Source organism: Acinetobacter halobius (genome assembly GCF_044130335.1).
Classification (GTDB): Bacteria; Pseudomonadota; Gammaproteobacteria; order Pseudomonadales; family Moraxellaceae; genus Acinetobacter.
In genome coordinates, this window is sequence record NZ_JBIQOD010000007.1 from 57,672 (window position 1) to 156,392 (window position 98,721).

Consider the following 98,721-nt stretch of genomic DNA (forward strand, 5'->3'; position numbering starts at 1 on the left):
GCCAAAACCTTCCAGTTTATTGTCATCAGTATTTTTACCACCATGCCCACCACGAACATCTTCACCGACCACAATGACACTTGGGTCACGGCGCATTTCTAATTCAATTGCTTCTTTAATCGCGTTTCGATAACTTTTATTTGGCATTTTTCTACTATTCCTTTAGTAAGAGACGTAAACATCAGTAAGTAACTGAGAGACTTCTGGGTATTTAGCTGCACGTGCTTTTGCAACGGCATCGTCTACATTGGCTTTAGACTGGGCATCAATTGCATCCAGTTTGGCTTCCTCAATTTTGCCTTTGACTTTTTCACGGAATATCTTCAATGGATCTTTATGCTCTTTGACATAATCCAGTTCTTCTTTGGAACGGATAAGTCCCGGATCACCTTCAAAATGTCCATAAAAACGGTTGGTTACAGTTTCAATCACACTTGGACCTTCACCACGGCGGGCACGTTCAATGGCTTTTTGTGCAACTTCATACACAGCAAAAAAGTCTGTTCCGTCTACCTTTTCAGCAGGTAAGCCAAAACCTGCTGCTCGACCTGCAATATCTTTACTGCCTACGGCATAATCATGTGCAGTACCTTCACCAAAACCGTTATTTTCAAAAACAAAAATGACAGGAAGCTTTAACACCACAGCCATATTAATGGCTTCAAAAGTTAAGCCCTGATTTGACCCGCCATCACCCGTAAATGACAGACCAACACCACCATTCTTAAGTGTTTTGGCGCTTAAAGCTGCCCCAATCGCCAAAGGTGGGCCACCACCCACAATACCGTTTGCACCGAGCATGCCTTTATCTAAGTCCGCAATGTGCATTGAGCCACCTTTACCACGACACAAACCATCATCTTTACCAAAAATTTCTAACATCATGGCGTGAATGTCACAGCCCTTAGCAATACAATGTCCGTGACCACGATGCGTTGATGTAATGAAGTCCTTATCTGTTAAATTTTCACAAATCCCTACTGCAACAGCTTCCTCACCGCTATATAAATGGATGAAACCGGGAATATCACCAGTATTGTTTTCATCGTGAAGTCGATCCTCAAATTCACGAATGTCGCGCATTCTTTTGTATGCTGCTAGCAATTGCTCTTCCGTTAATTGCATATCTTTGTTCCTTATTAACTACGCTTAAAAGAAAATCCAAAAATGAGTGATTGGATTTTTAAACCGTATATTTATATAAGGACATTTTTATTCAATTTAATATTAGACTAAAAAAATATAATGCATAAAAAGATGAGATAAATATTAAAAACAAAAGGTTATGAAATTAAAAATTTTTGTAAAATTTTACAATAGTTCAATCACATATGAAAACAAACCTTTAACCAACCTTTGTTTTATATGATAAGTTTTTTGCACTGTTTTAATATTATTAATGCAACTCAAAGAGCTTATTTAATATCAGGATCTATATTAATTATTTTAAACGACGGAGTGTTTGAAATGGATTTAAATAACACAGTATTAATAGGAAAGAAGTTACGTGGCGCTGAAAAAATGGCACGTATTCCGGTTAAAGTTGTTCCAACAGAAACAACACCGAAAAAACCAGAATGGATTCGGACCAAAATTAGTCAACCTGAAGAAGTACAAATCATCAAGGATTTACTACGACAACAAAAACTACATACCGTTTGTGAAGAAGCGGCTTGCCCTAATTTGCCTCAATGCTTTAGCGGTGGAACTGCAACGTTTATGATCATGGGAGATATTTGTACCCGACGTTGTCCTTTTTGTGATGTTGCTCACGGTCGACCAAATGTATTGGATCTTAATGAGCCCAAGCATCTGGCTGAAACAATCAAGAATCTAAACTTAAAGTATGTCGTGATTACTTCTGTTGATCGAGACGACTTAAAAGATGGTGGTGCACAGCATTTTGCTGATTGTATTCGAGAAATTCGTCAAACCAGTCCAGAGACTTTGATCGAAATTTTAGTTCCTGATTTTCGTGGTCGTGCAGATATTGCCCTTAAGATTCTGAGCCAAAACCCACCGGATGTCTTTAACCACAATATTGAAACCGTTCCACGTCTGTATAAAGCCATGCGACCGGGATCTAACTATCAGCACTCGTTGGATTTACTCCAGAAATTTAAACACTACTGTCCAGATATCCCAACCAAATGTGGTTTGATGGTCGGTTTAGGAGAAGTCGAGGCTGAGGTTATCGTGTTGTTAAATGATTTGAAAGATTATCAAGTTGACTATGTCACAATTGGTCAATACTTACAGCCATCCAAGTCTCACGCGCCAATTCATCGCTTTGTTACATTACAAGAGTTTAAGCATTATCAAACTCATGGAGAGCGCTTGGCGTTTAAAAACATTTGGAGTGCGCCATTGGTGAGATCAAGTTATTTTGCTGACCGTCAGTATTATGGCGAGTCTGTACCTGCCCCATATATACGTGAATGACTTTTCATTATTTACATGCTTCATTGATAAATATGACAGTTACGTTTATTAACATTTCAGGTGGAAATAGTCATTTTCAGCCCATAAGAACACTTTTAAAGTAATCTAAAGGTACAGAAAGCTAAATTGAGATGGTTTAATAAACCAAAGAAAAACAATTTTAAGCCTGAGCAAGAAAATGGCATGAATGACTATAATCTGAAAACTGATCTATAACGTTTAAAAATATTACAGTCTCATCATAAAGGAATATGATATGAACCTGTTCAATACCGCATCTGCAAAGAAGCTGCAAACAACCCATTTAATTAATCAGCACATCGTTCATGCCGCCCCTGTTTTGGCTTTGCCACAAGAGGATCAAACCTCTTTATTTCGTCGCTCTATCCAACACAATTATGCTGATTTATTAAGAATAGCCAATGATTCTGACATGGCTATTGGTTTGACGGACCATCAAGGGACTCTCTTATGGACATGGAGTAGTTCCGCAATGCTCTCTTCTGCTGAACAGGTTCATTTTATTGAGGGTGGACACTGGTCTACACAGGCGGTTGGAACCAATGCCATTGGCATGACTTTAAACAGTCAAAGGTCAAGTTGTGTCTATTCTCATGAAAACCAAATGGATAGTGTTCGGGACTGGGTCTGTTATGCCGCACCGATCTGGGATCCAACATCAGGTCAATTTCATGGCATTATTAATCTTTCCACAAAATATAAAAAACATACCCCTTTAGGGCTACTTGCCGTTGAACGCTGTTCAGACTTAATACAGCGGGCTATCAAATTTGAACAGCAAAATTTTTTATATATTAAAGCACTAGGTTCACCTTGGGTCCAATTTAATGGACATACATTGAACTTGAGTCACCGTCAAATTGAAATACTCTGCATTTTAGCCTTGCATCCTTATGGTATTGGTTTAGACGAATTACACTATGCCCTTTATGGTGAACGTAATGTTAGTATAAAAACCCTCAAAGCTGAGCTTTCACAACTTCGTAGCCTGCTTCCGCATTGCATTGAGGCACGTATTTATAAACTCACCTGCGAGGTTCAATGTGACTTTTTACGTGCTGAACACTCGTTGAATGCAAATCTTATTGCCAGTACATTCTCGCTATATAAAGGGAGCTTTTTATCTAAATCAGAAAGTCCTTTACTCAGCACATGGAGGCATTGTTTTGATGCTCGTTTAAGCCAGTTGATTTATCAAATGGAAGATATAGATCAACTGCTACGAATTATTGGGCAGACACATGACCGGATTGATGCTGTACAACGTCTACTAGAATTGCTACCGCAGGACAGTATTCATCGTAACTATTTTCTAGATCTTATTTAGATCCAGTGGCTGACTTTAAATTTAATAAATACTATGTTAAAGACTATATTCCCAAATCTGATCTTACTTTTTATGAAAGTTCGGCATCGTCAATATGTAAATTATATTCACAAGTTTAGAATGAGGGCGGATTCTTCCTAAAATCCTCTCCCTAGCCCTCTCCTTTAAAAAGGAGAAGGAACTTTCATTGTGATTTTAATACAGCTCAAAAAATGACTGATGCAAGAAAGCCATTAACTAAAAGCTGTATTTAATACTTGCCCCTACTGTTCGAGGTTGTGCAGCAGAGCCTGCATAAACACCATTTCCAGAATTAACCAAACCTAAGTAATAGTGTTTATCCAAGGCATTTTTTGCCCAAATAGATATATCGACGTCGTTTTTACCATGAGGAATACGAATACCTGTGGTTAAATTCAATACCCCATAACTTGGAATTTTAGAATAAATTGAATTGTTTACATCTGAAAAAGTCTCTGAGCGCCAACCATAGTTAACTAAACTATAGTGCTGTGCATTGGCAAACACGTCATGCTGATGCTGAACAGTCAAATTTGCCGTCCAACGTGGCGCACCATTGACGCGATTGCCCGAAATATTACGGTAACCTTTGCCATAGCCACTATCACTTGTCCCCCCGGCACCATTAAACTCTTCAAAAGGTGTCGGTGCTGTTCCCGAATCAAAAGTTGCATCCGTATATGCGGCATTGAAGTTTAGGGAAAATTGACGGTTCAGTTTCGCCTTTAAATCAATTTCGACACCTTGACTGGTCAAATCTCCAACGTTGGTCAACAGACCTAAAAACTGGTTGCCTAAAGCAATATTGGTGACAGCCTGATAGTCTTTAATTTTGGTATAAAAGGCGTTGATATTTGCATATAAGCGCTGATCTAACCATGTAGTTTTTAGTCCAATTTCAATGTTTTCGGCTTTTTCTGAGTCGATATTTAAAGCATCATTACCTAGAATAGCAGCAGGCGTGGCAACACTATTGATATTAAAGCCGCCTGATTTTTCCCCTGTAGAGAAAGTTGCGAAACCTAAAATATTGGGTTTAAACGCGTAACTTGCTGTCACCAACCCCGAAACACTGTTGTCTTTCCTTGATAAAGGCCCCGAATTAAATGCTTTAAATAAAGGGCTTAGTGATGCATAGATAATAGGCTCAACGTTATTTTGTTGAACTTCGCCACTTTTACGTTCGGAAGTTAAACGGAGTCCTGTGGTTAAATCAAACTTGTCTGTCGCATGCCATGTCGACTGTCCAAATAAAGCATAACTGTCAGTGGTTGAACGACCTGTCCCTGAGAGATAGGCATTGTTCGGATAGGCCGTTGTGAGTGCTGCTGCATCCGCCCCCGTACGATATGCATTGTTACTGCTAATATCTTGATAGAAATAATAACCCCCGACGACATAGTCGAAAGTATCACTGCTTGGTGAGGCTAGGCGGACTTCCTGAGAAAACTGATCTTGCTCAACTTCAAAGCCACCTGTAATACCATCTAAAGGGGTAAAGTCTAAATCATTCTTGGGTTTAAAATTCCAATCTCGCCATGCTGTAATTGAGGTTAGCTTAAAACCATTGTCAAACAACCAGTTGGCTTCTGCAGAAGCAGCACTTTGGTCTACTTTAGATTGCTGTTCGGCATCGAAGTCGACTTTATAATCATAGGGATTACGGTCAATATTTTTTGCACCGAGCAATTTAGCACGCTCTGCATAGGTTGTTGCATTTGAACCTGCTACGCCTAACGGTAAATAGCTAGCTGGATTTCCATTTGGATTCCAAGGCGCAAAGCTATAAGGCACCAAAGAACCTGTGCTTGAATCTTCGCTATTATGCTCAGCAATAATTCTTAGACTAAACGCATCGTCAGGTTTATATAAAAGTTGTCCTCTCGCACCAAAGCGATTAATTTCATTGAGATCTTCACCTGTATGAGTATTTTCAACCCAACCATCATCATGGGTTCCATAAGCCGATAATCGAACAGCTACAGTATCAGACAAAGGTTGGTTGATCGTCGCCTTCGCTTGTTTATAGCCACGCTCACCTACCGAAATTTCAGCACTCCCTTCTCGATCAAAAATGGGTTGCTTCGATGTAATATTTAAAACTCCTGCTGTGGTGTTTTTACCAAATAGAGTTCCTTGTGGCCCACGCAGTAAATCAATTTGTTCAATATCTAATAGGTCAAATACCGCTTGTCCCGGTCGCCCTAAATAAACATTATCCAAGTAAATCCCTACACTGCCTTCCAAGCCTTCATTGGCAGTATTATTGCCAATCCCTCGCACAGCCACACTAGATTGTCGCGCATGAATAAATTGTGAGGTGAAGTTAGGCAATTGTTGTTGTAAATCTTGTACCTGATAAATCTTGGCTTCTTCAAGCTGTTTACCTTTCAGCACGGTAATCGGTGCTGGAACTTTTTGTTCACTTTCCACCCGTCTACGGGCAGTAACTGTAACTGTTTCAAGCTGAATCGCATCTACATTTTGCTCACTGGCTTTTAGATGTTCAACGTCAGTCTGTGATTCTTCTGCATAAAGGCATTGTGATGCTGCCGCGATTGCAACAGACAGTGTGGTGAATATAAATGGTCTTGATGCGACCACGCGAAATACTGCTACTTTCAATGTGTTTAAACTCATGATTTACCCCGAAAAAATTGTGTTTTAAGTGCATGTACTGTGAAAATGGACCATTTTAGAAGTCAAAAACTGCTCTTACTTTTCGATTGAAAAATAATATTTAAATGATCCAATAACGTTTTTTGAGTATCTAAGCGAATCAACATCGCTCAAGTTGTATGTGCTTTTGTAACCGTTCAATTGAATAGTTGAAGAAAAATAATATTTCGACACTCATGGTTTTAAGACCTCGAAATGACTGTGCTTAACTTTGGCAATGTCTTTTGGATAAAAATACAAAGCAGCGACCAATAACCCTAGTGCAACTATTCCACTGATGATTGGAAGCACTGTAAGTGCAGCAGAGATGCCATAGGCATCAGAAATCAAACCAGCAATAAATGGCCCCGGGATTGAACCTAATAAGTGGATCGTCATCACAGAAGTTGTTCCTGACAAAGTCCGGGCAGAGACAGGAACTAACTCTTGGGTCAAGCTCAATGGGCCAGAACTGCAAAAACTTAAAACTGCCCCTGCCAAAACGATCAGACCAAATTGCAGTTTTAAATCTGTCAAAAATCCAAAAGCAATTGCATAAAATACTGTAGCTAAAGCATAGCCAACCAGTGAAACATAGAATTTTGCTTTAAAAAAACGTTGTGTCAGGTGATCTAAAACCCAACCACCGAGCGGTAAAGTAAGAATACCCACCAATAAAAATGCACTGGTCATGAGCGAAGCTTGCGCCAATTCTAAATGATGCACACGGTGTAAATAACTTGGCAAAAAGAACACCACAGGAATCCACTGTAAGGTAACGACCGCCATAGTGACATAAGTGAGTAACAACGAAGGCGTGTGCCGAATCGCGTTCCAATTCTGCTTGATCAAGGTCCAGCGAGACGGCACAGAAGAAGCTAAAGATATTTCTGAATGAGACGTTCCAGATTGAGCCTGCTTGGTTTGTACAACATGCTCATGAACTAAAGCACTTTGATAATCACGGCCACGATACAACAGAAATGCAACAACTATTCCTGGAATTGCGAGCAACCCTAACGCATGTCTCCAACCATAATGCTGTGCCACATAGCCACCAAAGGCAATACCGACCGCCATACCAATCGGTTGACTGGCAGAAAAGATACCGAGTGCTAGTTGTAATCGACGGCGTGGAAATGCGGTACTTATCCACGAGTATGAAGCTGGGGCATACGCCGCTTCACCGATACCCACAAATAAACGTGTGGTAGCTAACTGAGAAAAGCTAGAGCTGAATGCACCTAAAGCAGACGCAATACCCCAGAATATTCCCATCAAACTGGCAACTTTAATACGGCCATAGCGTTCAATTAGCATGGATACTGGAAAAGCAAACAAAACCATGCCCAAAGTCAAAATAGAACTCAGTAAACCTGCCTGTGCATCACTAATACCCCAGTCTTTTTGTATATATGGCAAAATACTGGCAATAATCATCCGATCAGCAAAGTCAAAAACCATCAATAAACATAGTAGAAAAAAGACTTTCGCTGTGACTTTGCGTCCAAACAAATAGTCGAGAGTGGGTTGCTCAACTTTAGCAAATTCGGCGGGTTCTACGTCCACATGTTTAAGGTTAAGCTGCGTCATGATATTGGCTCCGTGGACGGGTTAAACCTAAGTGTTCACGTAAGGTAGTACCTTCATATTCTTGTCTAAACAGGCCACGGCGCTGTAACTCAGGAATCACCTGTTCGACAAAGTCGGTTAAACCAATGGGAAATGTCGGAGCTAGAATATTAAAACCATCGGCTGCACCATTGTTAAACCAATGTTCAAGCTCATCTGCAACTTGAACTGGTGTGCCAATCAAAATTTTATGACCTCTCGCCCCTGCGACTTTTTTATAGAGCTGGCGAATGGTTAAATTTTCTGCACGTGCTAAATCAAGCAATAATTGCTGACGGCTCTGCCAACCTTCTGTCACGGGAAAATCAGGCACAGGATCATCCAAAGAATATTTTTCCCAGTCAATATTGCCTAAAAATGCAGACAGCAAACCAACACCGACAACTGGATCAATTAAAGATTGTAATTGTTCAAATTTTTTCAGTGCTTGCTCATACGTTTCTGCAACAATTGGCATGATACCTGGCATGACTTTAATACTGTCTGGATCACGACCAAAAGCAGCGGCGCGTGCTTTGATATCTTGATAAAAAGCCTGAGCACCTTCTAAAGTTTGTTGAGCTGTAAACACGACTTCAGCAGTCTCTGCTGCTAGGTGGCGGCCATCTTCCGAGGAACCTGCTTGTACAATGACAGGATAACCTTGTACTGGTCGTGCAGATTGTAATGGTCCTGCAACTGAATAAAACTCACCTTGATGATTGAGATAATGCAATTTGCTTGCATCAAAAAAATTACCTGATGTTTGGTCAAATAAATAGGCATCATCATCAAAACTATCCCATAAACCTTTGACCACATCGACATATTCACGTGCACGTAAATAGCGTTCTGTATGTTTGTTTTGCTCAGTTAAATTAAAATTTTTAGCTTCAAAGTCAGTGCCTGAAGTCACTAAATTCCAACCTGTGCGCCCATGGCTAATGTGATCCAAAGACGCAAATAAACGGGCTAAATGGAACGGTGCTAAGTATGAAGTTGAGATCGTGCTAATTAAGCCAATTTTCTCAGTGACTTGAGACAGTACCGATAAAACAGTTAGAGGTTCCCAATAGTATGCAGGCGCTCCTTTAGCCAATAAATGCGGTGCAGCTTGTGGCCAACCTAGACCATCTGCAAAAAAAATAGCATCAAATTTGCCTTGCTCTGCAATTTTTGCCAAATTCTTTAAATGTTCTAGGCTTGTCACGTCTTCAGGATTCACCTCTGGATGTCGCCAAGCAGCTAGATGATGCCCCACACTCTGTAAAAATGCCCCTAATTTTATTTGTCGCTTTGATTCACTCATATTTTTCTCACATAATTGAGCTTACTTAAATTACAAATTTTCAAATTTCTTGATCGTTTTTTGATATTTGATAATAAGAATTTAAGTAAACGATGTCGTTCACTTATGTTTTTAAAATAAGAGAAATAGTTTTAAATCAAAAATAATTAATCGGGATAATGTTATTCATTGTTCATATATAGTTTTGTTGAATGATTATACGAACAGAGATTGATTATTCTTTTAATTGTCTTTTTAATAGAACCTTTAGACGACATATCAAAAAGCCAGCTAGATGACAAATGATTGTACAAAATTAAAAAAGGTATTGACGGGACGCCCGACACGACAAGATTCTGAGGCATTGCATGAACACTTATTAAATATCGCCTCTGTTTATTTTTTAGAACATGGTTTCCAAGCCAGTAGTATTGAAGGAATCGCTAAAAAAGCACAGGTTTCCAAACTGACGATTTATAGACAATATCAAAACAAAACCAACTTATTTATTGCTGTGATTCAAGCAGGGGTGGAACAATATATAGCTGATATTCGTGATTGGTCTAGAAATAAAACAGTGGATGCCGAAAGTTTATATGAACTGGGCATGTTTATTGCGACACGCTGGTTTTCTTTGGAGAATATACGGTTACTACGGATGACAATTCCTGAAGTACAACGGATTCAAGAATTATCAGATATGATCAACGCCCTGATGATGCAAAGCCGTCAACCTGTCGAAGAATTCTTAGCTAAACTCAATCAACAGAAAGGCTATCATATTAAAAATCTCGGGATGGCAACCATTCAATTTATTCAGTTGTGTGTTTTTGGACATTATTATTTGCTTCGAGATGAGTCTTATTTACCAAATACAGAGCTATTGCACGAAAACGTGCAAAATACAGTGCACCTATTTTTGAATGGTTATCGCACTGTTTAAAATATTGTGATTCTATTTGAAATAAAAACAATATGCAGTCCCTCAATAGAAGCGAAACTGCATTTCATTATTTAGGCTGTGCTATTACCACTCAATTTCATTGCCCTGAAAGTCGACAAATCGCTGTTCGTTTTTACCCATAAAATTTTCAATCACAGCAACCATGCCCGTGGTACTTTGTTTCACACTGATAGGAGCATGACTTCCGCCCATTTCAGTTTGAACCCAACCAGGGTGTAAATTGAGTACACCCATCTGAGCAGGAATGGCTTCATTTACTGCAAAGCCACGTGTAAGACTGTTCAAAGCCGCCTTGCTCGCACGATACAGTTCCATGTTTCCATCATCGTTTAAAGTTACACTTCCCATACGAGAGCTCATAAATGCAATCACACTCTTTTCAGCCATTAAAGGAAGAAGCTTTCTTGCAACTGTCACAGGCGCAATGCTATTTACCCAAAATAGATGAGAAATTTCATTTGGTGTACAACTCTCAACATGTTGATGTTCCGGCCCTAAAATACCCGCCGAAACCAACAGTAAATTGATTGATTTTTCATGATATTGGCGGGTTAAAGACTCAACTGTTTGCACATGGTTTAAATTCACTTCGACCAGTTCAAGCTTGTCTGCAAACTCAATGAGCAATTGATTCAATTCTGTAGAGACTTGGTTTATATCTCGAATGGTCGCTATAACTTCCCAATGCTGATTTAGTAATTCACGAACTAAACCTAAACCAATCCCTCTTGAAGCACCAACTACAATTGCACGTTTATTCGCATTCAACATAATATGTTCCTATTCACTTTATGAACCGTCTAGAAAATATCTAAAAAGCAGATGTATAGCATCTTTTTTAGTCATAAACGACAACAATATACAAGTCTAAAGGACATCCAGTTTTCTCTCTATGGATCTCCATCTAAGGCTTTATTTTTTACATGAATTATCAACATCATTGCAATCTTTATTCAAATAAACTCAAATGCCCTTTTATCGTTTTTGTATTTAAAATATCTTCTGCAATTCAACTGGAATGCCATTCAGTGCAGCATTGCCCGATAAAACATCAATGAATTGGTGATCTGTGATGTCGTTGACGCTAATACCCGGATTAGATGAAGCAACTGAGAGCTGCATGCCTTTGCGATGATGTCCCCAACCGTGCGGTAGACTCACTACATTTGGCATAATATCTTCAGTAATTGCAACGGTGACTCTTAAAGCACCAACTTCACTGCAAATATATACTTGCTCGCCCTGAGTAATGCGATAGTCATTTGCTGTTTGTGGGTGAATAAATAAATCGCAACGGTTTTTACCTTTTACCAAGCGCTGACTGTTATGCATCCATGAATTATTGGTACGTAAGTCGCGTCGACCAATGAGTGTCAATTTTTGAAGATGTTCATGTCTTTTGACGTAGTCGTGTAGTCGGTCGAGATCATCCAAAAATTGCTTTGGGAAAAGTTGGATTTTTTTATCTTTCGTAAACAATTTATTAGGAATACGTGGCTCTAAAGGCCCTAAGTCCATACCATGTTTATATTTTTTTAGCTTTTCTAAAGTAAGACCTTCGCCTGTGATAAAACTTTTAAACCCACCACCATAACGGCCATGTCGCAAGCCCAAATCAATCACACGTTCGATTGTCATCAGCGATTTAATCTGATGCATTGGTTTCATTTTCAACTTGGTGATAGCGGTTTGCTTTCTTGCCTTTAATTCTTCCATGCGATGTGTGAGAGCAATATAAATTTGTGCATCTGAGCGCATAAAACTTTTTTTCTTAAACAGTGGTTCAGAATATCGAGTGACATTACGAACAGCCAAATTGGTAAACACTAAATCATATAGCGCATGTTCAAATGGTCCACATGGCGGCAGAATAATATCGGCATACTTTGTTGTCTCATTCATATAGAAATCAATGGCGACCATAAACTCAAGATTCGCCAAAGCCTGCTCCAAACGGGTACCATTCGGCGTAGAAATCACGGGGTTCCCAGCAGTCACCACAAATGCTTTGACCTGACCTTCTCCCGGTGTCAGCATTTCATCCGCCAAAGTTGCGGAAGGAAGTTCACGATTAAATTCTGGAAGTTTGCGTACACGACTATGAAAACTAGCAAAACTACCTCGACCTGCAATATCTGTCATATCAATTGCTGGCGTTGTAAACATCATCCCACCTGCCCGATCTAAATTCCCTGTGATGATATTAAGAAGCTGAATGAGCCAATGATTGAGTGCACCAAACTCTTGAGCTGCAATCCCCATTCGACCATAACATACAGATTTGTCCGCACTTGCAAACGCTACAGCGATACGTTCGATTTCGGTGACAGGAATATGCGTTAGCTCAGCAATTGTGGTCAGTGGAATGCGACTCACTAAATTTTGAATATCTTCAATTTTTCCATTGAGTGGCAGTCTTGACTGGACTTGAACCAAGCCTTTAGCAAAAATAACCTGAATCAACCCGAGTAAAAAAAGTGCATCACTACCAGGTTTAATAAAATGATGTTCACTGGCGTATCGGGCAGATTCTGTACGCCGTGGATCAATCAATACCAATTTTCCACCGCGTGTCTTAATACGATCCAGCCGTCCTAAAATATCACCTGCAGTCATCAAGCTCCCATTGGATGCAGCAGGGTTTGCACCAAGCATGAGCATATAGTCTGTGCGATCAATATCTGGGATCGTAAAATTCATGCTATGGCCATACATCAAATATGACGTCAACATATGTGGCATCTGATCTAGGCTTGAGGCTGAATACATATTTTTTGATGCCAGTACTTTTTTAAAGGGTCCAATGTTCATCATGACTTCAATATTATGTGAGGTTGGATTGCCCCAGTAGCCCGCGACAGCATCATTACCATGTTTTTTCTGAACATCTACAAGGCGCTGTGCGACTTCTTCAAGCGCATCCTCCCAATCTATATCTACCCATTGGTCACCAATACGTTTTTTTGGTGTTTTCAAACGATCGGGATCATTATGTAGATCTTGTAGGGCATATCCTTTCGGACAGATATGCCCATCACTATGTGTATCTTGTGGGTCACCCGCAATCGAAATAATCTTTTCACCTTGATATTTGACCACAATGCCGCACATCGCCTCACATAATGTACATGTACGATGATGTGTCTGAATCGGCTTTGAAGCATCGTAAACTTTGATTGTTGCAACGACGTCATTATTCGTGTTGGCTTTAGCAATCTGTTCTCGATTCGTCGATTGCACATGAATCATCTCTTGCAAATCAATCAACTTACGACGTGGACGACCCACTGAACGACCCAGTTTTAGTTCTTGTATGTCTACAGCAATCCAGTCTGCAAATGTAAAAAAGTTGATTTTGTTCTGACTCAAGTACTTTTTAAGTGACATGACCTCCATTGCCTGTGTTTCACTGCTGGGATGCTCCAAACTTCCAAGCACTGAGTCCCTAGTTTCTAAGCTCCTAACTTCTAAGTCCTCAGATTTGAAGTCCTTGCTATGTAAATCAGCCACAAGCGTTTTTACCGTATGCACAGCACATTGCTTATTGGTTCCAATCACACCACTAGCACCACGCTTAATCCAACCAGCAACATATTCTTTTTCAGATAAATCACCATTGGGCAGTAGCGCTCTGCCTTCGTAATGTGCAATGGTGCCACGCACCTCATCAAATTTTAAGCCCTGTATTGCTTTGCCCTGATACCCTGTCGCAGTCACGATCAGACCAGTTTCCAGTGTCTGACTTTCTCCCGTGGCTTCAACGATAAGGTTTTGTTCAGCATCTAACGTGACTTTATTCATCCCAATACTTAAACCTTGTACGCCTTGATCAGTATGTATCACAGCTTCTGGGTTGGCATTGAAAATGAAACGGATGGTTTTCTCTGCTTGAACTTCTCGTTTGAGAATGCTACGCAGCAAAATCATATTTTCTTTGGCTTCACTGTATTCTGGCAGATCCAACATCACCTCAATTGCTGGATCTAAATCAAGATCTTGAGGATTGACCTCAAGACAAATGCCTTGATGATCAATCAATTGGCGTAACTCTTTGGGCGTAAATGCCGCCTGCGCAGGACCTTTACGTGCAATAATATTGACATTTTTAATGCCACTTTCAGCAATCATTTGCAAAGCATGATCAGCAATATCTGTTTGATGTAACTCTTCAACAGGTAGGCATACAATACGCGCAATATCCAGTGCGACATTTCCCATACCAATGATAGAGATATGCGAATGCTTTAACTGCGGTGCTAGATTTATTTGCTCAGGATGACCATTATACCAACCAACAAACGCCGCAGAACCATAAACACCTGTGACTGAACCACCTTGAATGGCTAAAGGCTTACTGGATGATCCACCTGTGGTATAAATCACGGCATCATAATTTTTTAGCAAGGTATCTCGATCAATATCTTTACCAACTTCAACATTGCCGTAGAATTTTAAATTTGAATACTGTTGGAAAAGCCGCGTAAAGTTTTCCGTAACAGATTTGATTTCAGGATGATCAGGAGCAACACCAAAGCGTACCAATCCAAAAGGTGTCGGTAATTTTTCAATCAGATCAACCGTTGCCTCAGGATACTGCTTGAGTAAAGCTTCACTGGCAAAAAAACCTGAAGGTCCTGCACCAATAATGGCAAAACGCTTGTTTGGTAATGTGGACTTTTGAGTCGCATTTGCTTCTGCTATTCGATGTTCAGCATCCACTTTACGTTCAGTAATGATCGGATGACGCTTAGATTCAATGGCATTGATTTGAATATATTGAATTTGATCTTTAGGGACGGATGCTTCGGGATAAATTGCATGTGTAGGACATTCGGTCAAACAGGCATTACAACTGATACACACATCTGGGTCGATAAACAGCATTTCATCGCCTTCACGAAACGCATTTACAGGACATACATCTACACATCCCGTGTGTTTTGCACCAATACATGCATCCGTAATTATATATGCCATCTTGCAATACCTATTGTCATCCATTTAAACCCTTAAAATATTAATGCCGCCTGCAAAAGGTGTATTGACAAAAAGGCACCGATTTGACATTTTGTGCCAAAGAGCGTGTAAAAATACAAATATGTCAAAAAACTTCGTTTCTTCTAGTTTTCTGAATACCTTACTGGTTTATCTGAGTTGCAATGCTTATCAGGATGCAACTCTTATTGCTCAAATTGAACAGCTCAAAGAACGCTACGCATGGCGCATGCCCAAAGATGACTTTCTCAATGTATTAGACATTATTCAAACACGCTATCCAAAACCAGCTCTGGGTTTCCGCATTGGACGAAGTCTAAAGCCAGAACATTTTGGAATGATCGGTTATATGGGGGTAACCTGCTCAAGCTTAGGACAAGCATTAGGTCGTTATCACCATCATCAAACTTTAGTCGATTCAGAGCTCAAGATTTCTTTAGCATTAACAGATCATGAAATCACTATGCGCTGGTGGCATAATGACCCAAGTACCCATGGCATTTGGGGAGAGTTTGGTGTCATGGTATTTATTAGTTTCTATCAGGCATTAATCGGACGTGATATTGCACCGATATGTGTTGAACTGCCTTATATGCCTGACAGTGACCCTAAAATTTATGAAATTTTGGCTGGTTGCCCTGTGAAATTTGGAACCCATGCAGTTGGGATTACCCTACCTCGTGCTTTATATGCAATGAAAATTAGTACCAGTGATCCTTATCTTCGAAGCCTGTATGACCGACAGGCTGCTGCGTTGCTACTTGACTTCTCTGGACAATATGATGCTTCTGTACGCAATGACTTTCTCACTCAAGTCAAACTTGCGATTAAAACGGGTATAGAGGAAAACCGATGTAGTGCTGAAGATATTGCACATCAATTAGATTTATCCCTGCGAACGTTCTATAGACGGCTAGATGAACAAGGTTTTCGCTATAGGGCATTGCTCGCAGACACACGTTTTGTATTAGCTAAAACCTATCTTCAAGACCAAACGCTATCATTAGCAGAAATTGCACTCATGTTAGGCTATGCAGAACAAAGTGCTTTTACGCGCGCATTTATCAGTTGGAATGGTCAGTCTCCTTCCATGTATCGCCACCATTATGGCTTAATGTAATTTTAAAAAATCACATATATTTGCAAATAAAAGAAGCACCAAATAAGGTGCCTCTTTAAAATGTTTAATTTAATATTAGAACATATTTCTCGGTCTTAATATTCCCAAAAAATACGTTGGATTTCTTTTGTATCTTTCGTTTTTGTTAAAGCAAGGGCTGCAAGTAATTTGGCTTTTTGTGGGTTAAGGTCATGTGCAACAACCCAGCCATATTTGTCATCTGGCTGCTCTGCATTTCTAAGCACAAAACCTTGCGGTACACGAGATGAACGTATAATTTGAACACCTTGTTTCTGCAACTCGATTAGAGTTGGAACAATATAGTTCGCTACCGACCCATTCCCTGTCCCAGCATGAATGATGGCTTTCGCTCCAGCTTTAGCATAAGCGGTGTATGCATCAGGTAACATATTGCCAGAGCCATAAACAATTTGTACGAGTGGTAAACTATCGCCTTTAATATTCTCAATATTAAATTCGGAGCTTGTATTATGACGCTTTGTAGTGCTTCTAAACCAGTAAGGTTTACCTTCAACTAAGGTGCCGAGTGCACCCCATTGGCTCGCAAATGCATTGGTATGGATATTAATTGTTTTTGAAACATCACGTGCTGCGAAAATATCGTCATTCATCAGCACAAAAGTGCCTTTTCCTTTTGCACTATCATCGGCAGCAAGTGCAACTGCACTATAAAGGTTAAGTGGACCATCAGCAGACAGCGCTGTACTTGGACGCATTGACCCAACCAATACAATTGGCTTGTCTGAATGAATCACTAAATTTAAAAAGAAAGCCGTTTCTTCTAGCGTGTCCGTTCCGTGCGTAATCACCACACCATTTACATCGGGTTTTTTAAGTAAATCATTAACTTGCCGTGCAAGAGATAATAACTCTTTATCGGTAATACTTTCTGATGCAACTTGCATCGCCTGTACACCAGTCACATTGGCTAAGTTTTGAATTTGAGGAACTGCATTTAATAATGCATCTACAGGAACTTTTGCTGCGGTATACGTTGCACTGTTGGTTGAACTTGCACCTGCACCTGCAATTGTTCCACCAGTGGCCACAACAACTACACTATTTTTGGCAAATGCTACGCATGGGAGTAATAGGCTTAAACTAAGTGTTAAAGCTGAAACTGTTTTTTTCATAGGTCATCCTTTTTGAGTCATTTTATTCTTAGCATTTTTCATACCATAGTAAAATTACTGGAAAAGGATCGGATTGTATAGATACCATCACTATGTTTTGTCATTCGCTTTATTTACATAAATAGCTACCCCAAAAGATACATGCAAGAATATGCAATACGCATGCATCTATCTTAAAAATAGCCTTCTTTTGAAGGCTATTGAAGAAATATAAAAGAGTTCAGTTGGTTTCTATACTGTTGATATCAATCAGAACTTCTGAGAAATACTTAACTTATAATCCCGTCCTGTACCTGTCATGTATTCACCAAGATACATTTTGTAATCACGATTAAATAAATTATCTATCGAGAAATTTAATACAGGCCCTTTCTCACCAAGGGGCTGCCAATCTGCATATACACTATGCAGTGAGTACCCTTTTGTTTTGGGCAAAGAGAAAGACGATGCTGCAATCGACTTATCATTATCAGATAAGCTTCTGTCCTGTGCATCAACGAAAATGCCCCTCCACCCCATGGTTAAATGATGTTCTGGAACATTTACCCCCAAAGTTGCGGTTGCTTTTTTAGGCGGGATGTCTGTCATCCATGTTTTTTCATCAAACCATGGATTTACTGGAGAGTTATCACGTTCTCCTCGAATATATGAATAAGTAAACCCTGCAAACCAAGTCGGTTGATTATAGAACAATTCGGCTTCATAGGCTTGAATCGTGTAATCTGTAACATTTCGGTAGAAGCCGTGATGATAATTGCCATTACAATCACTTATGCTTCCAGAACCAGTATTGGCTTGGTTTTCAGCTTGGGCTTGACAAAAAGTTGAGCGGTTTCGATATATTTCATCTGATCCACGGTTGTGGTGATAGGTTAAACGAACTTGTAGATGGTCATCGTTACTCAACAGATCATCAAAATTCATTTCATTACCAATACGTACTGCAAGCATTTTTTCTGGGCGTAAATAAAGGCTGGTGGAGGGAACGCTTGTAGCTGCCGACTGCACATAATATTGCTCATCCACCCGAGGCGCACGCCATGTTTTGCTGACATTTGCAAACCAAGTAAGTTGATCTGTTTGAGCCCAAGACATTGCCAAACGAGGAGACCAGCCTGTATAGGTTTTACTTGAGTAATCATGTCCCGCAAGAGGATTGTTATATCTTGATGCGCGGTTTGGTTTCCCATTATTTACGATATGATCATAGCGCAAGGATGGTGTAATAATAATATTATTAAATTGATATTGGTCCTCAACAAAAGCACTCAGCATCTGTTGATCACCAGCAGGCATATAATTGGGTTCATAATAGCCAAAATTGTAATCAGGTTTAGACGCATTACTCTTATCAAAAATCAAAGAATTTTGTTCCATTTTCTGGTATTGCGCACCGATTTTTAATTTGTGGTCACCATATTTTGATTTTACATCACTGATATTACTTACTTTTAATGCTGTATTTGTATAGTTGACCCAACTTTCATTACCTAATAGTGCAGCGGAGCCATTCACGCTTGGTAGTCGTTGATCATGCTGAAAAGTTTTTGAGTATGAAGCAACTGCTTTAAAGTTAATAAAGGGATTAAATTCTGGATTGAATTCGTACGCAGCTGAGTAACTGGTATCCTTTTGGTCTCGATAAACTAAACGACGCTTCCATGCTTCATCATAACCATATTTATCAATATCTGCTTGGCTCGGCACTGCATCTTGGTCACGCATAGCCGCAAATGGTTCCCACCCTTCATGACCGCTACGCATGGCATTTAATGAAATTTTATGTCCATCGGCTGGATAAAAGTTGAGTTTCGCTAAGTAGGTGTCCTGCTCTTGTGCAGAATATAAGAATTTGCTGCCATCTGGACGTTTTACATCACCACTGTCTCGGTTTGTATAGTAAAACAAACCATCAACCAAACCATTCTTCATTTTGCCGTAAACTGCGCCAGTATACGTGTTCTGGCTATTATTGGAAAAACGTGAATATTTTACAAAAGCACCTGCATTTTTATTTGCACCGAGCAAATCACTGGGATCTTTTGTTTCCAATGTCACCTTGCCACCAAAACCACCATTTCCAACCTCAACATTGTGAGGTCCTTTGTCTACTGTTATTTTCTTTAAAATTTCAGGCTCAATAAAAACTGAGCCCTGTCGGTATTTGTCAAAACTCTTAACAGAGTCATCGAGAGTAATGGGCACATCTGCAACCCCACCTCGCCCTAGAATATTGATCTTCTGCCCACCTGGTCGTGGTGATCCAGCCGAACCAACACTTGGCATATTATCTAATAATTGTGCGACATTATTGGCTTGGTATCGGTCAATTGCTTTTTGATTCAGTACACTTTGTCCAAATTTAACTGTATCTTCTTTTTCCGCTTCTAATACGATAGCAGGCATTTGATAAATCTGATTATCCATAGCCATATTTGATAAAACAGATTGATTTGAATCTGTTTTTTTAGATTCTACTCCAGCCAAATTTTTCGTATCAGGCATCTCAATCAATATGTAGCCTGATACTGATTTTTGTAATTTGAATGGTGTATTTTGAATTAAACGTGCAAAAAGTTGATCTAAAGTATATTTTCCCTGAATGGTTTTTACTTGATACAGATTGGTTCTAGCAGGATCAAATAACACCGAGATATTGGCTTGTTGTGCAACATTATTGAGTGCTTGAGTCAGTGAACCTGTTTGAACTTCATAATAACTGGCTGTATTTTCACTCACCGCATAAATTTGTGTGTTCATCAAACTTGTAACAGCTAGCACTGTAGCAGTCAAAGCAAATGGTTTAATGGAATTCCAATATAAAAACTGTGGCATTGGTCGGGTCATCCAGCGCTTAATAAAAATTAAACTTCGCTAATTTAAAATATGTTCTAAGCTTTATAAGACGATCCAGCTAAAAAAAAGACGCAATTTTATTAAATAATCGTACTTTTTTTATACAGCCCACCAATATCTAGTATGAATAACCATCCATATGTCATTTTTGAACGATTGCTCTTGTTTAATCTTAATTGTTGCCTTTTTGACATCTATCTAAGATATAAAATGACAATGTATTGATTTAATGTAAAATATAATTACATCAATCATGTTCAACCGTGGACTATAGCTCCGAAAAGAATTATTTTTAGAATGAGGCTCCTTATAAGTTGGTGATTGGTTTTTAAGCAATTAAAAATATGCAGAATCTAATTTATAAACATTTTAAATATATAAAAAAATTTAATTTACTATAATCAAAAAAAATATAATTTATTTACTTTTAAATCCATAATCCCCTTTCTGAGTTAACTATAATGGCTGTCTCTTTTAAATGATAAACTAAAGATATGAAAATTTTAGATGGCGGCTTTGGACGTGAACTTGCTCGCAGAGGTGCTCCCTTTAGACAACCTGAATGGTCAGCACTTGCTTTAACTGAAGCACCTGAAATTGTTAAAGAGGTTCATTTAGATTTTATCCGCGCTGGTGCGGAAGTCATTACAACAAACAATTATGCTGTCGTTCCATTTCATATTGGTCAAGAACGCTTTGATGCTGAAGTAAAAGATTTGGTCAATATTGCTGTTATGCAGGCCAAAACGGCTGTTGAAGAAAGCAGAAAAAAGGTTTTAATTGCAGGATGTCTCCCTCCTTTATTTGGTTCATATCGTGCTGATTTATTTCAGGAAAATGAAGCAGAAAAACTTGCAAAACCCATCATAGAAACGCTAGCGCCGCATGTGGATTTCTGGTTAGCTGAAACACAATCTTGCTTAAAAGAAGTTGAAACTGTTCACGCTTTATTACCTAAAGATCAACGTGATTTCTGGGTTTCATTTACCTTACAAGACGAAGTTCAACTTGAACAACCACGATTAAGATCAGGTGAAAGTATTCAACAAGCTGCTGACACGATTACACGCCTAGGAGCCAAAGCTGTACTTTTTAACTGTTGCCAGCCTGAAGTCATTCTCCAAGCAATCGTTGCGATTAAACCCTTATTACCAAATGGTGTCGAAATTGGTGCTTATGCGAATGCTTTTCCTCCACAAAATAGTGAAGCAACTGCAAATGATGGTTTAGATGAAGTTCGTGCCGATTTAAATCCAGCATTGTATTTAAAATTTGCTCAGGAGTGGCAAGAAGCTGGAGCAACGCTATTGGGTGGCTGTTGTGGTATCGGTCCAGAACATATTGCAGAACTTTCAAAATTTTTTAAATAGTAAATAATTTTCATGTCGACATCTAAAATTGGCTTACTGTCCTTAACAGCCCTTGTTTTTAGCTCAATGGTTGGTTCTGGCGTGTTTAGTTTGCCTCAAAATATGGCATTAGTTGCCAATGGACAAGCTTTAATTATTGCTTGGCTCATTACGGGCATTGGAATCCTGTTTCTTGCATTTGCACTGCTCTATCTAACTCGGCAACGACCAGATTTAGATGGCGGAATTTATAATTATGCACGTGAGGGTTTCGGTGAGCTCATCGGTTTTTGCTCCGCATGGGGCTATTGGTTGTGTACGACTATTGGCATTGTTGGCTATGTTGTTATTGCATTCTCTGGCGTAGGTATGTTTACCGACAGCCCCCAACATGTCTATTTTGGTGAAGGTAACACGATCTATGCACTTATTGGTTCTTCAATATTTGTATGGTTAGTTCATTGGTTAGTTAGCAGAGGAATTAAAGAAGCTTCCGTAGTCAATTTAATTGCAACCATCGCTAAAACAGTTCCTATTTTAATATTCATCGTCTTCACATATATTGCATTTAAGCTAGATTTATTCACATCCAATTATTTTGATTTTTCTTTACAGATGCCCGTATGGGAACAAGTCAGAAATCTGATGCTAATTACATTGTGGGTTTTTACAGGTATTGAAGGTGCTGTTGTTTTATCTTCTCGCGCCAAAAATAGAAATGACATTGGTCGTGCTACTGTATTTGGAGTATTACTCGCATTAAGTTTCTATGTATTGGTTACGGTATTGTCCTATGGTGTGGCAAATCGTGCGGACATAGCCAATATGCATAACCCATCAATGGCCACTATTTTAGAGCAATTGATTGGGCTGCCCGGGACTATTATTATCACCTTAGGATTGATAATTTCAGTCAGTTCGTCTTATCTAAGTTGGACACTTTTTGCCACAGAAATTCCCTTTCTCGCAGCAAAAAATAAAGCATTCCCACAGGTCTTTTTAAAAACGAATCAAAATAATGTACCAATTGCATCATTATGGTTAACATCAATAGTTGTACAAATTGCACTAATTTCTGTTTATTTTTTCAATAAAAACTATACGCAGTTATTACTAATTTCTTCTGTGATGATTTTACTTCCCTACTTTTTAGTCTCAGCTTTTTATTTGAAAGAGTCATGCAGAAATAGGCGAACTAAACATATCTTGATCGCAATAGTCGCTGTAATTTATGCAGCATGGCTACTTTATGCTGCTGGGATTTCTTTGCTCTTACTTTCAATGTGTTTATATATCATTGGTCTCTCAATATTTTTCTACAGTAGATATTCCAATCAACGCAAAAATAATATCGTATTGTAACTAAATCCTAAAGTAGAGCACTTAAAGGTGCTCTCGCTTTAATGATCCTATTATCATTAGAACACCTTTATATTTTATTTATTCGTATATTTTCTTATGACTCTTTACTGAAATTTAATTTAAAGTACATACTAAAAATCCATATTGTTTAAGGCTTTAAATCAAATATATTCTCTCTAAATCTCAAGTATCATCGCGTCTAACTCCATTTCATGAGTTGCTAGACAGTCTATACAATCCTTTTGTTGAGATAATTGTTGAATCCATTTGAGAGATTTGATGGTATTTTCACGATCAGCCATCACCCCAGGCAAGATCATTTGCTCCCAAGATTTTCTGGCATAACCGCAATCTGAGGTTAACAATAAGCACTTGCCATTGTTTTGAATGAGTATACCTGTCAATCCAGGGGTATGACCGGGCAGGTAAACCAACTGAATCGTTCCATCTCCAAATAAATCATAAGATTCATTGGCAGGACCGATATCTGAGCGATCAAATTTAAATGTTTCTAAGGGAACTCCTTCCCATAGACTTGCCACAAATTCGAGTTTATTTTTCTGTGCATAAGCCAACTCTCGATCATTCACCAAAATCTTTTTTGCATGCTTGAATTGTTTAACGCCCCCTGCGTGGTCAGTATGTAAATGTGTGAGTATAACGTAGTCAAGGTTTTCAGGCTGAATCCCAAGTTCTGCCAACATTTCATCAACTGCTTGCCCACGACTTTGTAATGGTTTATTCACTAAATAATGAATCAGAGTTAAATTCTTGACTGGATGCAGTCGAACATCTTTATGAAACCCAGTATCAATCAGAATTTTTCCTTTCGGATGTTCGATTAAATAGGCTGTTACAGGAATTTCAAGTTTATCGCGATCCGTTCGCATAATGCCCAACATTGCCAATTTGGGAAACTTCGGCATTTTTTCAGGGGCAAAAATAGTAGAACCATCCACAATCGTTGAACCGCTATGTAAAATCCTTAATTTAATTTTTGAACTCATTTTTATCTCCTAAAATGATTAGGAAATGATATTCAAGTATTAAAAATAGACAATATCAGAATACTGAAATAATGCTTTTTTGGCACAGATGCAATATAAAATGGCACTCATTCACCATTAACAAATCACAAAAAAAACTAAATTAACCCATTAAAGGTAGGCCAAATAAAGATTTGGCAACATTGATAGAGGCATATATTAGCGTTAAAAATAATTTTAACGACTGTTATCAATTTAAAAAACAACCAATCAATTCTATTTTTTTATATTATTCAAGGAATGAATATGAATTCCAACTTGTCCATTAAAATGCTCATTTCCTGTATTTTTTTATTTTCTACATCACTATTTGCCGAGCAACCTATTATTGGAAAATGGTTGGTGCTTGAGTCAGGAACAGGAAAATTAAAGGCAATCGTAGAATTTAAAGAAGAATCAGATCGCACCATTTCAGGTACAAACATTAAGATATTAGATGAAAATTTAGGTCAAAATTCAGTTTGTTCTAAATGCCCTGAACCTTTTAAAAATAAACCATTGCTAGGCAGTAAAGTGATTTGGAATTTAAAGCCCTCAACAAAATATGGCGAATATATTCAGGGTTATGCCTTAGATGTGACAAATGGAAAAATATATAAAGGTAAAGCCAAAGTCACTCAAAATGGCAGACGCTTAAGTATGCGGGGCTATATTGGATCTAGTCTTTTAGGTAGAACAGAGACTTGGATTAGAGCCACTGACGAATAGATAAAACAGTCTTATCCATCATCCAAAATCTTAAATTTCACACCAAAGATAATTGGGCACAACTGAAATATTCAATGGCACTGACTACCATCTCTTATCTGTAATAGATAGTAAATTATAATATGACGATAAAAGGAGTTTCTCATGAAAAATTTAAATAAAGCCGTTTTTATTACAGGTGCAGGATCTGGCATTGGCTTTCAATGTGCAAAAACCTTATCTGCATTAGGTTATACCGTGTATGGTACGGTACTTAATGAACAGGAGTATAAAAACTCAATAGAAAGTATCCCGAAAAATTTCCACCCATTCATCATGAATATTTTAAATCAAGATGATATACAAAATGTAAAACAGGCATTGTCTGAATTACTAGACCAAAAACCCTTATATGCCTTAATCAATATTGCAGGTGTGATTTATAATGGACCTTTAATGGAATTAAGCAAAAAGCAGTTTGAACATATTTTGGGTGTTAATGTGATCGGTGTACATGCCATGACTCAAGCACTACTCCCTTTCTTATCTCACAATTCAGAATCATCTAAAATTATTAATATGAGCTCACAAAGTGGGCTACGCACTTTGCCATTTACAGGGTTTTATTCTGCCAGTAAATTTGCACTAGAATCATTATCGACGGCGATGAAATTAGAATTTCAGCCATTAGGCATCAAGGTTTCCGTCGTCGAGCCTGCACAAATTCAAACACCTATGGCAGAAAAAATATTGCAAGACGTGAAAAAATATTTATCGCATCCAATTTATGGAAAGGCAATGCAACGTTTTTACGACAGTTCAAAAAAATCTTTTGGAACTGGATTACCTGCAATCGCTGTGGTAGATACCATCGTAGACATATTAGATGCAGAAAAACCTGAATATCAATATGAAATCCATACCAATAAACTGCGCGACTATTATTTACTTCGTAAATTACCAATGGGCTTAAAAGACTATCTCATTAGCAAAAAGACTGGGTTAATCTAATCAGTTTCATTTATAAATCTCTAACCATTAATATCGTTAGAGATTTATTGATTCATGGCATTTACTCAGCTTTTAACTGAATAAAGTTAATCTCATTTTTAGCCCCTAATCGAATAGGTAACATAAATGCTCCTGCACCTTGTGATACGAAAACTTGAGTATCCTTGATTCGATATAATCCTTGATTAAATGAAAAAACATATTTTACAATCCAAGTTGCTGGAAAAACTTGTCCTGCATGTGTATGTCCTGCAAGCATTAAATCAATTTTTTTATCTGCAATATACTCAATCCCAACAGGACTATGATGCATCAAAATAGTCGGCTGATGCTGTGAAATATCAAGCTGATTCATGACAGACTGAATGCTTTGCTTTTGATTTGATGGATGTAAATCAATGGTTTTGTCATCTGCTTTCATATAGTTTAAACCAATCAATTGAACACCATGCGTCTCTACACTTTGATTGTGTAATATGTTCACCCCATTTTGATGGATGAGTTGCAAAGTCTTGTCGGTGTCAATTTCATTTTCATGATTGCCTCCAACATAATAAACCTGGGCTTGCAGTTTGTTTAATGGTCTAAATTCATCTTCAGACAAAGCAACATCAGCATCAACCAAATCACCTGTAATTAAAATAAAATCTGGCTTGAGCTGATTGGTTTCCTGCACGATTTTACTTAAATAATCAGCACCACGATGATGACCTAAATGAACATCTGAAAGCTGTACAACATTTAAATCGCTGGATAAATTTTTCAGCTTAATTTCAGTGCTTGTAATTGAAAAACTACGTGCATTGATCGCACCAATTACCGTGATGATGATTGCAAAAACGATCGACAATATTCCTGTTATTTGATTACTTGGAAATTTAACTAATTTTAAAAGGTGAAAAAATACAAGCATCAGTAATAAAAAAATATAAAAGGTAAATAAATAACCGCCGACAACATAAAAATAACCCATATTTTTACTTGCAGATGTCGCAGTTAAAATAATCATGATTAACAGCATAGTCACGACGGCGATAGCAAGCATCGCCGTTTTCTTATTTGCGTTTAGGCCGAATGATGTTCTTAATCTAGCATCCACATAAATTGCAGATACAGCAATGCCAATAACGAAGAGTAATGGAACTCCGATGACAAGAATGTATTGCAGATGACCATGACTCCCTTTGATTCTTAATTCAAATTACTTGGCTTTTTCGCAGAGTTCTTCACTCATAGTCCATAGATCAGTAGCAAGCTGGTCATCTAATGCTTGCTTAGCAGGCTTAGCAATTTTTCGTTTCGAAATATATTGTCCTTTTAACGATGCTGCCTCAGCAGATGTTGCAAGCCAAATCAAAGAATCAGCCCCTTGTTCAGGAGTAACTGCAAACGGCTGTGCTAAGGTGTAAACTAAATTGATGAACCAACCTTGATCTGTACCAAATGCACCAAAACTTGTATTGACCATGCCAGGCTCAAAACAGTTGGCAACGGCCGAAGTTCCCTCAAGCTTTCGTTGTAATTCTTTAGTAAATAAAATATTTGCCAGCTTGGAAGTTCCATATGCTCTTGGCCCAGAAACTTCTGTGTTGTAAGGGGTTTGGGCAAGGTCTAACTTTCCTCGTGCCTGCATAGAACTTGAAGTGCTGACCACACGTGCATTGGGTGTTTTTCTAATTAAATCGAGTAATGCCGTAGTCATTTGAAAATAGGCTAGATGATTTAATGCAAATGTAATTTCATAACCATCTGAACCCAATACTGGCTTCTTAAATGTCGCCCCTGCATTATTTACCAATACATCAAGACGATCATGTCTAGATTTAAACTCTTCTGCTGCACGACGAATGTCAGCCAACTTTGTTAAATCGCAAAGAATATAGTCCAAGTTAGGGTTAGCAGTCGAAGCTTTAAGCTCATTTACAATCTGTTCTGTTTTCTCTTGATCTCGTCCAATTAAAGTGACAGATGCACCACGTTTTGCAAATTCCGTGGTGGCTGCCTTGCCAATACCATTAGTCGCACCTGTAACTAATATGATTTTGCCTATTAAATCTTGCTTCATTTTTGAAACTCCAAATAAAAATATATAAATTAAGCTTTAAACCGCGCTGTTTAGTAAACGTTGTCCCAGTTGGTTGATGTCTTTTGATTCAAGAATGAAACGGTCTGCTTGACCTTGTACAATGCCAATCATGGCTTGTCCCAAGATCTCCGACGTCGTAAATAACCACGGGCAATATCGAACCAGATATGGAAAAATAGGATTCAAAGGTTTCATCAATTCCACACCAATTTGATATGCTCGTGTTCTACTCGAAATTCCTGTTCCTGCCCGAATAAAACCTGGACGTACAGCGCCTACATGCTGAAAAGGCATCATTTGTAATTTTTTTTCTACACGCTGACGTACTCGTGCCCACATACCACGACCACCTGCACCACCCGCAGAGCAATAGCAAAATGAAAATTGAGGATTGATTCGGACTAAGTTTTCAGCCCAAAATACAGTAAGCTCTTCGGTGACTTTGGCATATTCAGCTTCATTTTTGCCCACAGAACTTGTCCCGATCGCCCAGATACACGCGTCGTATCCTATAAGTTCATTTTCTATTTCAGTCACTTGGAATAAATCTTTTAGCAACAACTCTTTTAGTTTTGCATGCTCGATGCCACAGCTTTGCCGCCCAACCACCAGAACGGCTTCGATATCATCTTTCTGTAAGGCTTCACGCAATACACTCTTCCCAACCATGCCTGTTGCACCCAAAATAATAAGTTTCATAAATTTATTGCCTTTTAAATTCATATTAAATGAGTGATTAATTACTCATTTAATATCTAAAAAAATTACTGATATGCAATCACTCGCCAAAATGCTGCAAAACCATCGCGTAATAACGCTTCAGCATTGTTTACATCAAGTTTCATAAATTCCATCGTGGTATTCGCCATCGTCACCATGATTGCGCCGACATAATCAGGAGACTGATGACTTAACGCTCCCTCTGCCATCGCATTTTTAAGAACAATGCTGATATCACAGAAAGCATCATTACCTATCGCTCTGGTTGTATCTGTCACAATAGAAGATAAGCTTAATGTGGCTAAAACCTGCTGTCCATGAGGATTAGACAATCCCCAAGAAATATAAGCTCGCCAAGCAACTTGAACCTGCTCACGTAACTCAACAGACTGTTCAGGCAAAATGAGCGCTGAACGTAACTGTTGTTTGAGACTCAGATACAACTGATTAATGAGCACATCTTTATTTTGAAAATACGTAAAAATCGTACCTTCAGAGACATTGGCTAGCTTCGCAATTTTTGCTGTGGATACGCTGAGACCTTGCTCTGCAATCAAATTAGTCGCTGCATCTAAAATCGCTTGACGTTTTTCTTCACTTAAAGGACGTGCCATATCAACAGAATAAAATAATTAAGTACTCACTCAATTATTAATATAATTTAAAATGAAGTCAAATATTTTTTAACTTTTCTATAGTTGGTCATTTATATGCTGTATAAGCATATTTTCTTTATGTTTTAAAACAATGACTTTCGCCTATATCGCGTAGCTCGATCCTTGCAACACTTAAACACCTCATAAAATTTGGCACTTATTCACCATAAATATGACACGCCACTACCATCTCAATAGAGCAGATCTCATTACATTGAAAACTAACCTTAGCCCATATGAATGGATGCCAATATGTTAGATCAAAAATTAATGGATTTTCGCGAAAAACTGGTACTAGATCACTTTGCCGATGAAGTCAAACAGGATTTTGATGCTGTGTTACACACCTTCCCTCATCCACACTATGAACTGATTGCAACCGGTGCGGTACATGATGGTCGTGATGATGTACTAAATTACCATCGGACCTCACGTAAAGCATTTCCCGACCAACATCACGAGTTAATCGCACTACGTCATACCGAAGATGCTGTGATTTGTGAATTTTGGCTATTAGGTACACACAAAGGTTATTTAGGTTCTGTACCTCCTACAGGAAATTCGTTCCGTGTGCGTATGTGTGCTTTCTTTATTTTTGAAGGTGAAGAGTTGGTGTGTGAGCGTATTTATTTCGATACTTTAAGCATTATCAAACAGCTCTTTAAAGGCTTTAACCTCAAATCCCCCAAAGGTATTTTGCAGTTCTACAAAGCAGCATCAGGTCTTCTACACGACATGAAAGACTTAAGCAAAGTCACAAAAGCGAAGCGCTAACAACGTATAGATCACTGTAATATTAAATAAAGGATAAAATTGATGGCAGATCTATTCAAACCCTTAGGCATGCAGGAAATTTCGGATTTTGATGGTACTCGTAATGCGCCTTCGCCTAAACAACGCTTGGAAAATGTCAGAACAGCATCGTTAAAGTTTCGTCAAAAACTCATGCAGCAGGCAGATGTACAATATTATCAAAGTATTGATTTGGTTCGAGCACCCTATCCAACTTGGTATGGTTACACTGGTGTGTTTGCACAAAAGTCTTTGACCTTCCCTTTTTTACATTTGCTCAACCGTTTGTTCGTGATTCAATACAAAGACTTTCATGGGCAACTGAGAGTTTTATTGTTCTCACCTACTGATGTAGTGAATAATCGTAAAACGCCATTTTTTGAGCGGCTTGCAGGTTCATTACCCGAAAGTGCCTCAAAAGTCTTTGCTCCACAATACACCTCTGTTGAGCAAACGCTGGAAAAACTCAAGATTAAGCCTGAACAAGTGGATTATATTAGTTATGACCATTTGCACACCCAAGAACTTCGCAAATGGCTCGGCACTAAAGACAAGCCTGCCTATTTTCCAAATGCAAAATTACTGGTGCATGAAAAAGAATGGAACTGTGTTCAAGGCTTACTTCCTGTGCAATCGGACTGGTATTGTCCAAATGCCGTTGAAGGCATTGATGCAAATAAAGTCATTACATTTAAGAAAAGTCTGGCTTTGGGTGAAGGTTTAGCCTTGGTTCACACGCCCGGACATACCGAAGGTAATCATTCTTTGGTTGCAAAAGTCGATCAGCAGATTTTTGTTTCTTCTGAAAATGGCATCAGTTTAGATGCTTATGAGCCGAAAAGTTCAAAAATCAAAGCGATTCGAGACTATGCCGAAAGCACAGGTGTAGAAGTGATTCTGAACGGAAATACCCAAGAAGGCAGTAATGATCAATATATTTCCATGGTCATGGAAAAAACCATCGCTGGCCCATTAAAAACTAATCCTGCATTTCCAAGTTGTGCATGTAGCAGTGAATCTACGCCCTATTGGCTTTTCCCTGGACTTAAGCAAACGGAAATTTTAGGTGCACTTCAATTTGGGACATTAGTGATTTAATCATTTATTTTTTATCTCGCTTATGCTTTTTATATCGTTTGAAGACCCTTGAGCTTCAAGCGATTTTTTTTATTCTAAAATACATTATGTAACGTGAGTTCGACGCAACTATATCTTTAACCTATTGAAAAACAATAAAATAATACGAAGTCTTGCTGCATTTTTATCCAACTTTAGGATCAGCCTGCGGCTAGCCCTACTTTTCTTTCGGGATGAGCCATGTATGGCCTAAGGGCAAAACCATTATCAACCGCAAAACTCGTCAACCGCCAGTAATATATTTAATCAGTCGCAGAAACAATACCTTATAGAAATAGTCCTGCCTCAAACAATTGCGGATGACGTTTCCGAGTATCATGTTTTATCAAGATTTTTATATCGAACTCAGGTTATGTATTAAAACTTCGATATTCTTTTGGGGTTTTGCCCGTCCAACGTTTAAAGGCACGCTGAAAAGCACTTTGTTCTGAAAAACCCAGTAAGAACGCAATCTCCACTAAACTGAGTTGTGGGTTTCTTACATAACTCATCGCAAGGCTTTGACGGATTTCATCGACAAAATACCTAAAGTTCAAATTATGCCGAAGCATCTCTGTTTTAAGTTCATCCACGGTAAAATCTGTCTGCTGTGCCAGCTCTTCAAAGGTCAAGCCACCTAGCTGAAACGATTCAATAATCGCTTTACGTGCGACTGCTAACCAAGAGGGTTCGAGATGATTACCCAATTGCTTTAAAAGTTGTTGTCTCAAATCACTCATGACCAGATGCACCGACTCATTCGAGCTGGGTAATGGATAATCTAAAAAGTCCTCATGAAAACCAATTGCTGTATCTTTGGCATTAAAAATCAGTGGGCAACGAAACAGCGCATTATATTCACTGATATCTTCAGGCTGTTCATGCTGAAAAGAGACCCAAAGTGGGCTCAAATCCTGCCGATTAAACAGCTGACGAGATAAAGTCACATAAGAAGCTTGATGTAATTCATCTTGCAGTTTTCCTAAAGGCTGATCACCTGACAAATTACTTTTCCAGTAGCGGATATATTCTTTCCCATGCCGTTCAAAAATATTGCTGCCCGCATCAATAGTGAGCGCAGAATAATGGATATTTTGTTGCATGACTTCACGTGCATTTGCACAAGTCATGAGTGCAAAACCGTGTGGGCCTAAGTGTCCTGTCGTCACCAACTGCCCGAGCGTAATTCCAAGGTTAGGCTGTTTAAATTTGTCTTGTAATAAATGACAGGCCTGATTGAACGTCTGAAAATCGACACGATCATTGGGTCGATCAAACAGATTTGGTGCGAGATTAATTTCCGCTAAAAACTGCGATACAGGATAATTTTTTCGCTGTAAATAGTCGAAAAGCAAACGCATATAGTGCACGGCAACACTATACTTTTTCTGTACAGGATCAATATCTTGCATCATTTTCCCACATATCCATATCTCGACTGAGACATCATTTCAAAATCTCAGGTCAATGAATTCCATTTCACGTCAATACCCTTTTTGCATTGTGCCCTATAGTCAGCTCAGCACTCAACTTTAAATCCAAACGATGAACATACATTTGAAGATGAGTCTAAATACAAACCTAAACGCTTTTACATTATTCATTAAAGGATTAGACCATGAATATCAATGATTTCATCTTAAATCAACTGCCAACTGCATTAAACCCAGAAAATACAGATGGTGTTGAATGCATTCTGCAACTACAGCTTTCTGCACCTTACGTGATTCAAATTAATGATGGTACTTGTGACATTAAACAAGGTGAAAATGCCGATGCCGATGTTGTACTAACCACCAGTGATGAGGTGTTCATTGAATTGATCACGGGCAAAATTGCAGGTGCAATGGCCTTTATGAGTGGCAAACTCAAAATTGATGGTGACATCATGTTGGCGAAAGAAATTAGCGATTATTTTGATGCATCAAAACTGGCTTAAAACTCGAATTTAGTCTGTAAAGGGCAAATACATTTGCCCGATTCAATCCAATTTAGAAAAGGAAATTCCCATGAGTAAAGATTTAGGCCCAGTTTGCCAAAACGGTTACATCGTCAAAGACATCGAAAAAGCCATGGATGAATGGATCAAATTGGGCGTTGGCCCTTGGTTCTATGTGGAAAATGCCATGTTGGACAATTTCAAATACAAAGGTCAACCGCATGATATTGAAATGAAAGTTGCACTGGCCAATTCAGGCGATGTACAAATCGAGTTGATCCAGCAAACCAATGATGTACCGTCGATGTATCAGGATTTCTTAAATTCAGGTCGTGCAGGCTTGCAACATATTGCATATTGGACCGAAGACTATGATGCCATGTATCAACACCTTCAGGATCAGGGCTTTAGCGTTGTGCACGAAGGTCAAATTGGTGGTCCACAAGGTCGGATGGCGTATTTTGATACTGAACATGTCATCGGTACTGCATTAGAAATTTCTGAGTTGGCAGGCAGTAAAAAACAGATATTTGACTATATCAAAAAGGCATCCATCGGCTGGAACGGCAGCAAACCGATTCGTAAACTTTAAATCCAAGCTCTATAGTTCGAGGTCTATGATGAAATCCATATTATCAGGTGAACACGGCGCAGTTTTAGGTGAGTTAGAAAAACCTCAAGTCATGCCAAATCATGTTTTAGTTCAAATCAAAGCCTGCGCGCTGAATCGGGCAGATTTGAATATGTTAACAGGTGCAACACATGGCTTTGTCGGCGGACTCGGCTTTCCTGTCGGCGTAGAATGGTCCGGTGAGATCGCTGAAGTGGGTGAAGCGGTTCAACAATGGCAAGTCGGTGACCGTGTCATGGGTGCAGGCCCTGGTGCATTTTCTGAATATACTTTAGCCAATGCAGCATGGATTTATCCCATTCCCGATAATCTGAGTTTTGAGCAAGCAACCACTTTACCTGTTGCCCTACAAACCACGCATGATGCCATTGTGACCAATGGGCAGTTGCAAGCAGATGATCATGTACTTGTTGTCGGTGCAAGCTCGGCTGTGGGTTTGATAGCAATGCAAGTGGCTAAGTATTTAGGTGCAAAACAAGTGATTGGCACATCAACCACAGTCGATAAACTTGAAAAGCTGGCTGAATTTGGTGCTGATGCAACAGTAAATACCAAAGATGAGGACTGGGCCAAACAGGTCCTCAAACTCACCAAACGCAAAGGCGCAGATCTGGTGATCGACTTTTTGGCAGGCCCTTTATTTAACGCCACCATGTCCGTTACAAAAATCGCTGGAACCATTGTCAATGTCGGACGTATGGCGGGTGAAACAGGTAAAGTGGATTTTGATCAGCATTCAATGCGTCGGATCAATTACAAAGGTGTGAGTTTCCGTACACGTAATCCAGATGAAATTGCAGAAGTCATCCAGAAAGCGAAAGATGCTCTCATCCCCGCTTTGGCAGACGGTCAAATCAAAATGCCGATTGATGCGGTGTATCCATTTGAGCAGTTTAATGATGCCTTCGACAAAATGAAGAAAAATCAGCATTTTGGGAAAATTGTGTTGACGCTGTAATTATTCCATCACACGTCATTTCCTTTGAATATGGCGTGTTTTGAAAAAGCATATTGGCCCTTTAGGTTTAAATTCACGACATGAAAAGTCCATCTGTGAGAAAATCATCTATAAAAAGCCTGCTCATGAAAAAACCAGCTATGAGAAAAGCATGAAAATACATCATTTAAATTGTGGGACAATGTGTCCACTATGCGCCAAACTGATCAATGGCCAAGGCTCATATACCGAACCGGGTAAATTGGTTTGTCATTGCCTATTGATCGAACATGACAACCGTTTGATGATGGTTGATACAGGGATCGGCTTACAAGACATCCAACATCGTGACCAACGTCTTGGAAAAACCTTTCAGAAAAGTTTTAAACCGAAACTCGATCCACAAGAAACCGCATTTGAACAAATCAAGCAACTTGGTTATGACCCTGCCGATGTAACTGATTTATTTCCAACCCATTTAGATTTGGATCATGCAGGTGGATTTTCCGATTTTCCTCATGCCAAAGTCCATGTCTATCAGCCTGAACTTGAGCAAATTACCCAACCCACATGGAAAGACAAATTACGCTTTAGGTTTAATCAATTTAAGCCTACACCCAATTGGCAAGTCTATAAGCAAACCAATAGTCAATGGTTTGGACTGGATGCGATTTCATTAGAGGAGACGCTCAAGCTCAATATCTTTATCATCCCACTTATTGGGCATACCAAAGGTCATGTTGGTATAGCCGTGCCACAAGACTCGGGCAAATGGTTATTGCATTGTGGTGATGCCTATTACCACCATAGCCAATTAGATGAAACTGACCATATGCCAACAGGACTCAAGTTTTTTGAGCGGATGGTACAAGCCATACCCCAAGCACGACACAATAGCTTAGAAAAGCTCAAAACACTTAAAGCACAACATAGCGATGAGATTGAATTTTTCTGTGCACATGATCCTGTAGAACTCGAACGTTATCAAATAAATGAAAACTAATGTAGTACTGCTCACCACCTCAATCATGCAATAACCATAAAGCCTATGTCTTCAACACATAGGCTTTGTTGTATCCGTCCATGCTATTTCATTTTTCTAATATCTCGTTTTTCTAATGTTTCTCTTTTCTCATATTTTGCTTTTTCCAAATAGAAGCAATGATTTGCTCTAGCCGATGAGATGACACCAATTCACCAAAAGATTGGCACATTTATACCATTTTCAATCCTTAAATTTAATAAAAATAGACGTACAGAGCACAGATGCTCAGTTCAAACAACAGTACAAAAGGATTTTAAAATGAAAATACGCATCGTTGCATTTTCAATCATTTACTTATCTACAGGGCTGCTATATGCCGCAGCAATAGATCGTTCGGGTCAGTCTATTTTACCCTTCTTACAAAAAGGTAATTATTTTGAAGCAGGTTATTCCGTACTCGATCCAAATGTTTCTGGAAAAATTAAACCTGATTTTAGTAAAGGGGGGCTAACGACAGCAGCCAATATGGAAACTGGTGATATTGCAAATAGTTACGCATTCCCTAGTGCAGCTTTAAAATTCCAATTAACAGACCATTTTTCTATAGGCTTTTTATATGACCATCCATTTGGTGCAGACGCAGGCTACCCTATTAAAGACTATCCAGCATACACCCAAGGCACTGAAAAGTCTGAATCTGAAGTAGTCACACAAAGTTTAAGTACGATTCTCGGCTATCAACCCAATGAACACTTCAACGTCTATGCAGGACCTGTACTGCAAACCACCAAAGGCAATAGTCGTTTAAGAGGTGCCGGTTATAACTGGATTAAATATGACATGAATGCACCAGAAACAGATGGTGTAGGCTGGCTCGCAGGTTTTGCTTACAGTATTCCTGAAATTGCCTTACAGGCTGCGGTGACCTATCGTTCTGAAATTGATCATGACATTGACATGACTGAATCTGTACAGATTTTAAATCCGAGCAATCCAGCTCTGGGTTATGTCAATTTGGGTACAACAACATTGGAGTCAACCGTCACCACACCGCAGTCTGTGAATATTGATCTGCAATCTGGCATTATGCAAGATACAGTCGCTTTCGCCAATTTTCGCTGGGTGGAATGGTCGAAGTTTCGAATTTCCCCTGAACGTCTTGCACAGCTCACCACGCAACTCACAGGAAAAGCTGTTGATCTTGCGGCATATAGTGATGACCAATACGCAGCCAATATTGGTATAGGGCGTAAATTTAATACCCATTGGTCAGGTTCTGTCTCACTCGGCTGGGACAGTGGCGCGGGTAACCCTGTGACAACACTAGGTCCAACTGAGGGATATTGGAGTATTGGACTAGGTGCAAAATATGCACCTGCACCCCATTATGATATTTCTTTGGGTTTAAAATATTTTATGCTTGGAGATGCCAAAGCACAGTCAGGTTTTGATTTTGGTACAGACAATTATGATGCAATTTATAAAGACAATGATGCATGGGGTTATGGCTTAAAAATAGGTTACCGTTTTTAAGCACATAAATACTGTCAGTCTATTGAAATGGACTACTTTTATATCAAAACTGGATGAATTAACTTAAACCTTTGTTATAAAACATAGCCATAACATGATTATAAAAAAGCGATCACTTGATCGCTTTTTTTAAACTAAGTCGCTTTTAAACGCTGTAACTGAGCCTGTTGCCATTGCTTCGGTGGCATACCAAACCAACGCTTAAACGCCTTGGTAAAGTTCGATACATCGTTATAGCCTAAATGATTGGACAGCTCGATGAGTGTGATTTTTTTATGGAGTAAATAATCCTTTGCCACTTCAGCACGCGAAGCTGACACCAATGCATCATAAGTCGTATCATGCTCAGCTAACTTTCTAAAGAAAGTCCGTCTAGATAAATGCAGCCGTTCTGCCATTTCTTCAGCTGTCAAAGGCTGCTGTAAATTTTGTAAAACCAACAGTTTTAATTTAATCAGCCAGTTTTCCCCGTGTTGTTTAAATAGATTTTGCTCTGCTTCACACATCTTTATAGCCTTTTGAAAGGCAGGAAAGTCAGCACCTGGAAGCTTCTCATCAAGCACATTGACATTAAAATAAATGGCACAGTGCTGCTTATTCCAACTAATTGGAGCATTTAAGAAACTAAACTTTTCAGCATATTTAGGTTTTTCATAATCGAGTTCAATCTTGAGCTGTGGCAATTCATGTTCTAATAAATCCCCTAAAATCCGAATGATTGAAAGGCAAAGTGCTTCTTGCGTATAGTAATAGGTTAAGCCAAGTGGAATCTGCTTCCCAAAACGAATGCAGACCATTCGGTCTTTAATTTCATACGAGAAATGTATTGTTGGATCTATCAATGTACTAAAACGATTACATACTAAAAAGGCATCTTTTAAGGTCGGTGCTGACATCAGTGCGATACCAAAAGAACCAAAATGTGATAACCGAATATGCTGACTAAATGAGACAGAAATCGCTGGATCATTGGTTAAATTGAGTGCGTTTTGAACAATGACTGCAATTTGTTTTAAGGTGAAATACGTATCAATAGACTCTAAATCATCAATATGTATACCTGAATGTTCTAAGATAGCTGTGGCTGAAAAGCCGCGTGACATAGTCATACGCACAAATGCAGCAGGCAAATGTACAGGAATAATTGGAGCAGACATGCTCTTGTCGTCAAAATCCATTTTTAACTCCGACCTATAGAATAATTATTTCAATTTTTTCATTTATATATTGATCACTATAGGCAATATTCATCATAGCAAAATTGTCACGTTTGTACATTTTTTTGGCACTTTTCTACCAAAGTATTTTCCTCGACTGCTTGATATTAAGTGTGATCAAACGTGTTTAAGAAAAGCATCGTAACACAGCAAAAAAATATTCATTTTAAAAAAATTGCTCAGCAACGCTGTAAACGATTCCATCCCTTAGACACTCAAAATTGAATAACACGCGCTATGAAGGAAGCTTGCTATGGATTCAGCATTTATCACCATCGGTATGCCGATTGCCCTGATTATTATCATGATGGGCTTGGGTTTTGAAGTCACGCTACAAGACTTTAAACGTGTTAAAAACAACCCTAAAAATGTACTCATTGCACTGTTTTGCCAGCTGGTACTTCTTATTACGATTGCCTTTTGTCTAGCCAAACTTTTTCAACTCAAACCACTACTCGCTGTTGGTCTGATGATTTTAGCAGCCTCACCTGGCGGGAGTACTGCCAATTTATTCAGCTATCTCTTCAAAGGTGATATTGCACTGAATATCACACTGACTGCTTTTAATTCGGTGATTGCAGCCTTTACTTTACCTATAGTTGCAACCTTATCACTGACCTATTTTATGCAAGATGACACTACTGTCGGAATTCAACTAGATAAACTGATCCAAGTTTTTCTACTGATTTTACTGCCTTTGGTTATCGGTATGATTATTCGTGCAAAAAAACCACATTTCGCCAAGAAAATGGAAAGTTTCGTAAAATACTTTTCGGTGACGTTTCTCGTGGTCATCTGTATTGGTGCATTACTCAAAGAAAAGGCAAATATCGCCAGCTATTTTGCTGATGTTGGATTAGTCTGTGCACTATTCTGTGCGATCAGCTTAACCATCGGCTATTTTATTCCTAAAATATTTAAGATGAATGAAGCAGAAGCTCGAGCATGTGCTTTTGAAATTGGTATTCATAACAGCGCAGTCGCTTTAACTATTGCGATCTCGGTACTCGGCAGTACCACTATTGCCATCCCTGCTGCAGTGTATTCAGTGATTATGATTTTTTTTGCTTTTGCAGTTGGATTTATCTTCAAATATAAAGACAAACGTCAAAAGCTGGTCAATTCAGTTGTAGCTCGGGATACCTTATAAAAACTGCAGTTTACTATAGACACGAACATGAGTACTTAAAGTTAACTTCATATCACTGAACCTTGAAATAAACACATTTATTTCAAGGTTATGTCATCGCCAAATTTATGTTGGCTATTTCACTCAATTTAAATAATCAGCGAATCACATGGAAGTATCAGTTGTTTTTCCAAACGCTCTCTTACATTCAAGTCATGTGCAGGAAGTAAAAGCGTTGGCTGTTCACGTCCCAACTCTTTGAACTTTCTTAATGTTTGTTTTGACAAGTCAACATTATAAGTCACACCATCCACCAATTCTTCAAGTAAAAAACGCTCATCATAGGTCGCATCGCCCGCAATGATATAGGTCATATCAGGTGATTTAACAATAATCGACATATGTCCGCGCATATGACCTGGGGTAGGTACACAAATCACATTTTTATCTTTAGTCAGATAAAAACTTTGTGCAAATGGACCAAATGGCTCATTGTTGAATTCAATTAATTGAGGATTGAACCAACGTGGAAAATACTGAGGTAAACAACCAAAGATTCTCCCTTTAAAGCTCGAAGCCAATTCATAATTTTCGCGTGTCACAATAATTGGGATATGCGGAAAATGATGTAAACCGCCTGCATGATCGTGATGCATGTGAGTCAACACTAAAGCTTTGATATCTTTATTTGGATTTAAACCCATCTTCCAGAGTTGATCTCCTACCTCTTCACCTGGTGCAACTTTTACCACCACACCATGTTTAAAAAATGGATGCCAACTTGGTAAAAAGTCCTGTGCTGAGTTTTCAGCAGTATCACCGCTATCAACTAAAAAATTCCCTTCTGGATGCTCAATCAGATAAGTAAAAATTGGCAGATCTTCAACCCAGTCTTTATCCATCAACATATCAATTTTACGTCGAATTGGCCCTTTACCTTCTTCACCACAATGATGATGTGGACGGATTGAAACTGTACCTGTTTGGATTGGAGTCACGCGAATCATAACGACACCTATATTTAAAAATATGAATAAGAAGATTAAAAAAATCAGAAAGGTTTCATAACACTAGCTGCCATATGCAGTACGACAGCTTTGGGTGACATTGGGGCAAGAATCGACATCACTTTATTCTTCAACCCATGCACTGCCACACCACCTTGTCCTTCTAAAATTTTTTGCACAGCAAAATCAGCGACATCACTCACCGTTGACATATTGCTATCGGTAAAATTATTAGACTGACCACCTTCAGCAGCTGAAGCAAAACCTGTATCGGTTGCACCTGGGCAGATTGCTAATACTTTGATTTGGCTATCTTTTAGCTCATATGCCAAAGCTTCACTCAGACTGAGAACATAAGACTTAGTCGCTGCATAAACCGCCATCCACGGTAGAGGTTGAAATGCTGCGGTAGAGGCAATATTGACAACTTGTCCGTGATTACGTGCAATCATCTGCGGTAAAAAGCGATGTGTCATTTCAGTCAGTACGGTCATGTTCAGATTGATGGTTTGTTGGTATTTCTGCCAATCCACATCATGAAATAATCCGAAATCACCACAACCTGCATTATTGATTAATAAATCAATTTCTGTATGTTCAAGTGACTGGTATAGTGTTTCAACAGCATTGGTTTGCGTTAAATCCAATGGCATAGCAATGCATTTAATTTGAAAAGACTGTGTGAGTTCTTCAGCTATTTGTTTAAGCTTCTCAGCACTCCGTGCCACCAGAACCAAATTGATATCTTGTTTCGCAAGTCGCTTGGCAATTTCTAGTCCAATCCCATTCGATGCACCTGTAATTAAAGCCGTAGTCATCTCATTGCTCTCCTTTCGTTATTTGCCTATTCGCTTGCCTATCTGCTTGCTTTTTTATCTGCTTAACAACGTGATTGTTCGATTGCATATGCGGTACATCATTATCTAACCAACGTGCACCTTGATGATCGACCACTAAAATTTCTTCAAACTTAGCGCCTGCACCTGCCCAACCGATATGTGGCTCAATTGCCCATAAGCCTATTTTTGAGCCTACATTTTCAGGGGATAAAGCAGCATTGAATCCAGTTTTTAAAAATTTCAAATTGGTTTCAACTGAAAACCAGCCCATAGAACCGACTTGAATACGCTTGGCTTTAGCTGCTTGTTTTTTTATCTTGAATACACGATGCCCTAATACGCAGAATGGATATTTCGCATGGATATTGTCATAGCCTTCATCTGCAATTTTGCGATCAACTGCCGCCCAAATTTCTTTTGGTGTCATGCTAGATTCAAACATACGAGGCAAATCTGTTCGCAAATTCAATAGAAAATCTTGTGCCTGCTTTAATTCTTCATGCCGTTCTAAGCTCGTGGTATAGCCGACGTCAGCGGTGTAACCATTCACCACAGGTGAAACATCTAAAATCACCACATCGCCCTGCTTCAACTGCTTATCACTAGGATGATATTCACCATAGCCTTGATAAGGATCAAAACGAGTATGCTCGCCAAACCAAGCAAAAGGTCGATGAATATAACGGTCACAGCCAGCGGCTTTTAGATACTGATCGAGCAAATCAGCTGCTTCGATTTCAGTCATTCCATGATGCAGTTTTTTCCCAACTTCGGTCACACAGTCATATGCGATACGTTGTGCTTTACGAAAACCGTCTTGCGCATCTTTCAACAAGACATCATCGGTATTTGGGGTGAGCTTCGATCCTTGCTCTGACACAAAGCGATAGAGTTTTTCTAATACACCTTGCGGTTTTTGTTTGTATCCAATTGCCATTTTTCACCTACCTCATGTCTTGTGAAACTCATTAAAGCAATAAAACTTGCATTAAATATAACAAAATACCTTGTTAATGCAAGTGCACTTGCGTTAATTTATTTCGTACCAGATTCATAATGAATACGGAAAATGAGGATTTTTGCTTTAAGATATTGAACTTATAGAGCAAACCATGCTGGAAAATTATTTGTAATGACTGAATCAAAGAAAGAAACTGAGCAACCTGAAGTGAAACGCCGTACAGGAGGACGTAGTGCCCGAGTCAGAAATACAGTATTGGAAAAAGCGTTATTAGAGCTCAGCGAAAATGGATATTTGGCGTTTAGCATTGCTGCTGTGGCAAAACGTGCTGAAGTACATGAAACTACGATTTATCGCCGCTGGCCGACACGTGAAGAATTAATTTTGGATACGATTTCCGAGTTTGCAAACTCACAATTGACAACAATTGACTCAGGAAGTTTGGTCAAAGATTTAGAACACAATATGCGTTCCATCGTGCAGCTCATTCAAACACCGATTGGAAGTACACTGATTTTTCTTGGATTTACAGCCCATACTGTTCCTGAGTTTAAAGCACTCAATCTTCAACTTTGGGAAGATCGGATCCGCATTGGTCAAAGTATTTTTGAACATGCGATAGAACGTGGTGAATGGCCAAAAAAATATGATCAATATCGCGTTTTTTCAGAGGTCGTTGGACCTTTACTGACCCATTATTTTTTATTACAGCGACCAATCAGTGATGAAATGATTCAGCAGCGTGTACAGTCGATTTTACGTGATCGGGATTTATTTAAAGTCTTAGATTAATATTTAAGTCAAACACCACAAGCATTTAATATTAATCATACTAATTCAACCTAAGTATGAGTAGTAGGTTATAGAAAAAGCAACGTGTAATGCTGTCTGCCTACATACGATTTTTCCATTGCGCGATTGCTTGCTGACCTGCTTTTAATCCAAGCGCATAACCATGTTCCAAATGTACGGCACTTCGCCCAAATAGACTTGCTTTGTATGCCTTTGGTGGACATATTTCTAGGATTTCCACACCCAATGGCGGATTTCGCATGAGTGCAAGAGTTTGATTATAGCGAGTGGTACGTTGTGCGAAAGTCGCTTTGAGTGCTGGGCTTTTTCGTAAAGCATAGGCAGCCACGAGATGTGTGATGGGATTCCATGTTTTCTGATAATGCTGATGTCGAGATCGAATCACCATAATTCGCTGAGCACCTTGTGCAATCGCTGCTTGTACTGGAAGTGAATCCGCAATACTCCCATCAACCATCGGCTGAGTATCAATCAAAGGAAAATTTCGATAAACCATTGGAATAGCACAGGACGCTTTTACCAAATCAATAAAATTTTCAGGTGTTGGTTGCATATATACTGCGCCCCCCGCTGTAACAGAGGTTAAGCCAATCAGAAACTTCGACTTTCGTTCAAAAATTGCATCATAATCAAGCGGTAACTCTTTGAGTGTAATCTCCCATAGCCAATCCAAATCCATCAGATGACCACCACTTAGAAAGCGAGCAATAGATATACTTTGTGGTCGCCGTGCATAATCAGAAAAAACTGCTGACATGCGTCCTAATTTTCCTGATAAATAACTGGCAATAACACCCGATCCTGAAGAAACACCGATATAAATTTCAAAGGGATAGAAGTTATTTTCAATAAAAGCATCTAGCACACCTGCTGAAAATATCCCACGTAAACCACCGCCTTCTACGATCAGTGCAGTAGGCACCTTGTCGACATTACTCATATATTCAACCCAATTAAAGCAATAAAACTTGCATTAAATATAGCATAGCCTATTGCTAACGCAATTAAACTTGCGTTAATGTATTTAATACTGAATTCACAATCAGAAATTCAGCAACAGATTTGGAAAGAAAAATGGGTATTGCTCAATACATTTGTAGATAAGCCATTCACTGTGATGAATAGCTAGAAACTTATAAACCGTATTTATTTTTCTTATTTTTGGTGCTTTGCCTAAACATTAATTTTGATTGCAAAGCACTCTTCAGCATGAAGTGATTCAGCAAAGCGTACAATCTATTATTCGTCCAATTACTTAGCATCGAAATAAGTAAAATCGAATAATCATGAAAACAGTCCATTATGACCGTTCAACTCGCAAGGATTGCGTTTGCTGTATCCCAGTTAGGATAAACGCATGGGACAGCTCAGTATTATTACCGTTCTTTTGCCAACAGCATTGGCGATTATTATGGTCGGCTTAGGCTTAGAATTAACACCTAAAGATTTTTCACGTGTCAGCAAACATCCTAAAGCCATTTTAGTGGCCTTATTTTGTCAATTGGTACTCTTGGTAGGCATCGCCTTTACCATTTGTCATGTATTAAAACTTCCCCCATTGCTAGCCATTGGTTTAATGCTACTTTCTGCGACACCTGGTGGGCCAACAGCGAATCTATATAGCCATTTATTCAAAGGTGATGTTGCACTTAATATTTCTTTAACAGCCATCAACTCAGTCTTGGCTGCCTTTACACTACCTCTGATTGCTAATTTTGCAATTGCATTCTTTTCAGAGAATCATCAAGTACTGGGCTTACAATTCAGTAAAATCATCCAAGTGTTTCTGATTATTATTGTGCCTGTCATTATTGGTATGTGCATTCGACACCTTTCTCCCAATATTGCGCACAAATTAGAAAAACCTGTAAAAATTTTCTCAGTGATTTTTCTGATCTTGATCGTCTCTGGTGCGATTTTCTTAGAGCGTCAAAACCTTGCTAATTATCTCGAACAAGTCGGTATTGCCAGTGCTTTATTTTGTTTTTCTAGTTTGGCTGTGGGTTATTTTGTCCCTCGTTTGTTTAAGATTAATAGCTACCAAGCCCGTGCTTGCGCCTTTGAAATTGGCTTACATAACAGCACTTTGGCAATGACAATTGCGCTAACTGTGCTGATGAATACCACCATTGCAATGCCTGCGGCAGTGTATTCACTGTTTATGTATGTATTTTCTTTTATTTTTGGTCTACTCATTCAACGCTTAGAACCTCTCAGCCATGAACACCGTTTAGTTCAATCAGAAGAGGTCTAAAGATGCACATTGATTTTCATGAATCGTTCTTACCGAGTTATATTCCTCGGGCGATCGTAGAGCTGTGTCTGCAAGAGCATATTTCTGAAGATGTGATTTTTGCACAATTAGAACTGTGTATTCAGCAATTACGTGATCCTCATTTTAAATTGACCTATTCAGAAATGAGTATTTTGGTGGGAAATTGCCTCTCAGCACTTGATTTGAATCAATTGTCCATCAAAGTCGGACAGCATATTCAATTACAGGATTTAGGCCTTGTTGGTCAACTATTACAGCACTGTCCAACACTCAAGGATGCACTCTATGTATTGGAAAGATATAGCGTGCTAATTGATCCTGCATTATGGTTTAAGGTTGAAAAGGATCAAGATTATTTTGTGATTCGCTATCGTAAAATGATCCCTCTAGGGGACATTTATCAATATAGTCAGGAAGTCATCAGCATCTTACTCATTCGACTGCTTAGCCAATTGTTTGATATTGAGAACTTACAGCTCCATTTTGAGTTTTCAATACCGAGCCATGCCAAACAACTCCATTTTCTACCCTGTTCAATTTCATGGAATCAACCTGAAACACAACTTATTATCCATGATCCTAAACATAGCTCAAACATTGGACAAGCTGTAAGTTCTAATAGTTCATCTGAATTTTTGCAATTAAAACAACAGGCAGAATCACAATTTAAAGATTTTTTTAGGGTTAAAAAATATTGGATATTTAGAGTGCTCAGTTTGATTCATAGCCATCTTCATCAACCGTTAAAAGCTGAAGATCTCGCAGCATTGTTATTTACCTCACGCAGTACTTTTTTTAGAAAGTTGCATGTCTATCACACCAACTATGAAGATCTGATTCAGCAAGTGCGTATGGACTTTGCCAGTAAATATCTTCTACAAAACAAAGGAACGGTAAGCCACTTGGCTTATACCCTCGGTTTTAGTCATCCTTCTAACTTTATTAAGTCTTTTCAAGATTACTTCGGTATGCCCCCTAAACAATGGCAAAGCACCCAATTTGAGACGCTAGCACTATTGGGTTGAGACGATAGCACCATTTCTCTAAATCAGCACACCTTAAACTGATGACTAGTCTTGAGGAGCAAGACCAAAAATAAAGTTAAGGAATTCAACATGAAGAAAACTGCTCTCGTACATTATATCCTCACAAGCATGAGTCTCAGCCTTTTACCTTTTAGTTTAGCCACAGCAGCAGGATTGGAACGAACCACACAATCTGTTGCTGCTTTTTTGCAACCCAATAATTATTTTGAAGCGGGGATATCTGTTTTATCACCGACAGCAGAAGGTCAAGTTAGCCCTAACTTCCCTGTTGGCGCAAATGCAGAAATCTCAAACATTGGTAAAGGCTACTATGCTCCATTTGCTGGGCTGAAATTTCAACTCACAGATCGCTTGGCATTTGGCTTACTTTATGATCAACCTTTTGGAACAGATTCAGAATATCCAGTACAGCAAGCACCTGTATTTAGCCTCAATGGTGAAGCTACACAGGCAGAAGTCAGTACAGAAAATCTCACGATGTTACTTGGTTATAAACTCAATGACCGCTTTCAAATCTATGCAGGCCCTGCGTATCAGACCGTTTCGGCATCAGCAAAACTACGCGGTTATGCCAATGGTGGCCCCGCAGCATTTGGTTTGTACAACATTGAAGTCAATGACAGTAATGGTGTTGGCTGGGTGACTGGTTTGAGTTATGAAATCCCAGAAATTGCCCTCAAAACATCTCTAACCTATCGTTCTAAAATCGAACATGATTTGGATATTAAAGAGACTCGTGCAAGTGCCGTTTTGTCTGACCTACCCAATACGGGCAAAACAACCATCGAAACCCCTCAATCTGTCAATTTAGACCTTCAAACAGGAATCGCACACAATACCCTAGCATTTACCCAACTACGCTGGGTTAATTGGAAAGATTTTACCATTCAACCATATTGGTTTGGAAAACTGAGTAATGGTCTAAATCTGCTGGAATATCCAGAAGATCAATATTCTGTAACTGTCGGGGTTGCTCGAAAACTGCATGAGAAATTTGTAGGTAGCGTTTCTTTAGGCTGGGACAGTGGTACGGGTGAACCTGTATCTATGCTTGGCCCTGTGGATGGTTACTGGAATGTCGGACTCGGTGCAAAATTCAGCCCTGCTAGCAATTACGACATCAGCTTAGGAGTTCGTTACTTTATGTTCGGTGATGGCAAAATCCAATCTGCTAGCCAAAAAGGTACTGACAACTATATTGCTGAATTTAAAGACAGCACTGCATGGGCCTATGCATTAAAAATTGCCTATAAATTTTAAGGAGTAAACGATGAATGCTTTAAACATTACCCCACCAAAATGGAAAAATGAGCAAGTTCGAATTGCACCATTATCCCTTTCTCAGTCCAATCTCACGCAGAAGGTTTTTCTTAAAGTCACGCAATATGGCGCAAAGTCTGAAGTACCACTGAATGTGTTTGGTGTATTGGCTCGTTTAGATAAACTATTTCCCAATTATCTTTTTTTTATGAAAAGTATTTTATTTAAAGGAAATATTGGTCGCGTTGATAAAGAGCTAATTATCCTTAGAATTGCTTGGAAACTACAGTGTTCTTATGAATGGAAACACCATACCCATTTTGCAGCAGAACTCGGTATTGAAAATCGTATTGTTGAATCTATTACGCTAGATCATTCTGAATTATGGGATGACAAACTCACTACGATGATCAACAGTGTAGATGCTTTACTCACGGATAAAACTTTAAATAACACACAATTTCAGCAGCTCAAAAAATACTTTAATGATGACCAAGTTGTTGAATTTTGTATGTTAGTTGGTCATTACGTCATGGTAGCAATGACCATTAATACCTGTGGTGTACAACCTGAGTAAGACTGCTGAGTATTTATATCAGTATCCACGTAAGTTAAAAGTGTATTTTAACACTGCATTAACAAACTGCCTTTAACTCAAGTGGATACTAAAACCCAACATCATGAATATCTATAGGGATCTGTATACACTCAAAATGTTGAAAATACATATAGACATTTAACCTATTCATATACTTTTTTCTTTCAAATATAATGTCAGACTTTTTAATAGGCCGTTGATTGTCGCAAGGTTTTAATTAACAGCTCATAAAGATGATCCACAGCTTTAGAGCCCTGTGAAATACGACTACGATAGACTGATACTTCCATCGGCTCCAAAGGCCCTAAACCCTGTTCCGCACCTAAAATATCTAAATGAGATGGCACGCTACATTTGGTCAAGACAGCGACAGCCAAACCACTTTCAACAGCAGCGATCTGCCCAACTAAACTAGAACTGTGATAAACCACCTTATAACGACGTCCCTGTAAAGCGAGTGAATGAATTGCACTGTGTTTAGCTAGACTAGCACTTTCATAAACAGCTATAGGTAGCGGGTCATTTTTCCAAATATCAAATTGTGGTGAGCCGACCCAGACCATTGGTTCGTGGAACAACAAAGTACCCTGCCGAGGATCATCACGAGAAATCAAGGCTAAATCCAAGTCTCCACTATCCACGCGCGGAATCAAAGAAGTGGATTGTTCACAATAGAGTTCGATTTCAACGCCTCCATAACGTGGTGCAAAGCGCTTTAATACAGGTGTGAGATATTGCGCAGCATAATCATCAGGGACCCCCAGTCGAATTCGCCCCACTAGCTCATCTTTATGAAAAGCTTGTTGCGTTTCATGATGTAAATCCAAAATCCGTCTTGCATAACCTAAAAGAAGCTGCCCTTCAGCGGTCAATTCAATCTGTCGATGTGATCTGATGAGAAGTTGACACTGTAGCGCATCTTCTAGTTTTTTGAGCTGCATACTTACCGCCGACTGTGAACGATAAAGCTCAGGAGCGGCATGAGACAACGTTCCCATATCAACCACTGTGACAAAGCACTTTAACCAGTCAATCTGCAAATCTTTTAAGTTCAAGACCACCCCACCTATTCGATTTTCAAATAGTATACTTAAGTTTTATGCGTTTTTCTTTTTCTCTTTCTAAGTGCATAATTTACAACAGATCAAGTCTTACAAAGTATCAAGTTGTATTGATGCCACTCTGCTACTCACGCCCTAACTTGAGACATACGACTGATAATGAAAAGGAAATAGCTTTGTCTAATACAACCCAAGAGATATATAGCCTCAACACTTCAGATGTTTGGTCTGGCTTTAAAAGCTTATTGCCTATTTCACTTTTCGTTGTGATTTTTGGTGCAGCCTTTGGATTGGCCTCGACACATACAGGTTTAAGTAACGATTCCAGTATGTTAATGAGCGCCTTGGTTTTTGCAGGCGCTTCCCAATTTGCAACTTTGGAATTATGGGGCGAACAAATATCATTGTTTCCGTTGATGATTACCGTTTTCTTTATTAATGCACGTCATCTTTTAATGGGGGCTTCTCTTTACCCGTGGTTACGCCATCTTTCTCCAATGAAAAGATACGGTGTTCTGCTTGTGATCTCGGATGCAAACTGGGCTTTATCTTTACAAGCCTTTAGCCGAGGTCAATCTGGTTTTGGATTGTTATTTGGCGGAGGTTTAGCACTTTGGGTCGCATGGATTATAGGTACATGGCTTGGCTTGTATTTTGGGCATAGCATTCAAAATCCAAATGCTTTTGGGCTTGATATGGTTATGTCTTGCTTCTTATTGGCAATGGTTGTAGGTGGAAAAAAAGATCTACGTATGGTGTTGATTTGGGCTGCATCTGCTTGTATTTCACTATTGGCTTATTGGTATTTGCCGAAAAATAGTCATGTGGTCATCGGCGCACTTGCAGGTGGTGTTATTGGTTTGCTGTGGAAAGAGAAAAAAATATGAATATAGAGCTAAGTACAGCATATCCGTTGACCATCATCGCAATTATGGCCCTCGTCACACTGGTTACACGTTGGGGTGGCGTATTTATTATGTCTTATGTCCCCATCACTGATACTGCTCAACGGTTTATTACTGCAATGTCAGGCTCTGTACTGGTCGCACTTTTAGCTCCGATTGCTGTTGAGGGCGATAATGGCGCGCGATTGGCCTTATTAACGACGCTTGTTGTGATGTTGGTGGTGAAAAAGCCATTGCTTGCAATTGCCTCTGGCATCATCGCCGCAGCGTTATTTCGTCAATATATCTAGTGGTTTTAAAACATCCTCAGAAATGAATAAGCCAATGATAAAACAATCTTTAGCTGTAGTTTTGATTTCAGGCTTTATGTTAGATCAATCTTTATGGGATGACTTTGTGCAGGAGCTGCCCTCAGAATGGCAAATGATTCGAGCCAATTTATCGCATGGAAATTCCATCCCAGAAATTGCTCAATATATGATCCACTCTTTACCTCCAAAATTTATCTTGATCGGTTTTTCTTTAGGTGGCTATGTTGCAAGGTCTATAGCGGAGCAGTTTCCTGAGCAAGTTTCTGCATTGATTCTCATTGCATCCTCACTACGTTCTGATACAGCACAGCAAAGACAGCAGAAAATGATGGTGATTAAACTGAGTTCCAAAGAAACATTTAAAGGTTTAAGTTCAACGGCTATTCGGCAAACCTTGCACCCTTCAAATAATCACAATGATAGGCTGATACATAAGATTCAGAAAATGGGACAGCATTTAGGCTATGACACCTTTGTGAGACAGTCTCTGCTGAATAGAAATGAGCAGGATACAACAAAAATTTTATGCCCCTCTTTGATTATTTACAGTGAGCAAGACCAAATCCGTTCGGCAGATGAAGCCAACGAATTACATCAACAAATAAAGGGTTCCGACTTGGCTGTGATTGAAAATACGGGACACATGATACCTATGGAACAGCCCAAAGCATTGACACAGGTTGTTTTGAAATGGCTCAATCGTGATTACCTTTCAAGTCAGTTCGAAAAATAATTGAGCTACCAATATAGAGACTGAAAAGAGCCCTTTAGTAAAGTCTAAGACAATTCATCATCAGATAAAAAAGGCATATTGTGGAATATGCCTTTTTTATTTACTTAAACGTATTTCTTAAAAATTCACAGTCCATGAAAACTGCGCTGTACGTGGTGTGCCCAGAAATAAATAATCATCCCCGAAGAAGCTTCCTGCATCGCGCCAGTATTTTTTATTGAACAGGTTGTCCACGTTCAGACGCAGCATATTTTCATAACCATAAGCACGGAAGTTATAAGCTGCACCCGCATCGAATACGGTATAGCCTGAAACTTTAACAGTACCCGTTTTATTGGCGTATTTACTGCTGCTGTATTGCATACCTGCAAGTAAACGTAAGCCCTCGACTTGAGGCATTTGGTAAGACACATGACTGGCAAAACGTAGCTTTGGTACGTTTTGGGTCTGATGCCCTGCATATTCATTTGCTTGTACATTTTCTAAACGTGAACGGGTCAGCGCCAACGTCGATGTCATATCTAGATTCTCAGCAACACGACCTTGCAAGCCCAATTCCAAACCTAAGTTGTGTTGTTCACCATCGGTGACATAATTACTAGCACTATTGGTATATTGATTGTCTTGTCTTAAATCGAATAATGCCGCTGTGAACAACATCGTTTGCCATTGCTGTTTAAGGCCCAACTCATACTGAGTTGAATGTCTTGGCGCTAAGGTAGCATAAGCATTATTGGCATACCACGGCGCTTGACTACCATCGCTTATCCCTTTTGCATAAGAAGCATACAGATGAGTATTTTGCCAAGGCTGGTACATCAGAGCGAGTTGCGGCAAGAAGCGATTAAAGTCGGTCTCGCGAATACTGTTACCATCCGCAGCATAGGCACTTTCATTTAAATGTAAAAGCTTACCGCCCAACAAAACTGACCATGCATCATTCAATTTGATTTGATCTAGTAGGTTTAAAGCAGTTTGTTGACTATCCAATGATTTGTAATGATTACCTAAGGCTTTGTCTGTAGGTGTATAGGTAATAGGATCATGATCAATATTTCCTGAACCTATCCATTCATTGATTGCATCATACTGAGTATGACGTTTGTAAGCATGTGATAACTCTAAACTCAGGCTATGTTGCCATGCTCCAGTGCTGAATTTTCCGTTCAAACCTGTTTTAAATTGATGGGTGAGATAACTGTCATCTGGGCTGCGGAAATCATAAATGTCATAGTTACCATCAGTATCAAAGGTATAGGCAAAAGCTGAGTAATCATCTACGACCACACGGCTTTGTGAAGCCGACAGATTGCTACTCCAGTTATCATTGATTTGATAACTATATTTAAGACTCGTATTTAGACTTTCATTAGTGACAGGTTTACTCCAGCTTTGATAACCCAGCAAACGATCCCATTCCACTCCTGTCGGTATAGTTTCACCGCCCAATAGCTGATAGCCCGGTACCGAACGCTGTTTTTGACGCTGTGATTCAAGATCAAATTCGAGTTTTGAACGATCTGAAATTTTCCAGTCTAAAGCCAAGGAACCAAACAAACGTGTACCGTCAGCATGTTCAACATAGGGATGAATGTCTTCATACGCTGCATTCACACGATAACCAAACTGTTGATTGTCTCCAAGCCATCCACCAAAGTCTGTTGCCACACGACTACCGCCATGACTATCTGCTTCAAGAGTTAAAGATTGGACATCTTTGGGGCGTTTACTTACATAATTCACGACTCCACCTGGGGTCGACATCCCACTTTGAATCGCGCTCATGCCTTTGAGTATTTCGACTTGCTCTTTATTTTCAAGCGCTACATTTTGCTCACCACGAAGCAAATTACCGTTCAGTAAATAACTTGATCCCGCATTTAAGCTAAATCCCCGCATTACAAAGTTTGCATAGTAGCCAATCGGTGCATAGCCATCACCAACAGATGCATCGTTTTTTACTACATCGCTGAGTGTTTTCGCATGTTGATCTGCTATCAGTTCAGCAGTAACGGTGTTAATAGATGCAGGAATGGCTGCAAGGTTTTGCTGGGCAAAACCAGACAAATTAATTTTGGGTTGATAATACGTAGCTGGTTCAGCTTGAGCAGTCGCTGTTATGGTTGCAAGTTGTGCCACATCACTGTCTTCTGCCGCATGTACCCATACCGAGTTCAGCCCTAGACATGAAAATGAACCAACCGCCAGTAATGCTTTTTGTAAACGAGAAAAAGGATACGTTTTCACAGTAGTTGCTAACCCCAAAAAATAATATTACAGCCCAAGTTTTGCGGCTTGAGTATTCACAATTTTCTTAGAATGAACAAGCACATTATTCAACATATCTCAGCTTTTTAAATAATTTTGAAATAACCTTAAAAATAAAAATCTCATACAGCTTTTAGTCTGGCCTTAAGGTCTACAAGAAATATACGACTTGACAACGTCATCTGTAATCTGAGTAAACCTGAATTTTGGCTCAGACATTAAATAAATGGCTAAGAATGAAATGAAAAATTAAACCCATTTTTTTAATTGTGTCATGATGAATATTTATTTCTATACTTTTTGATTTATTTAATTTTTTTAGAGATTAAACCAATATTGCTAACACAAACCCAACAAAATGTTATAACATAACAATACAACATCTAAACTACGCTCCATCATGATGAATAAATTTACACTTCTTTCTTCCAGTTTATATTTAAGCCTATTAAGTTCTTTTACATGGGCTGAAACCTCTACAGAAGTACTCAAGACCATCCAATTGCAAGCCGAAACTGAAGATGAAAGCTTGCAACAAAGTACCGCAATGACTAAGTTTTCTCATGACATTTTAGACGTACCTTTCAGTCGAAGTTTGTTATCTAAAGCTCTAATTCAACAACAAGATGTACAGCGTATTGATGACGCACTAACACAAGTAAGTGGTGTTTATAATCAAACCAATTATGGTGGCGGATTTTGGGATAACTTCTCATTCAGAGGTTTTAGTACAGACCCAAATATTGGGGCACAAATTATAAGAAATGGCCTAAGTGTCAACCGTGGACTCAGTGCGCCGCGAGACATGGTGAATATTGAATCACTCGACTTTTTAAAAGGCCCTATGGCTGCTTTATATGGTCGCGGGGAAGCTGGTGGTTTACTCAATATCAACACCAAAAAACCGCAGTGGGAAAGCTCTTCAGAAGTTAATTTACGTGCTAACAGTTTAGAAAAGTATCGTGCCAGTTTTGAACATACTAGCCCAATAAATGATGCTGTGGCTTATCGTATTGCGGTCGCACATGAAGATAATCAAAGTTTTCGTGATCATGTGCACAGTGAGCGTTGGTTTTTCTCCCCTCAACTTACATGGAAAATTTCAGATTCGACCCAATTGGACTTTGATAGCGAATTTACCCGACAAGATGGAACTTTTGATCGTGGTGTGAGCAGTTATCAAAAAAAATTTGTGATGGACCCAAAAACATTTACAGGCGAACCTGATGATGGTGATCATATTCAAAAAGATCATTTTTATCAGCTTCGACTTGCGCATCAGTTTAATGATGACTGGAAAATGAATAATGCACTCAGCGTAAAAGATACTCAACTCAAAGGCTTTTCCAGTGAACCTCGTCGTATTCAGAGTGATGGACGGACATTAGAACGTCAACGTCGCTATCGTGACAATAAAAGTGATGACATTCTCTTTCAAACGGAGCTACTTGGGAAAATCCAACAAGGCTGGGCACGCCATGAAGTACTTTTGAGCACTGAACTTGGGCAAATGAAGTACCGTCAATTACAACTGCGTCGAAACCACAGCAGTAGCGTGCCAAATAGCATTGATATCTATAATCCAAATTATGGGCAGTATTCGCCAGAGCTTCCTCTTTTCATTAATACCGAAGAACAGCAACGCTATTTTGCACTGAATTTACAAGATCAAATTTTTCTGAATGATCAATGGAGTGTGCTGTTCGGTGCGCGTTTTGATCATATTAGCCAAGATTTTCAAAATAAACTTGCACATACATCCAACCAACAAGACTTGCAACAAACCAGTCCACGCTTGGGGTTGAATTACCGACTGAATGATCGTTGGTCATGGTACGCCAACTACGGAAAATCCTTTGCCCTCAACAGTGGAATGGACAGAAATGGCAATGTTTTTAATCCTGAAAAAGGCAAAAGCTATGAAATTGGTGGGAAATATCAAATAAACCCACAAAGTTTAATCAGTTTAGCCCTGTTTAAAATGGATAAAGAAAATGTACTGACTACCGATCCAACAGATAGTAGTTATCAGATCACCGCTGGAGAAGTCTCTAGTAAAGGCTTAGAGTTCGATATTGAAACCCAACTGAGTGATCGACTCGCTGTCCGTGCAAATTATAGCTATACAGATGCTCAAGTGGAAAAAGACCAGAGCCTTGTTAAAGGTTCGAGGTTGAGTAATGTGCCAAAACATAGTGGTTCTGTGAGTAGCAACTACGAATGGGATCTTGCCAATGCAGACAAAGTTGGAGTTGGCGCAACGGCAGTCTATGTTGGTAAACGTAGTGGACACAGTACAGATAATGGCTTCAACTTACCTGAATATACGTTACTCAACTTAAACGCTTACTATGCCCCATCAGATCAGCTACGTTATCAGCTCAATGTGCATAATCTTTTAGATGAAACTTACTATGTCGCAAGCTATAGCGATATGTGGATTCAACCAGGCGATCCTTTAAATGCATCGCTCTCGGTGCAATGGAAGTTTTAAGAGCCAAAACCAGACATGAACTATGCTAGATCATGTCTGGTTTCTCAGTTATTTTTATAGATTTGAGGCCAAATAAATTGATTCACTAAGCTGTAAAACCACCATCTACAGCATACTCAGTGCCAGTCACAAAACTGGCTTCATCTGATGCTAAAAATGCAACGACCGAAGCAACATCATCAGGTTGACCAAAATGCCCCAACGGAATCATTTGGCTGACTTTATCAATATGGGCCTGAGATTCTTCAAAAGATAAATCCGCTTTTTCATAAATTGGGCTATCAATTGGGCCAACTGAAACAGCATTTACTCGAATTTTTTCTACAGCCAACTCTCTTGCCAAAGACTTTGTGATTGCTGAAAGTGCTGCCTTACTGGCCGAATATAGAGCCATGTTTGCAAGTGGTCGTTGGCTGACCGAAGAGCCAATATTGATGATGCTTCCTTTGGACTCCCGCAATAAATCTAAACTTTGACGCATAAACTCCACAGGACCACGAACATTGATATGAAAAATAGCATCAAAAGATAAAATATCTAAGTTTTCGATACTTGCAACGGGAGCAACACCTGCATTATTCACTAAAATATCCAAGCGACCAAAGCGGTGTTTAAGCTCAGCAATCGTGTTTGAAATGTCTTCCAAACATGCAATATCACCAACGATATAGTCAATATTTTGATGTTGGCTTGTTTCAACTAAAGGCGCGTGTGTCCGTCCCATAATCAAAACTTTTGCTCCTTCATTGGCTAAACGTTCTGCAATTTTTCGACCGATGCCAGAGCCTCCTCCCGTGACCAAAGCGACTTTATTCATTAGCTTCATTTTTATGTTCCATCGGTATTATTTAAAAAGATGAAAATCTTTTGCAATTTTTAATGGAGAAAACTCTTCTATTTCATAGATCGCACAGCGATGTTTAACATAAGGGTCTAGTGCCACAATCCGCTCTAATTCATCTTGATTTTCAGCTTGGGCAATAATAACCCCAGCACTGTTTTTTGAGAGATTTCGACCAAAAGTCAAAAAGACTTTATTGTCAAATTGCTGATTTAAAAATTCAATGTGTTGAGCATGGTATTGCTCGCTGATCTCACCGAGATCAACAGAAACATGGATTAAATACATTTGAACCATTTCCAAAAAATTAAAGCATAAGTATCAATTTAAAGTGCTGAGTAAAATCACGCCGTAAAGACTGAATAACTGAATATTTACATCTCAATATAAGTTTTCAATTTGGCGCACTAAACGTTGTGCATGTTCCTGCGCGGCCATAGTCTGTTGCTGTAAACCTTTTTCATCGCCACGTGCAAGATAGCTAACACCTGTTGTATAGACTGGTGCTTGTAGGTCTAAATTGCATAATGCAGCAAGACTGTCGAAGGGTGCCAATAGCGTTTCAAGTGAGTGTTGCATGATTGCATTTGGCGCATAAGCAACTTCGGGAGCTCCCGTGGTAAAGGACAAAATCAATTGCTTACCGCCCAATTTCGCATTTGAGCCATGAGAAAAACCATGTAGAAAAACCTGATCTAGCCATTTTTTAAGCAGTGCTGGTAATGCATACCAATGAAATGGAAATTGCCACACAATAATGTCCGCAGCTAACAGTGCTTGTTGTTCAAGCTCAATATCGAAAACTTCATCTGGGTAAAGTTCATCTAACTTACGAATTTTTGCATGAGGGAGTGCAGTTGTTACGTGATTGAGAATGGCTGTATTCGCAACCGAATCTTGTAAATTGGGATGTCCTGAAATTACGAGTATTTTTTTCATCATATTTACCTTTAGAAAATTAAGCCCGCTGTTGAGACGCATACAATGCTTGTCTTAACCAGATTGCCACTTAAGCCCACATGGGGTTGAACATGGAATGAATGGTAGTCAGAAAAATTGTGATTGATAAGGCAGGTAATTGGCACTACATTAGTATCTAAAAGTTAATAGTTGTGCATTGATATGAATGGCTCAATTTATAATTATTTGGTTGTATTCCATGCTATCGTCAACGAGGGAAGTTTAGCCGCAGCAGCGCGACAACTTGAAACTGCCCCACCTGCTGTCAGCAAGTCCTTAAAACTACTTGAGCAAACTATAGGCTTGCCTTTATTTAATCGCACCACACGTCATTTGGAGCTTACAGAAGCGGGACAACATCTGTTTCAAAACACACAAGAACCAATTAAGGCATTAACGATTGCGCTAGAAAGTGTTCAAGACTTAAAGAGTGAACCTGCTGGTATTGTGCGAATCACAACAGCTCGTTATGCCTATCTAAGTGTTTTACAGCCCTATTTAGGTGAGTTCTATCAAAGATACCCACGTATTCAACTTGAAATTGCGATTAACGATGGAACGGTCAACCTTTCAAAAGAGGGCTATGATCTAGGTATTCGCTTTGGTAATAAAATTGAAGAACATGTGGTAGCACGTCAAATTTTAACCAAACAAACTCAAGGATTATTCGCATCAAAACATTATCTTGAACAGCATGGGGTTCCACAAAACCCTGTAGATTTAAAACAACATCGGTTAATCGGCTATCGTTTTACAACAGCGAATACGCTTTCTCCATTGCTTTTACAAGAAGATGGAAAAGAAATTAGTGTTGAAATGCCTGTCTCTTTTGTTGCTAATGATATAGAAGTCAATATGGATGCAATTCGGCAAGGAATCGGTATCGGTCGAATTTTTTTAATAAATTTAAAACAACAGCCTGATCAAGAAAACTTTATTCCTGTGCTCAAGCCATACTGGAGAACATTCCCTCCTGTTTATCTCTACTATTTACAAAATAGTCAAAAGTCTAAACGTGTAAGGACGCTCATTGATTTTTTACTGGAAAAAAATACCGCTTAAAAAACTGCTCTCCTTATCTGTGCTTTCGCTTTTTCATTATTTAAGTGTTCAACTAAGCCTCACTTTCAGATTCGGCATAGTATGTATTAAGTAGTCGGTGTGCATTTTCTTCGCAGCTTAAGTCTTGGGGCTTATTTTGTATCGAATCAATCAGGATCAGTAAGTTCTTTTTATTTTCAGCCAACATTTTTTGCATTTTTACAATTTCTTGTACTTTGTCCTTCAAGGTCTGAATCAATTTGTCATGATTCCAGTTAGCAATATTTGCAGGGATCAACGATTTGATCTCTTCTAAGGAAAAGCCAACTTGTTGTGCCTGCCTAATCAGATACAATTGTTTTAAATCTTCTTCTGAATATTGACGGTAACCATTCGATAAACGCTTAGGTTTAGGCAATAACTGGATTTGCTCATAATAGCGAATTGTAGGCGTACTCAACCCACTCAGTTTCGACAACTCACTAATATTCATACGAAATACCCTCTTTATATTCAAGTGAACTTGAAGCCTGTGATATACAAAAATCAATCATATTTAAGCATGCGGTAGAGAGTATAGAAAAATACCAGTGAGTTTATTCACGGACTGATATTTCTCACGATGATGACTTTTACACTCTCTTTTAGTCAGAATATAAGCTGCTATTTTATGCTATGTGAAGTTTGCTCTCTTAGACTTATACCGAAGCTTTTGCACGGCGCTGCATACGATGACGATATTGCTTAGTACGTTTGCTCATTGCAAGTTGCTGTAAAATCAATGCCCAAAATGGTGATACTTTAGGGTTTGGTTTCTTACCTTGACTCAATTTGCGTAGCTGAAACTTTACAGTTGACAAGTTGGCAACTGAAGCGAGTGCTTTGTTTTCCCACTCTATTGGTTTGAGTTCAGGGGCAAGATTTTGACCTAGTTTCCACGCATTAGGTAAATTTGGTTCTAAGGCAAGCGCAGTCCCAATCCCCACCATTTCTACACCACTTTTTACGACCTGCTCAGCCACTGGCTGACGACGAATTCCCCCAGTGACCATAATCGGCATTCGAGCGATTTTACGGATTTCTGTAGCAAATTCTAAAAAGTAAGCTTCACGTGCAAGCGTTCTTCCATCACGGGCTTGGCCTTGCATTGCAGGGGCCTCGTAACTACCACCTGATAGTTCAACCAAATCCACAGCAAGCTCATTCAACATTTCAACCACTTGCTTGGCATCGTCTGCACTAAAGCCACCACGCTGAAAGTCGGCCGAGTTAAGTTTTACCGCAACTGCAAATTGATCAGACACAACTGCACGTACCGCTTTCACAATTTCGAGTAAAATTCGAGCACGATTTTCCAGTGAACCACCCCACTGATCTTGGCGCTGGTTACTGAGTGGTGATAGAAATTGACTGAGTAAATAGCCATGTGCAGCATGAATTTCTACACCCGTAAAACCTGCCTGCTCAGCCAGTTGTGCTGTGCGTGCAAAACGCTGAATGACTTCTTCAATCATCACTTCTGTCATTTCAACTGGTGTTGCAAACTTATCCGACATTTTTCCTAAATCTAAAGCTACAGCAGAAGGAGCCCAAGTGTCTTGCCCCATATTCGACTGCATCTGACGTCCAGGATGATTAATTTGCAACCAAAATTGAGCACCTTTGGCACGTCCAATATTTGCCCATTTTTTAAATAGATCAAGATGTTCGGTATCTTCAAGCACCACCCCGCCAGGTCCTGTCATTGCCCGACTATCAATCATGACATTTCCAGTAATGATCAAACCGACACCACCCTCTGCCCAAGTATGATAAAGATTAAATAAATCTTGTGATGGTGCTTGCTCTAAAGTTGCCATGTTCTCTTCCATTGCCGCTTTAGCAAGGCGGTTTGGAATCGTTGTCCCATTGGGTAGGGTTAATGCATCAAATATGTTCATCATGATCACCTCTTTTGATCTGATAACTACTTTAAGATTAAAGTTAACTTTAATGTCAAGTGATTTTTTATACACGATCAAAATAAGAAATGAGCAATCTTTAGGTCATCCATAGTTAAAGTAGATTTTGCATCTAGATGCTAAATTTTTGGATTAGCTTTGCATAATGACCAATAATTCAAAGTCAAAGATTTTAGGGTCACGGTCAACATTTCCTGAAAATACCTGAATACACGTTTAATCTCTCATTTTTATGGGTAACGAATGTCTAAGAATGTAATGCCTACCTATCTTACTTACATCATTGGCTTCTGCTTAAAGCAGCACTTAAGATCCAGCATATCTATTGTTAATGGCATAGCATACTGTCAGAAAAAGAAAGGTTATATTGAAATGTCAGCACGTGAAAATCTTTTCTAATGCTGTGATTCATGTAAAAGATTGCGAATAAATAGCAATTTTATGTCTGTAAATATTTACACTTTTCCCAGCTTGACATTCAAGTTCACTTAAAGCTTATAGTGTTTATAGCAAACACAGGTGTACTACTGACTTTAAGCATGATTCCATGAGGAGTTTCTCCATGACGGCAATAAAAAACAAAAAATATGATTTGGTGGTATTTGGTGCAACCAGCTTCGTTGGACAAATTTTAACAACTTACCTAAGTGACTACCTCTCAATGCAAGGTGAGTCAGCTGAACAAATTCAGTGGACAATCGCTGGCCGTTCATCAAGCAAACTCAATGCGTTAAAAAATAAGCTTGGTGAAAAAGCTCAAAATTTGGACATTATGATTGCAGATGTCAATGATAGTGACGCAATTCACACGCTGTGTGAACAAACTCGTGTTGTTGTTTCAACCGTAGGTCCTTATGCACTTTACGGTGAACCGATGATCAAGACCTGTGTTGAAACAGGTACAGACTATTGTGACCTTACGGGTGAAACACAATGGATTAAAAAAATGATCGACAAGTATCAAAGCCAAGCCGAACATTCTGGTGCACGGATTGTACATTGTTGCGGTTTTGATTCTGTCCCTTCTGATATGGGCGTGTATTTTTTACAACAGCAAGCACAGCAACTTTGGCATGCCCCAGCAACCAACGTCAAAATGCGAGTGAAAGTTTTAAAAGGCGGCGCTTCTGGCGGAACGGTGGCCAGTTTAATCAATGTCATACAAGAAGCCGCCGCTGATCCTGCATTGCGCAAAGCGTTAGTGAACCCATACCTCCTTGTGCCACAAAATCATACGCTCAGTGCACGTCAACACTATGTAAAATCGGCTGAGTTTGACAGCGATTTTGATGCATGGATTGCCCCCTTTGTGATGTCTGCTGTTAATGAACGGGTTGTGCACCGTTCAAATGCACTTGCAAACAATGCCTATGGGGCAAACTTTAGCTATAACGAAGCCATGCTGACAGGCCAAGGTTGGAATGGTCGTATCAAAGCTTACAGCTTGGTCGCAGGATTAGGTGCATTCATGCTTGCAGCGGTTACCAAGCCTGTCAGTAAATTGATGGAGCGCTATATGCTCCCAAAACCAGGCGAAGGCCCGACACCCGAGCAACAACGCTCTGGCCGTTTTGATTTACGATTTATTGGCAAGTCAGATGCAGGACAAAGTCTTCGAATCAAAGTCACAGGCGACCGTGATCCAGGTTATGGGTCAACAGGAAAAATGTTGGGGCAAGCAGCATTAAGTTTAGTTTTGGATCATCATAAAAATGGCGAGAAAACGGGACGAAATGGCGGTTTTTGGACCCCTGCAACGATGTTTGATGAGCGCTATGTTGAACGCTTAAAACAGCATGCAGGTATTGGCTTTGAAGTGATTTAAGTCTTTATCAACTCATTGATAGAAAAGTATGTAAGGCGCATCATGCACTTTAAATACACAGTGTTATGTATTTAGCTGATGATGATTGGAATGTAGACTACAAATAAAAAAGAATGAAGCAACACAGGCCTCATTCTTTTTTGTTGAATCTTAAAAAATATCTGTTTGAACATCATACAAAGCATTTTTTGTTGCGCCTTTGCATCGTGATGTTTAGCTTTACTTTAGAACATATTCCCAAATAATGAATCCGAGAAAAAATCCAAGAAATGAATATAAAGTAATGATAAAGAATACAAACCAAGCTTTATTTTTTTTCAGTAAAAAGTTCATTTCCAATACCTCAACGCTTTATCTATATTTGTTATTCTAAGGTTTAGGCTATAAATGGACAGATACAGTTCTTTATGAAAAAAATATAACAGACTATAACAGATTTGCCATTTTTAACTCCCAAATGCGATTAGGCTGATATCAAGTAGTATAAAAAAGCATGAGGGGTATATGTGCCTCCCCATGCTTCAGTTGATTAAAGAATTAAATTTCCGTTTCTTTCTTAGCATTCATCCAACGATACAACACTGGTAATAGCACCAAGGTCAATAACGTCGAAGAAATAATTCCACCAATCACCACGGTCGCCAATGGTCGCTGAACCTCTGCCCCTGTGCCCGTAGCAAGTGCCATCGGCACAAAACCTAAGGATGCCACACAGGCGGTCATTAAAACAGGCCTTAAGCGCAAAATCGCCCCCTGCCAAACAGCTTCATGTAAGTGGTATTGCCCTCTTAACTCTTTAATGAAGGTCAACATGACCAAACCATTTAAGACGGCAACGCCAGACAAGGCAATGAAACCAATACCCGCCGACATCGACAAGGGAATGTCTCTTAACCATAAGAAAAGCACACCACCTGTTAAAGCAAATGGAACACCCGTGAACACCAGTAGGCTTTCTTTCATGTTATGAAAAACAGCCATCAGCAAAATAAAGATCGTCAATAATGCCAGTGGAATCACAATCTGCATTCGAGCCTGTGCCGAGGCTAGATTTTCAAACTGACCACCATATTCAATCCAATAGCCACTTGGTAGTGGATACTGCTTCAGTTGAGCTTGTACCTCTGTGACAAAAGAGCCCAAATCACGCCCTTCGACATTCGCAGTGACAATCACACGACGTTTGCCATTTTCACGGCTGACTTGGTTGATGCCATCCATCATTTTTACTGTGGCAATATCGGCAAGTAAAATACTGCCGCCATTTGGAAGCTGTATTGGCAGTTGCGCAATCCCGCTGACACTACGGTCTTGTTCACTGAGTCGAATCACAAAGTCAAAACGGCGGTCGCCCTGTAAAATTTCACCGACATTTTGCCCACCAATGCTTGCTGATACATAGTCCTGTATGGTTTTAACACTTAAGCCATATTGCGCTGCCAAGCTTTTATCAATTTCAACATTAAGCAAAGGTAAGCCCGACGTTTGTTCAACTTTGACTGCGGTGCTGCCTGAAACTTGTTGAATTAATTTACTGATTTTTTCAGCTTCCGCATTTAATACTTGCATGTCATCACCAAAGATTTTGACACCGACATCACTACGTACACCCGATATTAACTCATTAAAACGCAGTTCAATTGGCTGAGAAAACTCACTGTTGTTACCGGGTAATGTCGCTAAATACGCCTGCATACGGCTACGTAGTTCATCCAATGTTTCTTTCGGGTTTGGCCACGCATCACGGGGTTTTAACATGACATAACCATCTGAAATATTCGGTGGCATCACATCGGTCGCCACTTCTGCCGTACCTGTACGCGCAAAAATAGCGTGTATTTCAGGGAATTTTTTCAGAAGTAGCTTTTCCGTATTTTCCTGAATACGAAGTGATTCTTCTAGACCTGTGCTTGGGGAACGCAGTTGCTGTACAGCAAAGTCACCTTCACTCAGTTGTGGTGCAAACTCACTGCCGATCCGCATTGCGAGTAAACCTGTTAATACCAATAAGCACAGTGCAAAGGTTAAAACTACCGCTTTGTACTGATAGGCACAGTCTAATACTCGCTGATATCGCTCTTTTAACCACAACATCCAACGGCTTTCCGTTTCTTTAATGTCACCTTTAACAAAAAGTGCAACAGCCGCAGGCACAAAGCTGATCGACAAAATAATGGCTGCAACGAGTGCAAGCACAACCGTCAAAGCCATTGGGTGGAACATTTTGGCTTCTACGCCAGTCAGTGCAAAAATCGGCAAATACACCACTAAAATAATCAGCTGACCAAAAATAAGTGGACGACGAGCTTGGCGCGCTGCTAAAAACACTTCTTTAAAGCGTTCCGATTGAGTTAACGGTCGTTTGAGCAGTTGTTGTGCATGGGCTAAACGGCGAATACAGTTTTCAACAATTACGACTGCACCGTCGACAATAATACCGAAATCCAATGCCCCTAAACTCATCAGGTTGGCACTGATGTTCTGTTGTGCCATGCCTGTTAAAGTAAACAGCATAGACAGTGGAATCACACAGGCTGTAATTAACGCAGCACGAATATTACCCAAGAATAAAAAGAGGATCACAATCACCAAGATTGCGCCTTCAACCAAGTTCTTTTGCACCGTTTTAATGGCTTTTTCCACCAACGTGGTGCGGTCATAAACTGTTTCGATTTTAACGCCTTGCGGTAAACTGCTTTGCACCTCTTGAATTTTGGCATCGACAGCTTTAGACACCGTTCGACTGTTTTCACCCATCATCATCATAGCGATGCCGAGTACAGTTTCTTCGCCATTATAGGTTGCGCCTCCTGTTCGGAGGTCATGATCAATTGAAACCTGCGCAATATCCGCGACACGAATGGGGTTCCCATTTGGGCTGGCAACCGTTGTATTTTCAATGTCTGCAAGACTGTTGAGTGTCCCTGGCACACGAACTGTGAGCTGCTGACCATTTTCCTCAATAAAGCCTGCCCCACGGTTTTCATTATTTTCCTGTAAAGCGGTTTGTAGTTGGCTCAAGGAAATATTCAACTGCTGCATACGGTTTAAGTCAGGAGCAACCACGTAGGTTTTGTTAAACCCGCCAATACTGTTGACCTCTGCAACCCCTGCAACACGTTGCAATTGCGGACGAACGATCCAATCTTGGATCTCCCGCAAGTCCATCGCACTATAAGCTGTACCATCGGCTTTTTTGGCATTCGGTTCTGCTTTAATGACCCATTGATAAATCTCACCTAAACCTGTTGAAACTGGCGACATGGTTGGGGAAACATCACTGGGTAAATCTGCTTTGGCTTCTTGTACCCGCTGATTAATCTGCTGGCGTGCCCAATAGATGTCTGTACCATCCTTAAATACGATGGTGACTTGGGACAAACCATAGCGTGAAATCGAACGAGTCAACTGTAAATCTGGAATACCCGCCATAGCCGTTTCAATTGGATAGGTAATCCGCTGTTCAACCTCCAGTGCGGTAAAACCATTGGCTTGGGTATTAATTTGTACTTGCGTATTGGTAATATCAGGCACTGCATCAATTGGCAGCTTTTGATAGCTGTATACCCCAACCGCAATCCACGTGCAGACAAAGAGCATGACCCAAATTGCATTTTGAATAGAAAACTGAATAATTCGTTCAAACAAGCCTTCAGGCTTGGGTAAATCATGATTAGTGTGCATGATCAGCCTCGCCTTTTTCGAGTTCAGATTTAAGAACAAAGCTGCCTTGACTGACATAGCGTTGCCCTGCTTTTATGCCTGAAACGACTTCAATCCATTGACCATCATTTGACGCTTGTCCAAGTACAACTGGCTGTGCTTTCAAATGCACTTGCCCTTTTTGTTCTGTGTCGACCATAAATACTGACGTTTGACCCTCAATGTTTTGAATAGCACTTTTATGGACACGAAGCGCTGTTTTGGAACTGGTATTGTCTAAAAAGATATTCACCAAAACATTTGGACGTAATTCAGCCGCTTGGCTTTTTAATTTAGCACGTACCACCAAACGTCCCGTTTGGGCATCGGCCTGAGAGGTTAAGCTTTGGATGACGGCTTGATATTTTTGCTCAGAGGCATTCGGTTTGAACGTTACACTTTGATTGGTTTGTAATTGACTCGATAACTGTGCAGGCAGATTAAACTCAAGCCACAACTCTTTAAATTGTTCAATCACAAACAGTTGATCGGCCAATTGTACGTTTTCACCCACCACGATATCTTTTTGGCTAATCACCCCTGAGATGGGCGCTGTAATGGCAAAACGACCATTTATACCACCTGTTGCCCCCAGTGCATTTAAACGACTTTGCACGGATTGCACAGTAATCTGTGCCTGTCGGTAAGCATTTTCTGCCCGTTGGTAGTCTTGTTTAGCTGAAATGCCCTGTGACCATAACTGCTGTTCACGTTGATAATCTTGACGTGCCAAGTCCAAACTGGCTTGAGCCATCCGTAAATTGGCTTGTTGATCAATCAGTTCGGGAACGGACAGGACAGCTAAAGTTTGTCCTTTTTGTACGTTTTGACCAAGCTCCACGTTCACCCGCTCCACATGCCCACCAAAGTTTGGCGAAATGTGGGCTTGCTGATCGGTATTCACCACAAGCTTTCCAGGTAAAACAGTGACTTGAGACACCACGCCTTGTTGAGCCGAAGCGATTTGAATGCCTTGCTCTGTCAGTTGCTGCGCTGTCAGTTGAATTTCACCTTCCTCAGCATGTCCTTTTTCTGCCTCGGGCTCATCCGCATGTTCAGATTCTTCATGTTCCCCATGCTCATGTTCATCGGTGGTTTTATCTTTCGAGCTAAACCAAATTCCTATAGCAATCAGGAGCGTTACTAGAAGCAAAAGCCCAATCATCAATGGCTGTGATATTTTTCCAAGTTGGTTCTTCAGTTGCATATTATTGTGCTCCGCCAAGGATGAGGTCTTGTATTTGTGCGATTGAGTTTTTACTGATTTGGCTATAAGCATCTGAACTACTGATCTGTTCATAACTAGTGCCGAGGCTAAGCGATTCTGCGGTCAATGCGGTCTGCCATGCTTGACGCAATAACTGTAACTGCCCAAGACGTATGCTTTGTAGTTGCGAGTTGGCTTGTTGAATGTCGGTAATAGACAGCTTTCCGACTTTAAAACCTTGTAATGTACGTACTTGTACTTGTTCTGCCAAAGTTGTTTGTTGACTGATCGCACCGAACTGCTGTTTTAGTCCTTTGAGCTCATGCATAGCGTTGGCGATATCTAAAATTTGCTGTTTTAACTCGCGCTGTTGCTGCTGATTCAACAAGCTTTGCTGACGCTGCGCCATCGGAATGCTGTATTGCTGACGGTTAAAGATATTCAGCGGAATATCCACGCCAACACCTAATGTGGTATCGCTATTTTCATTCGGTGCTTGACTCCGTTTCATGCCGACATTTAAGGTCGGATTGGGACGCGCCTGCACTTTTAAACTTTCAATGTTTAAATTGGACTGTTGAATATTCAGGGCATACAGCTTTTCCAACCAACCTGCAGTAATATAACGCTGTACTGTGGCTTCACTTTGATCTGGCCATGGCATTGAGGTCGCATTGAGTTGAATATCGGCTTTGGTTTCGCCCCAAAGGTTTGAGAGTTGACGCTGTGCTACTTGTTCAGCCAGTATTGCTTGTTGATATAAACGTTGCATATCTAAGCTTTCGATTTGCGCACGTTCATAGTCAACCAAAGCAATACTGCCCGCCTGATAGCGCTTTTTGGCACTGTCTAAATTGTGTTGACTCACTTTGAGCTGTGCGGCATATAGCGATTTTTCAACTTGTGCCAAAGCCAACTGCGACCATGCAAATTTCACCACCAATTGGCTTTGTGCTGTCCACAGTTGTTGCTGTAACTGGCCTTGTTGGTGTGCTGTTTCTGCGAGTTTTTGATTGAGCTTACGCTGTCCAAAAACATCTAAAGGTTGGCTAATGGCAATACTGAGCTCTTGATCGGTATTTGAACCAAAACCATCTTGATTGATATTTAAGCTAGGGTTTTGCCATAAACCACTGTTTTTGATGTTCAGCTCTGCAATATTTTGACGCTGTTGCCCAATGTCACTTTGGTTCTGATAACGCTCTACTTTTACCAAAGCCTCATCCAAAGTCTTGATCGGTTCGGCAAAGCTCCATTGCATCGTAGCTGTTGTTATGCCCACAGCAAGAGCTTGGCGTATAAACGCCTTGAATTGATTCGACATGCTTTTTCCCACTAATTTTTAGAAGAAGTGGTGGGAAATGTTTTAGGCTACCCCACCATTAGCGGGGAAAGTTCAGGGGGCGGATGTTGCCCCAGTAAATCAGGGGCTTGATAGGCATTATGCCAAAAAAATTGTGGCGGTTCTTTTATCTCAAGCGCGAGCGGCAGTTGATAGTTTTTTTCTTTCGGAATAATCAAATGTGCCATTGAGGGCAAATGATCTTGATGGTCTTCACCTAATTCAAACTGATTATTTGCCGTTTGAGTATGGTCATCAATACTACTTTTTTGATGTGCTTTCGCATCCGATACACACAAAGTGGATTGATGATGCCCAAAATGAAAATTTTGTTGCGTCACAACTTGAGTTTTTTGTTCTTCATGGACGCAAAAAGCTGCCGCCACGTTCCAAAGACTTTGGAACATGAATAAAGCAACTAAAACGCTAATCCACGTGGTAGAACGCATAATGTCGTACTGAAAAAAAGTGATGCTATTGTAAAGCCTAGACTAAGTCTAAGGTCAAGCCTTTTTTAATGACTATGTTCATGTTGGTGTGGATGGCATTCATCATCTTCGATTTGCAAAGTCACTTGGGTAATGCCGTGCTCATGTCCTAATAACTCCACAGCTTGGTGGTATAAAGCTCTCTGATCTACATCAGGAGCGATCAAATGCGCGGTTAAATGCACATTTTTAGAAGTAATCGCCCAAACTTTAAGTTGATGAATCCCTTGTACACCCTCTAAAGCCAACAAGTCATTGCGTAAGGACTCAATGTCAATTTCACTCGGTACACCTTCGAGCAAAATATTGATACTTTGCTTCAGTAGCACCCAAGTTCGTGGTAATACCCAAAAGCCAATCAACACTGCAATAACGGTATCTACCCACATCCAACCCGTGAAATAAATCACCAATGCGCCTATGATCACACCCACAGAGCCCAAGGCGTCACTCAACACCTCAAGATAAGCCCCTTTCACATTTAAGCTGTCTTGACTGCTCGACACCAAAATTTTCATTGAAATTAGGTTAATGATTAAACCCAAAACAGCAACGACCAACATGCCTATACTTTGGATTTCGGGGGGCTGGCTAAAGCGCTGATAAGCTTCATATAAAATGTAAATCGCTACAACAAACAACATCATGGCATTGAACAATGCTGCCAAGATTTCAAACCGTTGATAGCCAAAGGTACGTTTATCATCGGCAGGTTTTTGTCCAATTTTGATGGCGGCTAAGGCAATCGCCAAAGCAGCAGCATCAGTAAACATGTGCGCCGCATCGGACAATAAGGCTAAACTTTGTGTGATAAATCCAGCAATAACCTCAACAATTAAAAATGTCGTGGTCAAGGCAAGTGCAAGCGTTAATTTCTTGGCATTTTTTGCAGTCACTTCAACATGGCTGTGATCATGGTTATGAGAACCACTCATGTAGGACTCCTTATCATTTTAATGGATGCAATGCTTTAACATTGAAATCGAAGCTTTTTTGATTTGAAAAATTACTCGATTCAGCATACTCGGTTAAAACAATAAAATCATCCTTCAAGTTTGCCAGCCTTTATTTTTGACGCTTTTTCCCAGTCAAAAAGTTCATGGCTTGTGTATAACCTGTCGGTGTAATGCGTTGTACTAGATCCATAATTTTGGCATCTGTTCCAATTAAGACACGGCGCTCATTTTTTTTCACAGCCTTTAAAATGGACTGTGCTGCCACATCTGGCGGAGTTTTAAGCATTTTGTTGAAAGAACGGCTAGCACGCTCAGGGTTCATACCTAGCGTACGAATACTGTCACTCATTCGAGCACTATTGGCGATATTGGTTCGTATACCACCTGGGTGAACACAAGTCGCACTGACACCACAGTTTTCTAGGTCTAGTTCTTGACGTAGTGCTTCGGTAAAACCACGAACAGCAAATTTTGTCGCATTATAGGCACTCTGGGTAGGCTGTGCAGTGAGTCCAAATAAGCTTGAAATATTCACAATATGCCCAGTACCACTTTTCTTTAAGTAGGGTAAAAAAGCTTTGGTTCCATACACCACACCCCAAAAATTGATTTTAAAGATCCATTCCGCATCTTCATAGCTCAAGCCTTCAACAGTACTGGCTAAGGCAACACCTGCATTGTTGAAAATTAAATTGATCTGGCCAAAGTCTTGTTCACATTGTTTGGCCCAGTCCTCAACAGCTTTGCGGTCTGAAACATCTAGTTTTGTAAGTGTGACCGAAACAGGATAATCTTTGACAAGCTTTAATGTTTCTGCCAAACCTTGCTCATTGACATCACTGAGTGCCAAATGCGCACCTTGTTTGGCTAATTGAATAGCCAACTGCTGTCCAATACCAGAACCTGCACCTGTGATCGCAGCAACTTTATTCTCAAAATTTTTCATCATGCTCTCTAGCTATCATTTTAAACTTTATGCTTAGGTCAATTAGGCTAACTCTACACATACAAAGTACCACTGTATTTAATGTACAAAAATTTAGATCATGAATGAAATGGAATTCTCTCATGGTTCAGTATGTATAAAATTCATAGTGAATATTCTTTCACTTTTGCTTAACAAGCAATAATGAAAACCATAACAGTTCTATATATTTGCCAATACGCTGTTATATTTTTTTAATCATGTTCTGTATCTGTTTCATTCTGTCTGTGCTTTGCATAATGTACACATCACCTCAGTTGAGTGCAGTAACCATGAAAGATCTAGACCCTAAAAAACCAGCAAAATATGCGGATAGTTCTATTTCGGACAAAGCATTTAAAAACATGATTATCTGGTTTGCTGTTTATTGTGGACTATTTTGCTTGGGCGTTATTTTTGTTATTGGAGCAGATAAAAACTATTTGTCTTAAAGCAAAGCCATATAGTTGGAAAACATATCTGTAGGTTAAGATGAGAGTTTCAAATCTACATTTTGACTTTATCTATACTGGTACGAGCTTAAGCTACATATCCGTTTAAGCTCTTCACACGCAGATAGAATATGGGTTAATTCCGTATCCCATTTATTTAGTATAGCTAATGTCATTACAAATAAATGACAAAGCTTTATTGATTAAGCCCAAATCACTAGAAATGCAGCAATCACCACCAAAATAATGCCTAAATGTTCAGCTCGTGCCAATTTTTCCTTAAAGAAAAAGGCAGAGATCAACATACTAAAAATAATCTCAACTTGCCCTAATGTTTTAACAATTGGAACGGACTGCATACTCATCGCGCTAAACCAGCCCAATGAAGCAAGGAAACTACATAAACTGACGCGAAATGTAAGTCCCACTCGCTGCCACATCGCCCATAAAGTAACACGACGAAATATACCTAAGTAAATTAAGAGCAATGAACACTGTGTACCAATCACACAGATAAGAACCCACGCCGCACGGTGAATAAACGGTAAATTAGTGAGTTCTAAACTGGCTTCACGTACCAAAAGCGATGTGATAGCAAAACATAAGCCACTACCGATACCTATACATAAGGTCTGTAATGAAAAATCAGAAAAGCCGCGACCTTTGGACATGAGGAATACTGCAAAACCACCAATCACGACTCCTACCCAGCCTAAAATGCTCAGGTGGTCAGATAAAAAGATAACTGCAACAATTGCTGCCAAAATGGCCTCACTTTTAGCAAGCCCAACACCAATTGCATAGTTTTTTTGTTTAAATAACTGAACCATTAATGCAGTTGCTGCAATTTGGCTAATTGCAGCAACAAAGATATAAGTGGCAAAACGTGGATTAAAATGAACAACTTCAACAATAGGTTGAAAATGATAAAGACTCACGATGTATATAAATGCCAAAGGTAAAGCAAAAATAAACCTTGCGAGTGTTACACCATATACATCGACAGTCGTACTGAGTTGCTTTTGGAAAGCATTTCGCCAAGCCTGCATAAATGCAGCCATAAGCGTAAAAAGAATCCATGTAACTCCCATCAAGCACCCAATATGTCATTACTTATAAAACATAATTTACCTGCTTAAAGGCAGAACATGTACTTTATTTTCATGACTTATTATTATGTGATGAATAACTTAAGTTCTCATCCAATTTCACGTTGTAACTCATTGACAGCATTCCCGCGAAGACTAAGCCAATCTTCACGTCTTTTAAACAGTAATGGCGCTGCTCGATTCACCTGATCAATTAAATGCTGTAAGTCAGCATTCATTAGTTTACCATTTTGTACGACTGTTTGACCTGCCACCATGGTCATGACAACATCTTGACCCTGAACTGCATGTACTAAATTATGATGTAAATTGAATAATTTCCCTTCACCAATTAAAGGGGTCATTCGTGGCGTTGCTGTTTTTATTGCAATAATATCTGCCTGCTTCCCTGTTTCAATAGAACCGATGCTTTCTTGCATACCTAAAGCTTTAGCCCCAAGAGTTGTCGCCATTTTACATACAGACCATGCATCTAGTGCGGAAGCATCTAAATTTGCAAATTTTGCCAACAATGATGCTGTTTTCATCTCTTCAAACATATCTAAATTATTATTTTCTTTTTCACCATCTGTTCCCAAACCAACCGCTACCCCTTTAGCTAACATTTCTCGAATAGGTGCTGCACCTGATGCTAATTTCATATTCGATATTGGATTATGTGCCACTCCCACCTGATAGTTTTTTAAGATGTCGATTTCTGTGGAGTTAGCCCATACACAATGCGCCAATAAGCATTGCGGTGCATTGAGTAAACCAAGTTGTTCTAAAGTTTGAATGGGGCGTTTGTTATAGCGTTTAAGGTTTTCTTCAACATCAAACTTACTTTCATTACTATGCGTATGAAAGCCTGTTTGGTAGTCCTGACATAAGTGTTGTATACGTTTTAATGCTTGCTCTTCTGCATAAAATAAATGCTCCAAACCTACCCAAACATTGATACGACCATTTGCACCTTGATGCCACTGCTGAATCAACACTTCATTGCTATGCAACGTTTCAAAATAATTATGATCAGGATGCTCTGCGACATAAGGCACCAGTACTGCACGAATACCTAGTTCCTTGGCAGCTTCAGCACTGCCATCCATAAACCGCCACATATCCACAATCGTTGTTGTGCCAGAAAGTAGCGCTTCCGCATAGCACAGATAAGATGCCATTTTCGCATCTTCAGGTAATAAAACCCGGTGCATTGGGTCGATAAACTGCTGTAACCAGTCCCATACAGGTAAACCTTCGGCAGTACCTCGCAGTAAACCTGAGTGACAGTGTGTATTCACAAGGCCTGGCATGAGCACAGCATCTGCATAATGTTCTACCACTAGATTAGGGAATTGAGCACGGATCTCTTCCAGTTTACCAACCTGCTGAATCAAAGTATCCTCTACAACAATGGCACCATTTTTGATGCAATCCAAACTTTGATTCATGGTGAGTACATAATCTGCACTTAATATTTTCATAGCTTACTCAATGGATCCAATTTAAGGGGTAAATGTTTTGCCAAGTGATGCAGGTAAATTCAGCTTCAACAGTTTTTTATCTCGAGAAATCACCACCAAGACCACTATCGTTGCAACATATGGCAGCGCGGACAAAAGCTCATTGGGAATGCTTAAACCCAATGCTTGAGCATGAAACTGTAAAATTGTCACTCCACCAAAAAGATAAGCACCCAACATTAAACGTGCTGGTTTCCAAGCAGCAAAAACCACTAAAGCAATTGCAATCCACCCGCGCCCCGCAACCATGTTTTCAATCCACATTGGGGTATAAACAGTCGATAAAAATGCCCCCCCAATACCTGCCATTGCCCCACCAAATAAAACAGCACAGTAACGAATACCTAGAACGTTATAACCCATTGCATGTGCACTTTCAGGTGACTCCCCAACTGCTTTAAGTAACAGCCCTAAACGCGTCTTTGCCAAGACCCACCAAACAAATACAAAGGCCAAAATGGATAAATACACCACATAGTTTTGTTGAAATAAGATGGGGCCAATCAATGGAATATCTGACAATACAGGTATATTTAAATTTTGTAGTCCGGGTAAAGCCGTACTGACATAGTTCTGTCCAATAAATGCAGAAATACCGATACCAAAAATAGTAAGGGCTAAGCCACAAGCAGATTGATTGGTACTGAGTGAGAGTGTAAAAAATGCAAAAATCAAAGACATCAACATCCCAGCCAAAGCCCCGACTAACAATGCGCTGGCTACGCTGGCCTCATACTGGGCTGCAAAAGCAAAACCCGCAATTGCTCCGACCAACATCATGCCTTCGACACCTAAGTTAATTACCCCAGTACGTTCAGCAACTAACTCCCCCAAACCAGCAAAAACCAGAGGAGTTGCAGCTGCAATCGTACCTGCCAAAATAGCGGTTACTTCTATACTCATAATGAACTTTCCTCTCTAAGTTTAAGCGACAGTTGAGTCAGTTTCTGACATCTTTGTTTTGAGCTTCTTTTTTGCAAACCGATAACGTTTTTCTATCAACACATCTGAAGCTAATAAAAAGAACAGCAATAGACCTTGGAAAATTCCTGTAATAGCAACAGATAATTGCAGTTCCATTTGCGCCATTTCACCGCCCAAATAAAGTAAAGCCATTAAAAAACCAGAGAGTACAATTCCAATAGGATTTAAACGACCTAAATAAGCCACGATGATGGCTGCATAACCATAGCCTGGTGAAATGTTTGGATTTAACTGTCCAATCGGTCCTGCAACCTCACAAAGACCTGCGATACCCGCCATAAAACCAGATAACCCTAAACTAAGCCAGACCGCTTTTTTTGATGAAAAGCCAGCATATTTTGCAGCCATCGGTGCTTGACCACTGACTTCTAACTTATAAGCACTCATGCTTTTTTTAATAAATACCCAAAAAATAACCACAGCAAGAAAGGTAATAAAAATCGAAGCATTCACACGAGTACCTTCAATGACAAAAGGCAAAGTCGCACTTTCATTGAACATGACTGATTGTGGAAAGTTCATACCATCTGGGTCTCGCCACGGCCCATTCACCAGATATAACAAAACAAAAAGCGCAACATAGTTCATCATTAAGGTCGTAAGGGTCTCTTCTGCATTAAAATGTGTTTTCAAAAATGCAGGAATCAGTCCCCAAAATGCACCACCAATGGCCCCCATGACCACCATTAAAGGGAGGATCCACCAACCTGTATGGTCATGAAATAAAATTGCAATTCCGCCACCAAAAATAGCCCCCATAGTCAGTTGACCTTCGGCACCGATATTGAATAGTTTTGCGCGAAAGCCAATCGCTAAGCCAAGTGCGATGAGAATTAATGGGCTGGCTTTAATGGTGAGCTCACTGAGGTTATATAGTGAAGTTAGCGGTTCAACAAAAAAGATATACAGCGCGCGCGCAGGATCTACCCCAAGCATCAGAAACAGTAAGCTACTGACCACCAACATTGCACTTAGTGCAATAACAGGTGATAACCATTTCATGACTTGAGAAGGCTTTTCTCTAGGTTCTAATAAATACATGTGACCACCTTTAGATGAAATGGTTAAGCTTGAACTTGTTGTGAATGAGCTAAATCTACAGTGTGTGCAACACTGGTAATCCCTGACATCAACAACCCAATTTGTTCTGCATTGGTACTACGGGTCTGCATAGGTTCGGATAGTTTTCCAGCAGCCAATACACAAATGTAATCACTAATTTCAAACAATTCTTCGAGCTCTTCAGAAATCACCAAAATCGCAACGCCTTGTCTAGATAAATCAATCAATGTTTGTCGAATAAACATTGATGCTCCTACGTCAACGCCCCAAGTGGGTTGAGAAATAATGAGAACTTTGGGCTGTTGTAAAATTTCTCGACCCACGATGAATTTTTGTAAGTTACCACCTGAAAGTGAGCGTGCTTCTGCTTGTGCACCAGAAGCCTTTACACTAAATTTTTCAATACATTTTTCTGCAAATAGTTTGGTTTTTTCAAAGTTAATCAGTCCAAATTTAGTCAAACCCTGCCTAAATGCAGTCAATAGCGCATTTTCAGACAGTGTCATATTGGGTACAGCACCTCGCCCTAAACGTTCTTCGGGGACAAAGCCTAAGCCCAAATCACGACGTGCACCTGCGGATATCTTGCCGACATTTTGCCCCTCTAGATAAATGCTGCCATTTGTGGTTATTTTCTCTCCAGAGATTAAAGACAAAAGTTCTGCTTGCCCATTGCCCGAAATACCTGCAATACCGAGGATCTCTCCCGCTTTTAAGTTCAGGCTGATATTTTCTAGCGCAACACCGAAAGGATCATCTGTGGGTTGATTTAAACTCGAAACCTCAAACAATATTTGCTTCTCACCTAGATATTCATCGTGAATATACGTAGGTAACTCACGTCCAATCATTAAACGCGCCAAATCACTAGTACTATTTTCTTCTGGTCTAACATGGCCTGTAACTTTACCATTTCGTAAAATGGTTGCTTCATCACATAACTCTTTAATTTCATGAAGTTTATGACTGATATACAAAATAGAGACACCTTGTGAAGCGAGTAATTTCAATGTCTTAAATAATTGTTGAACCGCTTGTGGAGTAAGTACTGAGGTTGGTTCATCTAAAATAATGAGGGAGGGGCTTTGTAATAGACAGCGGATAATTTCCACACGTTGCCGTTCGCCCACTGAGAGTGAATACACTTCACGGCGCGGATCAACAGGTAAACCGTATTGTTCAGATACTGCAATGATTTTTTCATTGAGCGTTTTTATGTCAATTTTCTCATCAAGACCAAGTTGAATATTTTCTGCAACAGTTAAAGTCTCAAACAAAGAAAAATGCTGATAAACCATGCCAATGCCCAATTTTCTCGCTGTCGAAGGGCTATCTATTTTGACTTCTTTACCATTCCAAAGAATTTGGCCTTCATCGGCTTTGGTCGCACCATAAATAATTTTCATGAGTGTGCTTTTTCCAGCACCATTTTCGCCTAAGATGGCATGGATTTGACCCGCATGAACTTTGAGATGAATTTGATCATTTGCACGTAGCGAATTATAACTTTTGCAAATATTAATTAACTCTAAGCGAGTACTTGCTTGTTGAGGTTCTCTATGCATGACCTTAGTGATATGACTGTCTGGTGTATTCATGATTGTGATGCTCTTTCGAATCTCTGCATTGAATGTCCATTCAGCTCGTATCGTACTAAATGGACAAAACCGTGACGTCTCAAACGATGCGTTATTTCGGAAGTGAACCTTCTACACCTTTGACGTAATAGTTCATTTTGCTCAGCGTCGCATCATCTAAAGTTTTTCCTTTGGCAATCACCAAACTGCCATCTTGTTTATAAATCGGTCCTGAAAATGGGTGAAGTTTGCCTGAATGAATGTCATCACGTACTTTGAGTGCTGAGGCTTTAACATTGGCAGGAACAGAAGGTCCAAAATTTTCAATATTGACTGCACTTTGTTTTACGCCATACCAAGTTGCACTTGGTTTCCATGTTTTATTTGCCACTTGAGTCATGGTTGGAGTATAAATTTTTTCCCAATGCAAAACCGATGCAGCCAAGTGTGCTTTAGGGCCAAATTTACTCATATCAGAGTCCCAGCCAAAGGCAAAAACACCCTTTTGTTGTGCCGCTTGTACAACTGCTGGCGAGTCAGTGTTTTGCATTAATACATCTGCTTTTTGTGAAATTAAGGCCAGTGCAGCATCACGTTCTTTACCTGGGTTAAACCAAGAGTTCACCCAAATGACTTTCGTTTTCACTTTTGGATTAACACTTTGTGCACCCAATGTGTAAGCATTGATATTGCGCACCACTTCGGGGATTGGGAACGAGGCAACTACACCGAGCACATTCGATTTGGTTTTTTGACCAGCGACGACTCCAAGCATATACGCCCCTTCATAAGTCCGCACATCATAGACCCCTAGGTTTTTACCCTGTTTGTAGCCAGTTGCATGCATAAATACAGTATTAGGGAACTGTTTCGACACTTTTTCCATGGCATTCATATAGCCAAAAGAAGTTGCAAAAATTACTTTATTACCTTGTTGTGCCAAATTACGAATCACACGTTCTGCATCAGCCGTTTCGGGTACATTTTCGATATAAGACGTCTTATATTTTCCAGCCAAGGCTTTTTCCGCCTTGATTCGTCCTTGATCATGTGAATATGTCCAACCATGATCGCTGGTCGGGCCAATATATACAAAAGCAGCTTTATCTACAGCAAATGCCTGTGTAGCCCCCATCAACCCCAATAGACTTGTGAGTACTATTTTTATAGCTGTTTTTTTCATCGAAAATTTATTTTCTAAACATTTTGACATCATCGGCTCCCTAGGTTTTAACCTAAAAATATATTGACTCGATATAAATGGATCTTTCATACCCTCTTTCTAATAATTAGCAATATTCGTTCCAACTATTTAGAAAAATAGAACTGCACCACTATAAATATATTTATTATTTTAATAATTTTTCAATAAAATAAAAAACCACCATTATTTATGGTGGTTTTTTTATTTTAAATACACATCAGTTATTATTTATATAAAATAAATTTTATAATAAAAAGTGAACATAAGGATTTTATTCATAAACAGGAATTTCTTGTGGTTTTACATCAAACGAACGTTGATACATCTCCTCCATATGTTCTCCTGCCGTACATGATGTGTAACTGGAGCGCTCTCCCTGCTGAATTGTTCCAGGAAGTGCATCAATTTGTGTGAAATAACTCGGACCATAGAAAAATGGAATGGAATAACGTGACTTTCCATTTGAATATAAGTTTCGAACTCGATGTGGATTGGACTTATATAAGCCATTGGTCCATCTTGGAATTAAATCACCCAAATTCACCACAAAGGTATCAGCAATCGGTGGTGCAGAAACCCAAACGCCATCAGGCATACAGACCTCTAGGCCGCCCAAATCATCTTGCGCTAAAATGGTGATTGAACCCCAATCTGTGTGCGCACCTGCACCAAAAGTATCAGCAGCGGCATCTTTCGGATGAGCGGGATAGCGTAGCATTCTTAGTGTTACCATTGGATCTATACAGCATTCATCAAAATAATGCTCTGGCAAATTTAATGATAAAGCCAAAAGCTGCATAATTCTCTCAGAGAGCCCCATCATGGCATCAATATATGCTTGGCAGAACGCCTCAGTTTCAGGCACTTCCGTATGCGGCCATTGATTTAAGCCATAATTTTGATATTTTGCGACCACAAAAGGATGATCTGGAGCATAGTTCTTACCACAATAAAATCCTTCTTTAATGTCGGCCTTAGCAGTAAAGTCGAGCTTTTGCGCTGCAATTTCCTCAAAACCTCTATGACTTGGACTATTATTTTGGTCATACTTTTTTTTGACACTTTGAGGTAAATCAAAAAGCTCCTTTGCAAGTTCAAACTGCCGTTGCACCAAAGCCAAATCTATCGAGTGATTTTTCACATAGAAAAAGCCTGAGCTCATTGCAGCAGTTCGGATTGATCGCACAATGTCATCTAACTGATTGGCATTTGGGTGGAAAGCATAGTGAAGATCTATAACAGGAATACTCATATTTAACCCTCATGTGTAAAGCCCAGAGTGTGCCATACAGCTCTAGGCGGTTATTTTTCGATTTAGTCATGACTATTTATTTAGGTAGTGAGCCGTCTACACCCCTGACGTAATAGTTCATCTTGCTGAGTTCTACATCTGTCAGCGTTTTGCCTTTGGCTATAATTAAACTGCCATCCTGTTTATACAACGGTCCTGAAAATGGGTGAATTGCCCCTGTTTTGAGTGAGTCTCGAACTGCTAGCGCTTTATTTTTTTCAGCGGTAGAAACTGCTACTCCAAAATTTTCAATATTCACTGCATTTTGTTTCACACCATACTTATAAGCAGTTGATTTCCAAGTTTTATTCTGAACTTGTTTCATCACTGGCTCATAAATTTTTTCCCAGTGTAATACAGCTGCTGCCAAATGAGCTTTTGGTCCAAATTTGCTCATGTCTGAGTTCCAACCAAATGCATACACCCCTTTTTGCTGTGCAGCTTGCACCACAGCAGGAGAGTCTGTGTTTTGCATGAGCACATCTGCTTTTTGTGCAATGAGTGCCATTGCAGCATCACGCTCTTTTCCTGGATTAAACCATGTATTTGCCCAAATCACTTTGGTGCTCACCTTTGGATTTACACTTTGTGCACCCAGTGTGTATGCATTGATGTTTCTAACAACTTCTGGAATAGGAAATGACGCAACAACTCCAATGATATTAGTCTTGGTTTTCTGTCCCGCTAGCACGCCCAACAAATAGGCCCCTTCATAAGTTCTAAGCTCATACACCCCTAAGTTCTTAGCTTGCTTATAGCCAGTTGCATGCATAAATACAGTATTAGGAAATTGCCTCGCAACTTTCTCCATAGCATTCATATAACCAAAAGACGTTCCGAATATGACTTTATTTCCTTGTTGTGCAAGATTACGAATCACCCGTTCTGCATCGGCTGTTTCGGGTACATTTTCGATATAAGACGTCTTAAATTTACCTGCCAATATTTTTTCTGCTTTGATCCGCCCTTGGTCATGTGAATATGACCAGCCATGATCACTGGTCGGTCCTAAATAAACAAAAGCGGCTTTATCCTGTGCATACACGGTATGACTCATCCATGTTCCAGCACTGACACAAAACAACATAACACTTTTTAATAATCTTCGTTTTAAATGCATTTTTGTTCCACCATAGATTATTTAACTAAGTAAAAATTATTATCAACTCTAAATGATTGCATTATAAAAAATCGACAATCAACCAAATTTAAATAAATAATAATATTATCTATTGGCCCAAAAACTCATTTGCAGATCTACTGTTTCTTTTTCAAGTTCAAGAATTGGACCAATTAAATCAATATTTTTTTGCCCATGAGAAAATATATATTGTGAAGAAACATTCATGGTTGGGTTCTCATTATGATTACCTGTACACACTAAAAGTTTTTCCTCTGTCATGGCATAAACCACGCGTCCAATATTTGCCCAGTAAATCGTACCTGAGCACATGCAACATGGCTCTACAGCTGTATATAGTGTGCAGTTCCATAAATATTCTGGTGAATAATTGGTTGCAGCCACACGTGCTAAGGTCGACTCTGCATGATTTACAGTGTCAATATTGCACTGAGTTAACAGGACAGTCTCATGGTCAGGTGCAACCAATACTGCACCAAATGGGTGGTGCCCTAAACTGATTGCACGCCTTCCAACATCATTTGAAAGCTTTAAAAATCGAATAATCTGTTCATGGCTCGGCTGATTCACAATGATCTACTCCATTTCTAAAAACTAAACGATATAACGCTTACTTAAACCCCACTCCGCCAGAATACGACGATATGTGGTCGAAGAACGGTCTGCTTCAAAGTGCGCCTCCATACCAATATCAAGTGGTAGCTCTTCTGGTTTTTGGCTTTCAACCATGTCTTGATCTTCAGCAAAAATTTGTGCATTAAAGGCGTAAACAGCTTCTAAGTCTCCAGTGGTATCAAAGTTACGGGTCAGTGGTACAAATAAACGGGTTTTATTGTGCGAGACTGGGCAACAGGCGTTTAAAATTTTCAGCACCCCGTTTTCTGGGAAATATATAGTCAGGATCGCTGAAAATGGTGGATAAACATCAAAGACCCGCTTCCATAAAAATCCTTCAGGTGCTAAATGCTGCATGCCATGTGGGTAATTGCTGACATCACTGACATATTCCGTATGTAAACCATAGTCTGTTCTTACTGTTGAATACTTTTGCACCACAGGATTATCGGCATCAGCAAAGGAAGCACTATGTACCCAAGCAAAATGAGCGACATCAATAAAACCTTCAAGTTGACGTCCACTTGAACCACCGATATCTACATATGGCGGTAAAATTGCTTGATGTTCACCATGATCCCATGTATCTAAATTTGGGAAATTCGCATCTGTTTCATTGCGACCAAATAAACTGGTCCAGATCAGACCATACCTTAGAACCACAGGAAATTTAGTTAGAGAAAAACGGTCTGAAATTTGGGTTAATTCAGGTTGCGCAGGAATTTTGACGCACTTGCCATCAGTATTGTAGTGTAAGCCATGATATGGACAGACCAAGTCTTCGCCTTTAATCCAGCCTTTAGTCAAAGGTACACCTCGATGTGGACAGATATCTCGAACTAAATGAATACTGCCACTTTCCGTTTTATACAACGCCATCTTGACGTCTAAAAGAATGACTTGTTGCGGTTTATCTGTAACATCCTGAATGCGCGCTACTGGATACCAATGCTGCGCTAAAATATTCCAATCCGTTGGATCAAAGTCGCTGCCATGCGGTTGACTAAAGAGATTAAGCACTGGAATTGCATTCATATTTAACTCACAAAAGGTTCTTTATTTCATCAATTTATCTATCAACAAGCTATTTTTTCCTCGTTGATAAAACCGTTGTATTTGATTAAAAAATAAAGATTTTTATAACATTCTGTCTATTAGAATGTTTCGTACATTTCATTCTAAAAATAAGAACACCTTTTGTTTGAACATAGCGCATAACTCTGAGATTTTGCAGTTTTTGGCATGGAAATCGCTTAATTCTTATCATTGTTCCGGTCTAGGAAAATGCTCAATCATTTACTACCTTGCTTTTAAACATACTTGGGGTATATCCATTTGACGATTAGCACTCCATTTTCACGTTTTTCAGACTATTTCATTGCTGTTGCCAGAACAGGAAGTCTAAGAAAAGCCGCAGATCAACTTTATATTTCAGTGTCTGCAGTCCATCGCCAAATTGCTCTTGCTGAAGAAGAGCTGGGAGTACCATTATTTGAACGCTTGCCCAATGGCCTAAAGCTCACACTTGCAGGTGAAATGTTATATGCTGACCTTTTAAAGTGGCAAAAAGAATTCCAAATGACACGAGTCAGGTTTGATGAAATTCAGGGCTTGTCACGAGGGAATATTGAGTTAGGATTAATTTCAGCATTAAGTGATGGTTTTGTGCTTGACTCTATTGAGTATATTTACCAGCAATATCCTTGGATCAATTTTAATATTCAAATCCAAGACAGTGATCAAGTTGCAAAAATGATTGCCAATGCTGAAATTGATTTTGGTATTTTGCTGAATCCCAAAGAACATCATCATCTAGATGTTTTGGCATTTATCGAAATCCCACTCGGATTTGTCATGTCCAAACAACATCCATTAGCTAAAGCCCCAAAAATCAATTTTTCAGATACAGTTAGCTTTAAGCATTTAATTCCGTGCGCACCACTCATTATTCATGACTATGCCAACGCATTGTATAAGCACCATAAATTTACGCCATCGCAGAAAACAGAGTGCAATGATATCCATATGTTGACATCACTATTAAAACGTAATTTGGGCATTGGCTTACTGTCGTATATTGATGCATATCCCCTCATCCAAAATGAAAAGCTAATTTTTAGCCCAATCCATGAAAAGGGTCTATATCCTCTCACTATTGCACTTTGTGTTGCGCCTAAAAGACAAATTTCACGCATTTCTCAGGTCATGATTAAGCATTTAGTTGAGCAAATGGAGAAAGTCAAAAACAGTATGACGCTGCTCTAATTTTTTGTGTTGATAAATTATAAGCTTGGTATAAAAGTTGCTGTAGTTCTATCAAATAAAATATTTAGGTTGATCTATGGCTTCAATATGGATTAAAAACCCAATGGCTATTTATACTGCAAATGCATTTGATGCGCGCGGGGGACTACTGATTTCAGATGGGAAAATCACTGAGCTGATTGCTCTAGGAGCCAGCCCTACTCAACCCTTTGAAGAAATATTTGATGCCAAAAATCTTGTCATTACGCCAGGGCTTATTAATAGCCATCATCATTTTTATCAAACTCTAACTCGGGCTTGGGCTCCTGTTGTAAATGCGCCACTTTTTCCTTGGCTGAAAACCCTTTATCCAGTTTGGGCCAAGCTTAATCCAGAGCAACTGCATTTAGCGACACAAGTAGCTTTGGCAGAACTCGTGCTTTCAGGTTGTACCTTCGCAGCCGACCACCATTATTTATTTCCAGAACAATTAACTGACGCGATTGATATTCAAGTACAAGCTGCACAACAAATTGGTTTACGAGTTATGCTCACTCGCGGTTCAATGAGCTTAGGTTCAGATGCAGGTGGTTTACCACCACAACATACTGTTCAAGAAATAGATACTATTTTAAAAGACTCTGAGCGTCTGGTTCAGCGCTATCATCAGCGTAGTGAAGACGCCATGGTGAATATTGCTCTTGCGCCTTGCTCTCCTTTTTCTGTGACACAAGATATTATGCGCGAAAGCGCTAAACTGGCGGATTTTTACGACGTTCGTCTACATACCCATTTAGCAGAAACCCTTGACGAAGAAAACTTTTGCATGCATATGTTTGGTATGCGAACCGTTGATTATTTAGAAAGCGTAGGCTGGCTCAATAGCAGAACATGGCTGGCTCACGGTATCCATTTTAATGCCGAGGAAATTACACGCTTAGGACAAGCCCATGTCGGAATTTGTCATTGTCCGCATTCTAATATGCGTCTAGCTTCAGGTATTTGCCCAACCTTTGATCTCATACAAGCAGGTGTTCCTATTGGACTTGGTGTGGATGGTTCTGCTTCTGGCGATGCTTCTAATTTGATACTTGAGACGCGTCAAGCTATGTATTTACAGCGTTTAAAATACGGTGCCGAAACCATCACGCCTGAGCTAGCTCTTGGCTGGGCAACAAAAGGGTCAGCACAACTGTTGGGGCGTGAACAGCATTTAGGGCAAATTGCTGTTGGCTATCAGGCAGATCTTGCTTTTTATAGTCTAGATGAACTTCGTTTTTCAGGTGCACATGATCCACTTGCTGCACTATTACTTTGTGGCGCTGATCGTGCAGAACATGTAATGATCAAAGGTCAATGGATCGTAAAAAATCAAAACCTAGTCTCGGTAGATTTAGAACGCTTACAAGCTGAACATCGTATTGCAGCTAAACAGTTATTAGCCGCTTAAAAACCGAAACATTGAATAAAAAAATAAGAACTGAAGGATTATTCCTTCAGTTCTTATGCGCGAAGTTTCACGTCAAAGACTAAAAGTTATAAATCGCAACCAAGTTCACACGGTTGTCTTCACCTTTCTTACTGCCATTTGCCGCAGGTGCAAACGCCTCACGCTCACCGTAGACATACTCAATCCCAAGACTAACAGGCTGAACAGGGCTATAGAATAAATTCCCCCATGCCTGCCATAAGTTTTTATTGATTTTGGTATCATCAGCGACAGCATCAAGATAGTCCTGATTTTTATCAAAAGTCATATAACCATAAGCTAACGTGCCGCGTAACTTGTCATTAAATTTCTGCGTTAAACCGACAGTAATTGAGTCAAACTCACTTTGTTCAATACTTGTACCCGTTGAAACAACACCCGAGTTGGTAAAGGATACAAAGCTGCTATCGCCTTTGACATGATAATAATCGGCTTTTACCGAAGTGACCGGAGAGATGTCAAATTTGGCACCAACACCTACGCCATACGCCCACTTTTCTTCATTTTGAATGCGTTTTTCATGCGCCATTGCACGTCCACTGACTGATAATGCATCGTTAAACTTATGGTTCACTCGTCCGGTAAATGCAGGCATACGTTGGCTAATGCTACTATCTTTCGGATCTTCCACGGCTGCAACTAAGTTGGTATTTGGCGTGAATTTATGAGTATAACGCACTTGAGGGGTACGTTTAATTGAAGCACCCACATAAGCCAAAGCATCAATCGTTTCAGGGATATAGTCTGGGGTTGCAAAGTTTGACCAGGTTTGACCAATTAACCAGTTCCCATAATTTAAATACGCATGACGAATACGTAAATTATCAAGGTTTGTACCGCCTAAAAAGTCAACCTCAATTTTAGCATTTAAGTTCTGATCGGCCATGGGTGCCTTAAAATCCAAACCTAATCGTGTTGCTGAAAGTGTTGATCTTAAACGATCGCTATTTTCAGCATTCCCGTCTAAAGGCACACTATTGATCTGATTATACGGCATATCACGAGCACCACCTTCAGCCTGATACGATGCGTCCATACGAACATTACCGTATAAATTGAACTCTGCCCCACCTTTGGTTAAACCCAAACCCGTTTTTTCAACCGTCTTAGGTGCTGTTGACACTTGTCGCTCAACAGCACTCAGTTGAACAGCTTGCTGCTGTTGTTGCTGAGTGTACTGTTGAAGCATTTGTCTTAACGCATTTACTTCATTTCTCAGTTGTTCAACTTCTGTCGTAGTATTGCTTTGCGCATGTAATGCAGCGCTACTGAACATAGATAAAGTGACAACTAAAGCATTCTTCTTAAATTGTTTCATTTAACACGGGTCCTGTGTATATAAGTCTGTCCTGACTTTTACTCTTAATATTTTGGATCTCTTTTTCACTGCTGTTATTCAACGCAATGCAATTTTTTTAATACTTTAAAATTAATCTTTTATCGCATTAAAACTGCGTTAAAAACAACTTATAAAAAAGCATATTGATTCTAACAGTTCGTTCAGTTTTTAACATGAGCCTACTACTAATGCACTAGACTCATGGGTTCAATATTATTTAATTGGCCGTGGATTTAACTGCATCAAACACTTGTTTTGATTTAGCTTTTTCACCATCAACAGATACTTTTAAATTCACCATAAACACTGCTAAAGCCGCAATCACACCAGGTATCGCAATCACGAGAAAATTCATTTGATGTGGCAACTCAAAAGTTAACAGCGCACCTGTGAGTACAGGTCCAACAATTGCGCCAATGCGTCCTATGCCTGAAGCCCAGCCCATACCTGTAGAGCGCACTGCTGTTGGGTAGAATTGTGCAACAAAGGTATACAGTAGAATTTGTGAACCAATAGTCGCTGCGCCTGCAATTGCAATTAAACCGTACAGCACTATTTGTGGACTGTTGAAACCGAGTAGAATCAGTGCAATAGCACCCACGGTGAACATCGTTGTTAAAACTGGTTTTAAGTGGAAACGGTCTGCCAAAGCACCACCGCCAATTGCGCCAACCATACCGCCAATATTTAAAGCAAATAAGAAAATCATACTTGCACCAAGCGAATAGCCTGCTTGAATCATGAGTTTTGGTAACCAGCTTCCAAGCGCATAGACCATGAGCAGGCACATAAAGAATGCCACCCAAAACATCATGGTGCTAAAGGTACGACCTTGTTGGAACAATGCTTTTAATGGTGCATCATCACCTGCAACCGCATCATTCAATTTAAAAGTGGTCTCTAGCTGAATGTTTTGTTCTGGCGCAATCTTTTGCACGATTTGACGGACTTTTTCAGTTTCGCCTTTTTTAGTCAGGAACATTAACGATTCAGGTAAAAACTTCCAAAGAATCGGTAAAGCCAAAAATGGAATGATGGCGATATAGAACATGATTTTCCAACCATAGTCCGTCACTAACCATGCACCCAATAAAGCTGATGTCATGCCACCAATGGCATAACCACTGAACATAACCGCAACAAGTGTGCTACGAATGCGCTTTGGGGCATATTCAGTCATGAGCGCGACCACGTTTGGCATCACTCCCCCAATGCCAAGCCCTGCAAGAAAACGTAAAATACCAAACTCAATAGGGTTACTTGCAAATGCGCCTAAAAAGGTGAAACCACTAAAAATAGCCACACAAATCATAATGGTCTTTTTACGGCCCAATTTGTCAGACAACGTACCAAAGCTCATTGCACCGAACATCATGCCAAACAAGGCTGTACTCGCAAGTAAACCTGCTTGTACTGCACTGAGTCCCCACTCTTGCATCAGAAGTGGCAATGCCACACCGTAGATGACTAAATCGTAACCATCAAAAATAATAATCAGTAGACACCAAATGAGCACACTCCAATGAAAGGGCGTAAATTTGGCTTCATCGACCACCGTGTTGATATTAACTGGATTTGTATTCACTTTAAGCCTCCTGCTTGCGAATGTTCTGTTGCTGTGCACATTGCAGTAAAAGTGACTTTCTTGTCCAAAACCGAATAACTCTATATTTATACCTTTAAGGTCGGTTACCAATTTTATTGTTTATAATTAAATACATATATGAATAATTGAAAATAAATCGGCTAGAAATAATCTTCTTTGGCCGACAAAATGCCATAAAAAAAGCCACCTGCTTAGATGGCTTAAATCACATATTTTTAAATATATGCATAGTTTTAACAGTTAAATTTGAAACTCAAATTTTAAATAAAAGCACGGTCATATTTGATCGCTTCGAGGTCATAAACCTGATAAATACAATCAAATAGCGAGCGAATATCCTCACTTTCATCCATAGAGCGAATCGCAAGAAAAATTGGGCTTCTTGCCGCATCATCTAAGATTGGAATGTAGTTCAAATGCGGGAGTTGAATGGTTCTTGCACTTTCTGGAACTACACAAATCCCTTCTCCAGCGGCGACCAAACCCAGTGCTAACTGTATTTCACGAACCTCTTTTAAATGTTTCGGTTCGAGCCCATATTCTGAAAATAGACTTTGTACCTGAGTCGAAAAATTTGGCTTGGGATGACTTGGATAAAGAAATAAATTTTCATCAACCAAGTCAGACAGGTAGACCCCCTGCTTGTGTGCCGTTAAAGGGTGACTAGAATGTGCCGCTAACATCAATGGTTCTTCACGCAGTAAAACCCGACGCACAGCAGGATCGGAAATGCGTAAACGTCCAAAACCAACATCAATACGCCCTTCTTTTAAGGCTTGAATTTGGTCTTTGGTACTCATTTCAATCAATTCTATTTTTAAATGCGGCTGTTGCTGGCGAAATAAATACACAATTTTAGGCAATAACCCATATAACAAAGAACCCACAAAGCCCATCGTTACCGTTTTTTCCACCAAACCCACCCGCTGAGTCATGGTTTTTACTTCTTCGGCATTAGACAAAAGTTTAACCGCATGTTGATAGAAGAATTGCCCTGCTTCTGTGGTCTTGAGTGGGCGGCTACCGCGTTCAAATAATTGCACTCCTAACTCAGCTTCCAGATTCTGTATCTGACGGCTAAGCGGGGGCTGCGCTATGAATAATTTTTCAGCAGCTTTGGTAAAGCTCTGCTCTTCTACAACAGCTACATAGTAGCGGAGGTGTCTCAATTCCATGACCTTTGATACCTTTAAGATATATTAAAATGCTAATTTGATCTTCGACAGTTCATATTTATTCTTTTAAGGTATATCACATCAGGTACACAACGCAAGGCTGCGCAGAGTTAAGATGTATAAATCTATAGAAACCTTACTCGTCGAAATCCCCACTATTCGCCCACACAAAATGGCGGTAGCGACTATGCAAACGCAAACGCTTGTATTGGTGAAAATCAGCACTGAAGATGGCTTTGTCGGCTGGGGTGAAGCAACAACGATTGGCGGACTGGGCTACGGTGAAGAAAGCCCTGAAAGTATTAAGACCAATATTGAAACTTATTTTGCACCTTTATTGAAGTCCCTTAAAGCTCCAAACATCGCACAAACCATGCGTGCTTTGAAAAAGAACATTAATGGTAACCGTTTTGCCAAATGCGCAATTCAAACCGCCCTGCTAGATATCCAAGCACAACGTTTAGATTTACCCTTGTCTGAAGTATTGGGCGGGCGTTTGCGTGACAGCTTATCTGTGCTCTGGGTGTTGGCATCTGGTGATACTGAAAAAGATATTGCTGAAGCTCAAAAAATGATTGAGACGAAACGCCACAATATTTTCAAACTTAAAATTGGCTCGCGTCGTGTAGAAGAAGATGTTGAACATGTTCTTGCAATTAAACAAGCATTGGGTTCAGACATTTCCATCCGTGTTGATGTGAACCGTGCATGGTCTGAGCTAGATGCGATTAAAGGCATTCAACTGCTACAAAATGGTGGTGTTGACCTGATTGAACAACCCTGTGCAATCGACAACATTGATGCGATGCAGCGTTTAACACGACGTTTTGATCTTGCCATTATGGCGGATGAATCGCTCATGGGGCCGAGCTCAGCCTACCGTTTAGCCAAAACCAATGCAGCCTCTGTTTTTGCAGTCAAAGTAGCTCAGTCTGGTGGACTAATCGAAGGTCATGAAGTCGCAAAGATTGCCAACTTAGCAGGAATTGACCTATACGGCGGCACCATGCTTGAAGGTGCAGTCGGCACGATTGCTTCGGCACATTTGTTTTCGACCTTTGAAAATTTAGCTTATGGCACCGAGTTATTCGGCCCACTGTTGTTAACCCAAGATATTTTAAAAACCCCACTTCAATACACTGACTTCGCCTTACATCTGCCCCAAGGCAAAGGACTCGGTATTGAGTTAGATGAAAACAAGATTGATCAGCTGCGCCGCGCTTAAGCGACGTCTTAACCGTTTAGGAGTTACACATGCTTTTTCACGTACGTATGGATGTAAACATTCCACTGGATATGCCTGCTGAAACTGCCAGTGAAATTAAAGCAGTCGAAAAAGCATATTCGCAAGAGCTACAAGCTCAGGGCAAATGGCGACATATTTGGCGCATTACAGGTCAGTACTCAAACATCAGTATTTTTGATGTAGACAGCAATGAAGAGCTACACAACATTTTGCAAGGTTTACCCCTGTACCCGTATATGAATATTGAAGTGATGCCTTTGAACCGACATCCATCGTCTATTCGCGAAGATGATCGCTAATTTAAAAAGATTTAATGCAGTTTAATCACTGGAAACTGATGAATGATCCAGTGAAAGAAATTAACAAGGAGCGTGGCAGCTAGCTTTTCAACCTATTCATAAAGCCAGCCACCACACAGCAAACATACTTAAGGAGCAATAGTATGAATCGTCAACAGATTGATGCACTAGTCAAAACAATGAATGTGGATACAGCAACAGGCCCTGTAGACGCACGTACTCAACAAATTGTAGTTCGCCTATTGGGTGACTTATTCCAAGCAATTGAAGACTTAGATTTGAGTCAAACTGAAGTTTGGAAAGGCCTAGAATACTTCACGGATGCAGGCCAAGCCAACGAACTCGGGTTACTTGCAGCGGGGCTTGGCCTTGAGCACTACCTCGACTTACGTGCAGACGAAGCCGATGCCAAAGCAGGCATTACAGGCGGAACACCACGTACTATCGAAGGTCCTTTATATGTAGCTGGCGCACCTGAATCAGTTGGTTTTGCACGTATGGATGATGGTTCTGAAGAAGGCAAAATTCCGACTTTAATTATTGAAGGGACAGTGACTGATACTGATGGTCAGATTATTGAAGGTGCAAAAGTTGAAGTTTGGCATGCCAATAGCTTAGGCAACTACTCTTTCTTCGATAAGTCACAATCAGACTTCAATCTACGTCGTTCAATCATTAGCGACCAAGATGGTAAATACGTTGCTCTCACCACGATGCCTGTCGGTTACGGTTGCCCACCAGAAGGAACAACTCAATTTGTATTGAACAAGTTAGGCCGTCACGGTAACCGCCCTTCGCACGTACATTACTTTGTATCTGCGCCAGGCTACCGCAAGTTAACCACTCAATTCAACATTGAGGGTGACCAATACCTGTGGGATGACTTTGCATTTGCAACCCGTGAAGGCTTAGTGGCTACTGCTGTCGATATTACCGATGAAGCTGAAATTGCGCGCCGTGGTTTAACTGGTCCATTCAAACACATTCAATTCAATGTTGAACTTGTGAAAGACCAAGCAGCTGCCCCATCAACTGAAGTTGAGCGTCGTCGCGCTAGCGCTTAATTACCCTTGGAACCGAAATAGCCACTGCAAAGTCGCATTTCGGGGACTTCCTCACTTTTGGAAAGTCGGAGAACGGACATGCCACGTATCCCAGTTATTAATACTAGCCATCTCGATCGTATCGACGAATTACTTGTCGACAACTTTGAAACAGGCGAATTCAAACTTCATCGTTCAGTTTTTACTGATCAAGCCCTTTTTGACCTAGAAATGAAATATATCTTCGAGGGTAACTGGGTTTACTTGGCACACGAAAGCCAAATTCCAAATAACAATGACTATTACACAACGTATATTGGCCGTCAGCCTATTCTGATTGCACGTAACCGTAATGGTGAACTCAATGCCATGATTAATGCCTGTTCACACCGTGGTGCACAGCTTTGTCGTAATAAACGTGGCAATAAAGCAACCTATACATGCCCTTTCCACGGTTGGACATTTAACAACTCTGGCAAACTTTTAAAAGTTAAAGACCCAGCAGATGCAGGTTATTCAGACTGTTTTAACCATGAAGGTTCACATGATCTGAAAAAAGTTGCACGTTTTGGCAACTATAAAGGTTTCTTGTTCGGTAGCTTAAATCCGGATGTTCCCTCTTTAGAAGAATACTTAGGCGAAACCAGCAAAATCATTGACATGATTGTGGATCAGTCTGAACAAGGTCTCGAAGTTTTACGTGGTGCATCTACCTACACTTATGAAGGCAACTGGAAACTGACTGCGGAAAATGGCGCAGATGGTTATCACGTTTCCGCGGTACACTGGAACTATGCAGCGACCACTCAACAGCGTAAAGAAAAACAAGCGGGTGACAACATCCGTGCCATGAGCGCAGGTGCTTGGGGTAAACAAGGCGGTGGTTCATACGGTTTTGACAATGGTCACATGCTGCTTTGGACACAATGGGCGAACCCAGAAGACCGTCCAAACTTCCCGAAAGCCGACGAATACTCTGAAAAATTTGGCGAAGCAATGTCGAAGTGGATGATTGAGCGTTCACGTAACTTATGTCTTTATCCAAACGTCTATTTGATGGATCAGTTCGGTTCACAAATTCGTGTACTCCGCCCGATTTCAGTCAATAAAACCGAAGTCACCATTTACTGTATCGCGCCTGTTGGTGAAGACACGGAAGCACGTACACGTCGTATTCGCCAATATGAAGACTTCTTCAATGCCTCAGGCATGGCTACACCCGATGATTTAGAAGAATTCCGTGCATGCCAAGCGGGCTACGCAGGCATTGAGCTGGAATGGAATGATATGTGCCGCGGTTCAAAACATTGGATTCATGGCCCAGATGATGCTGCCAATGAAATTGGTCTAAAACCAAAGCTTTCAGGTGTCAAAACTGAAGATGAAGGCCTCTATCTTGCTCAACACCAACACTGGTTAGACATGATGAAAATTGCCATTGCCAATGAAAAAGCACTGGCTGTTGAAACTGCAAATGAACAAGGAGAAGTTGCATGAATGCTCCTACAACACTCAATACCGTTAGCATCGAACAAGTTAGTCAGTTTTTGTATCAAGAAGCACGTTTTTTAGATGATGAGCAATGGGACGATTGGCTCGCATGCTATGCCCCTTCTGCATCGTTTTGGATGCCTGCATGGGATGACGATGATACATTGACGACGGATCCGCAGTCTGAAATTTCACTGATTTACTATCCTGACCGTCAAGGTTTAGAAGACCGTGTCTTCCGCATTAAAACTGAGCGCTCCTCTGCGACTATGCCAGACACACGTACTTGTCACAATGTGAACAACATCGAAATGATTGAGCGTGATGGCGATAAAGTTACTGTCCGTTTTAACTGGAATACGCTGAGCTTCCGCTACAAAACCAGTTATAGCTACTTTGGTATGTCACGTTATGAAATCGACTTTTCAGGTGAAAAACCACAAATTTTAAGTAAATACGTGGTACTGAAAAACGATTATATCAACCAAGTGATTGATATTTATCACCTCTAAGTTAGCCACACATCCTTAGTATGCTTTCAGCCAAATGGAGTTTTGGCTGAAAGTTCCAAGTTTCAAAGTTTTTAAAGGATATTCAGCCATGTCAAACCACAATGTTGCACTTCAATTTGAAGATGGCGTAACGCGTTTTATTACCGTGACTCAAGGTGAGTCTTTATCAGATGCCGCTTACCGCCAAAAAATTAACATTCCGCTAGACTGCCGTGATGGTGCATGTGGAACTTGCCGCGCTTTTTGCGAATCTGGTAGTTATGACATGCCTGAAGAGACGTATATTGAAGATGCATTAACACCAGAAGAAGCGGAACAAGGCTATATTTTGGCTTGCCAATGCCGTCCGACCTCAGATGCCGTATTCCAAATTCAAGCGTCATCTGAAGTGTGTAAAACCGAAATTCACCAGTATCAAGGCACATTAGTTGCTGTTGAAAACTTATCAGAGTCGACCATTACTTTTGATATTCAGCTCGATGAAGGTCAACCTGACATTCACTTCCTTGCTGGTCAATATGTCAACGTAGGCATTCCAGAGACAGCAGAAACACGTTCATATTCATTTAGCTCGAAACCGGGCAACCGTTTAACTGGTTTCGTGGTCCGTAATGTGCCGAATGGCAAAATGAGTAGCTTTTTAAGTGGTGCTGCCAAAGCGGGCGACAAAATGACGTTTACTGGTCCATTTGGTAGCTTCTATTTGCGTAATGTGGTTCGTCCTGTGGTTATGCTTGCAGGCGGTACTGGTATTGCACCCTTTATGTCTATGCTACAAACTTTAGAAGAAAAAGGCGCTGAACACCCTGTTCGTTTAGTGTTTGGTGTTACCAATGATTTCGACTTAGTGGCTTTAGAACAGCTCAATGCCCTCCAAGCTAAACTTCCATGGTTTGAATACCGTACCGTAGTTGCAAGTCCAGACTCTGCACATGAGCGTAAAGGTTATGTAACTGGGCACATTGACAATGAATGGCTCAATGGCGGGGATGTTGATGTCTACCTTTGTGGTCCTGTCCCTATGGTTGATGCTGTTCGTGGTTGGTTAGATAGCGAAGGCGTAAAGCCTGCAAACTTCCTGTTTGAAAAATTCTCTGCAAACTAATAGATCACCCAATATTTAAGTCATAGAAAAAATGATACGCGAAAACGTCATTCGCAATTGTTCGAGGCCAGACTGCTTGGTAAAAAAGCCTTTTCTGAGAGAAAGATATCAAGTAATCGGTTTCTGACGAGTTTTGCGATGAGGTGCACTGCACCGCAAGGTGGTTTCTTGCGAAGCGCTGCTTCTCATTTTCCCAAAAGGAAAGTAAGTCCAACCGAAGGTTAATCCGGTAAGTGATATTCAAATGTTAGGACGCCGGCGTGCCAAATTTATAAATTTAGAAAATCATCTTTATATCGGATGATGAGCGAGTTCAAAAATGGCGTTAAATCAAAGATTTTTAAACAAAGTCGTGATTGTGACTGGTGCCGCTCAAGGCATTGGTCGCGGTGTTGCACTCCAAGTGGCTGAAGAAGGTGCGCAAGTTGTCTTAGCTGATTTATCCGACTATGTAGATGAAACATTAGCAGAGATTGAAGCACATCAAGGCGACGCTATAACAGTCAAAGCCAATCTTGAAACCTTTGCAGGCGCACAAAGTGTTGTAGATAAAGCACTTGAAATCTATGGCCGTGTTGATGTACTCATCAATAATGTCGGTGGTGCGATTTGGATGAAACCCTTTGACGAATTTTCTGAAGAAGAAATCATCAAAGAAGTGAATCGCTCATTATTTCCAACGCTGTGGTGTTGTCGAGCAGTTTTACCTGAAATGATTAAAAATCAGAAAGGTACGATTGTAAATGTATCTTCTATTGCGACTCGCGGTATTAACCGAGTGCCCTATTCGGCTTCCAAAGGCGGAGTGAATGCCCTTACTGCATCACTGGCTTTTGAGCATGCCAAAGATGGCATCCGCGTGAATGCAGTTGCGACAGGTGGAACCGAAGCACCGCCACGCAAAGTGCCACGCAATGCAAATCCACTGTCTGAAAATGAAAAAACGTGGATGCAACAAGTGGTCGATCAAACTATTGATCGTAGTTTTATGAACCGCTATGGCACGATTCAGGAACAAGTCAATGCGATTGTATTTCTTGCTTCAGATGATTCGTCATATATGACAGGTACAGTGGTTCCTGTAGGCGGTGGCGATCAAGGCTAATTGATCGTCACAAAACTTTATATACAGGATCATGTCTGCATGGAGGCAAATGAATGGCTACCCTGTTTAAAACTTTGAAAGAAGATTGGTCTATTTCAGCCACTGTCGCAGGATTTTTGGCCGTGCTGATTTCCTATTCAGGACCACTCATTATCTTCTTTCAGGCTGCGCAACAAGCTCAAGTTTCCCCGACCATGATGATTTCATGGATTTGGGGTATTTCTATAGGGGCAGCCGTGGCAGGGATCTTTCTTTCCATTAAGTTTAAAGTCCCTGTAATTACCGCATGGTCTGCGCCGGGTACGGCTTTATTGGTCACGCTGTTCCCGAATATTAGCCTGAATGAAGCTGTAGCCGCTTATATTACCTCAGCCTTGGTGATTTTCCTGATCGGGATCAGTGGTTACTTTGATAAATTATTGAAATGGATTCCACAATCGGTTGCAGCAGGCATGATGGCAGGGATCTTATTTCAGTTTGGTTTAGGTCTGTTTAGTGCCACTAACAGTATGCCGATTATTGTGTTTAGCATGCTGTTTGTCTTTTTAGTCGCAAAACGAATTTCACCACGCTATAGCATGCTTTGGGTACTGCTTTCAGGTGTGGCCTTGAGCTTTGGGCTTGGTGAAATGAATGCAGTGAGTTTAGATTTCCAACTTGCGATTCCTCAATTCATCAGTCCCGAATGGACTTGGCACTCCACCTTAAACCTTGCCCTGCCTTTGATTTTAGTCAGCCTGACAGGACAGTTTTTACCGGGCATGGCCATCATGAAACTGAGCGGTTATGACATGCCTGCCAAGCCGATTATTACCACCACCAGTATTGCGTCTTTAGCTGTTGCATGTGTCGGCGGTATCACCATTGTTTTAGCGTCGATTACGGCTGCACTGTGCATGGGCAAAGATGCGCATGAGTTAAAAGAAAAACGCTATATCGCAGGCGTTGCTAACGGCATTTTCTATATTTTAGGTGGTTTGTTCGCAGGCAGTATCGTTCTGCTCTTCAGCTTGCTGCCAAAAGAGCTTGTTGCTGCTTTGGCTGGCTTGGCTTTATTGGGAGCGATTTCAACCAATATTGCTGTAGCCATGAAAGATGAATCTCAACGCGATTCTGCCCTCATTACCTTTTTGGCTACAGCTTCAGGTATGCATTTTTTAGGCCTAAGTTCAGTTTTTTGGGGCATCGTCATTGGTTTAACTGCGCATCTGATTTTAACCAAACGTAGTCCTGAAGTTTCAGCTTTAGCTTCACGCTCCAATTCAAGTTCTAAAAGTTAATAGGTACGCTGTACCTAGGACAATATTATGATTGATAAAAGTTCAGCTTCTTTAACAGAAGCACTTTCGCAAATAAAGGATGGCTCAACCATTATGATTGGTGGTTTTGGCACAGCAGGACAACCTGCTGAACTGATTGATGGCTTGATTCAACTCGGGATCAAAGACCTCACTATCGTCAGTAACAATGCTGGCAATGGCGACTATGGGTTAGCCAAGCTCCTCAAAGCGGGTGCTGTGAAAAAAGTCATTTGTTCGTTCCCGCGTCAGTCCGACTCTTGGGTCTTTGATGAACTCTATCGTGCAGGCAAAATCGAATTGGAACTGGTGCCTCAAGGT

General features: G+C 40.0%; 86 protein-coding genes (1 of these 86 cut by a window edge). 39 read left to right on the forward strand and 47 right to left on the reverse strand.

The window, feature by feature from the left end:
* Positions 1–147, reverse strand: the 5' portion of a protein-coding gene (locus ACE01U_RS08130) for an alpha-ketoacid dehydrogenase subunit beta (RefSeq protein WP_004979604.1). It extends 873 nt beyond the left edge of the window; the window shows 147 of its 1,020 coding nt (coding positions 1–147); the start codon lies at positions 145–147; its stop codon lies beyond the left edge, outside the window.
* Positions 148–162: 15 nt separating this feature from the next.
* Positions 163–1,125, reverse strand: coding sequence for a thiamine pyrophosphate-dependent dehydrogenase E1 component subunit alpha (locus ACE01U_RS08135; RefSeq protein ID WP_119063975.1), 963 nt, complete (start codon positions 1,123–1,125; stop codon positions 163–165).
* Between the two features lie 342 nt (positions 1,126–1,467).
* On the opposite strand from ACE01U_RS08135, the gene lipA reads away from it, so the two are divergent.
* A complete protein-coding gene (gene lipA, locus ACE01U_RS08140; protein WP_395579153.1) occupies positions 1,468–2,442 on the forward strand; it encodes a lipoyl synthase in 975 nt (324 codons plus the stop codon).
* Between the two features lie 256 nt (positions 2,443–2,698).
* Positions 2,699–3,790, forward strand: coding sequence for a transcriptional regulator (locus ACE01U_RS08145; RefSeq protein ID WP_395579154.1), 1,092 nt, complete (start codon positions 2,699–2,701; stop codon positions 3,788–3,790).
* 237 nt (positions 3,791–4,027) lie between these two features.
* Here ACE01U_RS08145 and ACE01U_RS08150 read toward each other — a convergent pair whose 3' ends face one another.
* The 3 genes from ACE01U_RS08150 to ACE01U_RS08160 form a co-directional block, all read right to left on the reverse strand.
* Positions 4,028–6,451, reverse strand: coding sequence for a TonB-dependent receptor (locus ACE01U_RS08150; RefSeq protein WP_395579155.1), 2,424 nt, complete (start codon positions 6,449–6,451; stop codon positions 4,028–4,030).
* A 213-nt stretch (positions 6,452–6,664) separates the two neighbouring features.
* Positions 6,665–8,062, reverse strand: coding sequence for an MFS transporter (locus tag ACE01U_RS08155; RefSeq protein WP_395579156.1), 1,398 nt, complete (start codon positions 8,060–8,062; stop codon positions 6,665–6,667).
* Positions 8,049–9,389 (reverse strand): LLM class flavin-dependent oxidoreductase, encoded by a 1,341-nt coding sequence (locus tag ACE01U_RS08160; protein ID WP_151706993.1) that lies wholly within the window; start codon positions 9,387–9,389, stop codon positions 8,049–8,051. Before ACE01U_RS08160 ends, ACE01U_RS08155 begins: the two co-directional genes overlap by 14 nt.
* Positions 9,390–9,663: 274 nt before the next feature.
* Here ACE01U_RS08160 and ACE01U_RS08165 point away from each other — a divergent pair, with 274 nt between their 5' ends.
* On the forward strand, positions 9,664–10,311 hold the full coding sequence (locus ACE01U_RS08165) for a TetR/AcrR family transcriptional regulator (RefSeq protein WP_086210522.1): 648 nt from the start codon (positions 9,664–9,666) through the stop codon (positions 10,309–10,311).
* An 84-nt stretch (positions 10,312–10,395) separates the two neighbouring features.
* On the opposite strand, the gene ACE01U_RS08170 is transcribed toward ACE01U_RS08165, so the two are convergent.
* Positions 10,396–11,103 carry an SDR family oxidoreductase gene (locus ACE01U_RS08170; protein WP_171405802.1) on the reverse strand — a complete coding sequence of 236 codons (708 nt, stop codon included), beginning with the start codon at positions 11,101–11,103 and terminating at the stop codon, positions 10,396–10,398.
* Between the two features lie 219 nt (positions 11,104–11,322).
* Entirely contained in the window at positions 11,323–15,309 is a 3,987-nt protein-coding gene (locus ACE01U_RS08175) for a molybdopterin-dependent oxidoreductase (protein ID WP_395579157.1), read from the reverse strand.
* 121 nt (positions 15,310–15,430) lie between these two features.
* Here ACE01U_RS08175 and ACE01U_RS08180 point away from each other — a divergent pair, with 121 nt between their 5' ends.
* Complete coding sequence (locus ACE01U_RS08180) at positions 15,431–16,447, forward strand: AraC family transcriptional regulator (RefSeq protein ID WP_171494555.1); 1,017 nt, start codon at positions 15,431–15,433, stop codon at positions 16,445–16,447.
* A 95-nt stretch (positions 16,448–16,542) separates the two neighbouring features.
* On the opposite strand, the gene ACE01U_RS08185 is transcribed toward ACE01U_RS08180, so the two are convergent.
* Positions 16,543–17,601 carry an asparaginase gene (locus tag ACE01U_RS08185; protein ID WP_395579158.1) on the reverse strand — a complete coding sequence of 353 codons (1,059 nt, stop codon included), beginning with the start codon at positions 17,599–17,601 and terminating at the stop codon, positions 16,543–16,545.
* Between the two features lie 249 nt (positions 17,602–17,850).
* Positions 17,851–20,436: a TonB-dependent hemoglobin/transferrin/lactoferrin family receptor gene (locus tag ACE01U_RS08190; RefSeq protein ID WP_395579159.1), complete on the reverse strand. Its 2,586-nt coding sequence runs from the start codon at positions 20,434–20,436 to the stop codon at positions 17,851–17,853.
* A gap of 515 nt (positions 20,437–20,951) precedes the next feature.
* Here ACE01U_RS08190 and ACE01U_RS08195 point away from each other — a divergent pair.
* Positions 20,952–21,827: a homocysteine S-methyltransferase family protein gene (locus ACE01U_RS08195; RefSeq protein WP_110975047.1), complete on the forward strand. Its 876-nt coding sequence runs from the start codon at positions 20,952–20,954 to the stop codon at positions 21,825–21,827.
* Between the two features lie 12 nt (positions 21,828–21,839).
* On the forward strand, positions 21,840–23,168 hold the full coding sequence (locus ACE01U_RS08200) for a basic amino acid/polyamine antiporter (RefSeq protein WP_395579160.1): 1,329 nt from the start codon (positions 21,840–21,842) through the stop codon (positions 23,166–23,168).
* A 176-nt stretch (positions 23,169–23,344) separates the two neighbouring features.
* Here ACE01U_RS08200 and ACE01U_RS08205 read toward each other — a convergent pair whose 3' ends face one another.
* On the reverse strand, positions 23,345–24,175 hold the full coding sequence (locus ACE01U_RS08205; RefSeq protein WP_086210515.1) for an N-acyl homoserine lactonase family protein: 831 nt from the start codon (positions 24,173–24,175) through the stop codon (positions 23,345–23,347).
* 285 nt (positions 24,176–24,460) lie between these two features.
* Between ACE01U_RS08205 and ACE01U_RS08210 the strand changes: the two genes are divergently transcribed.
* Both ACE01U_RS08210 and ACE01U_RS08215 read left to right on the forward strand, forming a co-directional pair.
* The gene (locus ACE01U_RS08210) at positions 24,461–24,922 is read left to right on the forward strand and encodes a DUF2147 domain-containing protein (protein WP_162900283.1); all 462 of its coding nucleotides are present in this window, start codon (positions 24,461–24,463) and stop codon (positions 24,920–24,922) included.
* Between the two features lie 144 nt (positions 24,923–25,066).
* Entirely contained in the window at positions 25,067–25,912 is an 846-nt protein-coding gene (locus ACE01U_RS08215) for an SDR family NAD(P)-dependent oxidoreductase (protein ID WP_395579161.1), read from the forward strand.
* A 61-nt stretch (positions 25,913–25,973) separates the two neighbouring features.
* Here ACE01U_RS08215 and ACE01U_RS08220 read toward each other — a convergent pair whose 3' ends face one another.
* The 4 genes from ACE01U_RS08220 to ACE01U_RS08235 form a co-directional block, all read right to left on the reverse strand.
* Positions 25,974–26,957, reverse strand: a complete 984-nt coding sequence (locus tag ACE01U_RS08220) for a metallophosphoesterase (RefSeq protein ID WP_395579162.1) — start codon at positions 26,955–26,957, stop codon at positions 25,974–25,976.
* A gap of 156 nt (positions 26,958–27,113) precedes the next feature.
* Positions 27,114–27,977, reverse strand: coding sequence for an SDR family oxidoreductase (locus ACE01U_RS08225; RefSeq protein WP_395579163.1), 864 nt, complete (start codon positions 27,975–27,977; stop codon positions 27,114–27,116).
* A gap of 36 nt (positions 27,978–28,013) precedes the next feature.
* Complete coding sequence (locus tag ACE01U_RS08230; RefSeq protein WP_395579164.1) at positions 28,014–28,697, reverse strand: NAD-dependent epimerase/dehydratase family protein; 684 nt, start codon at positions 28,695–28,697, stop codon at positions 28,014–28,016.
* Between the two features lie 65 nt (positions 28,698–28,762).
* Positions 28,763–29,332, reverse strand: a complete 570-nt coding sequence (locus ACE01U_RS08235; RefSeq protein ID WP_395579165.1) for a TetR/AcrR family transcriptional regulator — start codon at positions 29,330–29,332, stop codon at positions 28,763–28,765.
* Positions 29,333–29,626: 294 nt separating this feature from the next.
* Here ACE01U_RS08235 and ACE01U_RS08240 point away from each other — a divergent pair, with 294 nt between their 5' ends.
* Together ACE01U_RS08240 and ACE01U_RS08245 are read left to right on the forward strand one after the other, a co-directional pair.
* On the forward strand, positions 29,627–30,148 hold the full coding sequence (locus ACE01U_RS08240) for an ester cyclase (protein ID WP_151706980.1): 522 nt from the start codon (positions 29,627–29,629) through the stop codon (positions 30,146–30,148).
* Between the two features lie 42 nt (positions 30,149–30,190).
* On the forward strand, positions 30,191–31,264 hold the full coding sequence (locus tag ACE01U_RS08245; RefSeq protein ID WP_395579166.1) for an MBL fold metallo-hydrolase: 1,074 nt from the start codon (positions 30,191–30,193) through the stop codon (positions 31,262–31,264).
* 389 nt (positions 31,265–31,653) lie between these two features.
* Here the strand turns inward: ACE01U_RS08245 and ACE01U_RS08250 are convergent, their stop codons facing one another.
* A complete protein-coding gene (locus tag ACE01U_RS08250; protein WP_395579167.1) occupies positions 31,654–32,697 on the reverse strand; it encodes an AraC family transcriptional regulator in 1,044 nt (347 codons plus the stop codon).
* A 203-nt stretch (positions 32,698–32,900) separates the two neighbouring features.
* Between ACE01U_RS08250 and ACE01U_RS08255 the strand changes: the two genes are divergently transcribed.
* The 5 genes from ACE01U_RS08255 (at position 32,901) to ACE01U_RS08275 (ending at position 37,307) form a co-directional block, all read left to right on the forward strand.
* Complete coding sequence (locus tag ACE01U_RS08255; protein ID WP_395579168.1) at positions 32,901–33,221, forward strand: SCP2 sterol-binding domain-containing protein; 321 nt, start codon at positions 32,901–32,903, stop codon at positions 33,219–33,221.
* 70 nt (positions 33,222–33,291) lie between these two features.
* A complete protein-coding gene (locus ACE01U_RS08260) occupies positions 33,292–33,813 on the forward strand; it encodes a VOC family protein (RefSeq protein WP_395579169.1) in 522 nt (173 codons plus the stop codon).
* A 28-nt stretch (positions 33,814–33,841) separates the two neighbouring features.
* The gene (locus ACE01U_RS08265) at positions 33,842–34,810 is read left to right on the forward strand and encodes a quinone oxidoreductase family protein (protein ID WP_395579170.1); all 969 of its coding nucleotides are present in this window, start codon (positions 33,842–33,844) and stop codon (positions 34,808–34,810) included.
* Positions 34,811–34,961: 151 nt separating this feature from the next.
* Entirely contained in the window at positions 34,962–35,792 is an 831-nt protein-coding gene (locus tag ACE01U_RS08270; RefSeq protein WP_395579171.1) for an MBL fold metallo-hydrolase, read from the forward strand.
* A 300-nt stretch (positions 35,793–36,092) separates the two neighbouring features.
* On the forward strand, positions 36,093–37,307 hold the full coding sequence (locus tag ACE01U_RS08275; RefSeq protein ID WP_395579172.1) for an OmpP1/FadL family transporter: 1,215 nt from the start codon (positions 36,093–36,095) through the stop codon (positions 37,305–37,307).
* Positions 37,308–37,441: 134 nt separating this feature from the next.
* Here the strand turns inward: ACE01U_RS08275 and ACE01U_RS08280 are convergent, their stop codons facing one another.
* Complete coding sequence (locus tag ACE01U_RS08280) at positions 37,442–38,485, reverse strand: AraC family transcriptional regulator (protein ID WP_395579173.1); 1,044 nt, start codon at positions 38,483–38,485, stop codon at positions 37,442–37,444.
* A 292-nt stretch (positions 38,486–38,777) separates the two neighbouring features.
* Here ACE01U_RS08280 and ACE01U_RS08285 point away from each other — a divergent pair, with 292 nt between their 5' ends.
* A complete protein-coding gene (locus ACE01U_RS08285; protein WP_086210500.1) occupies positions 38,778–39,674 on the forward strand; it encodes a bile acid:sodium symporter family protein in 897 nt (298 codons plus the stop codon).
* Between the two features lie 128 nt (positions 39,675–39,802).
* On the opposite strand, the gene ACE01U_RS08290 is transcribed toward ACE01U_RS08285, so the two are convergent.
* From ACE01U_RS08290 to ACE01U_RS08300, 3 genes are read right to left on the reverse strand one after another with little or no spacing between them, the layout of a single operon-like run.
* Positions 39,803–40,660 (reverse strand): N-acyl homoserine lactonase family protein, encoded by an 858-nt coding sequence (locus ACE01U_RS08290; RefSeq protein ID WP_110975064.1) that lies wholly within the window; start codon positions 40,658–40,660, stop codon positions 39,803–39,805.
* Positions 40,661–40,704: 44 nt separating this feature from the next.
* Positions 40,705–41,478: an SDR family NAD(P)-dependent oxidoreductase gene (locus ACE01U_RS08295; protein WP_110975065.1), complete on the reverse strand. Its 774-nt coding sequence runs from the start codon at positions 41,476–41,478 to the stop codon at positions 40,705–40,707.
* Position 41,479: 1 nt separating this feature from the next.
* Positions 41,480–42,436: a M24 family metallopeptidase gene (locus ACE01U_RS08300; protein WP_395579174.1), complete on the reverse strand. Its 957-nt coding sequence runs from the start codon at positions 42,434–42,436 to the stop codon at positions 41,480–41,482.
* Between the two features lie 195 nt (positions 42,437–42,631).
* On the opposite strand from ACE01U_RS08300, the gene ACE01U_RS08305 reads away from it, so the two are divergent.
* Positions 42,632–43,252 carry a TetR/AcrR family transcriptional regulator gene (locus ACE01U_RS08305; RefSeq protein ID WP_395579175.1) on the forward strand — a complete coding sequence of 207 codons (621 nt, stop codon included), beginning with the start codon at positions 42,632–42,634 and terminating at the stop codon, positions 43,250–43,252.
* Positions 43,253–43,352: 100 nt separating this feature from the next.
* On the opposite strand, the gene ACE01U_RS08310 is transcribed toward ACE01U_RS08305, so the two are convergent.
* Positions 43,353–44,213, reverse strand: a complete 861-nt coding sequence (locus tag ACE01U_RS08310) for a patatin-like phospholipase family protein (protein ID WP_395579176.1) — start codon at positions 44,211–44,213, stop codon at positions 43,353–43,355.
* 417 nt (positions 44,214–44,630) lie between these two features.
* Between ACE01U_RS08310 and ACE01U_RS08315 the strand changes: the two genes are divergently transcribed.
* The 4 genes from ACE01U_RS08315 to ACE01U_RS08330 all read left to right on the forward strand — a co-directional run bounded on the left by ACE01U_RS08315 (position 44,631) and on the right by ACE01U_RS08330 (position 48,431).
* Entirely contained in the window at positions 44,631–45,527 is an 897-nt protein-coding gene (locus tag ACE01U_RS08315) for a bile acid:sodium symporter family protein (RefSeq protein WP_395579177.1), read from the forward strand.
* Between the two features lie 2 nt (positions 45,528–45,529).
* The gene (locus ACE01U_RS08320) at positions 45,530–46,573 is read left to right on the forward strand and encodes a helix-turn-helix transcriptional regulator (protein ID WP_395579178.1); all 1,044 of its coding nucleotides are present in this window, start codon (positions 45,530–45,532) and stop codon (positions 46,571–46,573) included.
* A gap of 90 nt (positions 46,574–46,663) precedes the next feature.
* Positions 46,664–47,854 (forward strand): OmpP1/FadL family transporter, encoded by a 1,191-nt coding sequence (locus tag ACE01U_RS08325; protein WP_395579179.1) that lies wholly within the window; start codon positions 46,664–46,666, stop codon positions 47,852–47,854.
* 10 nt (positions 47,855–47,864) lie between these two features.
* Complete coding sequence (locus tag ACE01U_RS08330) at positions 47,865–48,431, forward strand: carboxymuconolactone decarboxylase family protein (protein ID WP_395579180.1); 567 nt, start codon at positions 47,865–47,867, stop codon at positions 48,429–48,431.
* A gap of 206 nt (positions 48,432–48,637) precedes the next feature.
* Here the strand turns inward: ACE01U_RS08330 and ACE01U_RS08335 are convergent, their stop codons facing one another.
* Positions 48,638–49,507, reverse strand: a complete 870-nt coding sequence (locus ACE01U_RS08335; RefSeq protein ID WP_086210498.1) for a LysR family transcriptional regulator — start codon at positions 49,505–49,507, stop codon at positions 48,638–48,640.
* Between the two features lie 182 nt (positions 49,508–49,689).
* On the opposite strand from ACE01U_RS08335, the gene ACE01U_RS08340 reads away from it, so the two are divergent.
* From ACE01U_RS08340 to ACE01U_RS08350, 3 genes are read left to right on the forward strand one after another with little or no spacing between them, the layout of a single operon-like run.
* On the forward strand, positions 49,690–50,400 hold the full coding sequence (locus ACE01U_RS08340) for an AzlC family ABC transporter permease (protein WP_086210497.1): 711 nt from the start codon (positions 49,690–49,692) through the stop codon (positions 50,398–50,400).
* Complete coding sequence (locus ACE01U_RS08345; RefSeq protein ID WP_110975074.1) at positions 50,397–50,708, forward strand: AzlD family protein; 312 nt, start codon at positions 50,397–50,399, stop codon at positions 50,706–50,708. Before ACE01U_RS08340 ends, ACE01U_RS08345 begins: the two co-directional genes overlap by 4 nt.
* Positions 50,709–50,742: 34 nt before the next feature.
* Positions 50,743–51,462 (forward strand): alpha/beta fold hydrolase, encoded by a 720-nt coding sequence (locus ACE01U_RS08350; protein ID WP_395579181.1) that lies wholly within the window; start codon positions 50,743–50,745, stop codon positions 51,460–51,462.
* A 117-nt stretch (positions 51,463–51,579) separates the two neighbouring features.
* Here the strand turns inward: ACE01U_RS08350 and ACE01U_RS08355 are convergent, their stop codons facing one another.
* Positions 51,580–53,709, reverse strand: a complete 2,130-nt coding sequence (locus ACE01U_RS08355; protein ID WP_395579182.1) for a TonB-dependent siderophore receptor — start codon at positions 53,707–53,709, stop codon at positions 51,580–51,582.
* A gap of 421 nt (positions 53,710–54,130) precedes the next feature.
* On the opposite strand from ACE01U_RS08355, the gene ACE01U_RS08360 reads away from it, so the two are divergent.
* The gene (locus ACE01U_RS08360) at positions 54,131–56,224 is read left to right on the forward strand and encodes a TonB-dependent siderophore receptor (RefSeq protein ID WP_395579183.1); all 2,094 of its coding nucleotides are present in this window, start codon (positions 54,131–54,133) and stop codon (positions 56,222–56,224) included.
* Positions 56,225–56,309: 85 nt separating this feature from the next.
* Here the strand turns inward: ACE01U_RS08360 and ACE01U_RS08365 are convergent, their stop codons facing one another.
* The 3 genes from ACE01U_RS08365 to ACE01U_RS08375 all read right to left on the reverse strand — a co-directional run bounded on the left by ACE01U_RS08365 (position 56,310) and on the right by ACE01U_RS08375 (position 58,004).
* Positions 56,310–57,050, reverse strand: coding sequence for an SDR family NAD(P)-dependent oxidoreductase (locus tag ACE01U_RS08365; RefSeq protein ID WP_395579184.1), 741 nt, complete (start codon positions 57,048–57,050; stop codon positions 56,310–56,312).
* Between the two features lie 18 nt (positions 57,051–57,068).
* Positions 57,069–57,353 (reverse strand): YciI family protein, encoded by a 285-nt coding sequence (locus tag ACE01U_RS08370; protein WP_291374106.1) that lies wholly within the window; start codon positions 57,351–57,353, stop codon positions 57,069–57,071.
* Positions 57,354–57,446: 93 nt separating this feature from the next.
* Positions 57,447–58,004 (reverse strand): NAD(P)H-dependent oxidoreductase, encoded by a 558-nt coding sequence (locus tag ACE01U_RS08375; RefSeq protein ID WP_291374107.1) that lies wholly within the window; start codon positions 58,002–58,004, stop codon positions 57,447–57,449.
* 183 nt (positions 58,005–58,187) lie between these two features.
* Here ACE01U_RS08375 and ACE01U_RS08380 point away from each other — a divergent pair, with 183 nt between their 5' ends.
* Complete coding sequence (locus ACE01U_RS08380) at positions 58,188–59,087, forward strand: LysR family transcriptional regulator (protein WP_395579185.1); 900 nt, start codon at positions 58,188–58,190, stop codon at positions 59,085–59,087.
* Positions 59,088–59,139: 52 nt separating this feature from the next.
* Here ACE01U_RS08380 and ACE01U_RS08385 read toward each other — a convergent pair whose 3' ends face one another.
* On the reverse strand, positions 59,140–59,559 hold the full coding sequence (locus tag ACE01U_RS08385) for a MerR family transcriptional regulator (protein ID WP_395579186.1): 420 nt from the start codon (positions 59,557–59,559) through the stop codon (positions 59,140–59,142).
* Between the two features lie 205 nt (positions 59,560–59,764).
* A complete protein-coding gene (locus tag ACE01U_RS08390) occupies positions 59,765–61,006 on the reverse strand; it encodes an NADH:flavin oxidoreductase/NADH oxidase family protein (protein WP_395579204.1) in 1,242 nt (413 codons plus the stop codon).
* A 592-nt stretch (positions 61,007–61,598) separates the two neighbouring features.
* Between ACE01U_RS08390 and ACE01U_RS08395 the strand changes: the two genes are divergently transcribed.
* Complete coding sequence (locus tag ACE01U_RS08395; protein WP_395579205.1) at positions 61,599–62,852, forward strand: saccharopine dehydrogenase family protein; 1,254 nt, start codon at positions 61,599–61,601, stop codon at positions 62,850–62,852.
* Between the two features lie 219 nt (positions 62,853–63,071).
* On the opposite strand, the gene ACE01U_RS08400 is transcribed toward ACE01U_RS08395, so the two are convergent.
* From ACE01U_RS08400 to ACE01U_RS08430, 7 genes are all read right to left on the reverse strand, one after another.
* On the reverse strand, positions 63,072–63,185 hold the full coding sequence (locus tag ACE01U_RS08400; RefSeq protein WP_086210914.1) for a hypothetical protein: 114 nt from the start codon (positions 63,183–63,185) through the stop codon (positions 63,072–63,074).
* Between the two features lie 204 nt (positions 63,186–63,389).
* Positions 63,390–66,536, reverse strand: coding sequence for an efflux RND transporter permease subunit (locus ACE01U_RS08405; RefSeq protein WP_395579187.1), 3,147 nt, complete (start codon positions 66,534–66,536; stop codon positions 63,390–63,392).
* Positions 66,526–67,761, reverse strand: coding sequence for an efflux RND transporter periplasmic adaptor subunit (locus ACE01U_RS08410; RefSeq protein WP_395579188.1), 1,236 nt, complete (start codon positions 67,759–67,761; stop codon positions 66,526–66,528). Before ACE01U_RS08410 ends, ACE01U_RS08405 begins: the two co-directional genes overlap by 11 nt.
* A 1-nt stretch (position 67,762) precedes the next feature.
* On the reverse strand, positions 67,763–69,085 hold the full coding sequence (locus ACE01U_RS08415; RefSeq protein WP_395579189.1) for a TolC family protein: 1,323 nt from the start codon (positions 69,083–69,085) through the stop codon (positions 67,763–67,765).
* 47 nt (positions 69,086–69,132) lie between these two features.
* Entirely contained in the window at positions 69,133–69,552 is a 420-nt protein-coding gene (locus tag ACE01U_RS08420; RefSeq protein WP_395579190.1) for a cation efflux protein, CzcI-like, read from the reverse strand.
* Between the two features lie 65 nt (positions 69,553–69,617).
* The gene (locus ACE01U_RS08425) at positions 69,618–70,526 is read right to left on the reverse strand and encodes a cation diffusion facilitator family transporter (protein WP_151706868.1); all 909 of its coding nucleotides are present in this window, start codon (positions 70,524–70,526) and stop codon (positions 69,618–69,620) included.
* 130 nt (positions 70,527–70,656) lie between these two features.
* Positions 70,657–71,493: an SDR family NAD(P)-dependent oxidoreductase gene (locus ACE01U_RS08430; RefSeq protein WP_395579191.1), complete on the reverse strand. Its 837-nt coding sequence runs from the start codon at positions 71,491–71,493 to the stop codon at positions 70,657–70,659.
* A gap of 311 nt (positions 71,494–71,804) precedes the next feature.
* Between ACE01U_RS08430 and ACE01U_RS08435 the strand changes: the two genes are divergently transcribed.
* Positions 71,805–71,963, forward strand: coding sequence for a hypothetical protein (locus tag ACE01U_RS08435; RefSeq protein ID WP_171494546.1), 159 nt, complete (start codon positions 71,805–71,807; stop codon positions 71,961–71,963).
* Between the two features lie 203 nt (positions 71,964–72,166).
* Here ACE01U_RS08435 and ACE01U_RS08440 read toward each other — a convergent pair whose 3' ends face one another.
* From ACE01U_RS08440 to ACE01U_RS08485, 10 genes are all read right to left on the reverse strand, one after another.
* On the reverse strand, positions 72,167–73,054 hold the full coding sequence (locus tag ACE01U_RS08440; protein WP_086210920.1) for a DMT family transporter: 888 nt from the start codon (positions 73,052–73,054) through the stop codon (positions 72,167–72,169).
* 107 nt (positions 73,055–73,161) lie between these two features.
* Positions 73,162–74,535 (reverse strand): amidohydrolase family protein, encoded by a 1,374-nt coding sequence (locus tag ACE01U_RS08445; RefSeq protein WP_395579192.1) that lies wholly within the window; start codon positions 74,533–74,535, stop codon positions 73,162–73,164.
* A 21-nt stretch (positions 74,536–74,556) separates the two neighbouring features.
* Positions 74,557–75,477: an ABC transporter permease gene (locus tag ACE01U_RS08450; RefSeq protein WP_086210922.1), complete on the reverse strand. Its 921-nt coding sequence runs from the start codon at positions 75,475–75,477 to the stop codon at positions 74,557–74,559.
* A 21-nt stretch (positions 75,478–75,498) separates the two neighbouring features.
* A complete protein-coding gene (locus ACE01U_RS08455; RefSeq protein WP_395579193.1) occupies positions 75,499–76,599 on the reverse strand; it encodes an ABC transporter permease in 1,101 nt (366 codons plus the stop codon).
* A 23-nt stretch (positions 76,600–76,622) separates the two neighbouring features.
* Positions 76,623–78,185, reverse strand: a complete 1,563-nt coding sequence (locus tag ACE01U_RS08460) for an ABC transporter ATP-binding protein (RefSeq protein ID WP_228147031.1) — start codon at positions 78,183–78,185, stop codon at positions 76,623–76,625.
* Positions 78,186–78,309: 124 nt separating this feature from the next.
* On the reverse strand, positions 78,310–79,332 hold the full coding sequence (locus ACE01U_RS08465; protein WP_228199441.1) for a BMP family ABC transporter substrate-binding protein: 1,023 nt from the start codon (positions 79,330–79,332) through the stop codon (positions 78,310–78,312).
* Between the two features lie 340 nt (positions 79,333–79,672).
* A complete protein-coding gene (locus tag ACE01U_RS08470) occupies positions 79,673–80,653 on the reverse strand; it encodes an isopenicillin N synthase family dioxygenase (protein ID WP_086210925.1) in 981 nt (326 codons plus the stop codon).
* Between the two features lie 76 nt (positions 80,654–80,729).
* Entirely contained in the window at positions 80,730–81,779 is a 1,050-nt protein-coding gene (locus tag ACE01U_RS08475) for a BMP family ABC transporter substrate-binding protein (protein WP_228157007.1), read from the reverse strand.
* A gap of 138 nt (positions 81,780–81,917) precedes the next feature.
* Entirely contained in the window at positions 81,918–82,403 is a 486-nt protein-coding gene (locus tag ACE01U_RS08480; protein ID WP_151706862.1) for a nucleoside deaminase, read from the reverse strand.
* Positions 82,404–82,427: 24 nt separating this feature from the next.
* Complete coding sequence (locus tag ACE01U_RS08485; protein ID WP_395579194.1) at positions 82,428–83,483, reverse strand: Rieske 2Fe-2S domain-containing protein; 1,056 nt, start codon at positions 83,481–83,483, stop codon at positions 82,428–82,430.
* Between the two features lie 306 nt (positions 83,484–83,789).
* Here ACE01U_RS08485 and ACE01U_RS08490 point away from each other — a divergent pair, with 306 nt between their 5' ends.
* Both ACE01U_RS08490 and ACE01U_RS08495 read left to right on the forward strand, forming a co-directional pair.
* Positions 83,790–84,713 carry a LysR family transcriptional regulator gene (locus tag ACE01U_RS08490; protein WP_086210942.1) on the forward strand — a complete coding sequence of 308 codons (924 nt, stop codon included), beginning with the start codon at positions 83,790–83,792 and terminating at the stop codon, positions 84,711–84,713.
* A 76-nt stretch (positions 84,714–84,789) separates the two neighbouring features.
* Positions 84,790–86,142, forward strand: coding sequence for an 8-oxoguanine deaminase (locus ACE01U_RS08495; RefSeq protein WP_086210929.1), 1,353 nt, complete (start codon positions 84,790–84,792; stop codon positions 86,140–86,142).
* A 79-nt stretch (positions 86,143–86,221) separates the two neighbouring features.
* Here ACE01U_RS08495 and ACE01U_RS08500 read toward each other — a convergent pair whose 3' ends face one another.
* From ACE01U_RS08500 to ACE01U_RS08510, 3 genes are all read right to left on the reverse strand, one after another.
* Complete coding sequence (locus ACE01U_RS08500) at positions 86,222–87,499, reverse strand: DcaP family trimeric outer membrane transporter (RefSeq protein WP_395579195.1); 1,278 nt, start codon at positions 87,497–87,499, stop codon at positions 86,222–86,224.
* A 238-nt stretch (positions 87,500–87,737) separates the two neighbouring features.
* Positions 87,738–89,105 carry an MFS transporter gene (locus ACE01U_RS08505; RefSeq protein ID WP_395579196.1) on the reverse strand — a complete coding sequence of 456 codons (1,368 nt, stop codon included), beginning with the start codon at positions 89,103–89,105 and terminating at the stop codon, positions 87,738–87,740.
* Between the two features lie 281 nt (positions 89,106–89,386).
* Complete coding sequence (locus tag ACE01U_RS08510) at positions 89,387–90,301, reverse strand: LysR family transcriptional regulator (protein WP_086210932.1); 915 nt, start codon at positions 90,299–90,301, stop codon at positions 89,387–89,389.
* Between the two features lie 115 nt (positions 90,302–90,416).
* Here ACE01U_RS08510 and ACE01U_RS08515 point away from each other — a divergent pair, with 115 nt between their 5' ends.
* From ACE01U_RS08515 to ACE01U_RS08555, 9 genes are all read left to right on the forward strand, one after another.
* The gene (locus ACE01U_RS08515) at positions 90,417–91,526 is read left to right on the forward strand and encodes a muconate/chloromuconate family cycloisomerase (RefSeq protein WP_395579197.1); all 1,110 of its coding nucleotides are present in this window, start codon (positions 90,417–90,419) and stop codon (positions 91,524–91,526) included.
* A gap of 29 nt (positions 91,527–91,555) precedes the next feature.
* Positions 91,556–91,846, forward strand: a complete 291-nt coding sequence (catC, locus tag ACE01U_RS08520) for a muconolactone Delta-isomerase (protein WP_005399484.1) — start codon at positions 91,556–91,558, stop codon at positions 91,844–91,846.
* 143 nt (positions 91,847–91,989) lie between these two features.
* Complete coding sequence (gene catA, locus ACE01U_RS08525) at positions 91,990–92,910, forward strand: catechol 1,2-dioxygenase (protein WP_119063935.1); 921 nt, start codon at positions 91,990–91,992, stop codon at positions 92,908–92,910.
* 78 nt (positions 92,911–92,988) lie between these two features.
* Positions 92,989–94,386 (forward strand): benzoate 1,2-dioxygenase large subunit, encoded by a 1,398-nt coding sequence (gene benA / locus ACE01U_RS08530; RefSeq protein ID WP_110975457.1) that lies wholly within the window; start codon positions 92,989–92,991, stop codon positions 94,384–94,386.
* On the forward strand, positions 94,383–94,892 hold the full coding sequence (gene benB, locus ACE01U_RS08535) for a benzoate 1,2-dioxygenase small subunit (RefSeq protein WP_119063934.1): 510 nt from the start codon (positions 94,383–94,385) through the stop codon (positions 94,890–94,892). The genes benA and benB overlap by 4 nt, the downstream gene beginning before the upstream one ends.
* A gap of 88 nt (positions 94,893–94,980) precedes the next feature.
* Entirely contained in the window at positions 94,981–95,997 is a 1,017-nt protein-coding gene (gene benC, locus ACE01U_RS08540; RefSeq protein WP_395579198.1) for a benzoate 1,2-dioxygenase electron transfer component BenC, read from the forward strand.
* A 319-nt stretch (positions 95,998–96,316) separates the two neighbouring features.
* Positions 96,317–97,102 (forward strand): benzoate diol dehydrogenase BenD, encoded by a 786-nt coding sequence (gene benD / locus ACE01U_RS08545; protein ID WP_395579199.1) that lies wholly within the window; start codon positions 96,317–96,319, stop codon positions 97,100–97,102.
* A gap of 53 nt (positions 97,103–97,155) precedes the next feature.
* Complete coding sequence (benE, locus tag ACE01U_RS08550; protein WP_395579200.1) at positions 97,156–98,382, forward strand: benzoate/H(+) symporter BenE; 1,227 nt, start codon at positions 97,156–97,158, stop codon at positions 98,380–98,382.
* Between the two features lie 27 nt (positions 98,383–98,409).
* A partial coding sequence (locus ACE01U_RS08555; protein WP_395579201.1) for a 3-oxoacid CoA-transferase subunit A occupies positions 98,410–98,721 on the forward strand: 312 nt, incomplete at its 3' end.

Excerpts from the sequence above, each read along its gene's own strand:
- ACE01U_RS08375 (WP_291374107.1), bottom strand. The coding sequence starts at position 58,004 with ATGAAAAAAATACTCGTAATTTCAGGACATCCCAATTTACAAGATTCG.
- ACE01U_RS08240 (WP_151706980.1), top strand. The coding sequence starts at position 29,627 with ATGTTAGATCAAAAATTAATGGATTTTCGCGAAAAACTGGTACTAGAT.
- ACE01U_RS08255 (WP_395579168.1), top strand. The coding sequence starts at position 32,901 with ATGAATATCAATGATTTCATCTTAAATCAACTGCCAACTGCATTAAAC.
- ACE01U_RS08400 (WP_086210914.1), bottom strand. The coding sequence starts at position 63,185 with ATGAACTTTTTACTGAAAAAAAATAAAGCTTGGTTTGTATTCTTTATC.
- ACE01U_RS08350 (WP_395579181.1), top strand. The coding sequence starts at position 50,743 with ATGATAAAACAATCTTTAGCTGTAGTTTTGATTTCAGGCTTTATGTTA.
- benB (WP_119063934.1), top strand. The coding sequence starts at position 94,383 with ATGAATGCTCCTACAACACTCAATACCGTTAGCATCGAACAAGTTAGT.
- ACE01U_RS08385 (WP_395579186.1), bottom strand. The coding sequence starts at position 59,559 with ATGAATATTAGTGAGTTGTCGAAACTGAGTGGGTTGAGTACGCCTACA.
- ACE01U_RS08170 (WP_171405802.1), bottom strand. The coding sequence starts at position 11,103 with ATGTTGAATGCGAATAAACGTGCAATTGTAGTTGGTGCTTCAAGAGGG.
- ACE01U_RS08135 (WP_119063975.1), bottom strand. The coding sequence starts at position 1,125 with ATGCAATTAACGGAAGAGCAATTGCTAGCAGCATACAAAAGAATGCGC.
- ACE01U_RS08460 (WP_228147031.1), bottom strand. The coding sequence starts at position 78,185 with ATGCATAGAGAACCTCAACAAGCAAGTACTCGCTTAGAGTTAATTAAT.
- ACE01U_RS08250 (WP_395579167.1), bottom strand. The coding sequence starts at position 32,697 with ATGATGCAAGATATTGATCCTGTACAGAAAAAGTATAGTGTTGCCGTG.
- ACE01U_RS08165 (WP_086210522.1), top strand. The coding sequence starts at position 9,664 with ATGACAAATGATTGTACAAAATTAAAAAAGGTATTGACGGGACGCCCG.
- ACE01U_RS08205 (WP_086210515.1), bottom strand. The coding sequence starts at position 24,175 with ATGAGTTCAAAAATTAAATTAAGGATTTTACATAGCGGTTCAACGATT.
- ACE01U_RS08245 (WP_395579166.1), top strand. The coding sequence starts at position 30,191 with ATGGCAGATCTATTCAAACCCTTAGGCATGCAGGAAATTTCGGATTTT.
- catA (WP_119063935.1), top strand. The coding sequence starts at position 91,990 with ATGAATCGTCAACAGATTGATGCACTAGTCAAAACAATGAATGTGGAT.
- ACE01U_RS08495 (WP_086210929.1), top strand. The coding sequence starts at position 84,790 with ATGGCTTCAATATGGATTAAAAACCCAATGGCTATTTATACTGCAAAT.
- ACE01U_RS08325 (WP_395579179.1), top strand. The coding sequence starts at position 46,664 with ATGAAGAAAACTGCTCTCGTACATTATATCCTCACAAGCATGAGTCTC.
- ACE01U_RS08155 (WP_395579156.1), bottom strand. The coding sequence starts at position 8,062 with ATGACGCAGCTTAACCTTAAACATGTGGACGTAGAACCCGCCGAATTT.
- benD (WP_395579199.1), top strand. The coding sequence starts at position 96,317 with ATGGCGTTAAATCAAAGATTTTTAAACAAAGTCGTGATTGTGACTGGT.
- ACE01U_RS08235 (WP_395579165.1), bottom strand. The coding sequence starts at position 29,332 with ATGGCACGTCCTTTAAGTGAAGAAAAACGTCAAGCGATTTTAGATGCA.
- ACE01U_RS08320 (WP_395579178.1), top strand. The coding sequence starts at position 45,530 with ATGCACATTGATTTTCATGAATCGTTCTTACCGAGTTATATTCCTCGG.
- ACE01U_RS08210 (WP_162900283.1), top strand. The coding sequence starts at position 24,461 with ATGAATTCCAACTTGTCCATTAAAATGCTCATTTCCTGTATTTTTTTA.
- ACE01U_RS08300 (WP_395579174.1), bottom strand. The coding sequence starts at position 42,436 with ATGGCAATTGGATACAAACAAAAACCGCAAGGTGTATTAGAAAAACTC.
- ACE01U_RS08310 (WP_395579176.1), bottom strand. The coding sequence starts at position 44,213 with ATGAGTAATGTCGACAAGGTGCCTACTGCACTGATCGTAGAAGGCGGT.
- ACE01U_RS08230 (WP_395579164.1), bottom strand. The coding sequence starts at position 28,697 with ATGAAACTTATTATTTTGGGTGCAACAGGCATGGTTGGGAAGAGTGTA.
- ACE01U_RS08370 (WP_291374106.1), bottom strand. The coding sequence starts at position 57,353 with ATGTATTTAATCCATGTTTCTGTTGATCTCGGTGAGATCAGCGAGCAA.
- ACE01U_RS08360 (WP_395579183.1), top strand. The coding sequence starts at position 54,131 with ATGATGAATAAATTTACACTTCTTTCTTCCAGTTTATATTTAAGCCTA.
- ACE01U_RS08435 (WP_171494546.1), top strand. The coding sequence starts at position 71,805 with ATGAAAGATCTAGACCCTAAAAAACCAGCAAAATATGCGGATAGTTCT.
- ACE01U_RS08485 (WP_395579194.1), bottom strand. The coding sequence starts at position 83,483 with ATGAATGCAATTCCAGTGCTTAATCTCTTTAGTCAACCGCATGGCAGC.
- ACE01U_RS08315 (WP_395579177.1), top strand. The coding sequence starts at position 44,631 with ATGGGACAGCTCAGTATTATTACCGTTCTTTTGCCAACAGCATTGGCG.
- ACE01U_RS08175 (WP_395579157.1), bottom strand. The coding sequence starts at position 15,309 with ATGGCATATATAATTACGGATGCATGTATTGGTGCAAAACACACGGGA.
- ACE01U_RS08260 (WP_395579169.1), top strand. The coding sequence starts at position 33,292 with ATGAGTAAAGATTTAGGCCCAGTTTGCCAAAACGGTTACATCGTCAAA.
- ACE01U_RS08465 (WP_228199441.1), bottom strand. The coding sequence starts at position 79,332 with ATGGGGGCTACACAGGCATTTGCTGTAGATAAAGCTGCTTTTGTATAT.
- ACE01U_RS08410 (WP_395579188.1), bottom strand. The coding sequence starts at position 67,761 with ATGCAACTGAAGAACCAACTTGGAAAAATATCACAGCCATTGATGATT.
- ACE01U_RS08475 (WP_228157007.1), bottom strand. The coding sequence starts at position 81,779 with ATGTTGTTTTGTGTCAGTGCTGGAACATGGATGAGTCATACCGTGTAT.
- ACE01U_RS08380 (WP_395579185.1), top strand. The coding sequence starts at position 58,188 with ATGAATGGCTCAATTTATAATTATTTGGTTGTATTCCATGCTATCGTC.
- ACE01U_RS08500 (WP_395579195.1), bottom strand. The coding sequence starts at position 87,499 with ATGAAACAATTTAAGAAGAATGCTTTAGTTGTCACTTTATCTATGTTC.
- ACE01U_RS08180 (WP_171494555.1), top strand. The coding sequence starts at position 15,431 with ATGTCAAAAAACTTCGTTTCTTCTAGTTTTCTGAATACCTTACTGGTT.
- ACE01U_RS08190 (WP_395579159.1), bottom strand. The coding sequence starts at position 20,436 with ATGCCACAGTTTTTATATTGGAATTCCATTAAACCATTTGCTTTGACT.
- ACE01U_RS08220 (WP_395579162.1), bottom strand. The coding sequence starts at position 26,957 with ATGCTTGCTATCGCCGTCGTGACTATGCTGTTAATCATGATTATTTTA.
- benC (WP_395579198.1), top strand. The coding sequence starts at position 94,981 with ATGTCAAACCACAATGTTGCACTTCAATTTGAAGATGGCGTAACGCGT.
- lipA (WP_395579153.1), top strand. The coding sequence starts at position 1,468 with ATGGATTTAAATAACACAGTATTAATAGGAAAGAAGTTACGTGGCGCT.
- catC (WP_005399484.1), top strand. The coding sequence starts at position 91,556 with ATGCTTTTTCACGTACGTATGGATGTAAACATTCCACTGGATATGCCT.
- ACE01U_RS08470 (WP_086210925.1), bottom strand. The coding sequence starts at position 80,653 with ATGAGTATTCCTGTTATAGATCTTCACTATGCTTTCCACCCAAATGCC.
- ACE01U_RS08510 (WP_086210932.1), bottom strand. The coding sequence starts at position 90,301 with ATGGAATTGAGACACCTCCGCTACTATGTAGCTGTTGTAGAAGAGCAG.
- benA (WP_110975457.1), top strand. The coding sequence starts at position 92,989 with ATGCCACGTATCCCAGTTATTAATACTAGCCATCTCGATCGTATCGAC.
- ACE01U_RS08265 (WP_395579170.1), top strand. The coding sequence starts at position 33,842 with ATGAAATCCATATTATCAGGTGAACACGGCGCAGTTTTAGGTGAGTTA.
- ACE01U_RS08225 (WP_395579163.1), bottom strand. The coding sequence starts at position 27,977 with ATGAAGCAAGATTTAATAGGCAAAATCATATTAGTTACAGGTGCGACT.
- ACE01U_RS08345 (WP_110975074.1), top strand. The coding sequence starts at position 50,397 with ATGAATATAGAGCTAAGTACAGCATATCCGTTGACCATCATCGCAATT.
- ACE01U_RS08455 (WP_395579193.1), bottom strand. The coding sequence starts at position 76,599 with ATGTATTTATTAGAACCTAGAGAAAAGCCTTCTCAAGTCATGAAATGG.
- ACE01U_RS08430 (WP_395579191.1), bottom strand. The coding sequence starts at position 71,493 with ATGAAAAATTTTGAGAATAAAGTTGCTGCGATCACAGGTGCAGGTTCT.
- ACE01U_RS08445 (WP_395579192.1), bottom strand. The coding sequence starts at position 74,535 with ATGAAAATATTAAGTGCAGATTATGTACTCACCATGAATCAAAGTTTG.
- ACE01U_RS08200 (WP_395579160.1), top strand. The coding sequence starts at position 21,840 with ATGTCGACATCTAAAATTGGCTTACTGTCCTTAACAGCCCTTGTTTTT.
- ACE01U_RS08425 (WP_151706868.1), bottom strand. The coding sequence starts at position 70,526 with ATGAGTGGTTCTCATAACCATGATCACAGCCATGTTGAAGTGACTGCA.
- ACE01U_RS08450 (WP_086210922.1), bottom strand. The coding sequence starts at position 75,477 with ATGAGTATAGAAGTAACCGCTATTTTGGCAGGTACGATTGCAGCTGCA.
- ACE01U_RS08440 (WP_086210920.1), bottom strand. The coding sequence starts at position 73,054 with ATGGGAGTTACATGGATTCTTTTTACGCTTATGGCTGCATTTATGCAG.
- ACE01U_RS08420 (WP_395579190.1), bottom strand. The coding sequence starts at position 69,552 with ATGCGTTCTACCACGTGGATTAGCGTTTTAGTTGCTTTATTCATGTTC.
- ACE01U_RS08390 (WP_395579204.1), bottom strand. The coding sequence starts at position 61,006 with ATGAACATATTTGATGCATTAACCCTACCCAATGGGACAACGATTCCA.
- ACE01U_RS08280 (WP_395579173.1), bottom strand. The coding sequence starts at position 38,485 with ATGGATTTTGACGACAAGAGCATGTCTGCTCCAATTATTCCTGTACAT.
- ACE01U_RS08415 (WP_395579189.1), bottom strand. The coding sequence starts at position 69,085 with ATGTCGAATCAATTCAAGGCGTTTATACGCCAAGCTCTTGCTGTGGGC.
- ACE01U_RS08295 (WP_110975065.1), bottom strand. The coding sequence starts at position 41,478 with ATGACTACGGCTTTAATTACAGGTGCATCGAATGGGATTGGACTAGAA.
- ACE01U_RS08305 (WP_395579175.1), top strand. The coding sequence starts at position 42,632 with ATGACTGAATCAAAGAAAGAAACTGAGCAACCTGAAGTGAAACGCCGT.
- ACE01U_RS08145 (WP_395579154.1), top strand. The coding sequence starts at position 2,699 with ATGAACCTGTTCAATACCGCATCTGCAAAGAAGCTGCAAACAACCCAT.
- ACE01U_RS08285 (WP_086210500.1), top strand. The coding sequence starts at position 38,778 with ATGGATTCAGCATTTATCACCATCGGTATGCCGATTGCCCTGATTATT.
- ACE01U_RS08365 (WP_395579184.1), bottom strand. The coding sequence starts at position 57,050 with ATGAAGCTAATGAATAAAGTCGCTTTGGTCACGGGAGGAGGCTCTGGC.
- ACE01U_RS08275 (WP_395579172.1), top strand. The coding sequence starts at position 36,093 with ATGAAAATACGCATCGTTGCATTTTCAATCATTTACTTATCTACAGGG.
- ACE01U_RS08185 (WP_395579158.1), bottom strand. The coding sequence starts at position 17,601 with ATGAAAAAAACAGTTTCAGCTTTAACACTTAGTTTAAGCCTATTACTC.
- ACE01U_RS08405 (WP_395579187.1), bottom strand. The coding sequence starts at position 66,536 with ATGCACACTAATCATGATTTACCCAAGCCTGAAGGCTTGTTTGAACGA.
- ACE01U_RS08160 (WP_151706993.1), bottom strand. The coding sequence starts at position 9,389 with ATGAGTGAATCAAAGCGACAAATAAAATTAGGGGCATTTTTACAGAGT.
- ACE01U_RS08270 (WP_395579171.1), top strand. The coding sequence starts at position 34,962 with ATGAAAATACATCATTTAAATTGTGGGACAATGTGTCCACTATGCGCC.
- ACE01U_RS08215 (WP_395579161.1), top strand. The coding sequence starts at position 25,067 with ATGAAAAATTTAAATAAAGCCGTTTTTATTACAGGTGCAGGATCTGGC.
- ACE01U_RS08330 (WP_395579180.1), top strand. The coding sequence starts at position 47,865 with ATGAATGCTTTAAACATTACCCCACCAAAATGGAAAAATGAGCAAGTT.
- benE (WP_395579200.1), top strand. The coding sequence starts at position 97,156 with ATGGCTACCCTGTTTAAAACTTTGAAAGAAGATTGGTCTATTTCAGCC.
- ACE01U_RS08515 (WP_395579197.1), top strand. The coding sequence starts at position 90,417 with ATGTATAAATCTATAGAAACCTTACTCGTCGAAATCCCCACTATTCGC.
- ACE01U_RS08195 (WP_110975047.1), top strand. The coding sequence starts at position 20,952 with ATGAAAATTTTAGATGGCGGCTTTGGACGTGAACTTGCTCGCAGAGGT.
- ACE01U_RS08290 (WP_110975064.1), bottom strand. The coding sequence starts at position 40,660 with ATGATTCGCGTGACTCCAATCCAAACAGGTACAGTTTCAATCCGTCCA.
- ACE01U_RS08150 (WP_395579155.1), bottom strand. The coding sequence starts at position 6,451 with ATGAGTTTAAACACATTGAAAGTAGCAGTATTTCGCGTGGTCGCATCA.